The 114,057-nt window shown below is 69.3% G+C and carries 97 protein-coding genes and 2 pseudogenes; 53 read left to right on the forward strand and 46 right to left on the reverse strand.

The window, feature by feature from the left end; translation table 11 throughout:
- Positions 1 to 50: 50 nt before the first annotated feature.
- The gene (locus ACN20J_RS35485; protein WP_189841125.1) at positions 51 to 845 is read right to left on the reverse strand and encodes a VOC family protein; all 795 of its coding nucleotides are present in this window, start codon (positions 843 to 845) and stop codon (positions 51 to 53) included.
- A gap of 315 nt (positions 846 to 1,160) precedes the next feature.
- Here ACN20J_RS35485 and ACN20J_RS35490 point away from each other — a divergent pair, with 315 nt between their 5' ends.
- Positions 1,161 to 1,988, forward strand: a complete 828-nt coding sequence (locus ACN20J_RS35490) for a sulfurtransferase (protein ID WP_189841126.1) — start codon at positions 1,161 to 1,163, stop codon at positions 1,986 to 1,988.
- 78 nt (positions 1,989 to 2,066) lie between these two features.
- Here the strand turns inward: ACN20J_RS35490 and sepH are convergent, their stop codons facing one another.
- The 3 genes from sepH to ACN20J_RS35505 all read right to left on the reverse strand — a co-directional run bounded on the left by sepH (position 2,067) and on the right by ACN20J_RS35505 (position 6,136).
- Positions 2,067 to 3,155, reverse strand: coding sequence for a septation protein SepH (gene sepH, locus ACN20J_RS35495; protein ID WP_189841127.1), 1,089 nt, complete (start codon positions 3,153 to 3,155; stop codon positions 2,067 to 2,069).
- A 463-nt stretch (positions 3,156 to 3,618) separates the two neighbouring features.
- Complete coding sequence (locus ACN20J_RS35500; protein WP_189841128.1) at positions 3,619 to 4,938, reverse strand: D-arabinono-1,4-lactone oxidase; 1,320 nt, start codon at positions 4,936 to 4,938, stop codon at positions 3,619 to 3,621.
- Entirely contained in the window at positions 4,898 to 6,136 is a 1,239-nt protein-coding gene (locus ACN20J_RS35505; protein ID WP_189841129.1) for an MFS transporter, read from the reverse strand. The genes ACN20J_RS35500 and ACN20J_RS35505 overlap by 41 nt, the downstream gene beginning before the upstream one ends.
- Positions 6,137 to 6,297: 161 nt before the next feature.
- Here ACN20J_RS35505 and ACN20J_RS35510 point away from each other — a divergent pair, with 161 nt between their 5' ends.
- The gene (locus tag ACN20J_RS35510) at positions 6,298 to 7,425 is read left to right on the forward strand and encodes a ferrochelatase (protein ID WP_419667557.1); all 1,128 of its coding nucleotides are present in this window, start codon (positions 6,298 to 6,300) and stop codon (positions 7,423 to 7,425) included.
- Complete coding sequence (locus tag ACN20J_RS35515) at positions 7,422 to 8,246, forward strand: inositol monophosphatase family protein (protein WP_361895426.1); 825 nt, start codon at positions 7,422 to 7,424, stop codon at positions 8,244 to 8,246. Before ACN20J_RS35510 ends, ACN20J_RS35515 begins: the two co-directional genes overlap by 4 nt.
- 104 nt (positions 8,247 to 8,350) lie before the next feature.
- On the opposite strand, the gene ACN20J_RS35520 is transcribed toward ACN20J_RS35515, so the two are convergent.
- Complete coding sequence (locus ACN20J_RS35520) at positions 8,351 to 8,524, reverse strand: hypothetical protein (RefSeq protein WP_189841132.1); 174 nt, start codon at positions 8,522 to 8,524, stop codon at positions 8,351 to 8,353.
- Between the two features lie 414 nt (positions 8,525 to 8,938).
- Between ACN20J_RS35520 and ACN20J_RS35525 the strand changes: the two genes are divergently transcribed.
- The 4 genes from ACN20J_RS35525 to ACN20J_RS35540 all read left to right on the forward strand — a co-directional run bounded on the left by ACN20J_RS35525 (position 8,939) and on the right by ACN20J_RS35540 (position 12,431).
- On the forward strand, positions 8,939 to 9,592 hold the full coding sequence (locus ACN20J_RS35525; RefSeq protein WP_055615445.1) for a response regulator transcription factor: 654 nt from the start codon (positions 8,939 to 8,941) through the stop codon (positions 9,590 to 9,592).
- Positions 9,593 to 9,598: 6 nt separating this feature from the next.
- On the forward strand, positions 9,599 to 10,831 hold the full coding sequence (locus ACN20J_RS35530) for a sensor histidine kinase (RefSeq protein WP_189841133.1): 1,233 nt from the start codon (positions 9,599 to 9,601) through the stop codon (positions 10,829 to 10,831).
- Positions 10,832 to 11,224: 393 nt separating this feature from the next.
- Positions 11,225 to 11,521 (forward strand): DUF4193 domain-containing protein, encoded by a 297-nt coding sequence (locus tag ACN20J_RS35535; protein ID WP_005481602.1) that lies wholly within the window; start codon positions 11,225 to 11,227, stop codon positions 11,519 to 11,521.
- 13 nt (positions 11,522 to 11,534) lie between these two features.
- Positions 11,535 to 12,431 (forward strand): hypothetical protein, encoded by an 897-nt coding sequence (locus ACN20J_RS35540; RefSeq protein ID WP_190226855.1) that lies wholly within the window; start codon positions 11,535 to 11,537, stop codon positions 12,429 to 12,431.
- Between the two features lie 184 nt (positions 12,432 to 12,615).
- On the opposite strand, the gene ACN20J_RS35545 is transcribed toward ACN20J_RS35540, so the two are convergent.
- Complete coding sequence (locus ACN20J_RS35545) at positions 12,616 to 13,080, reverse strand: DUF3093 domain-containing protein (protein WP_055615447.1); 465 nt, start codon at positions 13,078 to 13,080, stop codon at positions 12,616 to 12,618.
- Between the two features lie 58 nt (positions 13,081 to 13,138).
- Between ACN20J_RS35545 and ACN20J_RS35550 the strand changes: the two genes are divergently transcribed.
- Genes ACN20J_RS35550 through ACN20J_RS35560 form a run of 3 tightly spaced genes read left to right on the forward strand, consistent with a single transcriptional unit; the run spans position 13,139 to position 15,004 of the window.
- Entirely contained in the window at positions 13,139 to 13,723 is a 585-nt protein-coding gene (locus ACN20J_RS35550) for a PaaI family thioesterase (protein ID WP_189841136.1), read from the forward strand.
- Complete coding sequence (gene dut, locus ACN20J_RS35555) at positions 13,720 to 14,241, forward strand: dUTP diphosphatase (protein ID WP_189841137.1); 522 nt, start codon at positions 13,720 to 13,722, stop codon at positions 14,239 to 14,241. Before ACN20J_RS35550 ends, dut begins: the two co-directional genes overlap by 4 nt.
- Position 14,242: 1 nt before the next feature.
- Positions 14,243 to 15,004: a DUF3710 domain-containing protein gene (locus ACN20J_RS35560; RefSeq protein WP_189841138.1), complete on the forward strand. Its 762-nt coding sequence runs from the start codon at positions 14,243 to 14,245 to the stop codon at positions 15,002 to 15,004.
- A gap of 86 nt (positions 15,005 to 15,090) precedes the next feature.
- On the opposite strand, the gene ACN20J_RS35565 is transcribed toward ACN20J_RS35560, so the two are convergent.
- The 4 genes from ACN20J_RS35565 to ACN20J_RS35580 all read right to left on the reverse strand — a co-directional run bounded on the left by ACN20J_RS35565 (position 15,091) and on the right by ACN20J_RS35580 (position 19,298).
- On the reverse strand, positions 15,091 to 16,452 hold the full coding sequence (locus tag ACN20J_RS35565; RefSeq protein ID WP_419667558.1) for a carotenoid oxygenase family protein: 1,362 nt from the start codon (positions 16,450 to 16,452) through the stop codon (positions 15,091 to 15,093).
- Between the two features lie 142 nt (positions 16,453 to 16,594).
- Positions 16,595 to 17,089 carry an SRPBCC family protein gene (locus tag ACN20J_RS35570; RefSeq protein ID WP_419667559.1) on the reverse strand — a complete coding sequence of 165 codons (495 nt, stop codon included), beginning with the start codon at positions 17,087 to 17,089 and terminating at the stop codon, positions 16,595 to 16,597.
- Positions 17,090 to 17,124: 35 nt separating this feature from the next.
- Complete coding sequence (locus ACN20J_RS35575) at positions 17,125 to 18,582, reverse strand: MFS transporter (RefSeq protein WP_419667560.1); 1,458 nt, start codon at positions 18,580 to 18,582, stop codon at positions 17,125 to 17,127.
- A gap of 149 nt (positions 18,583 to 18,731) precedes the next feature.
- The gene (locus ACN20J_RS35580) at positions 18,732 to 19,298 is read right to left on the reverse strand and encodes a TetR/AcrR family transcriptional regulator (protein WP_190226859.1); all 567 of its coding nucleotides are present in this window, start codon (positions 19,296 to 19,298) and stop codon (positions 18,732 to 18,734) included.
- A 196-nt stretch (positions 19,299 to 19,494) separates the two neighbouring features.
- On the opposite strand from ACN20J_RS35580, the gene ACN20J_RS35585 reads away from it, so the two are divergent.
- From ACN20J_RS35585 to ACN20J_RS35615, 7 genes are all read left to right on the forward strand, one after another.
- Positions 19,495 to 20,388, forward strand: coding sequence for a peptidoglycan-binding domain-containing protein (locus ACN20J_RS35585; protein WP_419667561.1), 894 nt, complete (start codon positions 19,495 to 19,497; stop codon positions 20,386 to 20,388).
- Positions 20,389 to 20,585: 197 nt separating this feature from the next.
- Positions 20,586 to 21,812, forward strand: coding sequence for an alginate lyase family protein (locus tag ACN20J_RS35590; RefSeq protein ID WP_189841144.1), 1,227 nt, complete (start codon positions 20,586 to 20,588; stop codon positions 21,810 to 21,812).
- Between the two features lie 59 nt (positions 21,813 to 21,871).
- The gene (locus tag ACN20J_RS35595) at positions 21,872 to 22,564 is read left to right on the forward strand and encodes an ABC transporter ATP-binding protein (protein WP_055615456.1); all 693 of its coding nucleotides are present in this window, start codon (positions 21,872 to 21,874) and stop codon (positions 22,562 to 22,564) included.
- A gap of 185 nt (positions 22,565 to 22,749) precedes the next feature.
- The gene (locus ACN20J_RS35600) at positions 22,750 to 25,308 is read left to right on the forward strand and encodes a sensor histidine kinase KdpD (protein ID WP_361922350.1); all 2,559 of its coding nucleotides are present in this window, start codon (positions 22,750 to 22,752) and stop codon (positions 25,306 to 25,308) included.
- Positions 25,305 to 25,988, forward strand: coding sequence for a response regulator (locus ACN20J_RS35605; protein WP_055615458.1), 684 nt, complete (start codon positions 25,305 to 25,307; stop codon positions 25,986 to 25,988). The genes ACN20J_RS35600 and ACN20J_RS35605 overlap by 4 nt, the downstream gene beginning before the upstream one ends.
- A gap of 80 nt (positions 25,989 to 26,068) precedes the next feature.
- On the forward strand, positions 26,069 to 26,467 hold the full coding sequence (locus tag ACN20J_RS35610; RefSeq protein WP_189841147.1) for an OB-fold nucleic acid binding domain-containing protein: 399 nt from the start codon (positions 26,069 to 26,071) through the stop codon (positions 26,465 to 26,467).
- Between the two features lie 3 nt (positions 26,468 to 26,470).
- On the forward strand, positions 26,471 to 27,190 hold the full coding sequence (locus ACN20J_RS35615) for a DUF3159 domain-containing protein (RefSeq protein WP_055615459.1): 720 nt from the start codon (positions 26,471 to 26,473) through the stop codon (positions 27,188 to 27,190).
- Positions 27,191 to 27,394: 204 nt separating this feature from the next.
- On the opposite strand, the gene ACN20J_RS35620 is transcribed toward ACN20J_RS35615, so the two are convergent.
- A complete protein-coding gene (locus tag ACN20J_RS35620) occupies positions 27,395 to 28,072 on the reverse strand; it encodes a potassium channel family protein (RefSeq protein ID WP_189841148.1) in 678 nt (225 codons plus the stop codon).
- Positions 28,072 to 28,743, reverse strand: a complete 672-nt coding sequence (locus ACN20J_RS35625; RefSeq protein WP_055615461.1) for a potassium channel family protein — start codon at positions 28,741 to 28,743, stop codon at positions 28,072 to 28,074. The genes ACN20J_RS35620 and ACN20J_RS35625 overlap by 1 nt, the downstream gene beginning before the upstream one ends.
- A 436-nt stretch (positions 28,744 to 29,179) precedes the next feature.
- On the opposite strand from ACN20J_RS35625, the gene ACN20J_RS35630 reads away from it, so the two are divergent.
- Positions 29,180 to 31,231: an APC family permease gene (locus ACN20J_RS35630; RefSeq protein WP_189841149.1), complete on the forward strand. Its 2,052-nt coding sequence runs from the start codon at positions 29,180 to 29,182 to the stop codon at positions 31,229 to 31,231.
- Positions 31,232 to 31,344: 113 nt separating this feature from the next.
- The gene (locus ACN20J_RS35635) at positions 31,345 to 32,685 is read left to right on the forward strand and encodes a class I SAM-dependent RNA methyltransferase (RefSeq protein ID WP_419667562.1); all 1,341 of its coding nucleotides are present in this window, start codon (positions 31,345 to 31,347) and stop codon (positions 32,683 to 32,685) included.
- Between the two features lie 560 nt (positions 32,686 to 33,245).
- Here ACN20J_RS35635 and ACN20J_RS35640 read toward each other — a convergent pair.
- From ACN20J_RS35640 to ACN20J_RS35650, 3 genes are all read right to left on the reverse strand, one after another.
- A complete protein-coding gene (locus tag ACN20J_RS35640) occupies positions 33,246 to 33,521 on the reverse strand; it encodes a helix-turn-helix domain-containing protein (RefSeq protein ID WP_419667563.1) in 276 nt (91 codons plus the stop codon).
- On the reverse strand, positions 33,518 to 34,258 hold the full coding sequence (locus ACN20J_RS35645) for a hypothetical protein (RefSeq protein WP_419667564.1): 741 nt from the start codon (positions 34,256 to 34,258) through the stop codon (positions 33,518 to 33,520). Before ACN20J_RS35645 ends, ACN20J_RS35640 begins: the two co-directional genes overlap by 4 nt.
- Before the next feature lie 275 nt (positions 34,259 to 34,533).
- The gene (locus tag ACN20J_RS35650) at positions 34,534 to 34,692 is read right to left on the reverse strand and encodes a hypothetical protein (RefSeq protein ID WP_419667565.1); all 159 of its coding nucleotides are present in this window, start codon (positions 34,690 to 34,692) and stop codon (positions 34,534 to 34,536) included.
- A 245-nt stretch (positions 34,693 to 34,937) separates the two neighbouring features.
- On the opposite strand from ACN20J_RS35650, the gene ACN20J_RS35655 reads away from it, so the two are divergent.
- Complete coding sequence (locus ACN20J_RS35655; protein WP_419667566.1) at positions 34,938 to 37,697, forward strand: tetratricopeptide repeat protein; 2,760 nt, start codon at positions 34,938 to 34,940, stop codon at positions 37,695 to 37,697.
- Positions 37,698 to 37,727: 30 nt separating this feature from the next.
- On the opposite strand, the gene ACN20J_RS35660 is transcribed toward ACN20J_RS35655, so the two are convergent.
- Complete coding sequence (locus ACN20J_RS35660; protein ID WP_419667567.1) at positions 37,728 to 38,627, reverse strand: serine/threonine protein kinase; 900 nt, start codon at positions 38,625 to 38,627, stop codon at positions 37,728 to 37,730.
- A 48-nt stretch (positions 38,628 to 38,675) separates the two neighbouring features.
- Here ACN20J_RS35660 and ACN20J_RS35665 point away from each other — a divergent pair, with 48 nt between their 5' ends.
- From ACN20J_RS35665 to ACN20J_RS35680, 4 genes are read left to right on the forward strand one after another with little or no spacing between them, the layout of a single operon-like run.
- Complete coding sequence (locus ACN20J_RS35665) at positions 38,676 to 40,241, forward strand: PD-(D/E)XK nuclease family protein (RefSeq protein ID WP_419667568.1); 1,566 nt, start codon at positions 38,676 to 38,678, stop codon at positions 40,239 to 40,241.
- Positions 40,238 to 41,383, forward strand: a complete 1,146-nt coding sequence (locus ACN20J_RS35670) for a hypothetical protein (protein WP_419667569.1) — start codon at positions 40,238 to 40,240, stop codon at positions 41,381 to 41,383. The genes ACN20J_RS35665 and ACN20J_RS35670 overlap by 4 nt, the downstream gene beginning before the upstream one ends.
- Positions 41,376 to 44,888, forward strand: coding sequence for a hypothetical protein (locus ACN20J_RS35675; RefSeq protein WP_419667570.1), 3,513 nt, complete (start codon positions 41,376 to 41,378; stop codon positions 44,886 to 44,888). The genes ACN20J_RS35670 and ACN20J_RS35675 overlap by 8 nt, the downstream gene beginning before the upstream one ends.
- Positions 44,889 to 44,920: 32 nt before the next feature.
- Entirely contained in the window at positions 44,921 to 47,698 is a 2,778-nt protein-coding gene (locus ACN20J_RS35680; protein ID WP_419667571.1) for a pPIWI_RE module domain-containing protein, read from the forward strand.
- 385 nt (positions 47,699 to 48,083) lie between these two features.
- On the opposite strand, the gene ACN20J_RS35685 is transcribed toward ACN20J_RS35680, so the two are convergent.
- Entirely contained in the window at positions 48,084 to 48,677 is a 594-nt protein-coding gene (locus ACN20J_RS35685; protein WP_419667572.1) for a TetR/AcrR family transcriptional regulator, read from the reverse strand.
- Positions 48,678 to 48,822: 145 nt separating this feature from the next.
- Here ACN20J_RS35685 and ACN20J_RS35690 point away from each other — a divergent pair, with 145 nt between their 5' ends.
- Positions 48,823 to 49,575 (forward strand): NADPH-dependent F420 reductase, encoded by a 753-nt coding sequence (locus ACN20J_RS35690; RefSeq protein ID WP_419667573.1) that lies wholly within the window; start codon positions 48,823 to 48,825, stop codon positions 49,573 to 49,575.
- A 46-nt stretch (positions 49,576 to 49,621) separates the two neighbouring features.
- Here the strand turns inward: ACN20J_RS35690 and ACN20J_RS35695 are convergent, their stop codons facing one another.
- Positions 49,622 to 50,077 carry a MarR family winged helix-turn-helix transcriptional regulator gene (locus ACN20J_RS35695; RefSeq protein WP_419667574.1) on the reverse strand — a complete coding sequence of 152 codons (456 nt, stop codon included), beginning with the start codon at positions 50,075 to 50,077 and terminating at the stop codon, positions 49,622 to 49,624.
- A 220-nt stretch (positions 50,078 to 50,297) separates the two neighbouring features.
- On the opposite strand from ACN20J_RS35695, the gene ACN20J_RS35700 reads away from it, so the two are divergent.
- A complete protein-coding gene (locus ACN20J_RS35700) occupies positions 50,298 to 51,842 on the forward strand; it encodes an MFS transporter (protein ID WP_419667575.1) in 1,545 nt (514 codons plus the stop codon).
- Between the two features lie 203 nt (positions 51,843 to 52,045).
- Here the strand turns inward: ACN20J_RS35700 and ACN20J_RS35705 are convergent, their stop codons facing one another.
- Positions 52,046 to 56,245 (reverse strand): molybdopterin-dependent oxidoreductase, encoded by a 4,200-nt coding sequence (locus ACN20J_RS35705; RefSeq protein ID WP_419669017.1) that lies wholly within the window; start codon positions 56,243 to 56,245, stop codon positions 52,046 to 52,048.
- Between the two features lie 314 nt (positions 56,246 to 56,559).
- Between ACN20J_RS35705 and ACN20J_RS35710 the strand changes: the two genes are divergently transcribed.
- The 4 genes from ACN20J_RS35710 (at position 56,560) to ACN20J_RS35725 (ending at position 59,321) form a co-directional block, all read left to right on the forward strand.
- On the forward strand, positions 56,560 to 56,949 hold the full coding sequence (locus ACN20J_RS35710) for a cell division protein SepF (protein ID WP_189841154.1): 390 nt from the start codon (positions 56,560 to 56,562) through the stop codon (positions 56,947 to 56,949).
- Positions 56,950 to 57,099: 150 nt separating this feature from the next.
- Positions 57,100 to 58,293 (forward strand): ATP-binding protein, encoded by a 1,194-nt coding sequence (locus ACN20J_RS35715; protein ID WP_189841155.1) that lies wholly within the window; start codon positions 57,100 to 57,102, stop codon positions 58,291 to 58,293.
- Positions 58,290 to 58,622: a nucleotide pyrophosphohydrolase gene (locus tag ACN20J_RS35720; protein ID WP_189841156.1), complete on the forward strand. Its 333-nt coding sequence runs from the start codon at positions 58,290 to 58,292 to the stop codon at positions 58,620 to 58,622. The genes ACN20J_RS35715 and ACN20J_RS35720 overlap by 4 nt, the downstream gene beginning before the upstream one ends.
- A gap of 237 nt (positions 58,623 to 58,859) precedes the next feature.
- Positions 58,860 to 59,321 carry a DUF6099 family protein gene (locus ACN20J_RS35725; RefSeq protein WP_189841157.1) on the forward strand — a complete coding sequence of 154 codons (462 nt, stop codon included), beginning with the start codon at positions 58,860 to 58,862 and terminating at the stop codon, positions 59,319 to 59,321.
- Positions 59,322 to 59,469: 148 nt separating this feature from the next.
- Here the strand turns inward: ACN20J_RS35725 and ACN20J_RS35730 are convergent, their stop codons facing one another.
- Positions 59,470 to 59,634 carry a hypothetical protein gene (locus ACN20J_RS35730; protein WP_361993606.1) on the reverse strand — a complete coding sequence of 55 codons (165 nt, stop codon included), beginning with the start codon at positions 59,632 to 59,634 and terminating at the stop codon, positions 59,470 to 59,472.
- Positions 59,635 to 59,870: 236 nt separating this feature from the next.
- Between ACN20J_RS35730 and ACN20J_RS35735 the strand changes: the two genes are divergently transcribed.
- Positions 59,871 to 60,794, forward strand: a complete 924-nt coding sequence (locus ACN20J_RS35735; RefSeq protein WP_419667576.1) for an LLM class F420-dependent oxidoreductase — start codon at positions 59,871 to 59,873, stop codon at positions 60,792 to 60,794.
- A 92-nt stretch (positions 60,795 to 60,886) separates the two neighbouring features.
- Here ACN20J_RS35735 and ACN20J_RS35740 read toward each other — a convergent pair whose 3' ends face one another.
- From ACN20J_RS35740 to ACN20J_RS35750, 3 genes are all read right to left on the reverse strand, one after another.
- Positions 60,887 to 61,540 (reverse strand): response regulator, encoded by a 654-nt coding sequence (locus ACN20J_RS35740; RefSeq protein WP_392785514.1) that lies wholly within the window; start codon positions 61,538 to 61,540, stop codon positions 60,887 to 60,889.
- Between the two features lie 4 nt (positions 61,541 to 61,544).
- Positions 61,545 to 62,990 (reverse strand): sensor histidine kinase, encoded by a 1,446-nt coding sequence (locus ACN20J_RS35745; protein ID WP_419667577.1) that lies wholly within the window; start codon positions 62,988 to 62,990, stop codon positions 61,545 to 61,547.
- Positions 62,991 to 63,103: 113 nt separating this feature from the next.
- Entirely contained in the window at positions 63,104 to 64,381 is a 1,278-nt protein-coding gene (locus tag ACN20J_RS35750) for a hypothetical protein (RefSeq protein WP_419667578.1), read from the reverse strand.
- A 485-nt stretch (positions 64,382 to 64,866) separates the two neighbouring features.
- On the opposite strand from ACN20J_RS35750, the gene ACN20J_RS35755 reads away from it, so the two are divergent.
- Positions 64,867 to 65,622: a DUF2637 domain-containing protein gene (locus ACN20J_RS35755; protein ID WP_266760810.1), complete on the forward strand. Its 756-nt coding sequence runs from the start codon at positions 64,867 to 64,869 to the stop codon at positions 65,620 to 65,622.
- A gap of 60 nt (positions 65,623 to 65,682) precedes the next feature.
- Here the strand turns inward: ACN20J_RS35755 and ACN20J_RS35760 are convergent, their stop codons facing one another.
- Together ACN20J_RS35760 and ACN20J_RS35765 are read right to left on the reverse strand one after the other, a co-directional pair.
- Entirely contained in the window at positions 65,683 to 66,111 is a 429-nt protein-coding gene (locus ACN20J_RS35760; RefSeq protein WP_259333642.1) for a hypothetical protein, read from the reverse strand.
- 707 nt (positions 66,112 to 66,818) lie between these two features.
- On the reverse strand, positions 66,819 to 67,322 hold the full coding sequence (locus ACN20J_RS35765; RefSeq protein WP_266760814.1) for a DUF4365 domain-containing protein: 504 nt from the start codon (positions 67,320 to 67,322) through the stop codon (positions 66,819 to 66,821).
- Positions 67,323 to 67,878: 556 nt separating this feature from the next.
- On the opposite strand from ACN20J_RS35765, the gene ACN20J_RS35770 reads away from it, so the two are divergent.
- Together ACN20J_RS35770 and ACN20J_RS35775 are read left to right on the forward strand one after the other, a co-directional pair.
- Positions 67,879 to 69,072, forward strand: a complete 1,194-nt coding sequence (locus ACN20J_RS35770; protein ID WP_419667579.1) for a hypothetical protein — start codon at positions 67,879 to 67,881, stop codon at positions 69,070 to 69,072.
- Positions 69,073 to 69,221: 149 nt separating this feature from the next.
- Complete coding sequence (locus ACN20J_RS35775) at positions 69,222 to 70,472, forward strand: hypothetical protein (RefSeq protein ID WP_419667580.1); 1,251 nt, start codon at positions 69,222 to 69,224, stop codon at positions 70,470 to 70,472.
- A gap of 97 nt (positions 70,473 to 70,569) precedes the next feature.
- On the opposite strand, the gene ACN20J_RS35780 is transcribed toward ACN20J_RS35775, so the two are convergent.
- The 4 genes from ACN20J_RS35780 to ACN20J_RS35795 all read right to left on the reverse strand — a co-directional run bounded on the left by ACN20J_RS35780 (position 70,570) and on the right by ACN20J_RS35795 (position 74,535).
- On the reverse strand, positions 70,570 to 70,773 hold the full coding sequence (locus ACN20J_RS35780) for a hypothetical protein (protein WP_266760820.1): 204 nt from the start codon (positions 70,771 to 70,773) through the stop codon (positions 70,570 to 70,572).
- Positions 70,774 to 71,083: 310 nt separating this feature from the next.
- Entirely contained in the window at positions 71,084 to 72,712 is a 1,629-nt protein-coding gene (locus ACN20J_RS35785; RefSeq protein ID WP_266760822.1) for an ABC transporter permease, read from the reverse strand.
- Positions 72,709 to 73,752 (reverse strand): ABC transporter ATP-binding protein, encoded by a 1,044-nt coding sequence (locus ACN20J_RS35790; RefSeq protein WP_266760824.1) that lies wholly within the window; start codon positions 73,750 to 73,752, stop codon positions 72,709 to 72,711. Before ACN20J_RS35790 ends, ACN20J_RS35785 begins: the two co-directional genes overlap by 4 nt.
- Before the next feature lie 225 nt (positions 73,753 to 73,977).
- On the reverse strand, positions 73,978 to 74,535 hold the full coding sequence (locus ACN20J_RS35795; RefSeq protein ID WP_266760826.1) for a hypothetical protein: 558 nt from the start codon (positions 74,533 to 74,535) through the stop codon (positions 73,978 to 73,980).
- A 118-nt stretch (positions 74,536 to 74,653) separates the two neighbouring features.
- On the opposite strand from ACN20J_RS35795, the pseudogene ACN20J_RS35800 reads away from it, so the two are divergent.
- A pseudogene (locus tag ACN20J_RS35800) lies at positions 74,654 to 74,835 on the forward strand (IS701 family transposase); the annotation flags it as partial.
- Positions 74,836 to 74,978: 143 nt separating this feature from the next.
- The gene (locus ACN20J_RS35805; RefSeq protein ID WP_266760828.1) at positions 74,979 to 75,254 is read left to right on the forward strand and encodes a hypothetical protein; all 276 of its coding nucleotides are present in this window, start codon (positions 74,979 to 74,981) and stop codon (positions 75,252 to 75,254) included.
- 642 nt (positions 75,255 to 75,896) lie between these two features.
- Here ACN20J_RS35805 and ACN20J_RS35810 read toward each other — a convergent pair.
- Positions 75,897 to 76,307 (reverse strand): MerR family transcriptional regulator, encoded by a 411-nt coding sequence (locus ACN20J_RS35810; protein WP_259333643.1) that lies wholly within the window; start codon positions 76,305 to 76,307, stop codon positions 75,897 to 75,899.
- Between the two features lie 376 nt (positions 76,308 to 76,683).
- On the opposite strand from ACN20J_RS35810, the gene ACN20J_RS35815 reads away from it, so the two are divergent.
- Positions 76,684 to 78,225, forward strand: a complete 1,542-nt coding sequence (locus ACN20J_RS35815) for a SulP family inorganic anion transporter (RefSeq protein ID WP_266761274.1) — start codon at positions 76,684 to 76,686, stop codon at positions 78,223 to 78,225.
- Positions 78,226 to 78,326: 101 nt separating this feature from the next.
- Here ACN20J_RS35815 and nhaA read toward each other — a convergent pair whose 3' ends face one another.
- The 5 genes from nhaA to ACN20J_RS35840 form a co-directional block, all read right to left on the reverse strand.
- Positions 78,327 to 79,649 (reverse strand): Na+/H+ antiporter NhaA, encoded by a 1,323-nt coding sequence (gene nhaA / locus ACN20J_RS35820; protein ID WP_266760831.1) that lies wholly within the window; start codon positions 79,647 to 79,649, stop codon positions 78,327 to 78,329.
- 386 nt (positions 79,650 to 80,035) lie between these two features.
- Positions 80,036 to 80,371: a hypothetical protein gene (locus ACN20J_RS35825; RefSeq protein WP_266760832.1), complete on the reverse strand. Its 336-nt coding sequence runs from the start codon at positions 80,369 to 80,371 to the stop codon at positions 80,036 to 80,038.
- A 56-nt stretch (positions 80,372 to 80,427) separates the two neighbouring features.
- Positions 80,428 to 80,646, reverse strand: coding sequence for a hypothetical protein (locus ACN20J_RS35830; protein WP_266760833.1), 219 nt, complete (start codon positions 80,644 to 80,646; stop codon positions 80,428 to 80,430).
- A gap of 299 nt (positions 80,647 to 80,945) precedes the next feature.
- On the reverse strand, positions 80,946 to 81,692 hold the full coding sequence (locus ACN20J_RS35835) for a DUF4142 domain-containing protein (RefSeq protein ID WP_266760835.1): 747 nt from the start codon (positions 81,690 to 81,692) through the stop codon (positions 80,946 to 80,948).
- Between the two features lie 153 nt (positions 81,693 to 81,845).
- A complete protein-coding gene (locus ACN20J_RS35840) occupies positions 81,846 to 83,783 on the reverse strand; it encodes a kelch motif-containing protein (protein WP_266760837.1) in 1,938 nt (645 codons plus the stop codon).
- 507 nt (positions 83,784 to 84,290) lie between these two features.
- Here ACN20J_RS35840 and ACN20J_RS35845 point away from each other — a divergent pair.
- Together ACN20J_RS35845 and ACN20J_RS35850 are read left to right on the forward strand one after the other, a co-directional pair.
- The gene (locus tag ACN20J_RS35845; protein WP_266760839.1) at positions 84,291 to 84,767 is read left to right on the forward strand and encodes a flagellar motor protein MotB; all 477 of its coding nucleotides are present in this window, start codon (positions 84,291 to 84,293) and stop codon (positions 84,765 to 84,767) included.
- Between the two features lie 54 nt (positions 84,768 to 84,821).
- Positions 84,822 to 85,691 (forward strand): IS5 family transposase, encoded by an 870-nt coding sequence (locus ACN20J_RS35850; RefSeq protein ID WP_266760841.1) that lies wholly within the window; start codon positions 84,822 to 84,824, stop codon positions 85,689 to 85,691.
- A gap of 77 nt (positions 85,692 to 85,768) precedes the next feature.
- Here ACN20J_RS35850 and ACN20J_RS35855 read toward each other — a convergent pair whose 3' ends face one another.
- Positions 85,769 to 86,134, reverse strand: coding sequence for a hypothetical protein (locus ACN20J_RS35855; protein WP_419667581.1), 366 nt, complete (start codon positions 86,132 to 86,134; stop codon positions 85,769 to 85,771).
- 113 nt (positions 86,135 to 86,247) lie between these two features.
- On the opposite strand from ACN20J_RS35855, the pseudogene ACN20J_RS35860 reads away from it, so the two are divergent.
- Positions 86,248 to 86,511, forward strand: a pseudogene (locus ACN20J_RS35860) (hypothetical protein); the annotation flags it as partial.
- A gap of 680 nt (positions 86,512 to 87,191) precedes the next feature.
- Here the strand turns inward: ACN20J_RS35860 and ACN20J_RS35865 are convergent.
- Together ACN20J_RS35865 and ACN20J_RS35870 are read right to left on the reverse strand one after the other, a co-directional pair.
- Entirely contained in the window at positions 87,192 to 88,094 is a 903-nt protein-coding gene (locus ACN20J_RS35865; RefSeq protein ID WP_266760845.1) for a cytochrome c biogenesis CcdA family protein, read from the reverse strand.
- 7 nt (positions 88,095 to 88,101) lie between these two features.
- The gene (locus tag ACN20J_RS35870) at positions 88,102 to 88,674 is read right to left on the reverse strand and encodes a redoxin domain-containing protein (protein ID WP_266760847.1); all 573 of its coding nucleotides are present in this window, start codon (positions 88,672 to 88,674) and stop codon (positions 88,102 to 88,104) included.
- 528 nt (positions 88,675 to 89,202) lie between these two features.
- On the opposite strand from ACN20J_RS35870, the gene ACN20J_RS35875 reads away from it, so the two are divergent.
- Entirely contained in the window at positions 89,203 to 90,438 is a 1,236-nt protein-coding gene (locus ACN20J_RS35875) for an alpha/beta fold hydrolase (protein WP_266760849.1), read from the forward strand.
- Between the two features lie 35 nt (positions 90,439 to 90,473).
- Here ACN20J_RS35875 and ACN20J_RS35880 read toward each other — a convergent pair whose 3' ends face one another.
- Complete coding sequence (locus ACN20J_RS35880; protein ID WP_266760851.1) at positions 90,474 to 91,841, reverse strand: FAD-dependent monooxygenase; 1,368 nt, start codon at positions 91,839 to 91,841, stop codon at positions 90,474 to 90,476.
- 655 nt (positions 91,842 to 92,496) lie between these two features.
- Here ACN20J_RS35880 and ACN20J_RS35885 point away from each other — a divergent pair.
- A complete protein-coding gene (locus ACN20J_RS35885; protein WP_266760853.1) occupies positions 92,497 to 92,961 on the forward strand; it encodes a hypothetical protein in 465 nt (154 codons plus the stop codon).
- Positions 92,962 to 93,480: 519 nt separating this feature from the next.
- Here the strand turns inward: ACN20J_RS35885 and ACN20J_RS35890 are convergent.
- Together ACN20J_RS35890 and ACN20J_RS35895 are read right to left on the reverse strand one after the other, a co-directional pair.
- Positions 93,481 to 94,692, reverse strand: coding sequence for an alpha/beta fold hydrolase (locus ACN20J_RS35890; RefSeq protein ID WP_266760855.1), 1,212 nt, complete (start codon positions 94,690 to 94,692; stop codon positions 93,481 to 93,483).
- A 292-nt stretch (positions 94,693 to 94,984) separates the two neighbouring features.
- Positions 94,985 to 96,565 carry an AMP-binding protein gene (locus tag ACN20J_RS35895; RefSeq protein ID WP_266760857.1) on the reverse strand — a complete coding sequence of 527 codons (1,581 nt, stop codon included), beginning with the start codon at positions 96,563 to 96,565 and terminating at the stop codon, positions 94,985 to 94,987.
- Between the two features lie 546 nt (positions 96,566 to 97,111).
- Between ACN20J_RS35895 and ACN20J_RS35900 the strand changes: the two genes are divergently transcribed.
- Positions 97,112 to 98,125, forward strand: a complete 1,014-nt coding sequence (locus tag ACN20J_RS35900; protein ID WP_266760859.1) for a DNA-directed RNA polymerase subunit alpha — start codon at positions 97,112 to 97,114, stop codon at positions 98,123 to 98,125.
- Positions 98,126 to 98,233: 108 nt separating this feature from the next.
- Here ACN20J_RS35900 and ACN20J_RS35905 read toward each other — a convergent pair whose 3' ends face one another.
- Positions 98,234 to 98,599: an STAS domain-containing protein gene (locus tag ACN20J_RS35905; protein ID WP_266760861.1), complete on the reverse strand. Its 366-nt coding sequence runs from the start codon at positions 98,597 to 98,599 to the stop codon at positions 98,234 to 98,236.
- 1,721 nt (positions 98,600 to 100,320) lie between these two features.
- Between ACN20J_RS35905 and ACN20J_RS35910 the strand changes: the two genes are divergently transcribed.
- From ACN20J_RS35910 to ACN20J_RS35930, 5 genes are all read left to right on the forward strand, one after another.
- The gene (locus ACN20J_RS35910; RefSeq protein WP_266760863.1) at positions 100,321 to 101,052 is read left to right on the forward strand and encodes a DUF1775 domain-containing protein; all 732 of its coding nucleotides are present in this window, start codon (positions 100,321 to 100,323) and stop codon (positions 101,050 to 101,052) included.
- 49 nt (positions 101,053 to 101,101) lie between these two features.
- Entirely contained in the window at positions 101,102 to 102,868 is a 1,767-nt protein-coding gene (locus ACN20J_RS35915) for a copper resistance CopC/CopD family protein (RefSeq protein ID WP_419669018.1), read from the forward strand.
- A gap of 119 nt (positions 102,869 to 102,987) precedes the next feature.
- The gene (locus ACN20J_RS35920) at positions 102,988 to 103,794 is read left to right on the forward strand and encodes a hypothetical protein (RefSeq protein WP_266760867.1); all 807 of its coding nucleotides are present in this window, start codon (positions 102,988 to 102,990) and stop codon (positions 103,792 to 103,794) included.
- A gap of 251 nt (positions 103,795 to 104,045) precedes the next feature.
- The gene (locus ACN20J_RS35925; RefSeq protein WP_266760869.1) at positions 104,046 to 104,675 is read left to right on the forward strand and encodes a superoxide dismutase family protein; all 630 of its coding nucleotides are present in this window, start codon (positions 104,046 to 104,048) and stop codon (positions 104,673 to 104,675) included.
- Complete coding sequence (locus ACN20J_RS35930) at positions 104,654 to 105,247, forward strand: copper resistance CopC family protein (protein WP_266760871.1); 594 nt, start codon at positions 104,654 to 104,656, stop codon at positions 105,245 to 105,247. Before ACN20J_RS35925 ends, ACN20J_RS35930 begins: the two co-directional genes overlap by 22 nt.
- A gap of 316 nt (positions 105,248 to 105,563) precedes the next feature.
- Here the strand turns inward: ACN20J_RS35930 and ACN20J_RS35935 are convergent, their stop codons facing one another.
- The gene (locus ACN20J_RS35935) at positions 105,564 to 105,818 is read right to left on the reverse strand and encodes a hypothetical protein (RefSeq protein ID WP_266760873.1); all 255 of its coding nucleotides are present in this window, start codon (positions 105,816 to 105,818) and stop codon (positions 105,564 to 105,566) included.
- Between the two features lie 370 nt (positions 105,819 to 106,188).
- Here ACN20J_RS35935 and ACN20J_RS35940 point away from each other — a divergent pair, with 370 nt between their 5' ends.
- The gene (locus ACN20J_RS35940) at positions 106,189 to 106,620 is read left to right on the forward strand and encodes an NfeD family protein (protein ID WP_266505292.1); all 432 of its coding nucleotides are present in this window, start codon (positions 106,189 to 106,191) and stop codon (positions 106,618 to 106,620) included.
- A gap of 4 nt (positions 106,621 to 106,624) precedes the next feature.
- Positions 106,625 to 107,662: an SPFH domain-containing protein gene (locus tag ACN20J_RS35945; RefSeq protein WP_266760875.1), complete on the forward strand. Its 1,038-nt coding sequence runs from the start codon at positions 106,625 to 106,627 to the stop codon at positions 107,660 to 107,662.
- A gap of 139 nt (positions 107,663 to 107,801) precedes the next feature.
- On the opposite strand, the gene ACN20J_RS35950 is transcribed toward ACN20J_RS35945, so the two are convergent.
- A complete protein-coding gene (locus ACN20J_RS35950) occupies positions 107,802 to 108,095 on the reverse strand; it encodes a hypothetical protein (RefSeq protein ID WP_266760877.1) in 294 nt (97 codons plus the stop codon).
- Positions 108,096 to 108,334: 239 nt separating this feature from the next.
- Here ACN20J_RS35950 and ACN20J_RS35955 point away from each other — a divergent pair, with 239 nt between their 5' ends.
- Both ACN20J_RS35955 and ACN20J_RS35960 read left to right on the forward strand, forming a co-directional pair.
- On the forward strand, positions 108,335 to 109,165 hold the full coding sequence (locus ACN20J_RS35955) for a hypothetical protein (RefSeq protein ID WP_266760879.1): 831 nt from the start codon (positions 108,335 to 108,337) through the stop codon (positions 109,163 to 109,165).
- A 208-nt stretch (positions 109,166 to 109,373) separates the two neighbouring features.
- Positions 109,374 to 109,679 carry a hypothetical protein gene (locus tag ACN20J_RS35960; RefSeq protein WP_353963673.1) on the forward strand — a complete coding sequence of 102 codons (306 nt, stop codon included), beginning with the start codon at positions 109,374 to 109,376 and terminating at the stop codon, positions 109,677 to 109,679.
- Here ACN20J_RS35960 and ACN20J_RS35965 read toward each other — a convergent pair.
- The gene (locus ACN20J_RS35965) at positions 109,646 to 110,242 is read right to left on the reverse strand and encodes an SMI1/KNR4 family protein (protein ID WP_266760883.1); all 597 of its coding nucleotides are present in this window, start codon (positions 110,240 to 110,242) and stop codon (positions 109,646 to 109,648) included. The genes ACN20J_RS35960 and ACN20J_RS35965 overlap by 34 nt on opposite strands.
- Positions 110,243 to 110,919: 677 nt before the next feature.
- Between ACN20J_RS35965 and ltrA the strand changes: the two genes are divergently transcribed.
- On the forward strand, positions 110,920 to 112,179 hold the full coding sequence (gene ltrA / locus ACN20J_RS35970; protein WP_266760885.1) for a group II intron reverse transcriptase/maturase: 1,260 nt from the start codon (positions 110,920 to 110,922) through the stop codon (positions 112,177 to 112,179).
- Between the two features lie 494 nt (positions 112,180 to 112,673).
- Here ltrA and ACN20J_RS35975 read toward each other — a convergent pair whose 3' ends face one another.
- The gene (locus tag ACN20J_RS35975) at positions 112,674 to 113,996 is read right to left on the reverse strand and encodes a hypothetical protein (protein ID WP_266760887.1); all 1,323 of its coding nucleotides are present in this window, start codon (positions 113,994 to 113,996) and stop codon (positions 112,674 to 112,676) included.
- Positions 113,997 to 114,057 lie beyond the last annotated feature (61 nt).

The raw sequence follows: 114,057 nt of genomic DNA on the forward strand, positions 1-114,057 counted from the left end.
CTGCCTGTCCGTGAGGGACCGCCCGGCCCTGAAGGGCGCCGCGGCTCCCCTCAGGGAGTCGTCCGCACCACCGAGAACACCGCCCCCTCCGGGTCCGCCACCGTGGCGATCCGGCCGTGCGGGGTGTCCCGGGCCGGCTTGAGGACATGGCCGCCCAGGTCGAGCAGATGGGCCAGCGACGCGTTCACGTCCGCGACCTCGAAGTACGTCATCCAATGGGACCCGCGGTCGCGGGGCAGGGAGTTGCCGACGCCGTGGATGCCCGCCACCGGGCGCCCCTTGATGTGCAGGGTGATGTAGTCGAAGTCGGCGGAGACGACGGGCTCCTCCTCGAAACCGAAGACCGTCTCGTAGAACTTGGCGACACCGGAGGAGTCGCGGGTCCTCAGCTCGTTCCACGTCGGGGTGCCCGGGACGTCGGTGATGCCCGTGCCGAGATGGGCCGCGGCCTGCCAGATCCCGAACACGGCACCCGCCGGGTCCGAGGCGATCGCCAGCCGACCGGCGTCCTCCGCGTCGAGCGGGCCGACGCCGACCGTGCCACCGCAGTGCCGGACCGTCTCCGCCGTCAGGTCCACGTCGTCCGAGGCGAAGTACGGCGTCCAGGCGATGGGCAGATGACGGTCGGGCGGAAGCTGGCCGATCCCCGCCACCTCCTGGCCGTCGAGCTGCGCCCGCACGTACGAGCCGAGGTGCTGCGGGCCGGGCTGGAACTCCCAGCCGAACAGATCCCCGTAGAACTCCTGGGTCGTGGCCATCCCGTGCACCATCAGGCTCACCCAGCAGGGTGTGCCGGGCGTGTACGCACTGCCGTTCAGGCCGGCCGACCCCCGTGCCTCGGTCATCGTCACCCTCTCCTCGGCGCCTCGTGGGGCCGCTTCACTTCCACTACCGAACCGCGTGTTCCGCCGCCGTGCGCATGTGCGCGCCCGCTGCCGATGTTCGCACCACCAGGGGCACGGCGCGCCCCGGCCGGGTGGCCCATGGCGGGAGAGTGCCCGAATTGCTGGTTCCCATCCGTTTCCCCGCCATTGCCTGCTGATGTCCATCAGGCATACAGCGTGTGGCCGGGTCCGCACGCCGAGTGGTCGGGGCGGCCCGGCCGAGCAGAGTAGCCGGAGCTGGACGATGCGGCCACCCCGTGCGCAAGGATGGTGGCCATGAACGCCATCATCTCCGCACCCGAACTCGCGAGCGACCTGGCGGGTCCGAATCCGCCGGTCGTCCTGGACATCCGCTGGCAGCTGGGCGGCCCGAACCTGCGCTCCGCCTACGAGGAGGCGCACATTCCGGGGGCCGTCTACGTGGACCTGGACTCGGAACTCGCCTCCCCGGCAGGAGCGGCGGGTCGCCATCCGCTGCCCGACATGGAGGTCTTCGGAGCGGCCGTGCGGGCGGCCGGAGTGTCCGAGAACCGTGATGTGGTCGTGTACGACGGAGGGCTCGGCTGGGCCGCCGCGCGCGCCTGGTGGCTGCTGCGCTGGACGGGTCATCCGTCGGTGCGTGTGCTTGACGGCGGCCTCGCGGCCTGGAGCGGCCCGGTCGAGTCCGGCAGCCCGTCGCCCTCCGCCGGCACCTTCGTACCGGCCCCCGGCGCGCTGTCCCTCCTCGACGCCGACGGGGCCGCGGCGCTGGCCCGCACCGGTCTGCTCCTGGACGCCCGGGCCGCCGAGCGCTATCGGGGCGACGTCGAGCCCATCGACCGGGTCGGCGGGCACATCCCCGGGGCGGTCTCCGCGCCCACCACGGAGAACGTGGCCGAATCCGGCCACTTCCGCCCCGCCGCGGACCTCGCCGACCACTTCAAGTCGCTGGGCGTGACCGGCACTTCCGAGGTCGGCGTCTACTGCGGCTCGGGCGTCTCCGGTGCGCACGAGGTCCTCGCGCTCACGGTCGCGGGCATCCCGGCCGCGCTGTACGTGGGCTCCTGGTCGGAGTGGTCCCAGGACGACAACCGCCCGGTGGCCACGGGGCCGGACCCGCAGTAGCCGCGGCGGCTCCAGGGAACGGCGTACGGCAGCGGAAAGGGCTCGCACCAAGGTGGTGCGAGCCCTTTCCGGCATGTCCTAGTCCTGCTTCTTCCTGCGTGTCCCGAAGACGATCTCGTCCCAGCTCGGTACGGCCGCTCTGCGTCCCGGACGCACCCCGTCCGCCTCGGCCTGCCGGTCGGTCGCGCCGATCAGCCGGTCGCGGTGACTGGCCACGGAGCGCGGCATGAGCACGTCCGCGTACGCGGAACCCGCCGAGGCCGCGGGAGCCGGGGGCTCCTCCGCCTCGGGCTCCGCGTCGAGCGGTTCCTCCACCTCGGGACGCTCCGTGGTGGAGGTCGTCGAGGCGGCGGGAACGGGAGCGGTCGACGGACGCTCGGGCACCACCATGTCGCCGCGGAAGCTGGGCACCGCCTCCAGGAGACTGGTCAGCGAGTCGCGCTCGCTTGCGGTCTCCTCCAGGTCCGGCTCGGGCGACGGCGAGGGCAGGCTCGGCCGCTCCGTCTGCCGGTCCAGGGCACGGTCCATCGGACGGTCGCGCGGCAGCCGGGCGATGCGCGGCACGAACGGGAAGCTGGGCTCGGCCGCGGCGAGGTCGTCGGACTCGCCGATCAGCGAGCGCGCCTCGTCGTCCACGGCCTGTACGAGCCGCCGGGGCGGGTCGTACGTCCAGCTCGCCGAGTGCGGTTCGCCCGCCACGCGGTAGACCAGCAGGACTTCCCAGGTGCCGTCGTCACGGCGCCAGGAGTCCCACTGGACGGTCTCCTTGTCGGCGCCGCGCAGCGTGAGCCGCTCCTGCACCGCCTCGCCGAGCTGGGGACCGGTGGTTTCGCCTGGGCGGCGGACAGGGGTCTTCCGGGCACGCTCCGCCATGAAGGCACGCTCGGCGAGTACGGGTCCCTCGAAGCGACGCACCCGGTCGACGGGGATACCGGCGAGCGATGCGACCTCTTCGGCGGACGCTCCCGCACGTATACGTGCCTGGATGTCTCGGGGGCGGAGATGGCTCTCCACCTCGATCTCGATCTGGCCGAGGCGGGGACGGTCGCCGCGTACGGCGGCGCGCAGACGCTCATCGATCGGAAGCGTGTACTCCGTGCTGTCCGCAGCCTTCAGCACCAGCCGTGTGCCGTCGTTAGAGACGGCCACGACACGCAGTTCGGGCATGGGGACCTCCCGGGTGGTGCCTGCCGACGTCACGTGCGTCGCTGCTTCCGCTAGTCGAGTGTGGCCTGCCCGGGTGCAGCCTGCCACAACCTTGCCGAGTTGCCCGGCGTGTCGGGCGGTGGCCCGGGATCGCCGTTATGGCACGGTTACCTATTCGCAACGCTAAGTGACGAACTCCATCACCCTGTGCAACGAGCCCCCTCCCGGCGGTCCTGGAAGGCCCCGGACGCCCTGGCGAGTGTCCGGACCCAGGGCTCGCAACAGTACTCCATTCGGGCCACTTGCGTGGATCGGCACGCCACCGAACTTCTGTCCGGGGGCGGGAGTTGGCCACCCGGGGCGACGTTCCGGTGACCATGGCGCGTGGCGCGCTTCACGGAATCACCGCAAACGGAACTAATCGTTTCGCCTGTACGTCCTCTTCTCGCGCGGGCGTCTCGATGTCTCGTGCAAACGTCCGTGTCTACTCGCCCAGCACCCGGCGCAAGTAGTCGTTCCCGAACCGCCGTTCAGGGTCGAGCCGGTCCCGCAGTTCGGTGAACTCGCCGAAGCGCGGGTAGACATCGGCGAAGTACTCCGCGTCGCGCGTGTGCACCTTGCCCCAGTGCGGCCGCCCCTCGTGCGCCGTGAAGATCCGCTCGGCGGCGCTGAAGTAGGCCTGGTACGGCGTGCCCCGGAACATGTGGACGGCGATGTACGCGCTGTCCCGGCCGGACGCCGTGGAGAGCGTGATGTCGTCCGCGGGCGCCGTACGCACCTCCACCGGGAAGCTGATGCGCAGGGGCGAACGGTCGACCATGGCCTTCAGTTCGCGCAGCGTCTCGACGAGGGCCTCGCGCGGGACGGCGAACTCCATCTCCGTGAAGCGGACCCGGCGCGGGGAAGTGAAGACCTTGTAGGGAATGTCGGTGTAGGTGCGCGCGGACAGCGCGCGGCTGGAGATCCGGGCGATCGAGGGGATCGTGGCGGGCACGGCCCGGCCCACGTAATTGGCCACCTGGAAGACGCCGTTGGAGAGGAACTCGTCCTCGAAGAGGCCGCGTACGGTGCCGACCGGTCTCTCCGGGCCGGCGCTGCGGTTGTTGCGCTTGGTGTTGCAGTTGCCGGTGTGCGGGAACCAGTAGAACTCGAAGTGCTCGTTCTCCGTGAACAGTTCGTCGAAGGAACCCGTCACCTCGTCGAAACTCATCGGCTCCTCACGGGCCGTGAGAAGAAAAGTGGGTTCTACGGAGAAGGTGATCGCGGTGATGATCCCCAGGGCGCCGATGCCGACGCGGGCCGCCGCGAACACCTCGGGGTTCTCTTTCTCCGAGCAGCTGAGGACCGACCCGTCGGCCGTCACCAGCTCAAGGCCCGTGATCTGGGCGGCTATCGAGGCGGAGTCGCGGCCGGTGCCGTGCGTCCCGGTACTGACCGCCCCCGAAACCGTCTGCTCCATGATGTCGCCCATGTTCGTGAGCGACAGCCCCTCGCGCGCGAGAGCCAGGTTGAGACGCTTGAGCGGGGTGCCCGCCTCGACGGTGACGGTGCCCGCCTCACGGTCGATCTTGCGGATACCGGTCAACAGTTGAGGGCGGATCAACACACCGTCGGTGGCGGCTGCTGCCGTGAACGAGTGACCGGTGCCGACGGCCTTCACCCTGAGCCCGTCCTCCGCGGCCTGGCGCACGGCGGCGGAGAGTTCCTCGACGGAGGCCGGAGTGACTTCCCGGGCCGGCCGGGCGGTGACGTTCCCCGCCCAGTTACGCCAGGTGCCGCTCTTCCCGCTCACTGTGCTGTTCATGGGTCCCCTCCCGCTGCGGAACCGGCCTGCTGAGCCGGCGATACCCCAGGAATCCCACCGCGACCGCGACTGCTCCGGCCGCGACCGGAACCCCGTACCCGGCCCGCGCCCCGGCCGTGTCGATCACCCAGCCGGACAGGGAGGAGCCGAGCGCGACCCCGACCGCGAGCCCGGTGCTCACCCACGTCATGCCTTCGGTCAGTTTCGCGCGAGGTACGTGCAGTTCGACGAGGGCCATCGTCGTGATCATCGTCGGCGCGATGGACAGGCCCGCAACGAACAGCGCCACGGCCAGGAACGGCAAGTTTCCGACCAGTAGGAGGGGGATCATACTCACGGCCATGGTGCATACGCCCAGCACCCACCTGCGGGCGGGCGCTCCGCCGAGGCGCAGGAGTCCGAACACGGCACCCGCCAGACAGGAGCCCGCCGCGTACACGGCCAGGACGACGCTGGCGGCCCCCTTGTGGCCCTGTTCGTCGGCGAAGGCGACGGTGACCACGTCGACCGCCCCGAAGATCGCCCCCGTCGCCACGAAGGTGGCCACCAGGACCTGCAGCCCGGCCGAGCGCAGGGCCGAGCCGCCCGTGTGGTGCTCGCGGGGATGCGGCGGGGGCTCGGTGGCGCGCTGGGAGGTCAGCCAGAAGACGCCGGCCGCCAGGAAGCAGGCCGCGAGCAGCGGCCCGGCCTCCGGGAACCAGACGGTGGACAGACCGATGGAGATGATCGGCCCGAAGATGAAACAGATCTCGTCGACGACGGACTCGAAGGCGTACGCGGTGTGCAGCTGGGGCTTGCCCCGGAACAGGTACGCCCAGCGCGCCCGGGTCATCGCGCCGATGCTCGGTACGCATCCGATGCCGGCCGAGCAGAGGAACAGCACCCAGTCCGGCCAGTCGAAGTGGGCGGCCAGCAGCAGCCCGGCGGACGCGGCGAGCGCGAACAGCGTGGCGGGGCGCAGCACGCGCCGCTGCCCGTGCCGGTCCACCAGGCGGGATATCTGGGGGCCGAACACCGCGGCGGACAGCGCCATGGTCGCCGAGAGCGCACCCGCGAGCCCGTACCGCCCGGTGAGCTGCGAGATCATCGTGACCACGCCGATGCCCATCATCGACAGCGGCATCCGGCCGAGGAGGCCCGCGGTGGTGAACCCCTTGGAGCCGGGGGCTGCGAACAGGGCGCGGTAGGGGCTGGGCACGGGGGTCTCCGGGAGCGGTCCGGTAAGGCGTGAATGTGGCTGATACAGCTTACGAGCCAGGTGACCCCAACTCATACACGGGTGTCGGTCATCACCCCGTCCGCCGCTGTCCGGCACCCCGCCGTTGTCCCGCTGTCGGAGCCGGGTGGCAGGATCGAGACATGCGAGACGCGCTCGATGCCACCCCCTACGACGCCCTGCTCCTGCTCTCGTTCGGCGGCCCCGAGGGCCCCGACGACGTGGTCCCGTTCCTGGAGAACGTGACGCGTGGACGGGGAATCCCCAAGGAACGCCTCAAGGAAGTGGGACAGCACTACTTCCTGTTCGGCGGGGTCAGCCCCATCAACGACCAGAACCGCGCCCTGCTCGACGCCCTCCGCAAGGACTTCGCGGAACACGGGCTCGACCTGCCGGTGTACTGGGGCAACCGGAACTGGGGCCCGTACCTGACCGACACCCTGCGCGAGATGGTCGCCGACGGCCGCCGCAGGGTCCTGGTCCTCGCCACGAGCGCGTACGCCTCGTACTCGGGCTGCCGGCAGTACCGCGAGGACCTCGCCGGGGCGCTGGCCACCCTGGAGGGGGAGGGCCTGGAGCTGCCGCGCATCGACAAGCTGCGGCACTACTTCAACCATCCCGGCTTCCTGGAGCCCATGATCGAGGGCCTCCTGAAGTCCCTCGCGGAGCTCCCCGAGGACGTCCGCGCGGGCGCGCACATCGCCTTCACGACCCACTCGATCCCGGACGCCTCGGCGGACACCTCGGGCCCGGTCGAGGACCACGGCGACGGCGGGGCGTACGTGAAGCAGCACCTGGACGTCGCGCGGCTCGTCGCCGACGCCGTGCGTGAGCGGATCGGCATCGACCACCCCTGGCAGCTCGTCTACCAGTCGCGCTCGGGCGCCCCGCACATCCCGTGGCTGGAGCCGGACATCTGCGACCACCTGGAAGAGCTGCACGGCGCCGGCGTCCCGGCCGTCGTCATGGCACCCATCGGGTTCGTCTCGGACCACATGGAGGTCCTCTACGACCTCGACACGGAGGCCACGGCCAAGGCCGAGGAGCTGGGCCTGCCGGTCCGCCGCTCGGCCACCGTGGGCGCCGACCCGCGGTTCGCCGCCGCGATCCGCGAACTGGTACTGGAGCGGGCCGCCGCGGAGAGCGGGCGGGACGTGACGCCCTGCGCGCTCGGCGCCCTGGGCCCGAGCCACAACCTGTGTCCCGTGGGCTGCTGCCCGGCCCGCGCCCCCAAGCCCGCAGCCGCGGGCACCGACAGCCCGTACGCATGAGGAGCACCGTGACCGACACAGCAAGCGACGAGCTGAAGGCCGAGCTGCTGGAGATCGCGCTCGACGCGGCCCACCGCGCGGGCGCCTTCCTGCGCGACGGCCGCCCGGACGACCTGGGCGTGGCCGCCACCAAGTCCAGTGCCGTCGACGTCGTCACCGAGATGGACATCGCGTCCGAGAAGCTGATCACCGGTCTGCTGGCCGACCGCAGGCCGGACGACGGGGTGCTCGGCGAGGAGGGCGCCAGCGTCGAGGGCACGAGCGGCGTCCAGTGGGTGATCGACCCGATCGACGGCACGGTCAACTACCTGTACGGGCTGCCCAGTTGGTCCGTGTCCATCGCGGCCCTCAAGGACGGCGAGGCCGTCGTCGGGGTGGTGCACGCCCCGATGCGCGCGGAGACCTACCGGGCCGTCCTGGGGCAGGGCGCGTACGTGAACGACCGCCCCGCGCGCGTGCGGCCCGCCCCCGCCTTCGGGCTGGCCCTCGTCGGCACCGGCTTCGGTTACCTCGCCGAGCGCCGGGCCCGGCAGGCCGAGGTGGTCGGACACCTGATCCCCCAGGTCCGCGACATCCGCCGCGGCGGCTCGGCTGCGATCGACCTGTGCGACGTGGCGACGGGCCGCCTGGACGCGTACTACGAGCGAGGCCTGAACCCCTGGGACTACGCCGCCGGCGACCTGATCGCCCGCGAGGCGGGCGCCCTGACCGGCGGCCGCCCCGGAGACCCCCTCTCCACGGACCTGACCGTCGCGGCCCCACCAGGCCTCTTCGAACCGCTCCAGGCCCGCCTGGAGGAACTGGGGGCGTGGCACGACTGAGCGCGCGTGGGAGCCGGCGCGACTGGCGCCGAGTAAGACAGCGGCGACAAAAAAGCAGGCCCCGGCACTGGATCGATGCCGGGGCCTGCTTTCGTGCGAGCTGATCAGACGCGTGACGCGCCGACCTCCACGCCGTGCTCGGCGGCAAGGCGGTGCAGATCGTCGAGCTCTGCCTGCTCGACCTCCGCGAGGAAGTCGTCGCCGGTCTCGCGAGCCATCGTCAGGTCGGACTCGGTCGCCCTTATGCGCTGCAGAAGTCCTGCGGTGAATGCGTCCATGCTGCGCCCCCTCGTCCTGGGTCGTGGGTCGGTGGCACGGGGGTGTGCCGTTCGGAAGGGGCGATCACGTCTCCAGGGTGCCCAGCGCTGCCCGCACTGGGCGGCGACGGTGCCGGACACCCACGCCCGCCCTGCGGAAGCGGACCGTGACATACCGCATGGTGGTGCGGCACAAGCAGAGCGTGATCGCGGGGTGTAAAGCCGTCCTCCCCCCGCTCCCTTCCACGGAAACCTCAACCGCACGAGAAAATCTGGCATTCCCCGGCTCCCACACCCGCCTTGCACCGGCTCCCGCACCCGCCTTACAGCCGACTTATGGCCGAAAAGGGCAGGATGGAGACTCAACCCGCGACAGACCCTGCCCGCGTGCGCCGAGAAGGCGCTACGCGGGTGGACAGAGGAAGGACAAGCGACGTGCGCGTACTCGTCGTCGAGGACGAGCAACTGCTCGCCGATGCGGTGGCCACCGGACTGCGCCGGGAGGCCATGGCCGTCGACGTCGTGTACGACGGCGCGGCCGCCCTGGAGCGCATCGGCGTCAACGACTACGACGTGGTCGTCCTCGACCGTGACCTCCCCCTCGTGCACGGCGACGACGTCTGCCGCAAGATCGTCGAGCTCGGCATGCCCACACGCGTGCTGATGCTCACGGCCTCCGGAGACGTCAGCGACCGCGTGGAGGGCCTGGAGATCGGCGCCGACGACTACCTCCCCAAGCCCTTCGCCTTCAGCGAGCTGACGGCACGCGTGCGTGCCCTCGGCCGGCGTACGAGCATGCCGCTGCCGCCCGTCCTGGAGCGCGCCGGGATCAAGCTCGACCCCAACCGCCGTGAGGTCTTCCGCGACGGCAAGGAGGTCCAGCTCGCGCCCAAGGAGTTCGCCGTCCTGGAGGTGCTGCTGCGCAGCGAGGGCGCCGTCGTCTCCGCCGAGCAGCTCCTGGAGAAGGCCTGGGACGAGAACACCGACCCGTTCACCAACGTCGTACGCGTCACGGTGATGACCCTGCGCCGCAAGCTCGGTGAGCCCCCGGTCATCGTCACGGTGCCCGGTTCCGGCTACCGGATCTGATCCGTGGTGGCCACGACGCCCGCGCCCCCGACGGCGCCTCCGAAGCCCACCTGGGACCCGCGGAAACCGGAGCCCCCGTTCCCGTGGCTGCGTCCGACCATCCGGATACGGCTCACGCTGCTGTACGGCGGGATGTTCCTGATCGCGGGCATCCTCCTGCTGTCGATCATCTATCTGCTCGCCGCCCAGGCTCTGAACGTGGGCAGTGATCTGCCCTTCAGGATCGTCTCCGGCGGCGTGACCAGCCCTACCTGCAACTTCCCGTCCGAGCCGTCGGCGACCGAGCTCAACAACGCGATGAACGCGTGCGTCAACGAGCAGCGCCAGCACGCCCTGGACAACCTCCTCAGCCGCTCGCTCCTCGCCCTCCTGGGCCTGGCAGTCATCGCGTTCGCCTTCGGTTACGCGATGGCCGGCCGGGTGCTGTCGCCGCTCGGGCGGATCACGCGCACCGCGCGCGCGGTGGCGGGGTCGGACCTGTCGCGGCGGATCGAGCTGGACGGGCCCGACGACGAGTTCAAGGAGCTGGCGGACACCTTCGACGACATGCTGGAGCGGCTGCAGAGAGCCTTCACGGCGCAGCAGCGGTTCGTCGGGAACGCCTCGCACGAGCTGCGGACGCCGCTGGCGATCAACCGCACGCTTCTCGAGGTGCATCTGTCCGATCCGGGAGCGCCCGTGGAGCTGCAGCAGCTCGGCAAGACGCTGCTCGCCACGAACGAGCGCAGCGAGCAGCTCGTCGAGGGCCTGCTGCTGCTCGCCCGCAGCGACAACCAGATCGTCGAACGCAAGCCGGTCGACCTCGCCGAGGTCGCCTCACAGGCCATCGACCAGGCCCGTGGCGAGGCGGAGGCGAAGGGCGTGGCGATCCGCGGGAAGCGCGAAGCCGCGGTCGTCCAGGGAAGTGGCGTACTCCTGGAGCGGATCGCCCTGAACCTCGTCCAGAACGCCGTGCGGTACAACGTGGCGGAGGAAGGCTGGGTCGAGGTGACCACAGAGGTGCAGCACGGTCAGGCGGTTCTCGTGGTGTCCAATACGGGCCCCGTGGTGCCCGCGTACGAGATCGACAATCTTTTCGAGCCTTTCCGGCGACTGCGTACGGAGCGGACGGGCAGTGACAAAGGCGTGGGTCTTGGCCTGTCGATCGCCAGGTCGGTGGCCCGTGCCCACGGCGGTCATATCGCCGCGGAACCGCGTGAGGGGGGTGGACTGGTGATGCGAGTAACCCTGCCCGTCTGAGACCATGTCGCCGACACGCGAGGATGTTCGCTTTGCGCGGAATTTTCTGGGCATGCAGTGGGCTGCCTCGTGTGTGATCGATCACAAGGGCGAATTTCCGGCCATCTACTCTCCGTGATCAAGAAGGCCGTCGTAAAGCCGGGAACATCCGGGTTTTCGGGGGTCCAGATCACGGGAAGTACACGGTGAGACGCCTTTGAAGTGCGGCATTCGGACCGTGTACGGTCCCGTTCGCCATCCAAGCCGATCACTCTTGAGGGGTCCGATTGGGTGTCGATTGAGTAACAGACCTTGATGTGAGGCAAAATCTCCGCCTCGGGTCGGGCACAAGTCCGGCCTCTCACGCGTTACGTGCGCTGGAGACACCGCAGACACCCAGAGGGGGAGAGCGACATGGCAACGGATTACGACACCCCACGCAAGACCGACGACGACGTCGATTCGGACAGCCTTGAAGAACTGAAGGCTCGCCGGAACGACAAGTCGACTTCGGCGGTCGACGTGGACGAGTTCGAGGCTGCAGAAGGCCTGGAACTGCCCGGCGCGGACCTCTCGAACGAGGAGTTGGCCGTCCGGGTCCTGCCGAAGCAGCAGGACGAGTTCACCTGCATGAGCTGCTTCCTGGTCCACCACCGCAGCCAGCTGGCCCGCGAGAAGAACGGCCAGCCGATCTGCCGCGACTGCGACTGAGGCAGGGTCGGCCGTGACAGGCTCGACCCCGCCCTGGAAGCGCCGCTTTCGTGACCAGGGAGCGGCCGGTCCGTCCTCGGACGGCATGCGTGACGACGAGCGGGGCCACCCGGCCTCGCTCGAAGCAGTGGAAGCGACAGGCGCCTCCGGTGCCCTGGAGGTGCCGGTTCCCAAGGCGCCTGTCGCCAGACGCAGGGCCGCAGCGGTCGGCCACGGGGTGAAGGAAGGTGTCCGTAAGGGCGGCAGCCGCGCCAGGGCGGGCCTGGCGTACCTCACCGACCGAATCATCGAGAACGCCCCGCGTATCCCCGTACGGGACCTCGCGACCCTCCGCAGGCAGTTCCCGGGCCTCGGCCCCGAGCAGCTCGCGGACAAACTCGTGGCGGGCGCCTGCAACGCGACCTCCACGGTGGGCGCGGGAATCGGCGCGGCCGCGATGATGCCGGTACCTCCGGCGATGCCCACGGAGCTGGCCGCCGAGATCACCGGCGTGGCCGCGATCGAGATGAAGATGATCGCGGAGTTGTACGAGGTCTACGGCCTGCGGCCGCCGGGCAATTTGAAAGAGCGCTCCACCACGTATCTGAGTTCGTGGTCGGAGGAGCGCGGAATCGACGTGACCAAACCGTCGACGATCAACGCGGCCCTCGGAGGCCAGCTGAAGCGCGAGCTGCGCCAGCAGATCATGAAGCGCATGGTCAGAAATCTGCCGAACCTGATGCCGTTCATGGTCGGCGCCGCCGTCGGGGCGGTCATGAACCGCCGTGACACGAGAAAGCTCGCGGAGCGCATCCGCAAGGACCTCCGCAAGGCGCAGGTGCCGTGGGACGCGCTGCCGGCGCTGCCGCCCCTGGAGAAGCCCGCCGATCCGCTGCGCGTCGGAGAGATCCCCAAGGAACTGGGGCGCTGATCCCCGCTGGTCTCCTTCCCCGGCCCTGGCAGGCAAAGTTCTGACCCGCGGAAGGGAAAGTTTCCGTACGGGACACGAGTAGGAGCACAGCCCAAACTCGGCCGGGAGCCGGGAGCCGGGAGCCGGGAGCCGGGAGCCGGGAGCCGGGAGCCGGGAGCCGGACCGGTGGCGGATTCGGCCGGATCTATGCCGTCGTCGTCCGGGCCGCTTCCAGTGCCGCGGCCAGGCGCTCCGGGTCGCGGGTCGACAGGTAGAGGTACGGGGTCGGGTCGGCCGGGTCGGTGACCTCGACGCGCAGTGCCGTCGGGATGTAGGAGCGCAGGAGCATGAAGGCGCGTGTGTCGGCCTTGAACGTGCGCCAGGCGCGCGTCTCCTCCGGGTCGAGGACATGGGCCTCGCCGAGGGCCGAGACCGGGATCTTCGCGTCGCCCGCGATCAGGGAGCCGGCCACCACCCGGATCCGTACGGAGCCGTACGAACTGGCCGCCACCGCCGCGACCGCCGTGCCGCCGACGAGGCCCCCCAGCAGGGGAAGCGTGCCGAACGGCAGCAGGATCAGGGCCATCGACAGACCCACCAGCAGGCTGATGAACCACCAGGAGCGGGGCGCGGTCAGACGTTCTTCGTACGGCGAGGCGGAAAGCTGCATACGGCCTAGCCTGCCACGGTGCGTGCGCGGCGCTGACGCGGAGGTAAGGTCTGCGCCTGTGAGTGGTACATCTTCAGCTCTGCGGCCCCCGGCCGACGCCGTGGCGCCGGTGAGGCATCCCGACGCGCCCGCGCCCGGCGAGCTGCTCGGCGCGCACTACGGCCAGTGCTTCGGCTGCGGCGGAGATCAGCCGCACGGACTGCACCTGGAGGCCCGCGCGGGCGAGGGGGTGAGGATCACCGCCGAGTTCACCGTGAAGCCGGCCCACCAGGGCGCTCCCGGCCTCGCGCACGGCGGAGTCCTCGCGAGCGCACTCGACGAGACCCTCGGTTCGCTGAACTGGCTGCTGCGCACCATCGCGGTGACCGGACGCCTGGAGACCGACTTCGTACGGCCCGTGCCCGTCGGTACCGTGCTGTACCTGGAGGCCGAGGTGACGGCGGTGGCGGGGCGCAAGATCTACTCGTCCGCCACCGGACGGATCGGCGGCCCGGACGGGCCCGTCGCCGTGCGCGCGGACGCCCTCTTCCTGGAGGTGAAGGTGGAGCACTTCATCGACAACGGCCGCCCGGAGGAGATCCGTGCGGCCATGGACGACCCCGACCAGGTCCGTCGTGCCCGTGCCTTCGAGGTGAACCCGTGACCCCGACCCCGACTCCGGTGGGCGTGCTGATCAAGCGCGTCGATCCGGACGTACCGCTTCCGGAATACGCGCACCCCGGCGACGCCGGCGCGGACCTCCGGACGACGGAGAGCCGCGTACTGGAACCCGGCGAGAGGGCCGTGCTGCCCACGGGAGTGTGCATCGCGCTCCCTGAGGGGTACGCGGCCTTCGTGCACCCGCGATCCGGGCTCGCCGCCCGCTGCGGTGTCGCTCTGGTGAATGCCCCGGGGACGGTTGATGCCGGGTACCGTGGGGAGATCAAGGTGATCGTGGTGAATCTCGACCCGCGCGAGTCCGTGCGGTTCGAGCGCTTCGACCGGATTGCCCAACTGGTCGTCCAGCAGGTCGAGAAGGTGCGCTTCCAGGAGGTGGCGGAGCTTCCCGACTCGGCGCGGGCCGCGGGGGGCTTCGGGTCCACCGGCGGGCATTCCGCCGTGGGCGGCACAGCGGGTGGGAATCGATACGCTTCGGTCGTATCCGACCGGGAAGGACAGTGACGTGTTCGGACGTCGCAAGAAGGGCAGTGCCGCCGAGGACGCGGCGGGCGAGGCCGAGCAGGTCGTCGACGGTGTCGACACTGAGGCGGACGACGCGGAGCGCGAGCGCGTGAGGCTCGAGCCCGAGCCGCGCCCCGACGGGCCCTGGGACAGCACAGAGGTCCGGGATCCGGCCGAGGGCCGGGTCGACCTGGGCGGTCTTTTCGTGCCCGGGGTCGACGGCATGGAGCTCCGGGTGGAGGTCGCGGGCGACGCCATCGTCGCGGCGACCGTGGTGCTCAAGGACAGCGCCGTCCAGCTGCAGGCCTTCGCCGCCCCCAAGCGCGAGGGCATCTGGGGCGAGGTCCGCGAGGAGATCGCCACCGGCATCACCCAGCAGGGCGGTGTCATCGACGAGGTCGAGGGCCCGCTGGGCTGGGAGCTGCGCGCACAGGTACCGGTGCAGCTGCCGGACGGGACGGGCGGCTTCCAGGTCGTCCGGTTCATCGGCGTGGACGGGCCCCGCTGGTTCCTGCGCGGAGTGATCTCCGGCCAGGGCGCCGTGCAGCCGCAGACCGGCGGCGTACTGGAGTCGATCTTCCGGGACACCGTCGTGGTCCGCGGTGAGGGCCCGATGGCCCCGCGCGACCCGATCGTCCTGAAGCTGCCGGACGACGCGCAGATGGTCGCCGAGGGCGTCCAGCAGGAGGAGCAGGCAGGTTCCCGCTTCTCCGGCGGCATGGGTCAGCTGCAGCGCGGACCGGAGATCACCGAGGTCCGGTAGCCGCGCACAAGGAAGTACGGCGGTGGGCCGCACTCCCCTCGGGGAGTGCGGCCCACCGCCGTTTCACCGTTTCCCGGGACTTCCCGTCAGCCGGCGTCCGGGATCCACGAGCCGTGGATCATCGCCGGTACGCGGCGCGGCAGGTGGACCGTCGCGACCGGCGGCAGGGACAGGTCCGAGGCGTCCAGCACGAGCAGCCTGGACGCGTCGGCGTTCAGATCGCTGACGACGGTGAGCAGATACCCGGCGTCCTCGTCGGAGGAGCCGGCGGCGTCGTCCGCCGGGGCGAACACGGCCTCACTGGGCAGTTGGCCGTTGCCGAACGGCAGCAACTGGCGGGTGCCGTCCCGGCGGTCGTACTTGACCAGCGTGTGGTTGCCGATGCCCAGGTCGTCGGGGAACGACAGCGCGTACTGGTAGCGGTGCTCGCGGCCTGTGAAGGCGTCGTTGATGGTGGGGAACTCGACGGTGAGGTCGTCCGTCTGCTCCTCCTTCACACGGCCCGCCGCGAGGTCGACGGTCCAGCGCCTCGTCCTGGAACCGGAGTTGGGCTCCGCGCCGCGGTCCGGGGCGCCGACCCACCAGTTCCAGGAGCGCTGCCAGCCGGTACGGCCCACCGTCGGGCCCTCGACGACGATCCGGCCGTACGCGTCCTCGTAGGCGTTGGCGAAGTGCATGCCGTAGCCCTGGTCGACCTCGAACCAGCGGATGCGGGCCGCGCCTCCCGCGCCGCGCGGCATGACCCCGATCCGGGACCGCTGGGCGTCGCTCCAGCCGTACGGGATGCCGGAGTGCTCGGCCGGGTCGAAGGTGACCGAGCCCTCCAGGAACACGACGTGGTGCTCGGTGATGGCGAAGTCGTGCTTGAGCGCGGCGCTCGCGTCCGGGACCTCCTGGGTGTCCAGGACCTGGCCGTCGGGCGAGGCCACGTGGTGGATCAGATAGGGCGGGAACGGCGACGAGGAGAAGAAGTGCAGTTCGCCGGTGGCCGGGTCCTCCTTGGGGTGCGCGGTCATCGCCGACGTCAGCCTGCCGCCGAAGTCGTACGCGCCCACGGTCTCCAGGTCGGCGGTCAGCTCGAAGGGGAGGTTGGCCTCGCAGAGCGCGAGGAGGCGTCCGGCGTGCTCGATGACGTGGGTGCCCGCGGTGCTGGCGGTCAGGTCGGGGCCCCGCTCGGTCATATAAGGGGCGCCTTCGAGCGCCGGGGTGTGCACCCAGCGGTTGCGGTACCACTCCGCGCGCCCCTCACGCAGCCGTATGCCGTGCACCATGCCGCTGCCCTTGAACCAGTGGGTGGGGGTGATGCCGGGCTTCGGGTTGTGGCTGTTGCGGATCAGCCGGCCGGTCAGCTCGGGCGGGAGTGTCCCCTCGACGGTGAGCGTGGTGGCGGTGATCTCGTCGGTGACGGGGGTGTAGTGGCCGGTCAGGTACGGCTTCTCGACGCTCATGACGGTGACCTTTCTGGTGGGATTCCGCTGGTGGATGGGGGCTCGTGGAGTGGCTTCTCGTGGAGTGGCGCGAGGGGGCGGGTGGCGGGTGACACCGGCGTACGCGGGCACCTCGCGCGCCGTACCGGGGCTGTACGGCGTGTCAGGCGCGGCGCTCGGCCTCGGACCGCAGGCGGCTCAGCCAGCTCTCCAGGGACTGCCGCAGCGCCTCGCGCATCTCGTCGGGGCGCTCCTCGACCGGGGCTCCGGCCCAGGACTCCTCGGTGCGGACCGTCACGGTCCGCTCGCCGGTCGCCCCGCCGGTCTTCTCGAAGGTCCAGACGTGGACGCCCTCGATGCCGTGCGCCGGGCCGCCCCAGACGATCCGCTCGCCGGGCACGACCTCGCGGATCGTGGACGTGATGTCGAGGCCGTGGGTGAGCCACCGGAAGGAGGCGCCCGGCGCGAGCGGGCCGTTGAAGTCGACGCTGTCGATGTCCGTGTTCCAGTCGGCCCAGGAACCGATGTCCGTGTGCAGGGCCCATACGGTCGCGAGCGGGGCGTCGACGGTGGTCGAGAGGCGTACGACGACGGGGGCGTCCTCGTCGACGGAGTGGGTGGGTGTGGTCTCGGGGTGCTTGGCGTTCTCGGCGTTCATGGCGGGATCTCCTTCTGTTGGTGTCGGACGGGCGTTCAGCGGGTGGGAGCGGGGGCCGGGGCCTCCTCGGTGCGGGGCTGTGCCGCGAGGCGGCGGGACAGGAGGGGAGTCAGTGCGGCGGCGACGGCGACCACGGCCGCCGAGACGAGGAAGGCGAGCCGGTAGCCCTCGGTGAGGGCCGCCGCGGGGGAGTGGTGGTGTGCGGCGGCGGCCGTGCGGGAGGCGGCGAGCGTGCCGAGGACGGCCAGGCCCACGGCACCGCCGATCTGCCGGGTGGTGTTGACCAGGCCGCTGGCCAGGCCCGAGTCGGCGGGCCGTACACCGGTCACGGCGGCCCCGGTGAGCTGGACGAACGCGGTGCCGAGGCCGAGCCCGATCACGAGGATCGGGCCGAGCAGGTCGGTCGGGTAGCTGCCGTCCGCCGTGATCCGGGACAGCCACAGCAGTCCGGCGGCCTGGGTGAGCAGGCCCGCGGCGAGCGTGACGTGCGGGCCGAACCGACGGGCGAGCCGCGGGGCGAACCAGGAGCCGAGCATGTTCGCCGCCGCCAGGGGGAGTTGGGAGAGCCCGGTCTCCAACGGCCCGGCGCCGAGGACCTGTTGCTGATAGAGCGGCAGGAAGAAGAACAGGCCGACCCAGACGGCCCCCAGCAGCGTCATGACGAGGTTGGCCGGGGCGACCAGCCCCTCCGTCCACAGCCGCGGCGGCAGCAGCGGAGCGGGGTGGCGCCGCTCGACCAGGAGGAACAGCGCGAGCAGCACGGCCGCCGTGCCCAGGGAGCCCAGCACCCAGGGGTCGGTCCAGCCGGAACGTCCGGCCGACGTCAGCCCGTACACCAGCGCGACCAGTCCGGCCGTGACGGTGAGGGTGCCGACGAGGTCGAGCCGCCCGGGGGCGCCCTCGTCGGGCGGTGAGGCGGGGACCAGCAGCAGGGTGCCGACGAGGACGACGGCCGCGCCGAGTCCGGACATGTGGAAGACCCACGGCCAGCCCAGGCCCTCGGTCAGCACCCCGCCGAGCAGGACTCCGGCGGCTCCGCCCGCGCCGGACACCGCGCCCCAGACCCCGATCGCCTTGGCGCGCCCGGGGCCCGGCGGGAAGAGCCGCATGACCAGGGAGAGCGCGGCGGGTGCCACGGCGGCGGCTCCGACGCCCTGTGCGGTGCGGGCGGCGATCAGCGCCCCCGGGCCGGTGGCGAGGCCCGCGGCGACCGAGGCGACGGTGAACAGCGCGAGGCCTCCGAGGAGAACGCGGCGCCGGCCGACGAGGTCGGCGGTTCGTCCGCCCAGCAGGAGCAGCGCTCCGAAGGCGAGGCCGTAGGAGTTCACGACCCAGGACATGCCGGCGTCCGAGAGCCCGACGCCGTCGCGGACCGCGGGCAGGGCGACGTTGACGATCGACGTGCTGAGCGCGACAGCGAACTGGGCGGCGGCGAGGACCGCGAGGGCGGCGCCGGGGCGGACCGCCCTGGCTCCCTTTCGCGTGCTGGACATCGGGTTCCCTTTCTCGGGGGTTCCTGTGAGTTCCTGTGAGTTCTTGGCCGCTGTGAGTATGTGTGGTTGACCACTCACTCTTCAGTCCCAAAAAATGGGCGGGGCTGTCGGGGTGTGAAGCGCGACCCCTCGCCCCGCCGGCGGGCTCGTCAGTAGTGCCGGATGCCCGCCGTGAGGGTGCGCGTCCATGGGGCGTCCACTTCCTGCGCCTCCATCGACACGACGAGATGACAGAGCATGCCGACGGCGAAGAACTCCTGGACCTGTCGGTCGTCGCCCCCGGAGGCGCCGCGCACGTACTCCACCGTGCGGGCGTACCCCGCTCGTACGGCGTCCCGGATCGCGGGGACGGAGACCGCGGCCGCCTGGGCGTGCAGTTGGACGAGCAGGAGGTCGTTGTCGCTGATCAGGTGGGCGTAGGCGTTGCCCATCGATGAGAGCACCTCCTCCGGTGAACTGCCCTTCGCCTCGGCCGCGCCCCCTTCCAGGCTCTCGCGCACCCTGACGAAGCAGTGCTCGACGACCGCGGCGAACAGGGCCTCCTTGTTCGGGAACAGCCGGTAGACGTACGCCTGGGAGATTCCGGCGGCCTTGGCCACCTCCGTGGTCGTCGTGCCGAAGTAGCCCCGTGAGGCGAAGGCGCCGATGGCGGTGCGGAGCACCGTCTCGCGGCGCTCCTCGGCGGTGGACAGGTGGCGTCGTCGTTCCGTCTGCATGTGAGTACTCAACCACTCACACTTTTTCGCCGTCAAGGGCGGAGCCACTCCTTGCGCTGAAAAAATAAAGAAACGTCCGAACCGCAACCCGCGAGTGGCTACGCTGCGTCACCCAGGGCGGAGCTGGCGCCGAGCCGTCAACTCGCCTGTACCACCCACGACTTACCGACTACGCGACAGAGCACGGGGGCCCGGCATGGGTACGAACTGGATCGAGAAGGCGCAGCGGCTGGGCGACGGGAGCATCGGAGGTGCGATGGACCATCCGTCGATCCCCGGCCGCGTCGTCTGGCACACCACGGAGAGTGGCGCCGGTGACGACGCGTTCCGTTCCGTGACGTCGCATCTGATCAGCGTCTCCGCCGAGCCGCACCTGCTGTACGACCCGACGACCGACCGGCTCGGCCAGTTCGGGCCGCTGAACGCGAGCGCCCGCGCGCTGCGCAACGACGGTTCGACGCGGACCAACCGCGTCGGGAAGGTCTGCATCCAGATCGAGGTCCTCGGGCGGGCGGGCAAGCCGTTCACCGCGACCTGGAAGCCGGGGCCCAACTACCGGGCCATGATGGCCGCGATCCGCTCCTGGAAGATCCCAGACACCTTCCCCGCCGGGCGCATCGCGACCTCGGGCACCGACGCGACCAACCGCCCCCGGACGATCTGGATGAGCAAGGGCGGCCACTACGGCCACGCCAACATCCCGGGCAACGACCACTGGGACCCGGGCAACATCGACAAGTCCGCCCTCTTCGCGGCGGCCCCGGTCGGGTCCCCCGGGGCGGGCCTCCCCACGCCGTCGAAGCCGGTCGTCGACCTCAGCAACGTCGTCGCCGCCGCGCGCCGCGACCCGGGTCTGCCCCAGGGCGGCAAGACCCACAAGGCGGACGTCCTCGTCGTCGAAAAGGCCCTCGTCGCCGAGGGGTTGCTGCCCGCCCAGTGGGCCGACGGCTCCTTCGGCAGCAGGACGGTCGAGGCGTACGCGAGTCTCCAGCGTCGGTACGGCTTCAGTGGCGCCGACGCCAACGGCATCCCCGGCCAGACGACGCTGAAGCGACTCGGCAAGGAGCACGGCTTCACGGTCAAGGCCTGATTCCCGCGAAACGGCCCGTGGGGCTCCGGACGACTTCCGGAGCCCCACGAGCCGTTGGCGTTCCCCGACCCCTTCGTCCGCACCTTCCCCCGCTTCTTTTCTGCTGCCTTTTCTCTTGACGTGAAATTGGTCCGTACCTATGGTCACGGCCAACGCCTGTGTTCATAAAGGCATTCCGTGTTCACATACGAGAACGGATGTCCCCCACAATGCTGAACACCCCGGTACCTCCACGTCACCGCCGTAGATCCCGCTTCGCGCTCGTCGCGACCGTCGCCGCTCTCCTGGCGGGTGCCCTCGCCTGGCCCGCCGCCGACCGCGCCGAGGCGGCTCCCGCCACCTTCACGCACCCCGGAGTCACCGTCTCCCGCGGCCAGTTGGACTTCGCCCGGCAACAGGTCAACGCCGGCGCCCAGCCCTGGAAGGGCGCGTACGACCAGATGCTGGCGAGCAAGTACGGCTCGCTCACGCGCACCCCCAAGCCCCGGGCCGTCGTCGAGTGCGGCTCGTACTCGAACCCCAACAACGGCTGCACCGACGAGCGCGAGGACGCGATCGCCGCGTACACCCAGGCCCTCGCCTGGTACGTCACGAGGGACGCGCGGTACGCGAGGAAGGCGATCGAGCTGATGGACGCCTGGTCCGCGACGATCCGGGACCACACCAACAGCAACGCCCCGCTGCAGACCGGCTGGGCCGGCTCGTCCTGGCCCAAGGCCGCCGAGATCATCAAGTACACGTACGACGGCGGCTGGGCGAACTCGGGCCGCTTCGCGACCATGCTGCGCACCGTGTACCTCCCCGAGATCATCAACGGCTCGAACTCCAACGGCAACTGGGAGCTGTCGATGATGGAGGCCGCCGTCGGCATCTCCGTCTTCCTGGAGGACAAGGCCTCGTACGACAAGGCCATGGCGAAGTTCCGGACCCGTACGGCCGCGTTCGTGTATCTGTCCTCCGACGGTGCGCTGCCGAAGACCGTGCCGAGCCAGAACCTCGACACCGCGCAGAAGATCATCAACTACTGGCAGGGGCAGTCGACCTTCGTCAACGGGCTCACCCAGGAGACCTGCCGCGACCTCACGCACACCGGATACGGCATCTCCGCGATCTCGCACGTCGCCGAGACGAGCCGCATCCAGGGCCAGGACCTGTACGGCACCGACGTCGGGGAGCGGCTGCGGCACGCGCTCGGCTTCCAGGCCAAGTACCAGCTGGGCGAGGCGCCCCCGAGCTGGCTGTGCGGCGGGTCGCTGCACCTCGGGCTCGGTCCGATCACCGAGGTGGGCCACAACGCCCTGAGCAATCGCCTCGGCCATGTCATGACCAACACCGAGCGGCTGACACAGCAGAACAGGCCGTCGGGGAGCAACAACCTCTTCGTCGCCTGGGAGACGCTCACGCACGGCGACAACCCGAACTGAGACGTTGCCCGACCGGGCGCCGGACGGTGATACTGGCGCCCGGTCCACGGGGGAGGGTCATGAGCCAGGTCGTCACCGAAACGATGGTGCGCGTCGAGAACGTCCACCGCTCGTACGGCAGCGGAGCCACCGCCGTACACGCCCTGCGCGGCGTCTCGTTCGACATACCGCGCGGTGAACTCGTCGCTCTCAAGGGGCGTTCGGGTTCCGGCAAGACCACACTGCTCAACCTCGTCGGCGGGCTCGACGAACCGGACGACGGGCGGATCACCGTCGACGGGCTCGACCTCTCCGGACTCGGGGAGAACGGGCTGCTGGAGCTGCGCCGGGACCGTATCGGCTTCGTCTTCCAGTCCTTCGGTCTCATCCCGATCCTGACGGCCGCCGAGAACGTGGGCGTGCCGATGCGGCTGCGCCGGGCCGAGCCCCGCGAGCGCGAGGAGCGCGTCGAGCTGCTGCTCTCCCTGGTCGGGCTCGCCGACCACGCGGCGCAGCGGCCCGGCGAGCTCTCCGGCGGGCAGCAGCAGCGCGTGGCCATCGCCCGCGCCCTCGCGAACGAGCCCGCGCTCCTCATCGCCGACGAGCCCACCGGCCAGCTCGACGCCGAGACCGGTATCGCGGTGATGGAGTTGCTGCGGGCGGTCGTCCGCAGTGAGCGGGTCACCGCGCTCGTCGCCACCCACGACGCGGCCCTCCTGGACCTCGCCGACCGGGTCCTGGAGCTGAGTGACGGCGAGATCGTGGAGCACTAGCCACGGCGAGACCGTCGAGCACTGAGGCCGAGCTCGTGGAGTACTGAGGTCCGGAGGGGTCCGCGGCGGCGCGTCAGGGTTCTGTCAAAGACGTCCCGTGCCCCACCCCTCACCCCATTTGTCAGGATTGTTGGCCGTAAGGTCGACGCAGCGTACGCAGTGCGTTTTGGGAAGACAATGGGGCCATGGGACGCGGCAAGCTTCGGATCTACCTCGGTGCGGCACCGGGCGTCGGCAAGACGTACGCGATGCTGTCCGAGGCGCACCGGCGCGTCGAGCGGGGCACGGACTGCGTGGTGGCCTTCGTCGAGCACTACGACCGGCCGCGCACCGAGGTCATGCTGCACGGTCTGGAGCGGATCCCCCGCCGAGAGATCTCCTACCGGGACGCCGTCTTCACCGAGATGGACGTCGACGCCGTCCTGGAGCGTGCCCCGGCCGTCGCCCTGGTGGACGAACTGGCCCACACGAATGTCCCCGGCTCCCGGAACGCCAAGCGCTGGCAGGACGTCGAGGAGCTCCTCGCCGCCGGGATCGACGTCGTCTCGACGGTCAACATCCAGCATCTGGAGTCGCTCGGTGACGTCGTCGAGTCGATAACGGGAGTACGGCAGCGCGAGACCGTCCCGGACGAGGTGGTGCGCAGGGCCGACCAGATCGAGCTCGTCGACATGTCGCCCCAGGCGCTGCGCCGCCGGATGGCGCACGGCAACATCTACAAGCCCGACAAGGTCGACGCGGCCCTCTCCAACTACTTCCGCCCCGGCAACCTCACCGCCCTGCGCGAACTGGCGCTCCTGTGGGTCGCCGACCGCGTCGACGAGTACCTCCAGCAGTACCGCGGCGAGCACGGCATCCGCTCCACCTGGCAGGCCCGTGAACGCATCGTCGTGGGCCTGACCGGCGGACCCGAGGGCCGTACGCTGATCCGCCGCGCCGCCCGGCTCGCGGAGAAGGGCGCCGGCGGCGAGGTGCTCGCCGTCTACATCGCCCGCAGCGACGGCCTGACCTCCGCCTCGCCCAAGGAACTCGCCGTCCAGCGCACCCTCGCCGAGGACCTCGGCGGCACCTTCCACCACGTCGTCGGCGACGACATCCCGTCCGCGCTGCTGGAGTTCGCCCGCGGGGTCAACGCCTCCCAGATCGTGCTGGGCTCCTCGCGGCGCAAGGCCTGGCAGTACGTGCTCGGCCCCGGCGTCGGCGCCACGGTCGCCCGGGAGTCGGGGCCCGACCTGGACGTCCATATCGTCACGCACGACGCGGCGGGCAAGGGGCGCGGACTGCCGGCCGCCCGGGGATCGCGGCTCGGCCGGTCCCGGATCATCGCGGGCTGGCTGGTCGGTGTCGTCGGCCCGGCCCTCCTCGCCCTGCTGCTGACCCACGGCGCCTCGAACCTCGGGCTCGCCAACGACATGCTGCTCTTCCTGACGCTGATCGTCGCGGCGGCCCTCCTCGGCGGGCTGCTCCCGGCGCTCGCCTCGGCGGCCCTCGGCTCGCTGCTGCTGAACTACTACTTCACCCCGCCACTGCACCGGATGACGATCGCCGACCCCAAGAACATCGTCGCCATCGTCATCTTCGTGGGCGTCGCGGTGTCGGTGGCCTCCGTGGTGGACCTGGCCGCCCGTCGCACCCACCAGGCCGCCCGGCTGCGGGCCGAGTCCGAGATCCTCTCCTTCCTGGCCGGCAGCGTCCTGCGCGGCGAGACCAGCCTGGACGCCCTGCTGGAGCGGGTCCGCGAGACCTTCGGCATGGAGTCGGTGGCCCTGCTGGAGCGGGACAGCGACGTCGACCCGTGGACCTGCGCCGGCAGCGTCGGCCCGCACCCGCCGACGCTCCCCGAGGACGCGGACGTCGACATGCCGGTCGGCGACCACACCGCGCTCGCCCTCTCCGGCCGGGTCCTGCCCGCCGAGGACCGCCGGGTGCTCGCCGCCTTCGCCGCCCAGGCCGTCGTCGTCCTGGACCGCAAGCGCCTCCAGGAGGAGGCCGAGCAGGCCCGCGCACTCGCCGAGGGCAACCGCATCCGTACGGCGCTGCTGGCGGCCGTCAGCCATGACCTGCGCACCCCGCTGGCCGCCATCAAGGCCGCCGTGTCGTCCCTCAGGTCCGACGACGTCGCCTGGTCCGAGGAGGACGAGGCCGAGCTCCTGGAGGGCATCGAGGCGGGCGCCGACCGCCTCGACCACCTGGTCGGCAACCTCCTCGACATGTCCCGCCTGCAGACCGGCACGGTCACCCCGCTGATCCGCGAGATCGACCTCGACGAGGTCGTCCCGATGGCCCTTGGCGGAGTCCCCGAGGACAGCGTCGAGCTGGAGATCCCCGAGACGCTGCCCATGGTCGCCGTCGACCCGGGCCTGCTGGAGCGCTCGGTCGCCAACGTCGTCGAGAACGCCGTCAAGTACAGCCCCGCCGGCGAGCGGGTCCTGGTCGCCGCCAGCACGCTCGGAGACCGCGTGGAGGTACGCGTGGTGGACCGCGGCCGCGGGGTCCCGGACGAGGCGAAGGACCGTATCTTCGCGCCCTTCCAGCGGTACGGGGACGCCCCGCGCGGCTCCGGCGTGGGCCTCGGCCTCGCGGTCGCCCGGGGCTTCGCCGAGGCCATGGGCGGCACCCTCGACGCCGAGGACACCCCCGGCGGCGGCCTCACCATGGTCCTCACCCTCAGGGCGGCCCCCGCCCACCCGACACCCTTCGTGGACGTCACAGCATTCGTAGAACCGGAAAGGCAGGCTTCATGACCCGCGTCCTCGTGGTCGACGACGAGCCGCAGATCACCCGAGCCCTCGTGATCAACCTCAAGGCACGCAAGTACGAGGTCGACGCGGCCCCCGACGGCGCCACCGCCCTCCAGCTCGCGGCCGCCCGGCACCCCGACGTCGTCGTGCTCGACCTGGGCCTGCCCGACATGGACGGCGTCGAGGTGATCAAGGGGCTGCGCGGCTGGACCCGCGTGCCGATCCTGGTGCTGTCCGCCCGGCACTCCTCCGACGAGAAGGTCGAGGCCCTCGACGCCGGCGCCGACGACTACGTGACCAAGCCCTTCGGCATGGACGAGCTGCTCGCCCGCCTGAGGGCCGCCGTCCGCCGTGCCGAGCCCAATGGCGGCGACGAGGAGGACGTGATCGTCGAGACCGAGGACTTCACCGTCGACCTGGCCGCCAAGAAGGTCAACCGGGACGGCCGCGACGTGCGCCTCACCCCCACCGAGTGGCACCTCCTGGAGGTGCTGGTGCGCAACACGGGTCGCCTGGTCAGCCAGAAACAGCTGCTCCAGGAGGTCTGGGGCCCCTCCTACGGCACCGAGACGAACTATCTGCGGGTCTACATGGCCCAACTGCGCCGCAAGCTGGAGACGGACCCGGCGCATCCCCGGCACTTCATTACGGAGCCGGGCATGGGGTATCGGTTCGAGAAGTGAGACCGGTTCGGGTCGTACGCCGGTTCGAGTGGCGGCACCAGGGGTACGTAGACGTCAGCGCCCCCCGGTACGCTTCAGATATGAGCGCTGTTCCTCGTTCCGAAAAGCCGGCGGGCCGGTTCCGGCGGATGATCGACCGGCTCTCCTCGTCCCAGGAGGACCTGGAGTCGGAGGAGCTGCGCGAGGACACGGAGACCGCGGGCTGTACGCGTATCGGTGACTGCCGGGACCGACAGGTGGTCACCGTTACTGGTACCTTGCGCACGGTCACCCTGCGCCCGAGAGCCGGTGTCCCGGCCCTGGAGGCCGAGCTGTTCGACGGTTCGGCCGCCCTGGACGTGGTGTGGCTCGGCAGGCGCTCCATAGTGGGGATAGAACCGGGGCGCAAGCTGATCGCGTCGGGCCGGATCTCGCTGAGCCGGGGCCGCCGGGTGCTGTTCAATCCCAAATACGAACTCAGACCCCTCGGACGGGAGTAGCCGGTGACGTCGCTCGACAAGCCGACCGAAGACGCCCAGCGGGATTCGCGGGCGGTGACCGAGGCCGCGCTCTTCGAGGCGTTCGGCGGTCTGCGGGGCATGATCGAGACGGTCCTGCCGGGCCTGCTCTTCGTCACGATCTTCACGATCAACAAGGACCTGCACTCCGCCGCCATCGCGGCCCTCGGTGTCTCGATCCTGCTGGTCGTGGTCCGCCTGGTCATGAAGGACACCGTCAAGCACGCCTTCAGCGGCGTCTTCGGTGTGGCCTTCGGCGTGGTCTTCGCGATGATGACGGGCAACGCGAAGGACTTCTACCTGCCGGGCATGCTCTACACGCTCGGACTCGCCCTCGCCTACATCATCACGACGCTCGCGGGAGTTCCGCTGATCGGGCTCATTCTCGGCCCGGTCTTCAAGGAGAACCTCTCCTGGCGTACGCGCAACCCTGGGCGCAAGACGGCGTACGCGAAGGCCAGTTGGGCCTGGGGGCTCATCCTGCTCGCCAAGTGCGCGATTCTGTTCCCGCTGTACTGGTGGGCCGACACGACTCAGTTCGGCTGGGTCCTGATCGCGCTGAAGATCCCGCCGTTCCTGCTCGCGGTCTGGCTCACGTGGGTCTTCCTGGCGAAGGCGCCGCCGCCGATTGATGTGTTTGCGGAGATGGAAGCGGAGGAGCGGGCCGAGAAGGAGCGGGAAGCAGCGGCTCGGTCTGCGGATTAGGCACCGGTGCCTGTGTGGGCCGCTGGGGGCTGCCGCCCCCAGGCCCCCGCTATCGGCCTGAACGGCCTCGTCCTCAAACGCCGGACGGGCTGGATGGTGCCGGACCGGGCTGAGACGTAGAGCCGGACCAAGCTGAAATTGAGGGGCGCTCGGAGATGTCTCCGAGCGCCCCTCAATTTGTCTCCGTACGTCAGCCGTCCAGCGTCAGCCCGCCGTCTCCTCGCGGCGGACCGACAGCAGGTCCTCCAGCTGTTCCTCGCGGGCCTGGGCCGCCACGAAGAGGAGTTCGTCGCCTGCTTCCAGGGAGTCCTCCCGGGTCGGGGTGAGGACCCGGGTGCCGCGGATGATGGTGACCAGGGACGTGTCCTCGGGCCAGGCCACTTCGCCGACCTGGGTGCCGGCCAGGGCCGACTCCGGGGGCAGGGTCAGTTCGACGAGGTTGGCGTCGCCGTGGCTGAAGCGGAGGAGGCGGACCAGGTCGCCGACGCTCACCGCCTCCTCGACCAGGGCCGACATCAGACGGGGGGTCGAGACGGCGACGTCCACGCCCCACGACTCGTTGAACAGCCATTCGTTCTTGGGGTTGTTGACGCGGGCGACGACCCGCGGAACCCCGTACTCCGTCTTGGCGAGGAGCGATACGACGAGGTTCACCTTGTCGTCGCCCGTCGCCGCGATGACCACGTTGCACCGCTGGAGCGCGGCCTCGTCCAGCGAAGTGATCTCGCAGGCGTCGGCGAGCAGCCACTCCGCCTGCGGGACGCGCTCGACCGAGATGGCGGTCGGCGCCTTGTCGATCAGCAGGACCTCGTGCCCGTTCTCCAGGAGCTCGCCCGCGATCGAGCGGCCCACCGCACCGGCACCGGCAATGGCGACCCTCATCAGTGACCGCCTTCTTCCTCGGGGCCCTCGGCGAACGACGCCTCGACCTTCTCGACGTCGTCCGTACGCATCATCACGTGCACGAGGTCGCCCTCCTGCAGCACCGTCTGCGAGGTGGGCAGCACTGCCTCGCCCAGCCGGGTGAGGAAGGCCACGCGCACACCGGTCTCCTCCTGGAGCCGGCTGATCCGCTGACCGACCCACGCCGTGGACGCGTGCACCTCGGCGAGCTGCACCCCGCCCGTGGGGTCGCGCCACAGCGGCTCGGCGCCCGACGGCAGCAGCCGGCGCAGCATCTGGTCGGCGGTCCAGCGGACGGTGGCGACCGTCGGGATGCCCAGCCGCTGGTAGACCTCGGCACGGCGGGGGTCGTAGATGCGCGCCGCGACGTTCTCGATGCCGAACATCTCGCGGGCCACCCGGGCGGCGATGATGTTCGAGTTGTCACCGCTGGAGACGGCGGCGAAGGCACCGGCGTCCTCGATGCCCGCCTCGCGCAGGGTGTCCTGGTCGAAGCCGATACCGGTGACACGACGGCCGCCGAACCCGGAGCCCAGTCGTCGGAAGGCGGTGGGGTCCTGGTCGATCACGGCGACCGTATGCCCCTGTTGCTCCAGGGTCTGGGCAAGAGCGGAACCCACTCTTCCGCAGCCCATGATGACGATGTGCACGACCGTCCTTCCGGTGTGAAAAGTTGCTGATCAGGCTGAAACGCTAAGACAGCGTCTCAGACCGACGCCCAAGCTACACACGCGCGGTCCGCGGGGGGCACCCCCGCGCACGATCGTCCGCGGGATCCCGGCGATCAGCGGCGGCTGATGCTGCGCACGCTGACGAGAGTGAGGATCCCGAGCCCTACGAGTCCGGCGGCGGCGCCGATGAGTTCCGCGGTGGCGTGCATGGAACCTCCATGAAGTGGCAAGGGGCGGCAAAGTTTTGGCTTTTTTCATATAGGCATGCGGCTTCGCCCGGCGGCGGAATCCGCAACCGGGCCCGTACGGGATTTCACTCGGAGGGCAGACGAAGGACGGCCGCGCTGTCCTCCCGGCGACGCCGAGGGCGGGGGAGGGTGGGCGTGGCCGTGTTCGACCGCTTACGATCCTCTGCGTGTCCAAACTGACCGACGTGCCCAAACGGATCTTGATCGGGCGCGCACTGCGCAGTGACCGGCTCGGAGAGACGCTCCTGCCGAAGCGCATCGCACTCCCCGTCTTCGCTTCCGACCCGCTCTCCTCCGTGGCGTACGCACCCGGGGAAGTGCTCCTCGTCCTTTCCATCGCGGGCGTGTCGGCCTATCACTTCAGCCCCTGGATCGCGGTCGCGGTCGTCGTGCTGATGTTCACCGTTGTGGCCTCGTACCGGCAGAACGTGCACGCCTACCCCAGCGGCGGCGGCGACTACGAGGTGGCCAACACCAACCTCGGCCCCAAGGCCGGTCTCACCGTCGCCAGCGCGCTGCTCGTCGACTACGTCCTGACCGTCGCGGTGTCGATCTCGTCCGGCATCGAGAACCTCGGCTCGGCGGTCCCGTTCGTCGTCGAACACAAGGTGCTCTGCGCGATCGCCGTGATCGTGCTGCTCACGCTGATGAACCTGCGCGGGGTCAAGGAGTCCGGGAAGCTCTTCGCGATCCCGACGTACGTCTTCGTGGTGGGCGTCTTCCTGATGATCGCGTGGGGCGCCTTCCGCGGATTCGTCCTGGACGACACCATGAAGGCGCCGACCGCCGACTTCGAGATCAAGGCGGAGCACCAGGGGCTCGCGGGCTTCGCCCTCGTCTTCCTGCTGCTGCGCGCCTTCTCCTCCGGCTGTGCCGCGCTCACCGGCGTCGAGGCCATCTCCAACGGTGTTCCGGCCTTCCGCAAGCCCAAGTCCAAGAACGCGGCGAGCACGCTCGCGGCCATGGGCCTGCTCGCCGTCACCATGTTCTGCGGCATCATCGGCCTGGCCATGGCGACCAACGTCCGCATGGCCGAGAACCCGGCCCACGACCTGCTGAAGAACGGCGTGGAGGTCGGCGCCGACTACGTCCAGAACCCGGTGATCTCCCAGGTCGCCGAGGCCGTGTTCGGCGACGGCAGCTTCCTGTTCATCGTGCTCGCCGCGGCCACCGCGCTCGTGCTCTTCCTGGCCGCGAACACCGCGTACAACGGCTTCCCGCTGCTCGGCTCGATCCTCGCGCAGGACCGCTACCTGCCGCGCCAGCTGCACACCCGCGGCGACCGGCTCGCCTTCTCGAACGGCATCGTGCTGCTCGCCGGCGCGGCCATCCTGCTCGTCTGGGTGTACGGCGCCGACTCCACGCGGCTCATCCAGCTGTACATCGTCGGCGTGTTCGTGTCCTTCACGCTCAGCCAGACCGGCATGGTCCGGCACTGGAACCGCCACCTGGCCACCGAGAAGGACCAGGCCAAGCGCCGCCACATGGTCCGCTCCCGGGCCATCAACGCGTTCGGCGCCTTCTTCACCGGCCTGGTCCTGGTCGTCGTCCTCGTCACCAAGTTCACGCACGGCGCCTGGGTCGCACTGCTCGGCATGGTGATCTTCTACGCCACGATGTCCGCGATCCGGAAGCACTACGACCGGGTCACCGAGGAGATCGCCGCCCCCGAGGGGCCGTCCGACGACAGCGTGCGCCCCTCCCGTGTCCACTCCGTCGTGCTGATCTCGAAGATCCACCGGCCGACGCTGCGGGCCCTCGCGTACGCCAAGCTGATGCGCTCCGACACCCTGGAGGCGCTCAGCGTCAACGTCGACCCGGCCGAGACGAAGGCCCTGCGCGAGGAGTGGGAGCGGCGCGGCATCACCGTGCCGCTGAAGGTCCTCGACTCGCCGTACCGCGAGATCACGCGGCCGGTCATCGAGTACGTGAAGGGGCTGCGCCGTGAGTCCCCGCGCGACGTGGTGTCGGTGATCATCCCCGAGTACGTGGTCGGGCACTGGTACGAGCAGCTGCTGCACAACCAGAGCGCGCTGCGGCTCAAGGGGCGGCTGCTGTTCACGCCGGGCGTGATGGTGACGTCCGTGCCGTACCAGCTGGAGTCGTCCGAGGTGGCCAAGAAGCGGGCCCGCAAGCGGCAGGACTGGAACGCGCCGGGTTCCGTGCGGCGCGGTCCGGCCGAGGACCGGCCGAAGGAGCCGACGTCCCCGAAGCGCTGAGAAGCGGGGGAGCAGGGGCCCACGGGCTCGTGGTGAGCGGCCGGGCGGTGTCCACGTAGACTGGTGGGCTGTTGTCCGGCCGTTCCCCATTTCGCATCTGGAGTCACCCCGCCATGCAGGCAGAACCGAAGAAATCGCCGGCGGGGTCGCTCGTGGGTCAGGAGTACGAGGTCGAGATCGGCCCCGTCGCGCACGGCGGGCACTGCATCGCCCGTACGGACGCCGGCCAGGTCCTCTTCGTACGGCATGCGCTGCCCGGCGAGCGGGTCGTCGCGCGGGTGACGGACGGCGAGGAGGACTCGCGCTTTCTGCGGGCGGACGCGGTGACCGTGCTGGAGGCGTCCAAGGACCGCGTCGAGGCGCCCTGTCCGTACGCCGGCCCGGGCCGCTGCGGTGGCTGCGACTGGCAGCACGCCAAGCCGGGCGCCCAGCGGCGGCTCAAGGGCGAGGTCGTCGCCGAGCAGCTCCAGCGGCTCGCGGGCCTCACCCCGGAGGAGGCCGGCTGGGACGGCACGGTGATGCCGGCCGAGGGCGACAAGCTGCCCGCCGGTGAGGTCCCCGCCTGGCGTACGCGCGTGCAGTACGCGGTCGACGAGGACGGCAACGCCGGTCTGCGCCGCCACCGTTCACACGAGGTCGAGCCCATCGAGCACTGCATGATCGCCGCGCCCGGCGTCTCCGAGCTGGGCATCGAGGAGCGTGACTGGTCCGGCATGGAGTCGGTCGAGGCGATCGCGGCGACCGGTTCGCAGGACCGCATGGTGATCCTCGAACCGCGGCCCGGCGCCCGCCTGCCCCTCGTCGAACTCGACAAGCCCGTCTCCGTCATGCGCGTCGAGGAGCACGACGGCGGTATCCACCGCGTCCACGGCCGCGCCTTCGTCCGCGAGCGCGCCGACGGCCGTACGCACCGGGTCGGCAGCGGCGGCTTCTGGCAGGTCCACCCGATGGCGGCCGACACGCTCGTCAAGGCCGTCATGCAGGGCCTGCTCCCGCGCAAGGGCGACATGGCCCTCGACCTCTACTGCGGCGTCGGCCTCTTCGCCGGCGCCCTCGCCGACCGCCTCGGCGACAAGGGCGCGGTCCTCGGCATCGAGTCCGGCAAGCGCGCGGTGGAGGACGCCAAGCACAACCTCGCCGCCTTCGACCGCGTCCGCATCGAACAGGGCAAGGTCGAAACGGTCCTCCCGCGCACCGGCATCACCGAGGTCGACCTCATCGTCCTCGACCCGCCCCGCGCCGGCGCCGGCAAGAAGACCGTCCAGCACCTCGCCTCCCTCGGCGCCCGCAAGATCGCGTACGTCGCCTGCGATCCGGCCGCGCTGGCACGGGACCTGGCGTACTTCCGGGACGGGGGGTATCGGGTGCGGACGCTGCGGGCGTTCGACTTGTTCCCGATGACTCATCATGTGGAGTGTGTGGCGATTTTGGAGCCTGCGGCAAAGGGCATCTGACCTGCAGTTTTCCTAGGCTGCTCAGATGTGGCATGGCGGGATCGATCTGCTTCCCGGAGCGCACGACGTGGAGCCTGTCACGTGACGGGTGCCGCGCCTCTGACCTGCGGTTATGCGGAGGTCATGCTGGATGAAGGGGGCGCTGGCCCGATCATCGCGGGTGCGGCGAGAAGTCACTTCGACGCTCATCCAACGCTGCTTCTGGCGATGTGTCATGCCTATCGGCCTGCTGTTCATGCTCTGTGGAGTCCTCGTTCTCGACTCGTTGCGTGCCTCCGGGACCTGGGGCTACGGCCGGCTTGCCTTCGATCCCCGTGGGCATACGGAGGCATTCCTCCGCGTACGGGACCCGAACCCTGTGTCACAGCCGGCACTGACGTCTCTCCTCGGCTCGACCAGGCCACTCTGTCGTGGCGCACGATCATCAGGGCGCGGCGGCCCAGCGGGCCATCACCGGGTGACGGACCAGGTTGGGCGTGGAGAAGCAGGGCCGTGCGGCCCCGTGGCTGATGCCACGGGGCCGCACGGTGGTGGGGGCATGCGGCCCCTCTACTTTCTTGTCAGAAGTCGGCGCTCGGGCCGTCCGCGTCCAGTTTCAGGTCCACGCTGTACAGCGGACGATCCTCGATCCCCAGGGCGCGCATCAGCTCGTTGGTCGGAATCCTGTACCTGCGTCCGACGCGGCGGATGGAGCAGGGGAACTCGCCCTCGCGGATCAGTCGGTACGCGGTCGTCGAACCGATCCCAAACGCTCGGCACGCCGTCCGCAGGTCCACTGTCACGGGCAGGTCGAACATCTCCGAGAAACTGAGTCGGCCCTCTGCCGGGTCCTTCATGCTCGCCTCCCTGCAGGGCGGACCGGCCGGGTGCCCGCGCGGCGCTCGGACCGTCGGTTCTTCCGGTGGTCGTGGTGCGTCGAACGGTCCCTCGTCTCGTCGGTGTCGGCGAGGGCACCCTTGCGTAGATGCTCTGGGCGCACCCGGAAGCGCAGCGGGGCTTGCAGCCCGTCCGGGCCGTCCGGACGATCCACCCGCACATCCAGGCACTCCTCAGCCGGAGCGTCCGCCTCCCCGTCGGGCGCGCTGAGCGCGCGATCCTGGGCGATGCGCTCGACATGGGTGGAGGGGAGCTCCCGCAGGCCGTCGCGGGCGAAGCGCCACGCCCTGGTGCGTGCTGTGTGGATCAGGGAAGAGTCGGAGAGGCGGCTCGCGGCGTCCGGAGCCGCCAGTTCCTCCAAGAGGGCCAGGATCATCTCGGCCTCCAGGTCCGACCGATCGGCGCGCAGGCGGGTGCAGGCGCGGTGGACCGTCCCGGTCAACCGAGGCAGGGTCAGCCAGATCGCCAGGAGCTTTCCGATGCCGTGCGGAGCGAGGTCGCTCAGTGCGGTGCTGAGTACCTCCTTCCAGACCGCGGCGGCGAACTGCGGATCGGAGCCCGGCCCGTACAAGGCTTCGTGCGTCTCGGCAGCGGTCAGCCGGATCGGCTCAGCCCCCTCGATGTCCGTGGGGACGGTCACGAGGACCGCGTCGCCGACCCGAGGGTCGTCGAAGTGCCGCTTCACGGAGGCGAACATACTGCTGGATGGTGGATACATCAGTAAATGTCCTTTCTCTGAGCTGAAGGTGCCGAAGGCGCTGGAGATGTCGAAGGCGCCGCAGATATCGATGTGCTGGACGGGCTGAAGAGCCGCCGGTGTCGGTCTTGTCGACCGGGATTCGCCGCCTTCGACCACGAACGTGTGACAGTGCGGAAAGGCCGCGAGCTCGCCGGTCGGAGTAGTTCAGAGGGGTGGGGCCGAAGTGGGTGGGTGCCCGCCCGGGACGGGCACCCACCCATGAGCTGTGGAACTCAGGCGGTCTCGGAGGGAGAGGCGTCCGGCGCTTCGGCCTGTGGGGTCGCCGGCGTGGTGCCCTCGGTCCGGTCGGCCGCCCGCCGGCGCCGGGTCGGCGGCCAGTCCGGGGACTTGCGCAGACGGCTCGCCCGGCGGTTTCGCTGACGGTTGTTCATAGGGCCTGCGGTTCCTTCCTGATGGGTTGATGGATGACTACGCTGCCGTCTCGCCTTTCTGCGAGCGGCTGGTGCCATCGTGCCCGGGGACGGGAGGAGGCCGCGGAGCAGAAACTGAGGGAAAACTGAGGCCTGGGGGCGTGAAGGAGCACGTGCGTGTGAAGCGGCACATCGCAACGTACAGATGAAGGGGGCGCCGTCGCGGGGCCCGGACCACTGCTTCCGGTGCGGAGAAGGGAAGAGCGATGGAGGGGTACGTGCTGGGCCCGGTAAGAGTCGAAGGGGACGGCGGCGGAAGGGTCTGCGCAGGTTCGAAGGCAGCCGGGCTGTTCGCGCTTCTGGTGACATCGGCGGGCTGTCGATGTACCAGGAAGGAGATCGCTGAAGTCCTCTGGGAGGGCGACGAGAACACCCGCAGCCTGGTGGACCGTGCTGTCTCCGACCTGCGGAAGCGACTCGGCCCGGAGGTCGTGCCCCATGGTGGCAAGTCGGGTTACTGCACGCTCCGCGCGCCGGAGGGCGGCGTCGACCTGCTCCGCTTCCGCGACCGTGTGGCGAGGGCCGCAGGGCTGAACCATCCGGAGCGGTTCGAGTTACTTGGCGCGGCCCTGGAGGAGTGGGATGGCGGCGAACCGTTGCGCGGGCTGACAGAGAGCGGCTTCCAACTGCGCAGGGAGGCACTGCGGGCCGAGTTGATGGCCGCCGTGCACGCTCGGATGGACGCCGCCTACAAATCCAGGAAGGAGAAGTGGCTCCGCGAGGAGACGGAGAAGTGGTTCGAGCGCGCGCCGGCGCTGCCCCAGGTCTTCCGGTTCTACCTGCTCGCCCACGGCGACCTGCCGGAGCGTCGGCGTGAACGGCTCATCAAGGAGTGGACGAAATGCAACGGAAAGCTGCTGGACGCCGACTTGCGGAGCGCTATCGACCAGGTCCGGGGAGTTATCCATCGGCCCGGCGGGACGCTCCTGCCGCCCGTCCCCGACCAGTTGCCCGGCAGCAGACGTAGACCGGTCGGGCGGGACGAACTGATACGCAGCCTCGCCGGGGCCGTGTGCGAGGAACAGGACGCCGGCAACCTGGCCTTGGTTCTCATCAGCGGCATGGCGGGTGTCGGGAAGAGCACGGTGGCCAACCACCTCGCCCGCCGGCTTCGGGAGCGGTTCCCCGACGGAGTGCTTCACGCCGGACTGAACGGGTTCGCCGACGGAGACGTGCGGCCCGCCGAACCGGACGAGGTCCTGGATGGGTTCCTGGCCGTGCTGCCGCCGTACACCACGGTGACCGGACCGGAGAGCAAGAGCAATGCGCTGCGGTCGGCACTGGCCCACCGCTCGGTACTCATCGTCCTCGATGACGCGCTCAACGCCCAGCAGGTGCTGCCGCTGCTCCCCGGAGACGGCACCTGCGCCGTGATCGTAACCAGCCGCAACGACCTCTTGCGCCTGCAGTCCGAGAGAAAGGTGCTGTTCCGCAAGATGGAGCCGCTGCAAGAGGCGGACGCCCTGGAGGTGCTCCAGGAGAAGGTGTCGGCCGAGGACCGGTCGAAGTACGCCCATGCCTTCAGGGATCTGGTTCGCCTCTGCGGTCGGCTGCCGCTGGCCCTCACCGTGGTGGCTCGGCTTCTGGAAGGCGGTGCGCGTCCGCTGCGTACCCTCCCCGCCCTGGTGCGGGACATGGAGAAGGAGCGGGAGCGGGCGAGGCTGGACACCTTGCACCTGCCAGAGCACGAACTGTCGGTCCGCGCAGCGCTGAACTGCTCCGTACGCGTGCTCGGTGAGGAGGCCCGACTGTTGCTGTGGCAGCTCGCCGTCCACCCCGGGCCCACCGCCTCCTGGGAGGCGGTGATGGACCTGGGAAGGGTGGCGGGCGAAGGAGCGCGCACCGACCGGGCCTTGATGGAGCTCGTGGCGGCGAACCTGGTGGAGCTCCAGGGTGACCGGTACGGGCTGCACGACCTCGTACGGGCCTTCGCCCGCCGGCATGTGCAGCCGGGGGCGGACGGAGAGGCGGCGGACATCGAGCAGGCGACCGTACGGCAGGTGCTGGAACACCAGCTGCACAACGTCCGCGCCTGCGACCGGGTGCTCGACCGCGAGCGAGCCCTGCCCATCGGCGAGCCCGACGGGGTCACGGTCACCGACCCCGCGGAACCGCGGCAGGCGCTGGCGTACCTGGACGAGGAGTACGCCGCTGTCCAGCGAGGCATCCGATTAGCCATCGGCCAGGGCATTGAACGGTACATATGGCTGCTTTCGATGGCCCTGGTCACCTATCAGTGGCGCCGGCACCTCCTCGGCGACGCGCGGAGGAACCTCCTGCACGCCGTCGAAGCCGCCGAATCCGCCGCCGCCCCGGTCGATTGCGCCATGGTCCACCGGATGCTGGCAGGGACACAGTGGCGGTTCGGCAAGTACGACGCGGCTGTGGGCCACCTGCACCGTGCCGTCCGGCTCAGCAAAGAGGACCACAGTGGGGCAGGCCGGCTGAGTCTTGCCCGTTCGCTGCACCGGCTCGGAATCACCCTGCGCAAGCAGGGTGACCGGATGGGGGCGGAGGAAGCGCTGTGCCAGGCACTGGAGTTGTGCCGGGAGGTGTCTGACCCGGTCGGAGAGGCCGCCGCCCTGAACGCCCTCGGCGCGCTTCACCACGATCGGGGCGAGCACGCGCAGGCGCTCCGTCGGTGCGCCGATGCCCTGGGTGTAGTGGAGCGCACGATGGAGCGCGGCGGCCTGGCCGACGTGCTGTTCACCCTGGCCAAGGTGCACCTGGCCCGCGCCGAGCGGGACGAGGCCATCCGCCTGTACCGGCGGGCCTGCGACATCTACCGCGAACAGGAGAACTGGCCCAACGAGGACAAGACGCGGATGCTCTTCGCGGACGTCCTGGTGTCAGCCGGTGAAACCGACGCAGCGGTACGGGAGTTGGAGAGAGTCATCGAGCTGCGTGAGCTGATGGGTGGCGAAGGAGTGCGTGAGGTCCGGGAGTTGCTGGAAGGGTTGAGGTGACCCGCCCGGCTGGCGACCTCCGGATCACCGTCACAGCCGAGGCGGATGCGTGCGGTAGTACTCGGTCGGGTCGGGGCGCAGTCGCCTCGGCGGACGCCGCGAGCCCAACAGGGGCAGGTACGGGCGGAGTCGGTCGAACACCTCCCGGACATCCGCCGGGCGCTCCTCCGCCTCCCACCGGACCATCCACAGTGCGAGGGAGGCGAACTCCGGGGGGAGCTCGGCGAGCTTGTCGGCCGGCAGCACCGGGCCGCCCGGCTCCGCCCGCTCCTCCAGTCCGCCGTAAGGCAGTCGCATGACGGTCATCTCCAGCAGGATGCAGCCGAGCCCGAAGATGTCCGCCCGCCGCGTCAGACCCGAGGGACACTCGTCGGACTGCTCGGGGGAGGCCCATCCACGCGTGCCGCGCTCGAAGGTCGACACGCCCTCCGTGATCGCGTGGCCCATGTCGATGAGACGGAGTCGGCCGTCCGGTTGCACGATGACGTTCTCGGGTTTGAGATCGCAGTGCACAAGATTCTGTTTGTGCACTTCCCACAGAATTTCGCACAGCTGGCCGATGACGGACGCGACGGTCGCGGGATGTCTGACGGGCCGGGCCGCCAACAGGACGTCCTGCAGTTGGTGTCCCTCGATGAATTCCATGACCAAGCATCGGCGTCCTCGGTGCGTCCCGGTGGCGAAAACCTCGGGAATCTCCTGAATTCCCGTCAGCATCATCATGCGGGAGCCCTCTTCGAGAAGGTTGCTGCCAGCCGAGCGGAAATAGCTCTCGGGGCCGAGATCTCGGGCCTTCTGGAGCTTCAGCGCCACCCTCTCCCCGCTTCTGCGGTCACGGCCGAGGAAGAGGTCGCCCTGACCGCCTTCACCGACCATGTCCAGCACTTCGTAGCGCTTCTCCACATTGCCGATCTCCTCGATCTGCCTCATGGCCACCCTTCTTTCCTCTCTTTCCTCGGTACAGAAATGGAGCAGAAAATGTCACAGCCGTGGCTGCCCCCCGACGGGGTGACCCGCACCTCCGAAGTCATCACGGTATCCGCCGGAATGTTCAAGGGGGGAGAATTCCGGTGCCCCGCCGCCGATGCCCTCAAGACTCGCGGTTACCACACCGCCGACCCCGTACCGCGCCGCCGCGAGCGGTTGGAGAACTTCACTCTGGGCCCCTTCATGGCCGCCTGCGACGCCCGCTTCCGGCCCTCCGGCAGCCTGCCCCGGACGCGTACCGCGCCCTTGCACGACGGCCTGAGGACATGGTCGGACCATGGTGTGAAGGCGTACGAGGCGGCCTTCCCCGCCGACCCGGAACGCCCCCTGAACGAGGTCCCCGAGCCGTGGACGTACCGCTACCGGCCGTCTGGCCCCGACTCGCGGAACGCCCAGGAGTACCGCTTCACAGTGTGGGGCCGCTGCCTGGCCTCCGCCGACGGCGCCTACCGTGAACTCCGGCTGCCCGTGCACCGACTGAACCAGGATCTGCCGCCCGACGGGTTCATCGCCGCCGTCGCCCTGGTGCTGGCCGAAGGCACCCCCGGGCCGCCGCCGGAGCACGTACGGATCGTGGAGTTCGCGCTGTTCGACGGTCGTACGCGGGAGCTCTTTGCCGGCAGCCGGGCGCAGGCGCTCGCCCGGTACCGGGAGCACGGCCCCGATGCCCTGGCCGGCGTACTGGACGGACGGGAATATCGTCCAGGTTCGGCCTGCGGCGGATGCGCCTACCTGTCGGTCTGCCCGGCCCTGCGCACGGCGCCCGGACTGTTGGGCATCGAATCGCCGAACCGGCCCCGCCGCACATGGTCGGTGACCAACGGGCGCAACTACCGGGCCTGCCCGGCCCGCGACCACATGCGTCGGCTGCACCTGCCCACGGCGGACTCCATCGAGCGCGACGTGACGGCCGAGCGTGGCCGGGCTCTGCACGTCTACCTCGCCGACCGGCACGGCCACGGATCGCCTCGACCGTGCACGGTCGAGGTTCCCGAGGAGTGGGTGCCGGACGGATTCGACCTGCCCGACCACGAACGCGCGCTCGGCGCACTCCTGTTGCGGCGGCACGCCGCGGTCTGCCCGCTGCGGTGCGTAGGGGACGGGACGGACGTGCGGACCGAGCCCCGGGTAGTGCGGCACGACACCGTCGCCGACGTGGTGGTGATCGCCGCACCCGACCTGCTCTACCGGGACGCCGGCTCATGGGTATGGCGCGAGACCAAGACCTCCGCCACCGACCGGCGGTCCAACCGCCCCCTGTTGGAGCTCTATCCCCAACTGGCCCTCGCGGTCGTGCTGATCGGCCGCGGTGACCTGGGCGGCGCTTCATCCCGTGCCCGGGTCGAGCTTGAGGTGCTCCGCCCCGACGGTGCCGACCTGGAGATCATCGACCCCTTCGCCTCCGCCAACCGGACCGCGGCTGAGGGAGTCCTGCGGGCGATGGTGGCCGACTGGCACGGGGACGACCGCTACACGGCCGTGCCCGGACGCTCCTGCCAGCGGTGCGAAGTGGCCCGCTGGTGCTCGGTGTCGGCCGCCACCGAGGCCGCGGCATGAGGGCGGGGGCGGCCCGCCGGGCCGACCGGCCGGACACCGGGGAGGAATCTGAGGGCGCGGGCAGCGAACTCTTCCGCGAGCTTGCCCGCATGGTGGCTGGCCTCGCCGAGGTTCAAGGCCTGCGCTCGTTCGCCCTGCCCTATCCCGGCCTCGCCCAGCGTGCGCTGGACCGCACGGTGATGCACTGCCTCGACGTCGGGGAGACACCGCCGAGGAGCCTTCCGGAGCTGTGGGAGTGGTGCCGGACCAAGCCGGCGGGCGATCCGCTCTTCGCAGGTTCCGCCTTGCTGGTCACCCCGGGCGCGACGCTGGTACACCCGGTCGGCCGGATGCCGACGCGGTCGTGCCTCGAAGTCGCCTCGCACGGGCCGGACGGGGGCGTGGCGGCGCATGCTCGCGCGCTTCTGGGCGACCTGGAAGCGCGGTGCGGAACGGGCGAGCGCTACCGGCAGTGCCGGAGCTTCCTGGCCCGCCATCCGGTGGTCCACCAGCAGGACCGCTTCGGGCCCGGCTGGAGCAAGGCCGTCTGGAGCCGCGTCAAGGACCTCTACGGGCCGCTGCCCGAATCCCTGCTTGTCGACAGCGACTTCCTGCGCTGTCCCTCGTGCGGGCTTCCCGCGCTGCCCAGGGACCGGGCCGTGCCCGTACCCGGGCCGTCCGCCACCGACGCGGACATCTGGTGCGAGGGGGAGGATTGCCCGCGCGACGACCCTCCGGAACTGATCCGCGATCCGGAACAGACGTGGATCCTGCGGCGTCCACTGCGGACGTTCCTCGCACTGCCTCATCGGACCGAAGAGGCCGCCCTGGACGTGCTGGATCGCGCCGGGATCGATCATGAGGCCCTGTCGGGGCCTCTGTCCGCCTACAGGTTGAGGGATTCCGGTCCCGGAATCGTCGACATCCAGGTGTACGACCGCCTGCAGCCGGCCCTCCTTGCCGCACATCTTGCTGATAGCGCGCCCCTCGCGGACCGCACCCTCGTTGTGGTCCCGGACGCGCTCGCCGGACGGCACGGCTACCGGAGGGCCTTCACCGACGCCCTTCCCGCGCTTCTGCGGGACCGGCTGGTGCTCACCACGCCCGTGGACCTCGTGCCCGACCTCGGTCGGACCCGGAAAGAGGAGAAGGACGATGCGTAGCATCACCCCGCCGCTGACCGACGCACTCCGCGCTCTCAACGCGTTCCTTGGGCAGTCCGTCCCCAAGCCCGCCTTGGAAGCACTCTGCCAGGTGGAACTCGGCCTGTACCTCCAGCAGAAGCTGATGCCGGGCAGCCCCGCGGGCAGTGCCTGGGTACTCTTCAGCGGATACGGGTTCGCCGAGGCGCACGGAGCGCAGTTGCCGCCGGACACCGCGCGGACGCTGCGTGTCGCCCGGTACTCGCTGTGGACCCTGCGCAGGGGCCTTACCTGGCGCGAGGCGCTGGAGACCTACCAGTTGGTCGACCCCAGAGTGCGCGGCTACGACGTACCGGACACCGAGTCGCCCGCCACCCGCCGCGAACTCTCCGTCGCCGGAGACCGCTTCCCCGTCTACGAGCAACTGCTGCGTGCCGCACCGCCGCTGGCGGGCAAACGCTTGCCGGTCGCGGGCCAGGGCCCGCACGCCTTCCCCGTCAGCCACACCCTGGCCGTCGTTGACCTGCCGTCCGTCCCCCACACCCCCCTCGTAGCCCACGACATGGACCTGGAACCGGCTGGCGCCGGAGAGCCCCTGGTCTTCACCAGGAAGAGTCTGGAGCGCACCGCGGCGGAGATGGACGCCACACATGCCCGCGTCGGCGAGGGAAGGTCGCCGCGCTGGCTGGAGCGGCTGCGGGCCTTCGACCTGTCCACCAAGGCGAACGGCACGTTCCACAAGGCAGGCAAGGACGAGGACTTCACGTTCACGGTCGACGGGATCCAGCACCTGCTCGGCATCGTCGGCGCGGGCAAGAGCACGCTGCGCGACATCATCGCCGTCCATCTCGCCAAGCTCGGTAAGCGCACCACCATCGTGGTCACCGACGTGGCGGAGGTGCTGAAGCTCGTCCGGCTCTACGGTCTCTACACCGGCGGCGCCGCCGCACCCGTGCTCGGCTCCTCCGGCCGGGAGCGGCACGCCCAACGGCTGCACCGCCGGCTGGCGGGCCGGGGCGAACACCGGCTGCTTGCCCACGACGACCCTGCCTTCGCCTACCTCGGGACCTCCTGCGTGCTCAACGCCAGGCGGCAGGGCGCCACTTCGTCCACCGAGCCGCTCGCCTTCGGCGAGGCACCCTGCTCCCGGCTCCGGCCACCGTCGGACCCGAAGCGCGACAAGGGCGGTGGTCGGGCCTCCGAATGGCAGAAGAACGCGACGAGCTGCCCGTACTGGTCCGCCTGCCCCCGGTACCACGGAGCCCGCACCCTGGTTGGCGCCCTGATCTGGGTGGCCACGCCGGCCGGTCTGATCGACGCCTCACCGCCCCGCCCCCAGAACGGCGAGCGCATCCGCTACCTCGAACTCGCCTGCCGCCGCAGCGACCTCGTCATCATCGACGAGGCCGACCGTGTGCAGATGCAGTTCGACCAGACCTTCGCACCCGCCGTCGTCCTCGCCAGCGACGAGGACAAGGGCCTCATCGACCAGCTGAGCCGGCACAAGATCCGGGAGCTCGCGGCCAGCGGGCGCACCCAGCTCTCCGAACGGGACGTGGAGACCTTCGCAGCCGCCCTCAACACCGCCGGATCGGCCACCGACCGGCTGTACGCGATGCTCGTCGCGAGGTACGACCTGCGCAGGTGGGTGCGGACGGGCTACTTCAGCGCCTGGACGCTACAGCTCGGACTGCTTGACGAACGCTACGAACTCCCCGACGGCAGCGGGCCGGAACACGGGAACCACGCGCCCCGACAGGCTCTCGGTAAGCTTCTCGACGCCTTTCGCGACAACCCCTTCGGCGACCGCCGCCGCAGGACGGAGGAGGACTTCAGCGAGCTGACCGCCCTCCTCAACGAACTGCTCCACACCGGCAACCCGGAGAACACCCGGCGTCACCTGGTCGAGGTCATGGACGAGGTCTTCCACATCGACCCGCGGTACATGGCCGCCCGGCAGCAGACGTACAAGGAGGAGTACGACGAGTGGCAGCGCGCAGAGGAGGAACGGCAGAAGGGGAGAGGCCGCCGCCGGAAGCCCAAGCCACCGCCCCAGACCCCCGAGCAGTGGCACCAGGAGCTCGCCGAACGCTTCGAGTTCACGCTGCTGCTCAGCGCCCTGGAACCCCGGCTCGCCATGATCAACGCCATGTGGCCCCGCGTCGAAGCCGCCCTCAGTCTGGGCTACAACACGATGTACCGTCGGCCGCTCGACTACGGCCCGATGGTGCCCGAAGCCCCGATGGGCAACGTACTCGGCTTCCAGTTCCGGGTCCCGGGCGAGGACAAGGGCGGAGTCCGCAGCGGCGAGCTGACCTTCTTCCGCTGCAGCGGCGTCGGACGCGAACTGCTGCGCGCCATGCCCCACCTCGCCTCCGTCGACGGCAGGCCCGGCGCCCATCTGCTGCTCATGTCCGGCAGCAGTTGGGCGGGCGCGTCCAGCCGCTACCACGTCTGCGTCCCGGTCGGCGTGATCATCGAGCCGCCGGCCGAGGTGACCGAACGCATCGCGAACGAGAGCCTGATGCGCTTCGAGTTCATCGACGACGGCGACGAGAAGCTGCGCCTGTCGGGAACCCACCCGGACGACCGCCCCGAGAAGCTGCGCCGCATCGCCACCCACCTCGGCGCCGGGGAGTACGACGCCCCCGAAGGAGGCCCGCTGGAGCGCGAGCTGCTCTCCCTTCGCCCGGGGAAGCGCGACCAGATCCTCCTGCTGGTCGGCAGCTACGCCGAGGCGCGCATCGTGGCCGACACCCTCCACAACCTCAACTCCCGTTGGCGCGACAGCGTGCTGTGCCTGGTCTCGGACGACGAAGAGATCGCCCCGGAGGACGAGGCGCCGTCCGCCTACCGCGCCCGGTCACTGCGCCGGGGCGACGTCGAACACCTGAAGGACCTCGACGCGAACATCCTCGTGGCGCCCCTGCTGGCCGTGGAGCGAGGCCACAACATTCTCAACGACGACGACGAGGCGGCCATCGGCACGGTCTACTTCCTGGCCCGGCCCAATCCGCACCCCGAGGACCTGTCCCTGGCCGTCCACGCCGTCAACGACTGGATCGTCCGCGCCGTCACAGGCGGAGACTTCGACACCTGGGTACGGGGACAGGCCACCGTCGAGGAAGGTGCCGACGAGGTCCGCCGCCTCGCCCGTTCGCGCTGGTACCAGGTGCTCGCCCGCTCGATGGCTTGGAGCCACCTCGGCGAAGAGGCGCGGGAGCAGGTCACTTGGGACATGTTGGTCCTGATGTGGCAGGTGATCGGGCGGCTGGTGCGCGGCGGCGTACCGGCCAGGGTGGTCTTCGTCGACGCCGCCTTCGCCCCGAACCGCGGGGCCGTACCACCGCAGGCCGACACCCCCAAGTCCAGCCTGCTGCACAGCGTCCTCGACGTGCTGGACCCGTACTTCGAGGGCGACACGAAGAGCGCGGAGGAGCAGTTCATCGCCCACGCCCTGTACGGACCCCTCCGGGGCATGCTCACCCGCCTGCTCGCCCCTGCTCCCGCCCCGGCCCACCCGTAAGCGCCGAACTCCGACTTCCAGGAGGCAATTTCGTGTATCCCACCATTCGCAACGCGGCTTACGAACCCGACCCGCTCCATGGACCGTGGCGGGAGGAGATGAGTGTGCTGCGGCTCGGCGAGGAGTTGCACACCGAGCTCACCAGGATGCACGCCGAGGCCGACAAGGGCCCCGTCCGCCCCGATCGGCTCCCCGTGCGCAGGCTCAACTCCCTGCTCCAGGCGATGGCCCCCGGCGTCATCGCGACCGGCCGCAACGCCGGAACGGACGGCCGCCTGCCGTGGCTCTACGCTCGGGAAGCTGTCCCGCCGGATGTGCTGGCCCCGGTGATCGGCACTTGGGCGACGGGCATGTACCGGGAGGAGGACGACACCGAAGGCGCCGACCTGGAGGAGCGGCTCCGCTCCGACGACCCGGCCGAGGCCGTCCAACTGCCACATTGGGAGGCTGAATCGGTCGACCTCACCGAGACCGTGACCTCGGCGGGCGGAACTGCCGAACCCGCCGCACGGCTCTACGGCCTGCTGCCCGAGTGGGTCGCCTTCCGGCTGGCCGCCCGGACGTTCCGCACCGGGGGCACCACACTCCACTTCCGTGTCGAGAGCTCGGGCAACGGCGCGCGACTCGTCTCCTGGCCGCCGCAGCGATACGAGCGCCGCGGAAAGACCTGGTACTACTCGGCTTGCCTCAACATCACCGTCCACACCGTGCCGTTCGCCCCACGGTTCCGCGTCCACGTGTCCTCGCAGGTACGCCGGTGGTCCACCCAGCTGGACGTACGCCCCCACCAGCTCGGCGGCGCGACCGTTCTGCTCGACGCTCCGCTGCCATGGCCGGGAGGGCCGGACCGGAGCCACCGGTTGATGGTGAACACCCTCGGCTACGACCGGCGGCTGAAGGAACTGGCCTGGCGCCACCACAGCCCCGCACCGCTCTTGCCCGAGCTGGACATCGTACGCAACTACCCGCAACCCGAGGCGCTCTTCTCCCACCCGGAACGCTGGATCAACGGGTCCGGTGACGTGGCCGCCGGCATCGTCTACCACCCGTCGATCGGCCCGCACGAGGTCGGACCCGGGTTGATGCCACAGGAGCGGGCGGATCTGGACGCCTGGGTCGAGGACGGGCTGCGCCCCGTGCTGAGCCGGATCCCCGACCTTACGCGGGTCACCCGGAGCAACACCCCCTCATTGCTGCCTCGTTCGGGAGCCGGACGTGGTCCGGGCGTCCGGGACACGCAGCTGGCCCTGCAGCGGCGGGTGGCGCTGGCACGCGTACTCAACGGCCGTCCCCTGGAGATCGATGTCTTCTGGCAGTCCCCGGAAACCCGTGCCGCGCTGCTCGCGGAACTGCCGAAGCTCATCGGCTTCCCTCCCGGGGAGAGCATGGGGCCGGCCGATGACGACACCTGGCGGTGGCGGGGTGAGGGGGTCGAGATCCGCGTACGAGCCCGGCCCGCGGGGCCCCTGGCCGACGCTCTGCAGGTCTCCCGGGAGCGCAGGCGCCCCAGGGCCGTCCGGCTGGCCGAAGCCGTCGAAGGGCGCTGCCGACTTGTGGCGGACCGAGTGGTCCCGCGTCTCGACGCGGCCGGAGTCGTGATCATGGAGATCGCCGGCAAGGAGCGCTTCGCCGCCGTCCCCGACTCCGACCCCAAGCATGCGCTGCGCATCGCCTCGGCGCGGCAGGACCGGCTGAGCCAGTTCGTCAACCTGCCCGACGATACCGACAGCGGCCTGGAGCACCGGGCCAAGTGGACCTGGCTGGACGCCTTTCGACAGCTCGGTGCGATTAGTCCGCCCGCTCACCGAGTGGGGGCCGGAGTTCCCGGCGACCTCCAGTACGTGGCGCTCTGGCTCGTACGCCACACCAGGAAGGGGCCCACGCGGTGCCCCGTCCATCGGCTGGTCGCGGTGCGGGTCCGCCCCGGGGACGGAGGACCGGGCGTCATCGAGGGGTGGGACGCCGAGCGCGCCGAATGGGTGCCGTACCCGAAGCTGTTGCTGCTGCTCTCCCAGGCAGTGGAACCAGTGGCGGAGACCGGGAAGGAGAAGGAGGCTGATACAGGTGGCCCTGGCGATGGCGTAGCCGCCCGGGGAGGGCTCCGGCCCGGTGCCCTCCCGGGCGTGGAGCAGCACAGGCAGCGGGAGATCGAGCGGCAGATCCGCGCACTGCTCTTCCAGCTCCGCGACCGCCCGACGCTCCTGCTGGCGGACGCGGGCAATCTGCGCCAGTGCTGGCCCGGCCTGCGCAACGGTGAACTGGCCCGCGACATGCTCGGCTTCGGCACTGAACCCGCCCAGCGCCACACGCTCTACGGCGACGACCTGCGGGTGGTGCTCGTACGGGACGCCAATGCGCGGGAGGAAGTAGCGGAGTGGTATGCCCATGACGCCAAGGGCAGCGTCGGCTTCGCCGAGGGCGTGTGGGGGACGGCGGAGACGGAGAGCCGTGTCTTCGCGAGTACGGCCTCGAAGCCGCACACGGTGGCGAAACTGCCGAAGGGACTCATGAAGCTGGCGCCCACGGCACAGGGCCGGACAGCACCCGGAAAGTCGGCCTGGAACCCCGGGCAGCTGGAGATCACCGTGCTCGGCTGCCTGTCGGAGAAGGCACTGGCGGACTCGGGGCGTGAAGGGGACCTGCCTGACCGGCCGGCGGAGTGGGCGACGCTCACGCACCAGCTGCGCTACCAAGACGACTATCCGCCGCTCGCCCGGCCCCTCCCGCTGCACTTGGCGCGTCTCGCCGGTGAGTACGTGCTTCCGGTGGCCCGAATGAAAGGGGAGGGGAGCACGTCATCCGCTCCGTGAAAGAGGTGCCGCCTGTACGGGGAGTCCCAACGACCGATGCTGATAGGAATCATTGTTCCCTCGTGTCAGTGCCAAAGGCTGAACCTGGCCACGGTTGACGGTGTCTGGGGCACTCCTTGTTGGGATCACCGCGCGCCATTGTTTTCACCGCCGTGACGCTCGTCTGACGCTCTGCGCGCCTGGTGGCCTCAGACGGAGACGAGAGATTGCGCCTGACCTGCGGTTTCTTCTGAACTCACCCGGGGGACATGCTTCCGACGACTCATCGTGTGGAGTGTGGAGCGATTCTGGAGCCCGTTTCGAAGGGTGCCTGAACCGCTGAACCGGCTGACCCCGGGATTCTTGTAGCCGCCGTCGTGGCGTGCGTTCGGCGAGTGCGTCGCGCTCAGTGTGGTGCGAGTGCCGTGAAGGCCTCGTCCAGGAGGTCGACCAGGTCTAGATGGCCGTTGGAGGCCGTCCAGTGGTCCAGGGCGACGTTCAGGCAGTCCAGGGCGGCGGCGGCCCGTACGGATCGGATCAGTGTCGTGGACCGGGAGGAGCCGTCGCGCTCGGCGAGGGCTTCGGTCAGGGCCGGGCGCCAGCCGTGTTGCTTCTCCAGTTGGCGGGCGCACAGGGCCGGGGTGTCCTGTACGAGGCGTGTCATCTCCAGCGAGCCCGCCGGGTCAAGGCGGTAGCGCTCGATGACTGTGTCCAGCGCGCGGCGCAGGGCCGTCCAGTCGTCCTCGTCGGCGGGGCGGGCCCGTAGGGCGTCGGCGACCTGGGTGCCGTGGGCGTTGAAGGCGCCGAGGACCGCGTCCTCCTTGGTGCCGAAGTAGCGCAGAAAGGTGCTGCGGGACACCCCGGCAGCCGCCGCCAGGTCGTCGAGGGTGACCTTGGCGAAGCCCTCCTGGCGGAACAACTCGAAGGCCACCTGGGCCAGTTCGGCCCGCACGGCCGCCCTGGCGATGTCTCGCGTGTTCGTACGCGCCGCTCCACTCACCCCGTGATCGTACTGCTTGACCGACTCTGGATCGCAGGAGAGAGTCTTGGTTGCGTGTATGACACTGAGTTTCAGTCGTGAGCTCAAGTGTCACTTATGTGTCAGCGATTGCTATTGATACTCATCGAATGGGAGATCCGGCACCGTGACCCAGACCCTTGGATTCATCGGCACGGGCATGATCGGCGGAGCGCTGGCCCGGCTCGCCGTCGCCGCTGGACTGAACGTCGTCGTGAGCAACTCGCGTGGCCCGGACACCCTCGCCGACCTAGTCGACGAGCTTGGCGCGCGGGCCCGTGCCGCCCTGCCCGCCGAAGCCGCGCGGGCCGGTGACCTGGTGGTGGCCACCGTTCCGCTGCGCGCCTACGACCGGTTGCCCGTGGAAGCCCTGGCGGGCCGGACGGTGATCGACACGATGAACTACTACCCGGACCGCGACGGCCGCATCGCCGAGCTGGACTCGGGCGAGCTGACCTCCAGCGCTCTCGTGCAGCGGCATCTGGAGGGTGCGCGTCTGGTCAAGGCGTTCAACAACATCGACTTCCGGCGCCTGTTCACCAGCGCGCGGCCCGCCGGTGCCGCCGACCGCAGCGCCCTGCCCGTCGCCGGTGACGACCCGGGCGCCAAGGCGGACGTGGCCCGGCTCCTCGACGTCCTCGGCTACGACGCGGTCGACATCGGCGTCCTCGCCGACAGTTGGCGCAGCGAGCCCAACGCCCCGGTCTACGTCCAGCCGTACATGGCGGAGCGGCCCGAGGGGCTGAGTCCGGAGGGGACCGGACGCTGGTTCTTCGAGACCCCTGGCGTTCCGGTTTCCGCCGCCCGGGTGAAGGAGCTCACGGACGCCGCAGTCCCCGGTCCGGTGGGCGGTCCTCCCTCGGCCGTCCCCAGGCGCTGAGTCCGGCAGCCTCGGGAGGGGAACGGGATACGGGGCACCCCTGATCTCAACTCCTCGGCCACGGCCGCCCGTCGTAACGTTCGACGTCTCGGTTCAGGCGGCTGAGCAGGGTCGCGAACTCGGTGACCTCCTCGGGAGTCCAGTCGGCCATGACCGTCTCCAGGCCCCGGATGTTCTCGGCGCGGTCGGCGGCCAGGCGTCGCTCGCCCTCGGCGGTGATGGCGAACTTGCGGGCGACGCCCCCGTCCGGGTCGGGGATGCGTTCCACGACGCCGGCGCGCAGCATGGCGGCGGTCTGGCGGTTGAGGGTGGAGACGTCCAGGCCGAAGGCGGCGCTGAGGCGGCCGATGGACATCGGCCCCTCCGCCCGGATGCGGCTGAGCAGGAGATAGGCGCTGCGGTCGAGCCGCCCGTCCAGGCCCCGTGCGTGCGGGGTGAGCAGGTGGATGTGGCGTCCGAGCAGCATGGCCTCGAACTCGATCAGGGGCGTCGGCTTGTCCATGCGGGGGTCCTCGGCTCCTGGATCGGCGTTCTGGGGCTGCTGGGGCGTCCCCCTCCTGGTTCGCGCGGCGCGGCGCGGCACGGCACGGCAGGGAACTGCACCGCACCGCATTACAGCTCGCTGCACCGCACTGCATCGCACCGCGCTGCATCGTCGGGTGGGGGCGGCACCGCGAGCGATATGCATGATGCACTCGGCATGTACGATGCACATTCTATGCATGCCGCATTCCTGCCGTGCAGTGCGTCGCGCCCGCCGTGATCCGGAAGCGCAAGAGGGAGAGCCCCCCGTGGAAAGTCCTGACAGTCCCAAGGCCGAGGCCCGTTCACGCGGTGTCGTCGGCATCCTCGCCTTCGCGGGCATCGTGGCCGCGCTCACGCAGACGCTGGTCGTGCCGCTGATCGGTGACCTGCCGAAGCTGCTCGACACCAGTGCCTCGAACGCCTCGTGGGTGATCACCGCCACGCTGCTCGCCGCGGCGGTGGCGACGCCCGTCGCGGGACGCCTCGGCGACATGTACGGCAAGCGGCGCATGCTCCTGGCCTCGCTGATACCGCTCGTCGTGGGCTCGATCGTCTGTGCCCTGTCCTCCTCGGTGATCCCGATGATCACCGGACGCGGTCTGCAGGGCCTCGGCATGGGCGTGGTGCCCCTGGGCATCAGCCTCCTGCGTGACGTGGTGCCGAAGGAGAAGCTGGGCTCGTCCATCGCGATCATGAGCGCGTCCATGGGCGTGGGCGGTGCGCTCGGTCTGCCGTTCTCCGCGGCGATCGCCGAGAACACCAGCTGGCGCGTGCTGTTCTGGGTCGTCGCCGCCCTGGCCCTCGCGGTCGGCACGCTGATCTGGTTCGTCGTGCCCGTAGGCCGGGCGAACACCGCCGCGGGCAACAGCTTCGACCTGCTCGGCGCGGCCGGTCTGGGCGTCGGGCTCGTCTGTCTGCTCCTCGGCGTCTCCAAGGGTGCCGACTGGGGATGGGGAAGCGGCACCACCCTCGGACTGCTCGGCGCCTCGGTCGTCGTCCTGCTGGCCTGGGGCTGGTGGGAGCTGCGGACGCGTGAGCCGCTGGTCGACCTCCGGGTGACCGCCCGCCCGCAGGTCCTGATGACGAACATCGCCTCGATCCTGGTCGGCTTCTCGATGTACGCCCAGTCGCTGGTCGTGCCCCAGCTCCTCCAGCTGCCCGAGGCCACCGGCTACGGACTGGGCCAGTCGATGCTGGCCATGGGCCTGTGGATGGCCCCTGCCGGCCTGATGATGATGGTGATGTCGCCGATCGGCGCCAAGGTCTCGGCCGCCCGCGGCCCCAAGGTCACCCTGACCATCGGCGCCCTGATCATCTCCCTCGGCTACGGCATCTCCCTGCCGATGATCGGCACCGACTCGCCCCTGGGCCTGCTCGCCGTGACCATCGTCGCCAACACGGGTGTCGGCTTCGCGTACGGCGCCATGCCGGCCCTCATCATGAGCGCGGTGCCCCAGTCGGAGACCGCCTCCGCCAACAGCTTCAACACGCTGATGCGCTCGATCGGCAGCTCTGTGTCGGCCGCCGTGATGGCGGTGGTACTGGCCCAGATGACCACGGACTTCGGCGGGTTCGCCCTGCCGTCCGAGGACGGGTTCCGGGTCGCCATGCTGATCGGCTCCGGTGTCGCCCTCGTGGCCGCGGCCGTCGCCTTCTTCATCCCGGTGCCGAAGGCCGCCGCCGATCCGGAGCCCGGCACGGCACCGGACGCGGCCCCCGAGACGGCCGAGGCCAAGGCCTGACCACAGCTCACAGTGACTCGATCACGGCCTACAGCGACCTGATCCCGGCGGCCGGATCCTGACTCCCACAGCCGAGCCCTGACCTCTCCCAAGGTCAGGGCTCGACCCATACGTCCGTGCTCGACAGCGTCATCGGCGCCCCCGCGAAGGCCCGCAACCGGATGCGTACACCGTGGCGCGCTGAAGCCGCCCCTGAGGAACCGTCAGTAGACGTCCCGCACGTACCGCTTCTCCGCTGCGAGTTGCTTTACGTACGTGGCGGCCTCGGTCTCGCTCAGACCGCCGTGGGTGACGGCGATGTCCCGGAGGGCCCGGTCGACGTCCTTGGCCATGCGGGAGGCGTCACCGCAGACGTAGAAGCGGGCGCCGCTCTGGAGCCAGGACCACAGTTCCGGTCCGTGCTCGCGCATCCGGTCCTGGACGTAGACCTTGGCGCGCCGGTCGCGGGAGAACGCCGTGTCCAGGCGGGTGAGGGTGCCGTCGTCGAGGAAGGCCGTCAGCTCGTCCTCGTAGTAGAAGTCGGTTGCCCGGTGCTGCTCGCCGAAGAACAGCCAGTTGGGCGCCCGGTGGCCGAGGGCCTGCCGTTCCTGGAGGAAGCCGACGAACGGCGCGACCCCGGTGCCGGGCCCGACCATCACCATCGGGGTCGCCGGATCCGCAGGGGGCCTGAAATGCGGGGACCGCTGTACGAACACCGGTACCGGCGTGCCCGGTTCGGCGTCGGCGAGGAACGGTGAGCAGACACCGCCCCGGACCTGTCCGCCGAGGCTCTCGTACCGCACGACGGACACCGTCAGCGACACGAGGTGCGGGTCGACGAGCGGGCTGGACGATATGGAGTACAGGCGTGGTTGGAGCCGTTTCAGGACCCCGGCCCACTCCTGGGCGCTCGCCCGCACAGGGTGCTCGGCGATGACGTCGACGGCCTGCCGTCCCCAACTCCACTTGGCCAGCCCGTCCTTGTTGTCCGGGCGCAGCAGCCTCTTCAACTCCCGGTTGTCACCGGTACGTTCAGCCACGAAGCGGAGCAGGTCCGGGGTGATCCTGGTGATGTCGAGATGCCGGCCCAGCGCGTCGGCCAGAGAGGTGTGGCCAACTCCGTTCACATCGACGGTCGTTGAGGCGTCCAGCCCGGCCACCCCCAGCCATTCCTCCACCAGGGCGGGGGAGTTGACCGGCCGGACTCCGAGCGCGTCCCCGGCCTCGTACGTCAGCGGGGTCTCGCAGTCCCGTGTGTCGAAGGTGAACCTGCGGACCTCCTTTCCCGCGCCGGGCAGGCTGAGCAGCCGGTTGCCGGTGAGCCGGGCGGTGACGGGGGCGGCCTTCCGTGCCGCCGAAGGCGCACGCGCACCCGCACCCGTACCTGTACTCCCACTCCCATTCCCACTCGCGTTCGGAGCCGGGGCGGGAGCGGGCGTCTGCCCCTGCTGAGCGGGTACGAGCGCGGTGAGCACCTGGTCGAGCCAGGCCCGCGCGGAGGGCTCGTAGTCCGGCTCGCAGTCCGTACGCGGAGCCAGCCGCACCCCGCCCAACTCGTCCAGCCGCCGGTCGAGTCGGCGGCCATGCCCGCAGAAGTCGTCGTACGAGGAGTCGCCGAGGGCCAGTACGGCAAAGCGCACGCCGTCCATGCGCGGCGGCTCGGAATCGGCCAGCGTCGCCCAGAAACCGGAGCCGTTGTCGGGCGCGTCTCCGTCGCCGAACGTGCTCGTGATCAGCAGCAGATCCGCCCCCGGCGGCAGCGCGCGAGGGTCGGCGTCGTCCATCCCGAGGAGCGTCGCCCGGTGCCCGGTCGCGGTGATCCGCTCGGCCGCCGCGACCGCGAACTCCTCGGCGTTACCGGTCTGCGAGGCCCAGAGGACGACGACCTCGCGGAGGGGCGTGGCCGGGTCTCGCGAGGTCTCCGCTGATCGCGAGTACATCCCGGCGAGGACACCGTTCACCCACAGGGCGTGGTCAGGGCTGAAGGGCGCGTCCGGCGGCAGCACGGGCACACCCGGGGCGCCCGCGGGAAGCCCGGCGAGGAACCCGGTGAGGTACTGGCGTTCCTGGGCGGTGAGGACGGGGGGAGGGGCGGGGGCGAGGCCGAAGACGTCGCCGGCTCCTGCTGTTCCCGGGAGCCCGGCCGACTCAGCCCCTCCGGAGCCACCGGCAATCTCAGCCCCTCCGGCGTTCGAGGAGCGGGGGCCTGGGGGCAGCGCCCCCAACGGGGCCCGCGGCAGCGCCCCGCTTTCGGGAAGGGGCGGCGCGGGGGAAGAAACCCTCACCACCGAAACCGCACACACCTTCAACTCCGGCTGGAACGACACAGGATCAACGGCGTCACTGGTGACGGCATTGACGCTCAGATACTCACCGAACAGGTCGTTCCAGTGGAACGGCGCGAACAGACCCCCCACCTGCACCCGGTCCGTCACCACAGCGGGCAGCACGGCCCGCCCCCGCCGCGAGGCGACCTCGACCCGGTCGCCCTCGGCCACGCCGAGCACCGCGGCGTCCTCCGGATGCACCTCCACGAACGGCCCGGGATCGAGCTTGTTGAGCTTGGCCACCCGCCCCGTCTTGGTCAGCGTGTGCCACTGATGCTGGAGCCGCCCGGTGTTCAGCACGAAGGGAAAGTCGTCGTCGGGCATCTCGGCGGCGGGCAGATGCGGCCGGGCGTGAAACACGGCCCGCCCACTGGCCGTAGGAAAAACAGGCCCCCCACCCACGGAGTCCCCGGCCACGGCGCCGACGCCATCGGAATCCCCATCCGCGGAGCCCCCGCCCACGGAACCCACGGAACCCACATACCGGATCGGATTCCGATCGGCCCCGTCCTCCCTCCCCGCCGGCCACTGCACGGACGTCTCCCGCAGCCGCTCGTACGTCACGCCCCGCAGATCCCACCCGGTCTTCGGGTTCCACGCGCGCTTGATCTCCTCGAAGATCTCCTCCGCGCTCTCGTACGAGAACCCCTTCTCGTACCCCATCGCGCACGCGACCCGCGCGATGAGCTGCCAGTCCGCGAGCGCCTCGCCGGGCGGCTCGACGGCGGCCCGGGCGAGCGTGAGGTTGCGCTCGCTGTTGATGAGGACGCCCTCGGTCTCGGTCCACATGGCACCGGGGAGTACGACATCGGCGTACGCGTTGGTCTCGGTCTCGGCGAAGACGTCCTGCGTGACGACGAACTCGGCGGCCTCAAGACCCTCGATGACGGTCCGGCGGTTGGCCACCGACGCGACGGGGTTGGTGCAGATGATCCAGCAGGCCTTGATCTCGCCGTCGGCCATCTTCTGGAACATCTCGACCGTGCCCTTGCCGACCCCGTCCTTGCGGAGGGTGTCGGGCGGCAGCTCCCACAGTTCTTCGACGAAGGCACGCTCGTCGTCGACGAGCACCGACCGCTGCCCGGGCAGACCGGGCCCCATGTACCCCATCTCCCGGCCGCCCATGGCATTGGGCTGCCCGGTGAGCGAGAAGGGCCCGGACCCCGGACGGCAGATCGCACCGGTGGCGAGATGCAGGTTGACCAGCGCGTTCGTGTTCCAGGTGCCGTGTGTGGACTGGTTGAGGCCCATGGTCCACAGGCTCATCCACTCGCCCGCTTCGCCGATCAGCCGCGCGGCCTCACGGATGTCGTCCTCCGGGATGCCGGTGATCTCCGCGACGGCGGCGGGCGGGTAGTCGGCGAGGAAGCCGGGCATGTCCTCCCAGCCCTCGGTGTGAGCCGCGATGAAGTCGGGATCCGTGTGCCCGTTCTCGTGGAGCAGGTGGAGCAGCCCGTTCAGCAGGGCCAGGTCCGTCCCCGGCTTGATCCGCAGGTACAGATCGGCCTTGTCGGCGGTGGCGGTGCGCCGTGGATCGACGACGATCACCTTCGCGCCCGCCGACTTCACCCGGTCCATCATCCGCAGGAACAGAATCGGATGGCAGTCGGCCATGTTCGAGCCGATGACGAGGAAGACGTCCGCCTTCTCGAAGTCCTGGTACGAGCCGGGCGGCCCGTCGGCCCCGAGCGACAGCTTGTATCCGGCTCCCGCGCTCGCCATGCACAGCCGCGAGTTCGACTCGATCTGGTTCGTCCGTACGAAGCCCTTGGCCAGCTTGTTCGCCAGGTACTGGGCCTCCAGGCTCATCTGCCCCGAGACATAGAAGGCGAAGGCGTCGGGACCGTGCTCGTCGATGACCGCCCGCAGCCGCCGCGCGGTCTCGGCGATCGCCGAGACCACGGGCGCCGGCACCGGCTCCGCCCCGCGGTCGTCCCGTACGAGGGCGGTGGCCAGCCGGCCCGGCGCGGCGAGCATGTCGGCCGTGGTCGCGCCCTTCGTGCAGAGCCGGCCGAAATTCGCGGGGTGAGCCTTGTCCCCGGACGCCTTCAGGACCGTACGCCGTCCGTCCGGGCCCATCCCGATGTCGAGGACCATTCCGCAGCCCACACCGCAGTACGAGCAGACCGTACGTACCTGCGACGTGGGGGTGGTGGCGCTCACACGCTGCCTTTCTCCGGCCGTTTCGAGGGGAACCTCGGTGCATGAGCGTACGAATTGCCCGTTACGCCTGTGTCACGTGACGTGATCACGAGGAGTTACGCGCGACACACAGCCGCCGTCGGCGCGATGTGAGGGGTTCCCGGGAGGGACGGTCCGCCCCGGACCGTGTCGCATTGGGCCGAACGGGTGATCATGCGCAAGAATTGCCCGGTGCAGGCAATCAGTGCGAGTCAGGTCGGGGGGAACCGGTGAACAGCCACGACGTCACCGATGAACAGTGGGAAGGACTCGCCCAGGTCGTACCGCTGCGTGGTCGCGACGCCTGGCCCTCGGCGGTCGGCCACCGGGCGATACCGGAGGCGGAGACCGAGGCGCGACGCCGTTTCGTGGTGCTCCGGGTCAATATCTTTGCGGACGCCCGCGAGGTCGCCGAGACCCTGATGGCCGGGATCCCGGTCCTCCTGGACCTCACCAGCGCGGAGACGGACGTCGCCAAGCGCGTACTCGACTTCAGTACGGGTGTCGTCTTCGGCCTCGCGAGCGGGATGCACCGGGTCGACCGGAACGTCTTCCTGCTCACGCCACCAGGAACCGAGGTGCGCGGGCTGATGGAGGGGGCGGGGATTCCCGGGGTGTGACAGGAGGGGTCTGACTTCCGGAGTGCGGCTCCTGGGGTGTGACGCATGGGCGTGATTCGGGGGTGTCAATCCTCGATCCGGTACCCCGTTCGTAGGAAGGTTTCGCGGACGAAACGGTTCCGCCTGGTCGCGGAGCCCTACCGTCCGGATATGACCGCGTTATCTCCCGAGGCTCGCGCGCAGGCCGAGGCGCGTCCGGACCGGCCGAGCGTCGTCGAACTGCGGCTCACCGCGTTCGCCGCGCACCGCCGCGCCGGATTCCCGCTCGGACCGCTCAGCCTCTTCGCCGGCCCCAGCGGCAGCGGCAAATCCAGTGCCCTGCGGGCGTACGAGGCACTCGCCCGGCTCGGTGGCGGCGCCGAACTGGACGAGGTGTTCCCGGACCCGGTCGCGTGCGTGCCTGAGCGGGCCCGCCCCGACGCCCAGCGGCGGCGCGGCTTCCGCATCGGCTGCACGGCGGACGGCCCCGAGGGTCCCGTACGGCTCGACGTCGCCGTGCAGGCCGAGCCCGAACTGCGCATCGTGGGCGAGCGGTTGACGGTCGGCGGGCTGACCCTGCTGGAGACCGCCCTGCGCGACCCGAGCCGACGTTCCGTGCAGGCGGCCTGGCACACGGCGGGCTCGTCCCTGGTGACCCGGGCTCCCCTGCCCGACGACCGTCTCGGCACGCCGCTCCTGCCGCTCCGCGTCGCCGGGAAGACGGACGGCCAGCGCCAGGTCCTCGCCGCCGCCGAGCAGATGGTGGTCGCCCTGCGGTCGGTCTTCGCCTGCGACCCGCTGCCCCGCTCGATGCGGGCGGCGGTGCCGCTGGGCGCGGGACGGCTGCTGCGCGGCTGCGGCAACCTCGCCGAAGTGCTGTGGCGTACGCGGGCGGAGTGCGGGCGCCGGCACGGGCTGCTGGTCGACGCGCTGCGGGCGGGCTGCGCGGGGCCGGTCCGTGACCTGTTGGCCGAGCGGCAGCCCGGCGAGGTCGGCAGGATCGGTGGAATCGGCGGGATCGATGGGACGGTCCAGGCGCTGCTCGACCGGGGCGACGGGCTGCGCACACCGCTCGGGAGGCTGGGGGACGGGGAGTTGAGGTACCTCGCGCTGTCCCTGGTGCTGCTCACCGGGCCTGGCGTGCTGGAGGTCGACACGGCGGGAGAGGTGCCCGCGGCACTGCAGACGCTCACCGTCCTCGCCGACGGCTTCGACCGCGATCTGGACGTACGGCAGCGGGAGGGGCTCGTACGGCTGGCGGCGCGGATGTGCGAGCGCGGGCACATCCGGCTGGTGGGGGCCGTGAGCGACGCGTCCTGGGCGGCGGGGGTGGGTGGGGTGACGGTGGTAGACCTTGAGCCGTGACCGAACTTGATGTGCCGATGTTGCAGCGCAGGCTGGCCGAGTTCGCGGCGGCGCGGAACTGGCAGAAGTACCACACGCCCAAGAACCTCGTCGCCGCGCTCAGCGTAGAGGCGTCCGAACTCGTCGAGATCTTCCAGTGGTTGACGCCCGAGGAGTCGGCCCGGGTGATGGACGACCCGGAGCGGGCCTCCCGGGTGACGGACGAAGTCGCCGACGTGCTCGCGTACTTGCTGCAGGTGTGCGAGGTGCTCGGTATCGATGTCCTTGAGGCGCTCGATGCGAAGATCGACCGGAATGAACGGAGGTTTCCGGTGGGGGAGGGGTCGTGATCGTCCGTTTGACTCCCGGTTGACGCTCGCTTGTTGTCCATGAGGTGCCCCCGGAAAGGGACTTGAAGACCCCGTTTGTCACTCTCCGGAGTTATTGATCTGTCCACAATCAATTCCGTGTCCACAGATTTCAGGCTTCCTCTGGCTTTTCGTCCCGAAGCACTTCACTCTGGGTAGTGGACAGGCGGAGTTCGGGCAGGCGTGTGAAGAGCGCGTCGGGACAGACGGGGTCAGCGGATGGACGCGGTGCGGCTCATCAGCGCGAGCAGGTGTGCCCTGATGGGGAGTGCGGACGCTCCCGGGATCATGGCGGAGGCCTGGCAGGCGCAGGCCCTCGCCCAGGCGATAGGCAGTCGGCTGGCGGTGTCCGGGCCGCCCGAATTACGGGGCGAGGCGCTGGGGTTGACCGAGTTGGCGGGGCGGGGGTGCGGGGTGCTGGGTGCGCCGGTGCTCGATGTGGGGAGGCTGCGGGCCGCTCAGCTCACCGAGCTCGGGGATGCGCGTGTCGCTCTGCTCGACCTCGGGGGGCTGCTCGGTGAGGTCGGGATAGCGCTCGTCGGGATAGCCTGCGCCGCCAGTGACGAGGGGACGTACTGGCAGTGCATGGAAGCGATCGACGCGGCGGACGAGTCCCGGGATCGGGTGCTGGAGATGCTCCGAAGACTTGCGGTGCGGGATCAGGGGGCGGCGGCGGGGTAGGGGTTTTCTTCGCCCCCGCCGCCCCTACCCATTCCCGTCACTTCCTCAGGGGCTCCGCCCCCGAACCCCCGCTCCTCAAACGCCGGAGGGGCTGAAGTACCCAGGGGCGCGGGGAACTGCGCGGCCAGCTACAGCCAACCCGCACAGATCAGGCGCGGTCGGGCCCCTCGGCCGGGGCCGGGGCCGGGCGTTCGGCGGACTGTTGGAAATCCGCGTCGAGTTGGGACAGGTCCGCGTTGAGCGCCGCCATCAGCTCCTCCATCTGCTGCAGCAAACCCTTGGGCTGCGACGACGGAACGGCTTCCTGGGACATGACGGCCTCCTCGGCCTTCGCCCTCCCCACGGGGAGAACCAGCAACGCACCGGCCGACCGCCGGCGACGGGTGCCGGGCGGTCCGGCTCCGCCCGAGCCAACGATCACCGCCCAGGCGGGTCACTGGCGCGCTCTCGCCCCAGGCACACGGTTGACGGATTTTCACCCGACCGGGGACGCGGAGGACCGGCGGGACCGATGCGGTTGACCGACGTTCGACCGTGCAGGATGGAGGCATGGATCTTCGAATCTTCACCGAGCCCCAGCAGGGCGCCACCTACGACACCCTTCTCGCTGTCGCCAAGGCCACCGAAGACCTCGGCTTCGACGCCTTTTTCCGCTCCGACCACTACCTCCGCATGGGTTCCGCGGACGGCCTCCCGGGCCCCACGGACGCCTGGATCACCCTCGCCGGACTCGCCCGCGAGACCAAGCGCATCCGCCTCGGCACACTGATGACCGCCGGTACGTTCCGTCTGCCCGGCGTCCTGGCGATCCAGGTCGCCCAGGTCGACCAGATGTCCGGCGGCCGTGTCGAACTGGGCCTGGGCGCGGGCTGGTTCGAGGAGGAGCACAAGGCGTACGGCATCCCCTTCCCGAAGGAGAAGTTCGCCCGCCTGGAGGAGCAGCTGGCGATCGTCACCGGGCTGTGGGAGACGAAGGTCGGCGAGACCTTCAGCTACGACGGCACGTACTACCAGCTCACCGACTCGCCCGCGCTGCCCAAGCCGGCCCAGTCCAAGGTGCCGGTGCTCATCGGCGGCCACGGTGCCAGCCGTACCCCGCGCCTCGCGGGCCGTTACGCCGACGAGTTCAACATGCCGTTCGCGTCGATCGAGGACAGCGAGCGCCAGTTCGGCCGGGTGCGGGCGGCGGCGGAGGCGATCGGCCGCAAGGGCACCGATCTCGTCTACTCCAACGCGCTCGTCGCCTGCGTGGGCAAGGACGACGCGGAGGTCGCCCGCCGCGCCGCCGCGATCGGCCGCGAGGTGGACGAGCTGAAGGCGAACGGGCTCGCCGGTACCCCGGGCGAGGTCGTCGAGAGGATCGGCCGGTACGCGGAGGCCGGTTCCCAGCGGGTCTACCTCCAGATCCTCGACCTGGACGATCTGGAGCACCTGGAGCTGATCTCGTCCCAGGTGCAGTCCCAGCTGCGGTAACCGGGCGGTCGCCGCACCCCCGTGGTCCGTCGGCCGGTGACTGTCGTGGGTTCGCCCCGGTCCCTGGCCGACGGAAGCTTTTCGGCCGGACCTCAGCAGTCGGCCAGCAACCCCGCGTCATGGGCCAGGACCGCTGCCTGGACGCGGTTGGCGCAGCCGGTGCGGGTCAGGATCCGGCTGATGTGGGCCTTGACCGTGCCGGCGCTCATGTACAGCTGGTCGGCGATCTCCGCGTTGGACAGGCCCGTGCCGAGCAGCCGCAGGACATCCCGTTCGGCCGGGGTCAGTTCCTCGGTCCTGCGCAGGGCGGCCTCGGTGTCACGGCCGGACCGCACGTGCCGTTCGAGGAGTTGGCGGGTGATCCGGGGCGCGAGGACCGGTTCGCCCTTCGCGGCGAGCTGCACGGCGCGGATCAGTTCGGCGGGGCCGGTGTCCTTGAGGAGGAACCCGCTCGCCCCGGCCCGCAGGGCCCGCGTCACGCTCGCCTCCTCGCCGAACGCCGTCAGCATCACCACACACGTACGGGGCGAGAGCCGGGCGATGTCCTCGGCGGCCGCGATGCCGTCCCTGGTCGGCATCTGGATGTCGAGCAGGGCGACGTCGATGTCCTGGGTGCGGCAGGCCGCGGCAGCCTCCAGGCCGTCGCCCGCTTCGGCCACGACCTCGATGTCGTCGGCGTTCTCCAGGATCAGCCGGATTCCGACGCGCATCAGCGCCTCGTCGTCGGCGACCAGCACTCGGATCATCAGCTCATCCTAGGGCCGCCATCACCAGCAGGACGATCAGGAAGCCCGCCGTGGGCAGGACCACGAGCACCGCCGTGCAGCCGGCACCGAGGACGCGCGGCCAGGTCAGGGTCTGGGCCGACAAGGGGGAGTTGGACCCCGGCCCGTTCGTCGCGTGGGACGGCTGGGACAGCAGGGATGGTTGGGGTGGCTGGGACGGAAGGGACTGCTGGGACGGCAGCCACGCCGTCACGCGGAAGCCGCCGTCCGGCAGGGCACCCGCCCCGAACGTGCCGCCGAGCAACGAGATCCGCTCCTGAAGTCCGGCCAGCCCGCTGCTAGTTCCGCCCTGGGAGTCGCCCGGCACACGCGGCACCCCGTTGGTGACGTACACCTCGATCCCCGCGTCCGTGCCTTTGACCTCCACCAGGGTGGGCGCGCCGGACGCGTGCTTGAGCACGTTCGTCAGCCCTTCGCGGACCACCCGGTGGATCGCCTGCCGGACCCGGGCGCCCACCTCGACCGTGTCGGGGACCGACCAGACCAACTCGACCGGGCCACCACCCGTCTGCCGGGACTGGGTCACCAGATCGGTGATGTCCTCGTACGTTCCCCGGTCGACCCCGGTCTCGTCCGACAGGTCCGCGTGCCGCAGGACGCCGAGGATCTCGCGGAGCTCCTCCATGGCCGTACCCGCGGTCGTGCGCAGCAGCTCCACTTGTCCGGCCAGCGGAGGGGCCTGGCGTGCGGCGGCGAGTTCAAGTGCCCCGGCGTGCACCGAGATCAGGCTCAGCCGGTGGCCCAGGAGGTCGTGCATCTCCCGTGCGATCCGGGTCCGTTCCTCCATCCGAGCCGCCGCGGCGGTCAGCGTACGGGTCTGTTCCAGATAGGCGTTGCGCTCTCGCAGCAGGTCGACCAGGGGCCGTCGCCGACCCAGCATCGTGCCGGCCAGGGTGGGGAGCAGCAGGAGGAGTACGGCGGAGACGGCGTTCTCCGCCAGCATCATCGGCAGGGTCTCCCACCTGAACAGGCCCACGGCGACGGTCAGTCCGCCGAGCGCGGCGCAGGCCACTCCGACGATCCGCCACGCACGCCGCGGCGGCGCGATACGGCGGGTGGCGGACAACACGATCAGCGGTACCACCGCCAGCACCCATACATTGGCACCTGCCAGCAGCGGAAAGGCGCCCAGGACCGCGGCGACCGGCCGGCCGCGCCGCGCGGCGACCAGCAGCGCCGCCCACAACGCCTCCAGCACCGCGAGGACCGGCCGGTCCGGCGGTATCAGCAGCAGCGGGATCAGCCCGAAGGCCGCCGCCAGGGCGCACACCAGTGACTCGGCGACGACCGTACGGCGTGGAACGGCCCGTACCGCGGCCCGGATCTCGGCCGCCTCGCGGCGCAACCGCCGTGCCGCGTCGCTCGGCCCGCGCCGCCGCGGTCCGGGCAACTGCCGTTCTTCTTCCGTCACTTGACTCATGCTCGCCTCTGCCCCCGGCATCACGGATCCGCGCGGCACGGATCCGCCGGAAGGAACGGTAGCCGCGCCAGGGAAGGCCGCTCCCCGGCGGTCCTTCCGCGATGTCACGCGCCCGGCCGCGGGCCCAGCTCCGCCCGCAACGCGGCGGTGTCCACCCGCTCGGCGGCCAGCAGGCGTCCGACCGTCCGGCCCTCGTCCCCTGCCTCCGCGTCGACCGCGGGTGCTTCGAGCAGCGCGGCCAGCAGGTGGACCGTACCGACCGTGGGCGAACCCTGTTCGGCGGCGATGAGCTGGGCCGCCGCCCTGACCTGCTGGGCGGAGTCGGAGAGATGTGTCTGGTCGAGGCCGCCGGCCGGCGCGTCGATGGTCGCGGCACGGGCCAGGGACCCGTGCCGTACGCCGTGCCGGCGCAGGAGTTCGGCGGCTGTGCTGACGGATGCCAGCTCCTCGGGCAGTGACCGTCCGGCGACGGCCAAAGCCCGGTCCAGGGCCAGGATTCCCAGCAGGAGGTCCACGGGTTCCGTCCTGCCGCGCCCGTACCGTGCCACCTGCCGTGCGGCCTCGACGCTCACCGCGAACACCACCGGTGAGCCGTAGATGGACGACCCGGCGGTCCACGACGTGAACGCCCGCGACAGGCGGTTGCCGCTCTTGCCCAGCGTGCCGGCCCGGCGGAGAAGCAGGACGCCACGGGATTCCGGTCCCTCGGTCTCCGCCGAGGCCCTCGCGTCCAGTGCGTCGAGTGCCGTGGCCGCGGCGGCCAGGTCCAGCCGCTCCACGACCAGTGCTTCCCGGGCGCGGCTCGCCGGCAGGTTCAGCAGGGCCCGCGCAACGTGCCGGCAGCGCACCGCGATCGTCCCTTCGGTGCGGGCCGACCCGAGCGCGAGCAGCAGGCACATCCGCGTCGCGTCGGTCATCCCGGGCAGCGGCCGGTCGCTCTCGCCGACCGGTTCCTTCGCCTTGCGCGAGCCACGCGATTCGCCGGACTTGAGCCCGAGGCGCCACTGTGCCTCGCGCCAGGCGGCGTCGACCTCGGCCTCGTCCTCGGCGGTGGCGTCCACCGCTGTGCTGCCGTATCCGTCGTCGTTCGCCCAGGCCGCCCCACCGCTGCCGGCCCGGCCCGAGACCAGACCGCTGAGCGAGCCGGCCTTTCGCATGCCGGGCGCTATCGCCGAACCGGCGTCCGTCTCACCCATCACCAGCGCGGACAGCAGGTTCTCGGTGCCCACGGCCGGTGACTCGGACCTGACCGCGTCGCGCAGTGCCTCCACGAGCAGGTCCATGACGTCGAGCTCGAACTCCGCGGGCGCTCCGGCCAATGCGGCCGACGTGGCCATGGCGGTGGCGTCGGCGGGTGCTCCGGTCGTCGGTCGCTGGTGCATCGAACGTTCCCCTCGGGCTGCGGTGTACCGGACGAGACCGACGCTAGACGGACACCGCACCCCACCGCGTCGGCCGACCGGCCAAGCTCCCGGTCCGACCGGCCAGGCATCCGGTCCGATCGGCCCGGACGTCGTCCACGTACGGCCCACGTACCGCCCGCGTGCCGCTCGCCTGCCTACGTGGAGGACGGAAAATGCCTGACTTCTCCGAAGAGGTTGGCTGTACGTTGTGCACGGTGCCGGACCGCGGCACCCCCGATTTCCGCAGTTCAGAAGCGGTTCTGAAAGACGTTTCGAGGCAGACCACCGTGTTCCTGACGTACAGCCGGTCTGGCCTGCTGTTAGGCCTCTGACCTGGTCGTATGGCCCGGTGAGGGCCATTTTCCCTGGGGATCGGCTTCCCCCTTCTACCTGGGAGTTCCCGGGAGTTCCTGTGGAAGTGTGCACTCGTTGTGCACTGGGACGGTTCGTCGGATCGGCTGCTGATGCCCACGTGGAGGGCACAGAAGGCGAAGGACCCCTTCGCGCTGTGCCGGGCGGTGGTGGGTCTGATGGGTGATGCGACGGGACCCGAGGAAAGAACCGCCCGGAGCGGGGGCTTCGAACTCGACGAGTTGATTCGGCACTTGTGTGCCCTCGTGGTTGCCGGCGTCGCTGCGTACGCCTCGTATGTGCATCAGCGGGAGTTCGCTCTGCAGGGCGGGGCGGATGCGGTCAGTGCTGCGTTGTGGCCGCTGTCGGTGGATGGACTGCTGCTTCTTGCGACGGTGGGACTGCTGAAACCCTCTCAGCTCCGCACGCGCCGGGCTAGGGGTGCGATCTGGTCGGCGTTCTTTTTGGGGATTGCGGTGTCGTTGGCGGCGAACATCGCGGCAGCTCCGGATCTGGGTTGGAAGCCGGTTCTGGTGGCTGGATGGCCCCCTGTTGCGCTGTTGCTGTCGGTGGAGCTTCTCGTCCACCGCCCGGTCGATCGCATGGTTGCGAGGACTGGGCGCCTACTGGATGGAGATGATCCTTTGCGAAGCGAGCGTCCGGATGAGTCGGACGATCCATTGCTGGCTAGGGCTCGGACGCTTGACGCCCGGCACCGAGAGCTGCATGAGCGGCCTGTTTCCGCTGAGACGCTGCGCAAGGAGCTGCACGTCGGGGCCCGTCGGTCGAGGCAGCTGACTGCTCTCGTGAGGAGGGCTGGGCGAGACGGAAACGGTGACGAAGGGCCAGCACCGAGGGCAGGCACGTGAGCAGACGCACTGTCTTCCCGAGAGGCTGGAGCGGCTGTTACTTGAACAGTCGGCAGCTCCTTATTGCTCCGAGCCGAGTGAGGGGTCGGGTCCGAAGTCGTCCACTTCCATCGTGGCATGGCCGCCGGGTGGGCTGGTGAGTGCGCCTTGGACGCGGACGGGGATGCCTGCGTCGTGGCAGCGGACTGCAGTGTGGTAGGCGCTGTCGGGCAGGTCCATCCATACGGTCCTGCTTCGTCGATTGATCAGTGTTTGGACACCTACCCGGCCGGTTTCGTCCTCTGGATGGCGACTGAGGTCGGTGACGATTCCGTAGATCAGGTGCCGGCTTGTGTAGACGCGGGTTTTCAACTGCGCGGACACGCGGTCCACGATGTCGATCGCTGCGCGGTTGAATTCCACCTGCGGGGGAGTGCCGGGTGGCGGCGCGGCGACCCGGGACCAATTGAAGGAGACGTCGAGGGAGCCGACGGAATCTACGTTCACCACTTTGCTGAGGGCTTGGCACAGCTCGTAGGAGACGCCTTCGCCGATGGAATCGGTGATCTCGCTGGGGGTGGGATCCCGCTCCGCGCGCCATGTCCTCGAGCACGCCGAGGGCGCGGGACATGGTGGCGGTGACGCGTCGGTCGAAGAGGGTTTCCTCCACCCCGATCTCGATGTACTCCTGACCGGGGGAGTACACGTCCTCGGGGGAGCGTGCCTGGCTGATGATGGGCACGATGTATGACCCCCGACGGGTCTGCCCCAGCCGGACTTCCCTTGCCTGTTCTCGTGCCCGGGTGGGGAAGTTGCGGAAATGGCCCTGCCGTCGGATGGTGGCGGCCGCGGACGCCACTCGTAGGCGCTTTGCGGAGATGAACAACTCATATCCGGCCTCGAGGGGGATCGACCCGTCACTGAGGGACGGGTGGGAGGCTCTGAGATCGGTGACGTCGTTGAAGACAGTGGCGACGGCATCATGGACGGTTCGTGCGTCCTGGGACTCGATGCGTGCCAGGTCTGCCAGGAGTATCTGGGTCCGTTTGGCGAAGTCCGGGGCTCCTGGCTTCATGGGGACCAGTACAACCTCGTCGGATGGTCCGGGCAGGCTCCACAGTTCCGCGACATCCCCACCGGAAACCGGAGTCCAGCCAGTGACCTTGAGATAGCTGCGGATCTCTTCAGGACCGAAGTCGGGCTCACTGTGCACCACCTCAGTCCACCTCCCGAGCAAAGCCATTGAGGAGCCGACGCGCCGCATCGAACATGGTGCTCATAGCCTTCACGGTGAGCGATTGGTGCTCCGGGAGGCTGATCGCGGTCGTGACGCTGCTGTTGGCCTTGCCCATGCCCTGTAAGGACGCCCAGTAGCCATGGCAGGCCAGGACGATCGACTCCGGCTGATGGGTCACCCAGCAGCCGATGTCCGGCGGAACTATCAGGAGAGCGAGATGGCCCGGGGCGGAGCGCTCCGGGTCGCGCAGCTTGTCGTACGTCTCGACATCGAGGTCGAAGCTGTAGCCGCCACGGACGACACGAGGGCTCTGTGTGCACTTGAGCTGGACGTCGACCATCAAGCCGCGTGAGCGCAGGGTGACATCGACGCCGTCCTTGTCGACGTTCCAGTCGCAGATGGTGTAGCCACCCTGGGTGGCAAGGACATGCACATAGGCACGGCTGACTTGCTCCTTCTGCCAGCTCGTTGCCTCTGCAGCCACTGGTCCCCCTCCCTGGCATGGTCGCGAGAATAAGCGGAGGGAGACTTCAGGGAAATAGGGCCGCACGCACGAGCCGGGCGTCTCGCGAGCGAAGATGAGATGCCTCGTACGAGCGGAGGGAGCGCCGGTTCGTAGAAGGGTGTGTGCTCGTGCCACGGCCCAGCCTCCTCACGCAGCGGTTCGGCCAGTTGATCTCGGACAGCACGTTCCTTTGCTCTCGACTCGGCCCGACGCTGGTTGGTGTGGGTGTGCGACTACGCGGCGACGATAGACCCCTTGACCTGGCTTCCGGGGATGCCGAATACACGTGAACTGACGCCGGAGGAACTCAGCCCATATGCGCAGGCTGGAGCCCGTACAGACCAGAACGGCAGGATGTGCGGGGACACGGGAGAGAGCGCCCGCCGCCGGACTGGGAGCAGGCACTGATGTCAGTGCCTCCACCTAGAGTCGGTTCATGGCATCAAACAGCCGCAAGGAGATCCCAGCACCGGTCACCAACCGATTGTTCGCGTTGTCGGGGAATCAGTGTGCGTTCCCAGGGTGTTCGAATCCCGTGACGTACCAGGAGGCTTCTGGAGAGAAGCCTGTGACGCTGGCACAGCGTGCGCATCTGGTCGGTGTCGGGAGACAGGGGCCGCGGTCGAGAGAGGCTCCGCTCTCGGACGATCCGGACGCGGTGGAGAACCTCACGCTTTTCTGCGGAACGCATCATGCGATCGTGGACGGGAACCCCCGGATCTACTCGGTCGAGGTCCTTGCCAAGTACAAGGCGGACCATGAGGTGAGGATGGCGGCCAAGGATCTTCGCGTGCCGCCCGCACCGTTCGAGACCGATTCGGTGGATGTGTCGCTGCTGCCCGTCTCGGAACTTCCGGACTCGATCTGGAGGGCGAAGTCACGGTTCAGGACATCCATGGAAGTCATCGAACGGCTGCCCCGGCCGATGCGCGGTCAGGTCCTTCCCTTCGTACTGGCCGACGGCCAGGTGTGGGCGTTTCATGAACTCGTTGATACCCGCGGGCCGTTCAAACAGGTAGTCGAACCTGAGAGCGCAGAGCGCCTGGATGCGGGGGAACTGCTGGAATCGCAGGACCGGAACATCTATGTGTGGCTGCTGAACTCGGCTCTTCGCATGGCCCTGCGCAAGCGCGGCATACAGCACGACCGTGCTCACGGCCGCTACTACTTCCTGGCGGACCACGAGACAGTCACCCGGCGCGTGGAGGCCAAGACCAAGACGGGCAGGAACCAGTCCGCCAAGAAGGTAGTCCGCCAGGAAGGCGAGCGCTTCGGTAATCCGCGCGATGTGTGGTGGCATCTCGCGGCGCAGCTTCGCTTCGAGGAATTCGCTACAGGGGTGTGGGGGCTGACCATTCGGCCCGAATTCCATCTCACGAAGGACGGGAAGGAACCGCTGGATCCGCGACGGGTAGGTCGCAAGGTGACGAAGCGCAAATCTCGCATGTACAACGAGGGCTACTTCGACGCTGTCCACTTCTTCCGGTACTTCCTGCTCGACGGCCGCGCGCGGGTCGTCTTCGAAGTCGGTCGGCAGAAGATCGCGATCGACGGCGACTTCCCGCAGGTTGATGCCAAGTGGCCACTCATCGACGATAACCGCTTCAATCCCGTCACCATGCTCGACAGCGGAGATGAGGACGACGTCATCGACGCCCTCGCCAGTTCGTGGGACATCGACGATGCGGAATGGGACTGGGGCGCCGAGCACAAGGAGGACGACCGATGAGTCTTGCGCTCAAATCGCTGAACCTGGGCGTCGAGTGGGTCGACGAGCCGGACCTCGCCTTCGCAGGCAACCTGATGCACATCGACCCGAAGGTCGGCATCCCCGCGGCAGGCCCCTGGTCACGCGACCAGCCCAATCACCCCGCGGCTGTGACCGCCGGATTCATCGGCACCGCCGAATCCATCGCGAAAGCCCGGGCCTGGCTGTCACGGGCGGCCGAGGGCGTCGACGGCGACGACGATCACCACCCCTTCTGCGGCTTCCAATCGGAGGGTCCCTTCGACTCCCGGCTGCGTACCGACGGCCCCGAAGCCAAGATCACAGCTGCCGACATCCGGGCCGTGACCGCGGACCGGATCAGAAGGCTCGATGGTTTCAACCAGCTCCTGGACGTCATCGACGACCGTCTGCGGAGGCTGGCTAGCCTCGATGCTCCTCCGTCCATCGTGTTCATTACGCTGCCAACCGAAATCACCAAGCGGTACTGGGCCGTTCATCAGCGGAACCGCGGGGTGGAGACAGTGTGGAACCTACGTGCCGGAATCAAGGCCCGGGCAATGCAGCGAGGGCTGCGCACGCAGCTCCTCCAGGAGGAGACTGTCGAGTCGGACCTGGACGTGCATACCTCCGACCTCGAACACCCCGCCGACCTCGCGTGGAACTTGTTCACCGCGATCTACTTCAAGGCTGGCGGCTTCCCCTGGACCCCGGTCGGCCTGGCCGAAGGAACGTGTCACCTGGGGGTCACGTTCTACCGTCCGCACGGGGAAAGATCCGCGATGCGTACGAGCGTTGCCCAGGCGTTCGCCGAGAACGGAGAAGCCTTCGTGCTGCGAGGCAGCCCCTTCGAGTGGAAGGGCAAGTGGCCGCACCTTCCGGCGGAGGAGGCGTCCCGGCTGATCTCCGACGTCATCGGCCGCTACAAGCGGACCATGGGACGCACTCCCCGGCGCATCGTCATCCACAAGCAGTCGCGGTTCTTCACGGAGGAACGCGCGGGCTTTGAGGACGCCCTCAGCAGCTACGAGTACGACCTGGTGGCCCTGGCCCCTTCCACTGGCGTGCGCGTGATGCGCCACGGTGTATATCCGCCGCCTCGCGGCACCTGCGTCAGCCTCGGCGACCGTCGCTATCTTTACACCACCGGGTACGTGCCGTCGCTTGGCCGTTACCCACACGGGCATGTGCCGGCGCCGGTCCAGATCACCGACCATGTCGGCGACTCCAGCGCACGGGATTTGCTCCGTGAGGTGCTGCTGCTGACGAAAATGAACTGGAATTCCGCGCGCTTCGCCGAACGGCTACCAGTCACGGTTCGGTTCGCCAGCGAAGTCGGCGCCATTCTCCGCGACCTCCCGGACACCTACGAACCCGAAGCCCGGTACGCCTTCTACATGTAGGTGCGGATCCTGGTGGCCGATGCTGCCGGGGGGTCTTCGTGGCCGCGGCGTGTCCAGCAGGGTGCATGTTCGCGGCCACCTGGCGCCGTTTGCTGGGTCAGAACCCGCAGGTGGTGAGCCACTCGTCCAGAGCGACAGAGACGATGTCGCCGATGGGCAGGTGGTCGAGTTCGTTGTCCAGGGCGAAGCGCTTGATCTGCTTCTTTAGCTTCAGCGCTGCGGGGACCAACGAGTCGAGGCTCTCGCGGGCGATGATGCGCTGGTTGAGAAGCCCGGCGGCCTCAGGGACGGCCGAGGCCATGGGCGTATGGCATTTCCTCGCCAAGCGCTTCATGCGATCGTGCGCCCTGCTTCTGGTGAGATCCTGAACCATCGGTCCCCACCGGGAACGACCTACCTATCGCCTGCCAGCTGTGGAACCGGCCCGCGTACCTATTCGACGGACGAGACGGTGCCTGCTGGACCGCTGCAGCACGTGGACAAGGGACAGGAGTAAACCCTGTCCGTAATTCCAGTTCTCGGCACCAACTCGTTGGCCGCGCGAGCATCGAGAGGCATCGAAGAGGTGAAGGTGGAGGCGCTCCACGACCTGCTCCATGGCCGCCACGCGGTCAGGTGCGCAGGTCACGCAGCTGGTAGCCGATGACACCAGCGGCTGCGGCGAGCGTGGCGATGGCTGTCATCAGGAAGGCCGCGGGCCAGTTGACGGGGGCGTCGGGTACTGCGGCCAGATGCGCGAATGGAGACAGTTGGCCAACCCACGCCGGCCAGCCGGAACTGTCGGCGATGACTTTCAGCAGGAACCCGCCCGCTGCTGGAAGCGATCCGATGATGGCGACCGCGCGCGGGGCCCAGCCCAGGGCGAGTACACCGGCGCCGAGGCAAAGGAGCGCGATCGGCACGACATTCCACGCCCTGGACAGCGCGGCGGTGAGGCCGAGGTCGGCACCGACAGCCGTTGTCCCGCTCCAGGTGGCGAGGCCGGCGACGGTGGTGAGCACGATGACGCCACCCAGAGCGGCGGCGATCTCGCCGGTGAGCATTCTCACCCGGGTGAGGGGCTGGGCGAACAGGAGGGTCAGGCGCCGGCCGGTTTCGTCGGCGGCGAGCGTGGCGAGCCGGACCGCGGCGAAGGCTCCTGCCGGGACGGCCAGCAGCGCGTACAGCGTGGCGGCGTATCCCCGGACGGTGCCGAGCCCGGCAAAGCCGGCCTGCGCGGCGAGGTCGGCGAAGTGCGGATTGTCAGTGAGGAAGCCCGACATGGACAGGGCCAGCACCCCGATGAGCAGGTAGTAGGCGCCGACACCGGCCGACCAGGCGGCCAGTGGCCGCACCAGCCGCCGTACCGCGAACGCCTGGACCGAGCCGAGCAGCCTCATACGCGGGGCCCGGCCGGAAGAAGAGCGCAGGTAACCGTCGCGGATGTCACGCAGCCCAGCCGCAGCCGCGGCTGCGGTGGCAAGCACCAGGCAGGCGGCGAACAGGACCAGCAGTGGCCAGATCCGGTTCCCGTCGTAGGGGCGGGCCAGCGCCGTCAGGCCAAACGGTGACAGCCAGCGCAGCCACCCCAGGGCGGCGACACCGTCGCCGACCATCCGCAACAGCATGCTGATGCCGAGGACCGCCACCGCCGCGCCGCTGGCTGACGCCCGGGTCGCGAACACCTGGGCGGTCATCGCGCCCACCGCAGTGAAGAACACCCCGCACAAGGCCAGCCCGGCACTGTGCACCGCGGCGCCGCCCGCGGTGGCACCCGCAGCAGCCAGGCCGGCGAAGGCGGCTGCGCCCGCGAGGAGTGACGCCGCGACCAGGACAGCGATGTGGCGTGCTACCACGGTGGTGATCGGCACCCGCCCTGCGAGCAGGACATCCCACCGGCCGGCATCCTCCTCGCCCCGGGTGATCCGCGTTGCGGCGAGTAGCGCCCACACGGCCAGCACGACCGCCAACGCCGTCCCTGTGCGCCACACGGCGAACCCGCCTGCGTCATCCAAAGCGATCGGTTCGCCGAACAGGGTGCGGATCGCCGGATTCCTCGCCAGTGCCTCCAGGGCTGCGGCATCCACCTGGTCTTTGACGGTGCTGCGGTGGGCGGCCACCGCCACCGCCGACATCCCGGCCACCAGAGCGGCCACGACGAGCGTGCCGCGTCTGGTCTGGCGCAGAGCCAGAGCTGTCACCGCCCGCCCCGCCACTGCGCGGGAGTCGGTGGGCTCGGCCGGAGAGTTGACGGCCGTCACCGTTGTGTCCCGCCGTAGTAGCCGAGGAAGATTTCCTCCAGCGAGGGTTCCCGCACCGTGAGGCTGACCACGTCCGCCTCCGCCAGTTTTTGTAGCGCAGGCCCCGGAGGACCGGTGAGGGTGAACCGCACCGAGGCCGCGCCGGTCACCTCGATCGCCTCGACGCCGGGTACTTGGGCCAGGTCCGGTGGCGTGCCGGGAAAGCACACCGTCACCTCGGTGCGGTGCAGTCGTCGCAGTCCCGTCACGGCGGCGACATCGACGAGCCGCCCGGCGCGCAGGATCGCCACCTTGTCGCAGACGGCTTCGACCTCGGCGAGCTGGTGGGAGCTGAGGAACACCGTCTGGCCGTTGTCCCGGGCCTCGCGGACCGCGTGGCGGAACTCGCGTTCCATCAGCGGATCCAGGCCGCTGGTCGGCTCGTCCAGCACGAGCAGAGGCGCACGGGTGGAGAACGCGGCCACCAGTGCCACCTTCTGACGGTTGCCCGTCGAGTACGCCCGGCCCGGTTTGGACAGATCGAGGTCGAACCGTTCGACGAGCTCATCCCGGTAGGGCCGGTCGGTTCCGGGGCCCGTGCTCGCCAGCAGCTCCAGCATCTCGGCGCCGGTCAGCTGTGGCCACAACGCCACGTCGGCCGGTACGTACGCCAGGTGGCGGTGCGTCATGGCGACGTCAGCCGCGTCGGTGCCGAAGACGCATGCCCGGCCAGTGGTGGGGCGGGCCAGTCCCAGCAGCAGCCGGATGGTGGTGGACTTGCCGGCACCGTTGGGGCCGAGGAAGCCGAACACCTCGCCAGCCGGGACACTCAAATCCAGCCCGTCCAGCGCCAGGACGCGGCCATAGCGTTTGGTCAGGGATTTCGTACTGAGGGCGGGCGAGACCATGAGGGCCTCCAGAGTCGACGCGGCGGGCACAGGGCCCCTAATCGCCGACCAGACTTCCCGGCACACCGCTGGTGAACGTACTTGCGTGGGATCACGCTGGACAAGGCGCAGGTACCAAATGGGTTCGGTGCTTGCGCCCTGGGCGCTGCTCATGCAGGCGGCCTATTTCTCTGAACTGTGGTGATGTCGTCATCGCGGTGTCGATGGCCCGGACCGTTTGTGGTGATGGCGGGTACGTCAACGACGGCGCAGCCAGTCACCGACTTCTCCGATCGTGACCAGCAGGAACAGCGAAACGCTGGTGGAGTATTCATACTCCAGCCGTAGATCGTGATCACGAGTGGCTGTGGCGGGCTCGCCAGTCACTACAGGGAGGGCTTACTGTCCGCCGAGTCGGAGTACAGCAACCACGTACAGGGTTCCGGCCACGGTCAGAAGCAGAAAGGCGAGAACCGTATGGGCAACGAGCCCTCCTGGGGCAAGGCCCAGATGCGCCCGGGCCGCACGGCTCACATGGGGTTTGGTGGCACCTCGCGCGGCGTTCGCGTCCGCCTTCTCGATTGCTCGGCGTAGTTTCCTGCGGCTTCTCTCGGTCGTGATGCCCAGACGCGCACCGTCGGCGTCGCGCACCAACAGAGTCCGGTACGCGCGGCCGTACGAGAAGGTCGTCAGCAGTCGGACGGAGGTGATCTGGTTGAGGTCGACGGATCGCTCCCCGGTCAAGGTGCGCGCAGCCAGGTGGGACGATGAGTGCCGGAACGGGGCTCGCTCCTCGCCCAGTGCGGGTAGGAGGACGAAGCCGACGATCACGGACAGCAGACCGAGCACGACGGGTGCACCTTCTGGGGCTATCCCCGCCCTGGACAGCCCGTAGCCACCGAGAGGCAGCAGAACAACCGTCACCGCCAGGCCCGATCCCATGCGTGCACGCGCCACGCTGCGAGTAGTGGTTGCCTCCACTGACGCCCCCGTTTCCGTCGGCGGACATCAGCATGCAGGCACGGCGAACCTCTGCGCATTGCCCGCGTCCGGCAATCTTCTGCCCGGGACCCGCCGAGGCAGGGCGGACGGGCTGATCCCCCTCGCCTGCAACGAGATCCAGCGACTGTTCAGGATGCTGTTCGTCCGACCCGCGCACGACGTGGCCCACCGGCTCGCCCGGTCCGCCTGGAGACGCCGCCACCAGGCCGTGCTCGGGCCACCCATTACCGGAGGCAAGCCGCGAGCCAGACGTGAAGATCACGATCTACGGACGGAGTATTAAGGTCGCCGACACCGCTGGCCAGGGACAGTGGTGTCGGCGTATACACCTGAGCAGTCCCAGGTGCGCATGCTCGTCGGCAGGAGGAGTTGCCGTGGATTGGGTCGTTGGAGTTGGGATGGTGCTGGGGGTGCTGGCGATCGCCCTCGGAACGGCGTCGATACGCACGGGATGGACGGTGCCGTGGGCGCGCCGCCATGTCGCCCGACCGCGACTCTTCGGATTGGGTGCAGTGCTGGTGGGCACGCCCGGCATGGTGCAGGGACTGTTCTACTTCGGGATAGTGCCGGGTCCGTCCTGGGATATCCGCTTCTTCAGTACGAACGCGCTGCTGCTCTGCGGACTGGCGCTCCTGGGTGTGGGACAGATGCGGTGGTCGCGCCGTAGAAGCTGACCGGGCCCTGGATCGGCATACAGCGGTAGCGGTCTCAGTTGGCCACACCGTGAATGTGTAGTCATTTCCCGGGAACATCTGCGAGTCCTTGATCACTATGCGCTGCTCGGACTCATCGATAAACACTGCGCAGGCGCACGACGGCAGTTCCGTGCGGGCCGGTCCGGCCGAAGGCGGGTCGTTCTGCAGGCCATGCGTACTTCACGGCGGTGCGCAAGGCGTAGGCGGCAGTGATCAGCCAAAGGTTCTTTCCCCAGGCTGGTGTGGTGATGAAGGGCGCCCAAGGCGGCGCGGGCTGCACGAGGTGTGCGCCGTTCGCCGTTGCCGCTTTGGTGCGGCGGTCGACATCATCGACTGCCGGGTAATAGGCGATGTGAGGGGGGGATCCTGGTGGGTGGACCGGGTTCGGGAGGTGGCTCACGCTCCCGATCCGGCATCCCGCAATGGCGATTTCGTGGCCTTGCGCCAGTCCGCCTCATCCACCGCGAAGCGTCAGCCCAATGCCGCCGAGAAGAAAGCCGCAGTGCCGGGAATGTCGTGGGTTTTCAGGTCCATCCAGCAGAACTCGTTCAATGAGCCGAGGGGGAGTCACCATGTGACTCTTTGTCGTCCGGATACGGGGTTCGGGCGTCCTGATGGCCTTCAAGCCGTGGCGGCCCGGTCTCGGTCCAGGCGCTCGCGCAGTGTCTGCGCGAACTCCTCGGCCCGCGCCAGCTGCGTGCGGAGCTTCTCCACCTGCTCTGCGGCGCCCTGCTCATATCCGCGGACGCGCTCCAGCAGAGCCTCACGTTCGTCCATCGGTAGCGTCTCCTCGGAGTCGAGGCGGTCGGTGGCGTCCAGCAGCTCGCGCATCTCGTCCAGCGTGAAACCGAGCGGCTTCATGCGGCGGATGACCATCAGGCGGGCGACGTCGGCCTCGGTGTAGAGGCGGAAGCCACCCTGGGAGCGGGCGGATGGAATGACCAGGCCGGTCTCCTCGTAGTGCCGGATGGTGCGCAGCGACAGCTCGGTCCGTGCGGCGACGTCGCCGATCTGCATGTGCTCGCTGCTCACGCGGGCGCCCTCCCTCATCTGTCGCCAAGGCCACAGGCGGCCAGCGTCTATCTCTACCCTAACGTTAGGGTAGAGTAGGTGATCGTTGGGGTCGGCTCCACGCCGTCCCCGTTCCCATGGTGCGGGGTGGATCATCCCGTGACCGTCTGCCGTGTCGGGGTCGATGATGCCCCGGTGAAGACCGATGCCTGCAGGAGAGAGCGTGCGCATGCCCATGACGCCCAGCGCCGCCGCCTGCCCGCCGTGACCCTTCGCCCCTAAGCAGCCCTGCGGATTCCAGCTCCAGCCTCGCTGCTGCCTTCTGACTTCAGCTCGCAGTATGCGGGCTCCGCGGATGGCCGCCCCGGCCCTCCTGCCTCTTCCCGCACGCCCAGTGATGCCGGGTGTGCCCGAGCACGACAGGTACTTTTCCTTGTCTACGTCCGCGCTGTCCCCGGCTGCGCTGCTGCGCGGCCTGCGCCCCGACTGGCTGTCCGACCCGAAGGTCTGGCGCACCGAGGTCCTGGCCGGACTCGTCGTTGCGCTCGCGCTGATCCCCGAGGCGATCTCGTTCTCGATCATCGCCGGCGTCGACCCGGCTATCGGCCTGTTCGCCTCCTTCACCATGGCCGTGACCATCTCCATCGTCGGCGGCCGCCGGGCGATGATCTCCGCCGCGACCGGTGCTGTCGCCCTGGTCATCGCCCCGCTCAACCGCGAGCACGGCTTCGGCTACCTCGTCGCGGCCGTCATCCTGGCCGGCGTCATCCAGATCGCCCTCGGTGCCCTCGGTGTCGCCAAGCTGATGCGGTTCGTGCCCCGCTCGGTGATGGTCGGCTTCGTCAACGCGCTCGCCATCCTCATCTTCATGGCGCAGGTCCCCGAGATGCACGACGTGCCCTGGGCCGTCTACCCCATGATCATTGCCGACCTGGCCCTCATGGTGTTCTTCCCGAAGATCACTAAAGTGATCCCGGCGCCGCTCGTGTCGATCGTCATCCTCACCGTCATCACGGTCGCCGCCGGCATTGCGGTACCGACCGTGGGTGACAAGGGCGACCTGCCCTCCTCCCTGCCGGTACCGGGCCTGCCTGACGTGCCGTTCACCATGGACACCCTGACGACGATCGCCCCCTATGCCCTCGCGATGGCGCTGGTCGGCCTGATGGAATCGTTGATGACGGCCAAGCTGGTCGACGACATCACCGACACCCACTCCTCCAAGACCCGCGAGTCCGTCGGCCAGGGCATTGCCAACATCGTTACCGGGTTCTTCGGCGGCATGGGCGGCTGCGCCATGATCGGCCAGACGATGATCAACGTGAAGGTGTCGGGCGCCCGCACCCGCCTGTCCACCTTCCTGGCCGGTTCGTTCCTGATGGTGCTGTGCATCGTGTTCGGCCCGGTCGTCTCCGACATCCCGATGGCCGCACTGGTCGCCGTGATGGTGATGGTGTCCTTCGCGACCTTCGACTGGCACTCCATCGCCCCGAAGACACTCAAGCGGATGCCCGCCGGTGAGATCACCGTCATGGTCATCACCGTCGCCTGCGTTGTGGCCACCGACAACCTCGCCATCGGCGTCGTCGTCGGCTCCATCACCGCCATGGTCATCTTCGCCAAGCGCGTCGCCCACCTCGCCAACGTCACCTCGGTCACCGACCCCGACGGCACCAGCGTGGTCTACTCCGTGACCGGCGAGCTGTTCTTCGCCTCCTCCAACGACCTCGTCGGCCAGTTCAACTACGCGACCGACCCCGACAAGGTCGTCATCGACCTGACCGCCGCCCACATCTGGGACGCCTCCTCCGTCGCGGCCCTGGACGCCATCGAGACCAAGTACACCCAACGCGGCAAGACTGTCGAGATCATCGGACTGAACAAACCGAGCGCCCAGATCCACGAGAGGCTCAGCGGCGAACTCGCCGGCAGCCACTAGCTCCCATTCGTGCAGCAGAGGGCCACGGGAGCTGTCAGCCTCCTGCGGCCCTCTGCTGCACGCGGGAGCCAATCCCGGCGCCTCGCGCACAGGCTGCCTCCTTACCTGTCGGTCCCGTCGCCGTCAGGTACGGGGCCGCTTGGCTGGTAGATGTCAGGGATGCCGTCGGCGTCCTCGTCGCGTGTCTCTTCCTCCCACAGGTGCCGGTAAACGCCGTTGCGGCGTTTGATCAGCAGCGTGGCCAGGCCGGCGGCGATGAGTGAGCCGATGAGGACTGCGGCCTTGATGTGTTCGGCGGCGGCCGGGTCGGGGAAGGCGAGTTCGCCGATCAGTAGGGCGACGGTGAATCCGATCCCGGCAAGCACCGCGAGCGCGAGCACGTCGGCCCAGGCCAGGTCGGGGTTGAGGCGGGCCCGGGTGAAGCGGGCGGCCAGGTATGTGCCGACGAAGATGCCCACCGTTTTGCCGACAACGAGCCCGAGGACCACTCCGAGCGGCTCCGGGCGGGTGAACACCTCGCCGAGCACGGGAGCCGAGACGCCGACCCCGGCGGCGAACAGGGCGAACAGCGGCACCGCGACCCCGGCCGAGACCGGGTGCATGACGTGCGCGGTGCGCTCGCCCGGCGAGGCCTTCTCCCCGGTGTCGCGGGTGGCGCGCAGGATCAGGCCCATCGCGACTCCCGCGACAGTGGCGTGGACGCCACCGTTGTACATCAGCGCCCAGATGGCGAAGCCGAGGGGGACGTACCACCACCAGCCCGTCACGCGGTGGCGCTGCAGCAGGTAGAAGACCACCAGTCCGACGAACGCCCCGGCCAGAGCGGCCAGGTTCAGGTCGTCGGTGAAGAAGATCGCGATGATGAGGATCGCGCCCAGATCGTCGACGACGGCGAGAGTGAGAAGGAAAGCCCGCAGCGCTGAGGGCAGGTGGGTACTGAGGACGGCGAGGACTGCCAGGGCGAAGGCGATGTCGGTAGCCATCGGCACCGCCCAGCCGTCCATGCTGCCCCCGCCAGTCGCAACGACGGCGGCATACAGGGCGGCCGGGACGAGCATCCCGCAGAAAGCGGCGACGACCGGCAGGGCCGCGGTGGCCGGAGTGCGCAGCTCGCCGATGACCAGTTCGCGCTTGAGCTCGATTCCGGCGACGAGGAAGAAGATCGCGAGCAGGCCGTCGGCTGTCCAGTGCCCCACTGACAGGTCCAGGCCGAGAGCGGGAATGCCGAAGTGGAAGTCGCGTATCTGCTCGTACGCGCCGCTCCACGGAGTGTTCGCCCATATCAGGGCCACCACGGCCGCGGCGAGCAGCACCAGACCGCCCACGGTCTCGGTGCGCAGGGCCCGGGCGACCGCCTGTCGCTCCGGCCAGGGCAGGAGTCCGAGAAAGAGGGAGTGGTTACGGTCACGGCGGGCAGCGGCCATCGGGTGGACCTCCGGGGCATCGGCATTTTGGGCACACAAGCCCCTGGACGCCGACCAGACTTCCCGGCACACCGCGCGCCTGCTTGACGCGTTCTTTACAGCCTATCGGCCATGGTCCGCATCGGCACAGGCCGCCCTTGTCGTACCCCGTCCGTCGGTGGACCCGGTTGCCCGTGCGGCGCGCATACGGTCGGGCCCACCCGTAGGGAGTCGGTCTACGAGTCAGACGGTCCTACGTGGAACGACGGACACACCCTTGTCGTCGGGAGGCGGACGGCCCACGGCATTCACCCCAACGTGGACACGTCGCCCCGGAGTTGCCGCCCCTTCCCACGGCGAAGCCCTCGGCCACTCATGCAGTGGCGGAGGGCTCCAAACCGAGCCGGTTACGGCCCGGGGGTCGGCGGTGCCGGAGAGGGCGCCGTGCCCGGAGTGGGCGTGACACGCGGTTCCTCCACCGTGGTGCGGTTCGTCCACCACAGCACGGCCACCAGACCAACGGCGCACGCACCACCGATGACTACAACTGGGGGGCGTCGCGAGGAACGCACCAGGCGCAGGCCCACCCAGCCGATGCACGCACCTGCGAAGACCAGAATCGAGGGGGTGAGGTCGCCGTTCTCGTAGGTGATCAGCAGGGCATCGTAGTTGGTGAACAGCACCAAGAGCGTCGCGTAGAGCACCGCGATGACCGCGCACAGCCCTTCCATCAGACGCAACACACGTGGAACTCTACTCATGCCCCTCTTCCACCCCCTGGCTGGCCGTATGGGCCGTGTCAGCTAGCAGGCGGTACGGACGGCCGGACCTGGATGTTCTCGGGCACCCGTCCGTCCGCGTCCGTCTCAGTAGAGCGATTCTCTCCCGCCTTCGGCTCGGGTGTGACGGGAGCTCCGGACGGGTTGAGCAGGCCGCGTGTCTTGACCCTGAGCGCCCTGCCGTTGGCGTCTTTGGCGACCTTGCCTTCAGAGCCGATGAGCGGCATGGTCTCCGGCATCTTGCCCTCGTCGACGGTTCCGTCGGCGTTGACCCATTCCGGAGTGGGCGGCGCCGATCAGGAGCGTGGCTATTGCCGTACCCGACGCGCTCGCCGTGGTGTGTGACGCGAAGGGGCGCGTGCCGCCACGTGGCGTGGAGGCACGGTTGGGCCCCTGCTCGACCTGGGCGGCTGGGCTGCGGCGCATCTCGGCGTTCGCGATCGCGGTCCTACGCTCCTACCGGCTCTCCCATACCGCATCCGGCTCTCCTGCCTGCACGCCCTCCGCGGCGGGATCATGACAGGCCGCCCTTCGCTGTTTACTCGGCGGTCGGGCTGGGCGCGGGTGTCGGGGAACTGGTGTTGACATCCAGGTCCGGGCGGGGAGTGAGGACGACGACCGGGGAGCCGGGCTGGGGTGCGGGCGGGGTGAGCTCGGCCTTGGGGAGTTTGGGCGGCGTGGTCTGCTGGAAGTTGACCTGGTCGTAGTTGACCAGGTCGGTGTTCTCCAGAACTGTGATGTGGTCCAGGACTGTGTCGTTGGCGAGGTCGGCGAGCTGGCGGACCAGGGTGTTCTCGGTGCTGGCGCGGATTTTGGCGATGGTCGGGAAGATCTGGCCGTGGGTGACGCGCATGATGCTGACTGCGGTGGAGTCGAACTCCTTGCCGTTCTTGGAGTCCACTGTCGCCACGAACTGCTGCTGCTGGGGACTGGCCTGGTTGGGCAGGGTGATGTTCAGCTCGGGGGCGATCTTGCGGCACATCTGGTCCAGTCCGGCGTGGCCGACGATCAGGTGCTCGCCGGCCTCCTTCATCTCCTTCGTGGTGCCGCGCTGCATGGCCAGCTCTCCCAGGGGGTATTCCCACAGGCCGGCCGCGCGGACCTTGACGACGAAGTCGCGGTCGGCCTCGGTCAGCGGACCGTACTGGGTGTTGGCGATGATGCGGGATGTGTTCGTCGCCGTGTTCTCGATGCCGAGCATGGCGGGGTAGGCGAGGGCGGCGAGGGTCAATCCCAGCGCGCCGACCACGAATACTGTCCCGGCCGTGTTGCGGGAGACGGGCATGGAGCCTCCTGACGTGAGCGAGCTGTGTGTCAGGGGGTACGGCCGCGCAGGGCCGAATCATCATTGCACTAGGCAAATTTTGTAGTGTGCTTCGTGATGTGTGTCACATGTCGATGCCCCTTTGGGGTCGGCGACCGCGATGACCACGGTGTCTCACCCGGACACGTGGATCCAGACGGCGCGGGACGGAACGCCTCGTGTGTCAACGGCGACGGCCATGTAACGGCCAGGTGGGACGAGGGTTGCGTCGTTGGGTACGCGGGCCGTGAGTGTGCCGTTGCCCCGCCGGGTGATGTCCAGGGCGACGGAGCGCTGGTCGAAGTCCGTGACGTGGGTGGCTGATCCGGGGCGGATGAGCCGCACGCGGCTGATGCGAGCCGGATCAGCGGTACGCAGGACGACTTCGCCGCCGTGTTCGACGTCCGTTCTGCCGCCGGGGGCCAGGTCCGGGCGGTCGCCTCGGTGGAGGTAGGGCGGAGAGAAGACCTCGACACGTTGCTCGAAACGGCCCGCGCGGGAGTTGGCCTTGTCGGCGAAGAGGGGGTCGGAACCGAAGACGGCGACACGGCCGTCGGAGAGCAGCAGTGCCTCGCTGTGGTAGTTGCGCCCAACCGTGGGATCGGCGGCGGGCGCGAAGGCGTTCTTGTGCGGGTCGTAGATCTGGCTCTTGAGGATGTCGCTGGCGCCCTTGCCGCGGTAGCCACGGCTGCCGCCGGTGGTGAACACGGTGTCGTCCGGGAGGATCACGCTGTTCAGGTACCGGGTGTTCTCCGGCAGGCGCGGGCTGGTCGTGAAGGCCGGATGCTCGGCATCGAGGTCGACGATCGCGGTGCGGGAGGTGGCCGCGGGGGACTCGCCGACACCTCCGCCGCCGAGCACCATCACCTTCTTGTCCTGCGCGGGCGGTAGCAGCACGGAGGACGAAGTCTCCAGGATATCCGGGTCCTTCAGGCCGCCGATCGGCGTGAAGGTGTTGCTCCTGAGGTCCCACAGGCCGGGCTTGCGGCCCTTGCCGGCGGGGCCGTATCCGGCGTTGGAGCCGGAGTAGAAGATCTTCCGCTGGCCAGTGAGGAAGAAGGACGGGTAAGTGGGCAAGTAGCGGGTCGGTGCCGGAGACCAAGTCTGTGTCCGCGGGTCGTAGACCTCGTTCTTACCGGGCACGACCTGCCCGATGTCGTCGAGGCCGGAGACGGCGAGGACGCGCCCGTCGGACAGGGTGGTCAGGGTCGGGTACCAGCGGGCCTTCCGCATGGAGCCGACCCTGGTGTACTTCTCGGTGACAGGGTCGAACTCGTAGGCGTCCTTGATGCCCTGGAAGTCCTTCTTGTCGAGGCCGAGTTTGTTGGCGATGCCGTAGAGGCTGTCGGCGTCCTCGCCCTTCAGGCCATGGACGGCGTACTGCTCGGTGGTGTTGGTCATGCCGAGCGGGCCCTTGTCCACTGCCTCGACGAAGACACGGGCCTCGCTCGCGGTGACCTTGACGTTGCCGCCCTGGCCCGTGGGCACCTTCTTCGCGGCCGGCACGTGCACGCTGAACTGGGAGCGGTACTCCACGCCGGATGGGGCGCGGAAGACGGTGCCCTTGGGGAAAGTGTGTGCGCGGTCCGGGTTCTCGTTCTTGACCAGCATGGCGCCTCCGGCCCGCTTCACGTCGCCCTTGAGGACTTCGTAGCGGGCGGTGCCGCCGGCGATCAGTACCTTCCCGTCGGGGAGTTGAGCGTGTCCGGCGCAGAACATGTCATTCGGGGTGTCGATCTTCTTGAAGGTGTCCGTGGACGGGTCCCACAGGGTGCTCTTGAAGGCCCCGCCCTCGAACAGCTTCACGTTGTTCCCGGAACCGGCGATCAGCAGCACCTTGCCGGTATGCAGCAGGATCGCGTGGATCGAGTTGAGCTGGTACTTCTCCGGGAGTGAGGCGAGCGCCCAGTGGCCGTACTTCGCCTTGTACTCGGGCTGGTTGATCTCGTAGCGGTGGTAGGCGTCCTGGGCGAAGCCCGCCACGGCCGGGGCGTTGAGGGCGGTCAGGGTGACCGCTGCTGCGACGCCGAGCAGGGTTTTGCGTGTGGTCGGACGGGAGGGACGCTGGGCCATCGGGTGCCTCCGCGGCGGGCGGGTCGGTCCTGGACGTACCGAGGACTACCCTCTGCGGCCGGGGGCACGTGACGATCCACTTGCTTGCACTATGCAAAATGCCCCGTTCCGTGCAATGCGCGGATTACTCCCCGCCTGCGGGAGGGGGCAGGGCAGGCTCACGCTGCTCCCGCCATTCGGGGCAGCCCGGCGAGATGATGACGGGCCAGGCGGTGAAGAAGTCGACGATCACAGTGGGCTGCAGCGGTGGCCGGTAGGAGGCCGCCTTCGCCGGTCCCGGAGGAGGCGGCCCCCTGGTCGCGAGCCCGACCCGTGCGCGAGGAGAACGATGTGGCGGCACGCGGTCGAATAGGGGAAGGCCGTACGCCCTTCCGGTCCGGAGTCTGCCGAGTGGCCGGACGAGCCCGACATGCCGTCACAGGAAGGCGGCTTCTCTCTCGGGCAGTGGGCGCACCCTCTGCCCGGCAGTACTGTCATCCCCTCCAGAATCGCCCGCAGGGGGACGAGATGAACAACCCGCACATACGGCCGCCCAGACCGCAGTTGCCGCGCTCGACTCCGAGGTGGGCGCGCAAGAGATACGTTCTGCCCGCGCTCGGCTTCGCATTCTTCCTCGGCATCGGCGCCGGATCCAGCGGCGCCGGCACAACGACCGACGATGCGAAACCCGCAGCGGCCCGCCCTGGCCCGACCGTCACCGTGACGACAACCGCGACGGCGAAGGCGAAACCCGCACCCACGGTCACCGAGACGAAGACGGTCAGGGTGAAGGTGACCGTCACGGCCCGGCCCGCCCAAGACGGCGGCTCCGGCAGCAGCGGGACAAGTGCCGGGAACAACTCCGACGACCAGACGGGTATCCAGTTCGGATACGCCTGTTCCCCCGTCGGAGCTCTCGGCACCGCCGAGGACGGACGCCCCGCCAAGTGCTTCATGGGCAAGGACGGCCGGACTCGCTGGGGCTATGACTCCAACCGTGGCTAGGCGGTGTTTTGAAAGTGCCTCGGTCTCCTCGTCCTGCGTTGTGATGATCTCGGTGTGGGGCGAGGGGATCTTTCTGACGAGCAGTGGTCCGTGCTGGAGCCGTTGTTCCCGATCGCGGTGTCGGGTCGGCCGCCGGTGGGCCGGCGGAAGCTGATCGATGGGATCCGCTGGCGAGTGCGGACCGGTGCTCCGTGGAGGGATCTGCCGTCGGAGTACGGGCCATGGCAGACCGTCTATGGACTCTTCCGTCGCTGGCAGCGCGACGGCATCTGGCCCGTGCTGCTGACCGGACTGCAAGCCGGGGCGGACGCGGCAGGGCTGATCACGTGGGAGGTCAACGTCGACTCCACGATCTGTCGAGCCCATCAGCACGCAGCAGGTGCCCGCCGCGACGGACGGGCCCAGAAGGAACCGCCAGGCGGCATCCATGTCGAACCCGACGACCACGGCCTCGGCCGGTCCCGCGGCGGCTTCACCACCAAGATCCACCTGGCCTGCGAACAAGGCCAACGGCCGCTATCCCTGCTGGTCACCGCAGGCCAGCGTGGTGACAGCCCCCAGTTCGCCGCCGTCTTGGAAGGCGTCCGAGTGCCACGCACCGGGCCTGGCCGTCCTCGTGTCCGCCCTCTGCGGGTGCGGGGCGACAAAGCGTATTCCTCACGCGCCAACCGGGCCTACCTGCGACAGCGTGGGATCCGGTGCACGATCCCGGAGCCTTCCAGCCAGGTCGCCAACCGCAAGCGGCGAGGCAAGGCCGGCGGGCGGCCTCCGGCCTTCGACCGCGAAGACTACAAGGCCCGGCACGCGGTCGAGTGCGGGATCAACCGGCTCAAGCGCAACCGGGCGGTTGCCACTCGGTTCGACAAACTCTCGGTCCGCTTCGAAGCCACCGTCCTGGTCGCCGCGATCGGCGAATGGTTATGACGGGCCTGAGCTGTCGGTTGCACATTCCATGCTGACCGCGACCAGGATGGACGGGGCGAGGTAGATATTTAACAGTCCTAGCGGGTCAGCGTCTCGAAGCCGACATCTCCGCAGTACTTCACGACACGCCCCTCCGCCTCGGAGTCACCGTTGTTCATCGCTGCCGCCGTCGCCTCCCCCAAGGTGCGGCCTCCGCCGACGGTCTCATCCCGGAGCGGTTGCATCGCGAGAAAGGCGTCCTGAGCGACGGCCCCGACCTCGTCGTACCCTGACGACTCCGGTGTGTCCGTGCCCGCCGCGTTCCGCGCCTTCTGCCACGTCCCCAGCTGCATGCAGTAGTTCTCCCGCTGCTCGGTCAGCCGCTGCTCATCCTTACCCCTGGACGAAGAACACCCCGCCGCCACCGCCACCAGAGCAAGGACTGGGAGTACTGCCTGAAGCATGCGCACCACGTTGCCCCCCGGCTGGAACTTCGTCCGCTCGACGCTGTCACCTGCAACTCCCGCAGCAGGATACTCCCGTGGGACACCTCAACCGCCGCAGTGATCGCTGACTGGAGGCGCTGTCCATGATGATCAGCGACCTCAACGACTCCGGACAACACCTTCGTGGTCATCCAGCCCGACGAGGACCCGTGCGGTTCGCCTCAGTGGCCGTCCTGGAAGAAGGCGGTACAAAATCGTCCGCCGTGACACCACCCGCAAAGAGCACCAGGTCACCCACCTCGACCAGCATCAACGGCATCGCCCGCGACCTCACCATCTGGTTGGCCGCCCGCCACCACCCCGGGCGGCCAACCAGCCAGGTCACCAGCTTCTAAAACACGACCTAGTCGGCCCCACGGCAGTATGGCCGCGCCCCGAGAACATCGGCGAGTGCCGTGGGCGGGAACCGGGCGGCTGCGAGTTCGACCGTACAGAGCCCACGTCGGCTCCGAGGTGGTCTCGTCGAGGAGGGGCAGGCGAGGGGCCCAGCAGGGCGCCGGCGATGGCGACACGTCGGTGTCCACCGCGGAGAACGTGGCGACACCGTGCCCGACGAGAGTGTCCTTCCCGGGAGTCCGCCCCCCCACAGGATTCGAACCTGCGACGCCCGCCAACGGGTCCAGGGCACTGCCGCACAACAAGTACGGAGAGGCCGACTCCGCCGCCAACCACCTGCTGCGCCGGGCGCTGGCCACCGGCAGCTTCGAGGACGCCGAGCGGATCCCGCTCGGCCGAGACCCGGGAGGGCTGGAGCCGACACCGGTCCGGACGGCGGCCGGCTCACGGGCGGCGGTGAACTCAACCAGGTCGCCGCGACTATCGCCACCGGCCGCGACATGGTCGGCTGCACTGGCGTACCGATTACGGCGAGGCGGTCCGGCTGGGCGCGGAGGCCGTCATCGGCATCCTGCGCGAGGCCAAGAAGGCGCTCCTGGAGGACGCGGTCTTCACCCTCGATCGTTTAGACGGCACCACCATGACCGTCTGACCTCGGTCGCCCCTGGCCGCCCAGAGTTCAGGTGGTGTGGCTGGGTGTCGAGCGAGCGTCGGTGTCCGTGCAGGGTGACCGGCGGGTCCCTCGGGCCCGCCGGAAACGGATGAGCGCCACAGCCGTGATGAGCAGCGCGGTGAAGACCAGAGCGATCACCGCAGCGCCGGCGGCATCCAGCGTCTCGGCAATGCCGCGCTGAACGGAGCCCGCCGCGTCGATGACCGGGTCCTGGAGGGCGGGGTCACGCTGGACACGGATCTCGTACCAGCCGTAGTACGCCACGTACACACCGACGCACAGGAGGAGCGCGCCGCCGAGCCGGGGCGCGATCGCGCCGAGGCGGCGCAGACGGGTGGCGGCGGCGGTGCGGGTGAGGGCGACGGTCAGGGAGGCGGCGCCGACGATCAGGCCCATCCCGCCGGCGTAGGCGGCGAACAGGGCGATGCCCTCACTGGCCGAGCCGCTGCGGAAGGCGGAGACGACGATGGCCAGGAACGGGGCGATCGTGCAGCCTAGGGAGGCCGTAGCGTAGGCCATGCCGAAGAGTGCCATCGAGGGCAGCGAGCGAGTCACGGCCGGGGCGCGGCGCAGTTTCGGTGCCGGGGAGGGCAGTTGGCGCCCGGCAACCAGCCATCCGCCGGCTACCGCCATGAGGAGCCCGAAGGTGATGGTGAACCAGGGCAGATGCTCTTGCATCTGTCCCGCGACGGGCTGGACGGCCAGGCCGAACACGCCGAAGAGCGCGGCGAATCCTGCGGTCATCGCGGCGGTGGCGGACAGTGCCCGGCCGACGGCGACCGTACGGCTGGGGGAGTCGTCGCTGAGGACGAGCAGGGAGAGGTAGGCGGGGAGCAGGGCGAAGCCGCACGGGTTGACGGCGGCGAGCATGCCCGCGCTGAGTGCGAGGGCGAGAGGAAGGTCGGCCATGGCGGGTTCAGCCGGTGAGTCCGGCGACCTTCTCGGCCAGGCCCTTGCCGCCGGGCAGTACACCCTCGTATACGGTCTTGCCGTCCTTGTCGAGGATGACGTAGCGGCTCTGTTCGGTGACCTCGAAGCGTTTCCATACGTCGCCGGCCTCGTCGGACAGGTGGGGGAAGGAGTCGGTGCCGGTCTGGGAGACGAAGTCCTTCATGGCGGCGTTCTTGTCGAGGCCGGCGACGCCGAGGACGTGGGCCTCGCCCTGGTAATCGGTGGCGACCTTGGCGGTCTCGGCGGCCTGGGCACGGCACTTGGGGCACCATGGGGCCCAGAACCACAGCACGGTGGGCTTGCCCGCCAGCGTGGCCGCGTCGAACGGCCTGCCGTCCACGGTCGTGCCGGTGAACCGCAGCGCCTTGGGGGCCACCGCGGCGCCAGCCCCCTCCTGCGCCGGCGCGGAGGAGCCGGGAGCCGTGGTGCGGGACTTCTCCTCAGCGCTGCCGGAGGAGGCGGTGTTCTGTGTACCGCAGCCGACGAGGGTGAGCGCGGCGGCGGCGAGCAGGCCGGGGAGGATCAGGCGGGCACGCATGATGGGAAGGCTCCTGTGGTCGGGTCGGCTGAACTGTAGGCCGGGCGGCGCGCGGTGGGGGCCAGGGCGGGTGCTTACGGTTCGGTGACGTCAGCCCGCGTGGTCGGCGAGCCGCCCTGGGGCGAGGACGGTGATGAGGCCCCGGGCGAGGCGGATCAGCTGCTGGTCGGCGAAGTCGCGCAGCACCTTGGTGCACGTTTCGCGGAGGTGCCGACCAGGGCGGCGATCTCCTGGCGGGTGAGCGTGATCTGCAGGCGGCGGGCCCGAGCACCCGTGGCCGGGTCTTGGCCGTGAGGGCCAACGGGATAGTGGCGATCCGCTGCGGTACCGACTGAAGACGCTGTCGGACAGGCGCTGTTCGAGATCGGTCAGGCACCGGCCGAGGATCTCGGTGATGCGGGGCGGAGATCCGGGCGTCGGTCAGCAGGAAGGGGCGGACGTCGGTGCGAAGAGCCTGCCGATCGGGCGTCGACACGCCTGTGGATCGCCCATGTATACGTCAGCAGAAGGGAGTTGTACGCTGCAAAGGTGGTGGGGGACAATTATCTTTTTGGGGAGTACGAGCTGGACACGGCTCGTCATCAGCTCCGCCGGGCCGGTGAGCCGGTCCACGTCGAGCCTCGGGCTCTGGATCTGCTGTGCCACTTGGTCGAGCGACGGGACCGGGTGGTGGCGAAGAATGAGCTGCTGGATGAGGTGTGGGGTGACCGCTTTGTCAGCGAGGCGGCCCTTACCACGGCGCTGCGGACCGTGCGGTTGGCCGTGGGTGACACCGGCAGTCAGCAGCGACTGATCCGCACGGTGCACCGGCGGGGCTATCAGTTCGTGGCCCCGGTGACAGTGGTCGGGACCGGTCCGCCCGTCGGGTCCGGCCAGGGGTCCGTCGTGGAGCCGACGTCGGCGGGCGAGCCGAACGACGTGGGGAGACGTCAGACCATCCGGTTCTGCCGGGCCGACGACGGCACCCGCATCGCCTACGCCACCGTCGGCTCGGGCCCGCCGTTACTCAAGGCGGCCAACTGGCTGACCCATCTCGACCTTGAGTGGATGAGCCCGGTGTGGTCGCACTGGCTGGGAGGTCTCGCCCGCAACCGCCAACTGATCCGCTACGACGAGCGGGGTTGCGGCCTCTCGGACTGGACCGTGCCCAGCTTCACGTTCGACGACTGGGTCGACGACCTCGAGAGCGTGGTCGAGGCCGCCGGGCTTGACCGCTTCCCTCTGTTGGGGGTGTCTCAGGGGGGTGCGGTGGCTGTGGCCTATGCCGCGCGCCGTCCCGAACGGGTCAGCCGGCTGATCCTCGCCGGGGCGTACGCCCGAGGACGGCAGGTGCGGGCACAGGGCGAGGCCGAGCGCGAAGAGGCAGACCTCGACCTGGATCTGGCCCGAGTGGGGTGGATGCACCAGGATCCCAGCTTCCTGCGGGTCTTCGCCTCCCAGTTCCTGCCCGAGGGCACACCGGGGGACTGGGAAGACTTCAGCGCCTTCCAGCGGCGGACGACCTCGCCGGCCAACGGGGTTCGCTTCCTGGAGGAGTTCGCCCGGATCGACGTCTCCGACATCGCCCATCGGGTGGAGTGCCCGACGCTGATCATTCATTCGCGCGATGATGGGCGGGTGCCGGCCTCGCAGGCCAGTGAGCTGGCCGCTCTCATTCCCGACAGCCGACTGGTGCTGCTCAAGAGCAGCAATCACCTGCTCACCGCGTTCGAGCCGGCCTGGGACGAGTTCCTGTCCCACATCGACGCCTTCCTGGCCGAGTGACCTCAGCGGTCGACCGGCGGGCTGCGGGGTCCGGGTCAGGCAACCGGGCGTCTACGTACCGCGGGGCCGGCAGGCGTTTCAACTCTCGCGGGAGAGCGGCGGGCGGCCAGCAGTACGCGGATGACCATGGCCGGGGTCATGAGTGACTGCGGCCGGGCCAGCAGGTTCTGCACCCGCAACGTCTGGCGGGCCACCGGGACGGAGGTGTGGCAGGCCCGGAACACCTTGTCGAGGTAGCGGTTGACGAGGCCGGTGCCAGGCGGCTTGGACCCGCTGGTGCGAGGGTCGGCGAAGTCGGCCCCTGCCGCGATCCTCCACGGTACGTCGACCACTCTTGCGGCCCGCCGGTAGAAGTCACGCGCCAGTGCGGGGGAGGCAGGGCCATGGCGTTCGACGGCCCGGCCCAGGGCCCTCGCCTGCAGGGCCGCGGCAGACATTCCCTGCCAGTGAAGGGGGTTGAGGCTGCAGATGGCATCCCCCAGCACCAGGAATCCCGGCGGGGTCCGCTCCAACCGCTCCACGCGGCGGCGCCGGCTGGTGGGCATCCGATGGCTGAGGACCGGTGTGAGGGCCTCGGCCCGGGCGAGGACATCGGCGATCGCGGGCGACGGCAGGGAGCGGGCGAAGTCCTCGTACTCGGCCGACTCGGTCGGGGGGACATCACCGTGGAGCGAACCCACGGTGACGATCCAACGGCCGCCCTCCACCGGCACCATCATGCCCACGCGGTGACCGCGGGCCGGGTCGTCGACCACGAGGGCGAGAGTGCCGTCGAGATCGTCCGGCCGCCGCCGCACGGTCCGGGTTCCGTAGGCCGTGTCGATACGGATGGTGGAGACCTCGGGTGCCGGAAATCCCGCTCTGGCCAGCTGGTCGAGGAAACGGGTGTTGCGGCCGGTGCAGTCGACCACGAGGTCGGCCCGGTGCTCGGTTCCGTCGGTCCGGACACCGGCCACCCGGCCGCCTTCCAGGATCAAGCGGTCCACGGCCGTCTCGTCGGTGACGGACACGTTGGACCGTTGCCGCAGGAGCCGCTCGCGCACCGTGCACTCCAGCAGGGGCTGACTCATCGACATCGTGAGGAATCCGAGATCGGACCGTATCCGGTGGGCGCCCGCCTGGTGCCACACCAGGTCCTTGGCGTCGAGGGGGACCGCGCCTGCCCGCACTAGTTCGTCGATGAGACCGGGGAACCAGCCGGCCAGGAGTTGCTGGCCGGTGGCCAGCAGTACGTGGGCGTGACGTCCCTGGGGGACGCTTCTGCGCGTGACCGCGTCCTGCGGCAGGCGGTCCCGTTCCAGTACCGTCACCCGATCGACGTGCTCACTCAGAACCCGTGCGGTCAGCAGGCCCGCTATGCCCGCGCCGATGACCACGGCGGTGGTGCCGTTGCGCTCCCTCACCTCTCACCCTCCAGCTCGAACCCGGGCCGAAGGCGGCCCTGGGCCTGTTCGAGCATCGCGCTGTCACCGGGCCAGGACTTGAGGGAAATCTGAGGCTTTTCTGAGGAGGAGCCGAAGTCGGCCGGAAAGCCGGCACCTGGCGGGCCCGAAAGCCACCGTGAAGCGATCACGTGCCCACTCCCGGGCGCGGGCGGCACTTCCGGCGTGCGACCACCAGCGTGAACGGGAGGCTATGTCGGGGGCGTTCGCGTGCACGCCGACAGGCGACGGCGTGTGGGCGTGCACCGGAATCGGCGTGTGCAGCCGAACAGTCGCCGGGGTGGTCCGGTTCATTGGCCAACGGCAGCGACACACCACCGGGCCGGGCCTGAGCACCCGACCGGCTTCGTCGGACGCGACGGCCACGGTGACCAGCCCGGGCCGACCTGGGGTTACCACCTCAATGTCTTGGCCGGGAACCGCTTCGCCGCCCCCGGCCCGCCGGATGAGGCCGGCGCCCTCAACTCCTCCTCAGAGAAGCCTCAGAGCTCCACCAAGTCTGGCCTGGTGGCGGGCCCGATGCTGGAACAACGCCGGGTCGAGGAGCAGTCGTACGGACACCGCCCCCAGCCCGGCAGCCATTTCAGACGCAAAACACGAGAGAGAAGGACAGACGATGCGAGTCGACAACACCAGGACGTCCGGCCCGATCCGGACTCGGCGGGGGCTGGCGCTGCTGATCGCCTCGGGGGCCGGGCTGGCCTCCCTGCTGCTGGGAGCGGTTCCCGCACAGGCCAACGACACCACCAAGCAGGTTGAGGCCAACGGCCAGTCGGTCACGTTCGCCACCGGTGACAGCAGCCGGGGCGTCAGTGGCAACGTCACGTTCGTGGTGAAGGCCGACGGCAACTGGTCGATCACGGGAAGCGGGAAGAACTCGCACCTCCTCGTGCGTACCTTCCACTGGACGTGTGACCTGTCGTGGGACGCGGCGAACGTCTCGCACACGACCGGGAAGAAGGCCGTGCCTGGCAAGAAGACCCGCACCATCAGCTCGGCGGCGTACGACCCCAACATCCAGGCGGACTTCGCCGACATCGTCGCCCGCGGCAGGGCCGACTGCGACATCGTCATCGGCTGACCGAGGCGAGTTTCGCCGGTCTTCGGTGGAACCGCGGGAACGTCGATCGCGGCATACGCGTTCCGACGGCCTTGCGGAACGGTTCGCGGAGGCCGGCGCTGCAGGTCAGGAAAGACCGTCAGCAACCATGACAGCAACGGCCTTCCGATGAGGGAGTCCTGACAGAAAGCTGCTGACGATTCTCCTGAAGGGCCGCCCGGAGTGCTGGGCGGCCCTTCGTGTACTCCGTGGAGGGTGCGATCTCCACCACGCGCCAGGCCTTCACGCGGGCGAGGACGTCAGCGCAGACGACACAAATGTGCCACCGTCAGCCGCGGACGGTTGGCGCACCGCCGTTGATGCCCATCAGCCTCTTCTCCCCGAATATTCGGCCCGGCTCGTCCCCGGCGCGCGCCACCGCCCATGCCCGGGACGCGAACTCCGCGTCCCGAAGCGGGCGTTGGTGTTGGCGCACATGCGCCCGGAGCCGGTCCGGGGCCCGGTGTGAAGCCTCTCCTCGTTGGCGTTCTGCCTGCCGGACTACTCGGCGAGGAAGGTGTCGAGGTGGGAGAGGAAGGTGGGCCAGGCCGGGTCGGCGGCGGTGAACAGGTGGTTGCGGCTCTCGAGGAGGATCAGCCGACTGTCGGGGATGAGCGTGGCCAGTTCCAGGGCCTGTGCGACGGGGACCCGCGCGTCGTCGCGGGAGTGGATGATCAGCGTGGGGCAGGTCACCTGGTGGGCGATGCCGGAGACGTCGATGCGAGTGAACTCTTCGAGGAAGCGCAGTCCGTTGGCGGGCGAGGTCGTCTGGCGCTGGTAGGCGGCGAACGCGTCCCATTCCGCGGGTGTGGCGTCAGCGAGGAACTGCGCGGCGAAGAAACGCAGGAAGCTGCTTTCCTGGGAACGCCATCCGGCGCGGGCGATGTTCAGGTCGACCTGAGCGGCATCGCGCTCGGCGTCGTCGGCGGCTCGGATCTGCCGTCCACGGGCGTAGGACGCGGTGAGGATCAGCCGACTGACCCGATCGGGATGGCGCGCGGCGTAGGCGACCGCCACCGCGCCGCCCTGTGACACCCCGAGCAGAGGGAAGCGGTCGAGGCCGGCGGCATTGACCACGGAGTCGAGGTCGTCGACCAGGTCGTCGAGGGCGAAGCTGGGCACATTCCATTCGGAGAGGCCGCAGCCCCGCTCGTCGTAGCGGATGAGCTGCCGGCCGCGGGTGAGACCGTCGAACCAGTGCGCCCACATCGGGGTGGTCCGATCGAGGTCGAGGTGGGTCAGCCAGTTGGCGGTCTTCACCAACGGCGGGCCTTCGCCTGTGGTGGCGTAGGCGATGCGGGTGCCGTCCGCGGACCGGCAGAACCGGATGACCTCGTGGTCCGCCTCTGCCGCCGCCGTAACGGCGGCGGTGGGTGCGGCGGACGGAGTGGTGGAGGCGACCGTCACCTGCGCGACGAACTGATAACCGCGCTCGCGCACCGTGCGAATGCACCGCTGTCGCGTGGCGCTGTCACCGATCGCGAGGCGGGCGCTGCGTAACGAGGCGGCGAGCGCGGCCTCGCTGACCGTGCGGCCGCGCCCCACCGTGTCGAGCAGCTCCTCCTCGGGCACGACGCGGTCGCGGTGCTCGACGAGGTGGCAGAGCAGATCCGCAGCTTGAGGTTCGATGGGGACCGGCTGCCCGTCGTGGCTGAGCCGACGGCGATCCGTGTCCAACTCGTACTGCCCGAATGAGTAAACGGCGCCGCTCACAGCCATGACTGTATAGCGATTGTTCGATTCTGTGGGCGTCGATTGTCCCATCACGATCCTTGCTCGGCCGAGTTGGTCAGGCCCTGCCGACAGCTCAATGTGCCGGTGCGGTCGATTCACCCGGGCCGCCGGGCCCCCGGCCTCGGCTGCCGGGGCCCGCGACGATTCGTCAACGCGCCCGCTGTCGCAGCCATCCGGGTCCAGGAGCCGCCTGCTGGCCAAGAGCCCGGATGTCCGCTGGACTTGTTGCGGAGCGGCTTGTCTGGGTGGCGCAGGCAGGGGCGGCCACCGGTCAGGGGCGCGTCGGCCCGCCCTCCCGTAGCCTGCGCCGCAGGATCTTGCCGGAGGCCGCCTTTGGCACCGCTTCGATGAACTCGACCCGGCGGATCTTCTTGTACGGGGCGACCTGGCCCTCGACGTGGGTCATCACCTCGTCGGCGGTGACCGACGCCCCGGGCACCGGCACCACGAACGCTTTGGGCACCTCGTTGCCTTCCTCGTCATTGACGCCGATCACCGCCGCGTCGGCGATCCCGGGATGGTTGAGGAGGATCGCTTCGAGTTCGGCCGGCGCCACCTGGTAGCCCTTGTACTTGATGAGTTCCTTCACCCGGTCGACGATGAACCAGTTCCCGTCCTCGTCGACCCGACCGATGTCGCCGGTGTGCAGCCATCCGTCGGCGTCGACCGTCGCGTCGGTGTCCTCGGGGCGGCCGAAGTAGCCCTTCATCACCTGCGGTCCCTGGATCCACACCTCGCCGGGTTGGCCTGCCGCCACGTCCAGCCCGCTGACCGGGTCGACCAGGCGCGCCCGAGTCGACGGGAGCAGGTGCCCCACGCACGCGATGGGCTCGTCGAGGTTGCCGTCGGCATGGAGATGCGAGGCGGGAGACAGCTCGGTCATTCCGTACGCCTGCCCGATCTCCACACCCAGCCGGTCGGCCACCGCCGCCTGCACCCCCGCGTCGAGCGGCGCCGCGGCGCAGATGATGCGTCGAAGATTCGACAGGTCCAGGTTTCCGACCGCGGGGTGCTTGGCCAGGGTCAGCATCACCGGCGGGGCGACGTACGCATGGGTGATGCGGTCGCGCTCCAGGCTGGTCAGGAACGCGTCGAGGTCGAACCGGGAGTGCACGTAGACGGTCGCACCACGGTGCAGCGCGTTGTTGACCAGGGCAGTCAGCCCGAAGATGTGGAAGAAGGGCAGGATCGCGATGACACGGTCGTTCTCGCCGACCCGATGCAGACCGTTCATCTGCTCGAGGTTGGTGCACAGGTTGCGGTGGGTCAGCATCACGCCCTTGGGCACGCCCGTCGTGCCGCTCGAATAGGGCAGCACGGCGACGTCCACAGCCGGATTGAGCTCGAACGCCGGCACGTCGCCGTCGCAGAGCAGCCCCAGCACCGGACGGTGGCCGTCGGCCGTGTCGCACACCAGGATCTCGATGTCCCGGCCGGTCTGCCGCCGGACCAGCTCGACCGCGGCCCGCGCCGTCTCGATCAGCGCGGACACACTCACCATCAGACGCGCCTCGGCATCGATCAGCTGCTTGGCGATCTCAGCCGGTGTGGCCAGCGGCGACAGAGTGGTCACCGTCCCGCCGGTGATGGTGGTGGCGTAGAGGACCACGGGGAACAGGATCGTGTTCGGCGAGTGCAGAGCGACCACGTCACCCTTGCCGATGCCTTCGGCGGCAAGGCCTGCCGCCAGTTGGCGGACCAGCGTGGCCAACTCACCGTAGGTGAACGTCTGTCCACTGGACACGTCCACCATGGCCGGCCGGGTTCCGCGCCGCGCGGCATCGCCGAGCACCCAGTCATGGACGGGACGATCGATGACTGTGACATCCGGATACTTGCTGTTGTAGATCATCAAAGACTCCGTCTTCTCGGTTTGCTCTGTCGGTCAGAACCCAGGGGTCTCCGGCTGGGCGGCACCGGACCTGGGACCGTGCGGTCTGCCGGGGTCTGGTTGTGCGGTCACCATCTGGTTGTCCCCTGTGGGTCTGCCGCCAGGATTCCGTCACGTCTGTCGGGCCCTTGCCGGCGCGGTCATCGGTGCTTTGTGGGGCCGGCAACGCCGTCCCTGAGCGAAACGGTCTGACAGGGTCGTCGCAACGTGTGTGTTCCGATCGTCGGGCCTGCCGCCGGGCCACCGCTTGGTGGAACTCTGAGGCTTCTCTGAGGAGGGGGTGAGGGCGGCCGCAGCCAACAGGTCGTGGTCGGCGAAGAACGTCAGCGGCTCGTGCCCGCGAGGGCGGTCCGGTCGCTCGTGCAGGGTGACTGGCCTGTGTGGGCACGCCGACGCGGTCACATCCATCACGGGCTTGATGGCGGCAGGGATGGGAGGGCTGGGGGAGGGCGTTGTAGTGTCTACGTCGTCAAATGGCGGACGCCGAACCACTGGAGGCAACACCTCGTGCTGATTGCTCAGCGTCCGTCGCTGACCGAAGAGGTCGTCGACGAGTTCCGCTCCCGGTTCGTGATCGAGCCGCTGGAGCCGGGCTTCGGCTACACCCTCGGCAACTCCCTGCGTCGTACGCTCCTTTCCTCGATCCCGGGCGCCGCGGTCACGTCCATCCGTATCGACGGTGTCCTGCACGAGTTCACCACCGTGCCGGGCGTCAGGGAGGACGTCACCGACCTGATCCTCAACATCAAGCAGCTGGTCGTGAGTAGTGAGCAGGACGAGCCGGTCGTGATGTATCTGCGCAAGCGGGGTCCAGGTCTGGTCACCGCTGCCGATATCGACCTGCGGGCCGGTGTCGAGGCGCACAACCCCGACCTGGTCCTCGCCACGCTCAATGGCAAGGGCAAGTTGGAGATGGAGCTGACCGTCGAGCGCGGTCGCGGCTACGTCTCCGCCGTCCAGAACAAGCAGGTCGGTCAGGAGATCGGGCGCATCCCGGTCGACTCGATCTACTCGCCCGTTCTGAAGGTCACGTACAAGGTCGAGGCGACGCGTGTCGAGCAGCGCACCGACTTCGACAAGCTGATCGTCGACGTCGAGACCAAGCAGGCGATGCGTCCGCGTGACGCCATGGCGTCGGCGGGCAAGACCCTGGTCGAGCTGTTCGGGCTCGCCCGTGAGCTCAACATCGACGCCGAGGGCATCGACATGGGTCCGTCCCCGACGGACGCCGCTCACACTGCCGACTTGGCTCTGCCGATCGAGGAGCTCGACCTCACCGTCCGCTCCTACAACTGCCTCAAGCGCGAAGGCATCCACTCCGTGGGTGAACTCGTCGACCGCTCCGAGGCCGACATGCTCGACATCCGCAACTTCGGTGCGAAGTCCATCGACGAGGTCAAGGCGAAGCTCGCCGGCATGGGCTTGGCGCTCAAGGACAGCCCGCCCGGATTCGCCCCGACCGCCGCCTACAGCGCGGACGACGATGCGGACGCGGGCCTCGTCGAGACCGAGCAGTACTAGAAGCTGGAAAGCCGTCAACGAGGGGCAGAAGTCCTGAGGCGGTGGAGAAAGATGTCGTGCACCTCGGTGTTGTACTGCCCCGACATTCGCAAGGCGCGGAGGACATCGTCAGTCCTGGTGTGAGGTTTCGCAGGCCCGTGCCGCCTCGACAACGGTGGTGTACAGAAAAGTCGGTCGGCCGAGGTCCGCGGTCTCGAAGGCGCTTCGCGCATCCGCCCCCGCGACCAGGGCCAGCGTGCCGCCCTCGGCTCGGATCTTTTGGCGTGTCGCGGCCAGCAGTTGGATACCGACGGTGTTGAAGTGTGTCACCCGTTCGGCATCGACCACGAAGCGGCGGTGTCCCACGCGCAGGAGCCTGACAAGCGGCCCACACAACAAGGGTGCCGTAGTCGCATTGAAGACTCCTTCCGCTTCGACGACTAGCAGGCCGACATCGGCCCAGCGAGGGGTGAGCCGTAGCGGCTGTACCTCCATGTCCGCCCTCCGCCTGCCGGGTGGTAGGTGTGCGAAGCCCGGGTCGTCCCACAGAACAGAGAGCCTCGCTGCTTCGCCTGCCCCGTCTCCGTCGCGTCATGCGGGTCTGATGTGGTCGAAGCCATGGCGAGTGCCCGGCATGGTGGGATCGGCAGATGAGAATCGCGGCACGGTCTGGACCTTCCCCGCAGCGTGACTGCGCGGAGTCCCGACACCGCTACGTTGTCGGGGTCGCAGAGGACACGTCGGTGTGCCGGAGGAGATCCCTCTGTCTCGCCCTGCCGACCACCCACACCAACATCCCGCTCGCGAAACGCCGTACGACCTGCCGCACTCGGCCCGGTCCACCTGCCTGTGTGCGGGCGCGGACCAGGCCGAAGCCGCCCAGCGGTCCGGCAACAGCGTCGAGGCTTTCCTGCCCCAGTACGCGAAATGCCAGTATCACCGGCAACCCATCAACTACCAGCGCATCGAAGGGCCGTTGAGCGCTACGACCGATGGCCCTAGACGGCCCACTGACGGCCCGGACTGAAAGGGTCGACCCCATCGATGAGGAGCTCGCCCAAACCTAGATCACGGTGGGCCCGTCCGCCACCCAGCATGGTCATGGCCTCCGGACCTGAAGTGATGACCGCGATCCGTCCGGGAGCGGCGAGAGCGGTGACGCCGAGCGTGGCGTCGACGGCGTGCTTGTGGCCGTGCCGGCCGGCTTCGGCGAGGACCGCTGCGGCGTGGCGCGCGATCGGCGGGGCGGGGAGTGGGCCACGCGCGTTCGCCCCACCCAGTGCCTGCTTCCGCCGGCCCCGCTGGAGCCGGTCCCGCAGCGCCCGTGTCTCTCGTCCGTGACGGGACCGCGCTCAGCCGATCCTTGAGCCACTGCGCGGGCAGGTGAACGCAGCCGGTGACGTTTCCGTATCTCCTTGAGCGGCGCAGACGCGTGACAGGCCACCGACGGTGGTCTGCCGCTGCGGAAAGAGGGGCGAGCATTCAGAGCCAGCCCGCGACAATCCTCGACGGCCACCCCGGTCGGCCGGAGGCGAGTCGTGCCCTGGTCTGTGTCAGGGCTGGGGCGTTCGCGCTGGCCGGCAGTGTCCTTGCAGCCCTGGGGCATGTCGCTGTCGCCGACGGGGCGGTGCCGTGGCGGTTCGTGTTGCTCTTGGCGGGGGCGCAGTTCATCGCGGTCTGGCCTGTTGCCCGTCGGCGCTTCTCGTTCCCCGCAGCTCTGGGATGCGCTCTTGCCGTGCAAGGCGTGCTGCATCTGGTGTTGACGATCATGGGCGAGCGGGATCCCGAGAGGAACGTCCGGGTCGGCCACGCCGCTCACGGCATGCCCGGTCATGCGGCCATGGCGGACGGTCCTGCCTGGCAGCACGCTTGTACCACCCTGACCGCCGTCCACGTGCTGGCCGCACCGGCGGTGGCCTGGCTGCTGCACAGTGCCGACGCCGCTGTGGCAGCCGCCATGGCCATCACGCGTGCCGTGCGCGGCATCGCGGCCGCCGTCGCCGCCTGGGTCCGCTTGCTACGGGCGGGCGTTCAGGTCCGCCCCTTGCCCGCCGTACCTCTCACCGAATACGCCGCGCCTCACGCGCGGGCATGGACACATTCCCTGGAGCACGCGCTGGTGCGCAGAGGACCGCCGGGACACGCCCACGTCCCGAGTCGTCCCTCACCCGGGCGGCCCTCACGGGCCGCCCGGCTGTCCCGCAAGGAGCATCTCTGTGTCCGTGCACCACGCTGCCCGCGCGGCGGGCTGTGTCGCCGCGGCCGGCGCCGCCGCGCTGACGGCCGTCCTGGCCCTGGCTGATCCCGCCTCCGCTCACGCGGAGGTCGAGGCCGACGCCCCGCGGGCCCTGGCCGAGAACGTCACACTCACTTTCGTCTCCGAGGCGGAGTCGGACACCGCCGGTTTCACCGAACTGCGCGTCGTCCTGCCCGATGGCATCGCACCGGGTGACGTCACGCTCGCCGATGCACCCAAGGGGTGGAAGTTGAAGCCGGGCGACGACGGCTACACCGTCGCAGGCCCTGCCCTCAGGACCGGAGCCGACGCCGAATACAAGGTCAGGGTCCGGCAGTTGCCGGACACCGGGCAGCTCGTGTTCAAGACCCTCGAGACCTACGGCGATGGCGAGACCGCCCGCTGGATCGAGCTGCCGGGCGGCGGCGTGGAGCCCGAACAGCCCGCCCCCGTGCTGAAGCTGGCTGCTGCGGCATCAGACACGGCCTCTGCCGACCTGAGCTCGTCCACCAGCGGCCCGGCCGCCGAAGCGACGGACGCCCGGCTTGCCGGGAAGACAGCGACTTCTCAGGAATCCGGGTCGTCCACCGGCCTGATCGTCGGCTCCGCGATCGCCGTGCTGCTCGTGCTGGGTGGCGGCGCGTGGTGGCTGGGCAGGCGCCGAGTCTCCTCCGGAGCATCCGATGTCCCCGCAGCCGACCCGGAGTTCTGACGTGGAACGACGACACGTGAACGAGAGCGGTCACATCGGCAGGGCGTTGCTGGTGGTGGTCGCCGTACTCGCGGGTGTCCTGCTCGGCGGCGCGGCACCGGCTTCGGCGCACGCGGTGCTGACCGGCAGCGACCCGCGCGAGAGCAGCGTGCTCAAGACGGCGCCGAAGCAGGTCACGGCCACTTTCAATGAGTCCGTCAGCCTCGCCGAGGACTCCCTGCGTGTACTCGACCCCGACGGCCGTCCGGTGACCGCGGGCGACCCCGCGCATGCGGGCGGCAAGAGGGACACCGCCCGCGTGGCGCTGACCGGCGGTTTGAAGGAGGGCACGTACACCGTCTCCTGGCGGGTGCTGTCGGCGGACAGTCACGCCGTCTCCGGTGCCTTCGTCTTCTCCGTCGGCGCGCCCTCGCAGACCCGCGCCGAGGCCGCCGCCGAGTCTGCCGTGGACTCCGTGGTCGACGTGCTCTACGGCATCGGCCGCTACGTCGCCTATGCCGGCCTGGCCCTGTTGATCGGCCTGGCGGTGTTCGTCCTGGTCTGCTGGCCCGGGGCCACCTCGCTACGGGGAGTGCGCAGGCTGTTCCTGGCCGGGTGGTGGACGCTGGCGCTGTCGACGGTCACGCTGCTGCTGGCACGCGGACCGTACGCGAGCGGGGATGGGCCGGCCGGGGTGTTCGACCCGCGGCTGCTGCGGAGCACGGCGGAGAGCCGGCCGGGCGTCGCGCTGCTGGTCCGCCTGGCCCTGCTCCTGCTGATCGCTCTGCTCCTTAGGAGGCGTGACCCGTCCGAGTGGCAGGCCGACCGGCGTACGGTTGCGGCGGGCGGTGCTCTCGCCCTTGGCCTGGCCGGGACCTGGGCGGTGGCCGAGCACGCATCCACCGGCATTCAGGTACCGGCGGCGATGGTCTCGTCCGTACTGCACCTGCTGGCCATGGCGGTGTGGCTCGGCGGTCTGACGGCGCTGCTGGTGGCTCTGGTGCGTGCCCCGGCCGACAACCCGCTCCCGCCCGCCGCCGTGGCCCGCTTCTCCCGGCTCGCCCTTGTCTCCGTGGCGGTGCTAGCGGCCACCGGCGTGTACCAGTCCTGGCGCGGGCTCGGCTCCTGGGAGGCGTTCACCACCCCGTACGGCAGGACGCTCGCCCTGAAGGTCGGGGCCGTGACACTGATGCTGGCGGCTGCGTCGTACTCCCGGAACTGGACCGAGCGGCTGCTGCACGTGCCCCGGGAGGAACCGGTCCTGGTCACGGCGGGCGGCGGCGACGAAAGCCCTCCACCCGACCGGACGGATCAAACCGGTACGGCCGGGCCTGGCTCCCAGGAGCAGCGGCGCGGCCTGCGCAGGTCCGTATTGGCCGAGGTGGTGATCGGTGTCGTGGTGCTCGCGGTGACGACTGTGCTGACGGGCAGTCAGCCAGGTCGGGCCGACGCCGAGACCGTGGCGGCTTCCCGGGTGCCCGGGCGGCCCGATGTGAACCTGACGATGGTGCCGTTCGACACGGGCGCCTCGGGCCGAACAGGGAGCGGCAGGGTGCAGATCACCCTGCAGCCGGGCCGGGTCGGCCGGAACGTGGTGGAAGCCACCGCCTACGGCGCTGACGGAAGCCTCATCGCCATCCCCGAACTGCGCCTGACCCTCACACACTCCGAGCAGGGAGTCGGACCGCTCGATGCCGGACTCGCCGACCAGAGCGGCTACTGGGGCAGCGACAACCTCAGCCTCCCGATCGCCGGGACGTGGACGATGCGGGCGACTGTCCGCGTCTCCGATATCGACCAGGTCACCGTGGAGAAGACCGTGAACATCATCCCCTGAGGTCCTGGGCAGGGGCCGGCATCCCGGGGGAGGTCGCCCGCCGGTCCGCACGTGTATGAACGCTTTCGCGCAGCCATCCGTAAGCAACAACAAGCCTGCCAGCCCTGAGGAGTTGTCCCATGCCCCGAATGCACCGCCGCGCCGGCGGAGCGGACCGGGTGTGCCGTACGTCGGGAGTCCCCCAGGGGGCCGCCGATGCTCTGCGTCTGGTGCGGGCCGCGGTGTTCGCGGCCCTATGCGTTGTGATGACGGCGCTGGGCCATACGCTGATGACCAACGATGTCCTGCCCTGGTGGGCGGTTGGTGTCGCGTTCGCCGGGACGGCCTCGGGCGCGTGGTGGCTGACCGGCCGGGAACGTCGTGCGGCGACGATCATCGGGGCCACGGTCGTCGCACAGGGACTGTTGCATCTGCTGTTCAGCCTCGCCCACCAGCTGATCCGACCACCGACCGCCGCGGGCATCCCGACGACGGAGCGCCTCTCGGGCACACAGGGCATGGCGTTCTCCCACTCCGGCATGGGCATGGACCACTCCGGTATGCATTCCCGGGCGATGCAAGTGCCCTCCGACGCGCCGCTCCTGTCCGCCGTCACTCACGAGGTCTCGGCCGGGATGCTCCTGGCGCACCTGCTCGCCGCCGTCGCGTGCGGTGTGTGGCTCTGGCGGGGCGAGGCGGCGGTGCACAGGATCGGCCGGGCCCTGGCAGCCGCCCTGTTCGCGCCGTTTCGCAGGGTCTGCCGCGTGCTCTTCCGTACGGCCGACCGGCGCGAGGTCCCGACGTGCCGAGCAGCCGACGGCGCCACGGAGGACTCGCGATCGACTCCCTCCTCCCTGAGACACTCTGTCGTTCGCAGAGGGCCACCGACGGGCCGCTCATCAGCACATCGCCCGTCTCCCGACCCGCTGCTCGCCGTACGGATCTGACAACGGCCCGACTATCGAGCGGCCGAGGGCGGGGGACAGGCGGATGGCCGGCGTGCCCGTAAGCACGTCGGCATGTCCTCTTTGGCCCGGGCTGTGTCCGCCGCGCCACCGGCCCCGACATGCGGTTGCCTACCAGGCGCTGCGGTGTCGCGGCGGGCCAGCCTGCTTCATCGATCGGGAGTTCCATGTCCCAGCACCACCACACATCCAAGTGCTCACACCTGCGTGACACCGCGCCATCGGAGCCACCGGTGACGTCCGGACGGGACGGGGCCGCGGGAACGCGACGCCCGCGTATCCGTCTCACCGCCTGCTGCACCGGTTTCACGGCCGCGGTCCTGCTGATGTCCGGCTGCGGCGGTGATTCCTCCGACGGCGCGTCCGCGAACGAGACGGCCGCCGACTCATCCCCTCCCTCGGCCGGCATGGACGACATGCCGGGGATGGCGATGGGAGACCCGTCAGCCACCCCCGCCGACAAGATCCCCGACGCCGAGGTGGCGAAGGGTCCCTTCAAGCTGCTGGACACCCGCCCGCCCGGCATGGACGACGTCAAGGGCACGGCCTGGCTGGCCCAGGGCCCGAAGGGCACCACAGTGACAGTGTCCCTGACCGGCCTGAAGCCGGGCGACAAGTACATGTCGCACCTGCACGCCCAGCCATGCTCCACCAAGGGCGGTGGGGAGCACTTCCAGTTCGAGAAGGGCGGAGCGACCACACCGCCGAACGAAGTGCACCTGATGTTCACCGCCGACAAGTCCGGCATGGGCATGACCACAGTGAACAACGACCGCAAGACCGGTGAGGACGCGGTCGCCCTCGTCGTCCACCCTGCCGCTGCCATGGACAACCGGATAGCATGCGCGGACTTCGACTTCTGAGGGCGCCGGCCGCCCTGCTGGGGTTCCTGTGCGTGCTGCTGCTCCTCGGCGGCACACCCGCGTACGCCCACACCGCGCTGAAGGACGCGACACCGGGACCCGGCGCCAAGGCCGCCCCCGGTATCGACGTCGTCGCGCTGACCTTCGGCCGACTGAAGTCCGGCACCACACCGAAGATCAGCCTGACCGGCCCCGACGGCAACACCGTGCCCGTCGGGGAGCCCGTCGTCGCCGACGACTCCGTTGTCTGCGCGGCCGTCACCCCGCTGCGCGCGGGCATCAACACCCTCTCCTACACCGTCATCTCCGCCGACGGGGACACCCAGAGCAGCGCCTTCCAGTTCGAGGTCGCCGACGGCACCGAGAACGCTGCCACCCCGTCCGCCTGCCGAGGACGGAGCCTGCCGGCTCCGAGCTCCGGCGCCGAGAGCGGCACGATTCTGGGACTCGGCCGCACCACGGCGCCGGTCGTCTTCTCAGTGGTCGGCGTCGTACTAGCGGGCGGCGGTGTCCTTGCTGCGCGCACGCTGCGTAGGGCGAGGCTGACGGGGAGAAGGGGGACCGCCGCATGACGCACGTGTGACCTGGGCGCACCCTGCCTCGGTAGCGTTCACCGAGCACGTCCTAGAGGCAGTCTCCAGGTCTGTTATGACGCCGTCGGCCTCCAAGACCATCACCGGTCTTGGAGGCCGACGTCACGCAGGGCCCGAGTCGACCAGCAGAGCTGCTCAGGTCGCGGCGACCACCGGTGGGGCGCTCGGAGTCCTGCAGCCAGGCGATCAGGGAGGTGCGGGCGCGTGACTCGCGAACGCACGGTCCCCACTGGGCAGTTGCTGACCTGCGTCGCTTCCGCGTAGGGCAGCCCCAGTAACTGGGAGGGCGAACGTCTCACGGTTCCCGTCGGGCGGTTCCCGTCGGGCCGGTGGGCCAGCAGCTCGACGAGCGCAATGCTGTCGTCGAAGCTGGGCTAGTCGTGTGGCCGGGCCCGCTCGGCGGCCGTCTGTCAGCCGTCGGTGTCCGAGCGGCGTAGCTCGTGGCGGCGGTCCGGAGGTGGTCGACCACCGTGCGCCGGGCGACGCGCAGCTGCCAGGTGCGGACCACGGAGGGACCTCCGAAGCGGTGCAGGCTGTCCAGGGCCCGCATGAAGGCGTCCTGGCTCAAGTCGTCGGCAGACTCGGGATCGGCACCCGAGGCTTGTCACGAACCGGCGGACGTTTCGGTGCAGCGCCCGCACGAGGTTCTCGACGCCTTCATTGCCACAGCCCTGGAACGTCGAGGCTGACGACTTTGCCATGCAAGTGCGGGCCCAGTTCAGCACCTCTACACGATCTTCTCCGAACGGGTAAAGTGACTGTAAAGGCTGAAGGGGTCAATTTGATCTGCTCGGCTCCTCTTACATGTTGGTTCGTCCGGCAGAGTTTCCTTTCACAGGGGTATCGCGGCTGTCCTGTATCGGGGTCCAATGATGAGAATCAGGCCCTTCGCGCCCGCACCGGTTCAGACGAGGCACGCAATGGATCCATGGCTGATCTGGTTGATCATCGCAGCTGTGTTGGCTGTGGCGGAGATCGTCACCCTCACTGCTGCGCTCGGAATGCTGAGTGCGGCCGCCTTGGTCACGGCGGGGTCCGCTGCGGTCGGGCTGCCGGTGCCCTTCCAGTTCTTGGTGTTCGCTGTCGTCGCTACGGTCACCGTGGTGTTCGTGCGTCCCGTTGCGCTGCGCCATGTACTCGGGCCCCAAGTGGAGCGGTTCGGCATAGACGCACTGGTCGGCAGGGCTGCCTACGTCGTGTCGGAGGTGACGGGCCGGGACGGAAGGGTCCGTATCGACGGCGAGGAATGGACGGCCCGCGCCTATGACGAGACGCTGGTGATTCCTGCTGGAAGCACTGTCGACGTCATGGAGATCAGCGGCGCCACCGCGATCGTCTACCCCCGGGACTGAAACCATGGAAACCTCGGCGTTCCTCATTGCCGGCCTGATCGTCGCGCTGATCGCGGTTTTCACCGTGGTGCGGGCGGTCCGTATCGTGCCGCAAGCCCGCGCTCGTAATGTCGAGCGGCTCGGCCGCTACCAGCGGACCCTGAATCCCGGCCTCAACCTCGTGATCCCGTACATCGACCGCGTTCACCCGGTGATCGACCTGCGGGAACAGGTTGTCTCCTTCAAACCGCAGCCGGTCATCACCGAGGACAATCTGGTCGTCGAGATCGACACCGTCCTGTACTTCCAGGTCACCGACCCACGAGCGGCTTTCTACGAGATCGCGAATTTCCTTCAGGCGGTCGAACAGCTCACCGTCACCACCCTGCGCAACGTCGTGGGATCCATGGACCTTGAAGTGACCCTCACCTCACGGGACACCATCAACAGCCAGCTGCGTGGCGTGCTGGACGAGGCCACCGGCAAATGGGGGCTGAGGGTCAACCGCGTGGAGATCAAGGCCATCGACCCTCCACAGTCCATCAAGGACGCGATGCAGAAACAGATGCGGGCCGAGAGGGACAAGCGGGCCGCGATTCTCGGGGCCGAGGGGCAGCGCCAGTCGCAGATCCTCACCGCCGAAGGCGACAAACAGGCCGCTGTCCTGCGCGCGGAAGGCAACCGGACCGCTGCCATCCTCCAGGCCGAAGGCCAGTCCCGGGCCATCGACGAGGTGTTCCAGGCCGTCCATCGCAACGATCCCGACCCCAAGCTGCTCGCCTACCAGTACATCCAGACGCTGCCCCAACTCGCGCAGGGCCCGGGCAACAACTTCTGGGTGATCCCCAGCGAGATCACCTCCGCACTCCAGGACGTGTCCCGCGCCTTCACCGAGGTGCTGCCCCAGTCGCCTGCCACCCGTGACAAGCCCTCGGACGACATGGCAGCTGAGGCCGCCAACGACAAGGCTCAGGCCGAGGAAGCCGCTGCCGCGGCCCTCGCCGACGCAGCCAAGGCCGAGGGCGTCATCCCTGATTCCCTCCCGTCACACCCACCTCGCTGACGGCGGGCAGGGGTCTCTGCCAACGCGACTCGCGCACCGGAAGCCTCCGAGCGGATGATCATCTGTCAATTGCCTTCGGTGCGCCCTGCTGCAGCGGTTCAAGGAGCTCATGAAGGCGACACCCTGATGGGCCGTCAACTCAGCCGGTCTTCCGCCCCCACCTGGTGTCGATCCGTTCCCACTCGACGTTCCATTGCTCCGTCCGCCACTGGTCCAGGTAAAGGCGCGCCATCCAGACGGCGCCCAGCACGGCCCCGTCTGCTCCCGTCGCGGCCGGCACGCCTCCCAGAGACGCGTGGATGCGCGCCTCCCCGCCCGTCAGAGGCTCGGCTGTGAGTCCGCCACGCTTGTACATCCACACCGTGACCCGGCTGCCGGCCGGGGTCTTGGGCGGCACCCTGGCCTCGTCGGTGCGTGTCGAACCGTCCGGCACGGTCCGGCGAACAGTGGCCCACAGCCGATGTCCGTAACCGCCTTGGCAGGGGTGTTTTCCTCCGCGTCTTCGGTGAGTACGGCCGACTCCGTGCGGCTCTCCCCCTGCCGGCTCTGCCCAGGCGGCCGGGTGGTTCCGTGTCCGGCTGCTCTGAGCGGTGCGAGAATGCGGCCCTTGGGTCACGGGCCCATCGGTTCACGATGGGGCATGAGCACCATGGGAACGGGGTTGGGGGAGCCATGAGCTTGGCCATGTGTCCACTGTGCAGCGAGGACGAGGACATCGAGGTGGTCCGCTCTCTCGACGGCGGACGTCGAGTCGTGAAGCACCGGTGCGGTTACCAATGGGAACACGGAGAGCCCGCTCCTCCGCAGAAGCAGCCGCCCTACGCCTTCAGTGACCTGAAGGCCCGATTCCCGAAACCCGAGGACGTCGAGCCCCAGCGGCTGAAACGCGTCACCGGGCTCAAGGCGCAGTACCTCGTCACCAAGCCCGACTTCGAGTCCGAGGTCGCGGCCTACTGGGCGAAGTACCAGAAGATCTTCTCTTCGGACGGGCTGCGGACATGTGACCCCAGGGTCCTCAAGGACTTCGCCAACTCCGATGTCGGAGCCCACCCCGGCAACCAGGCCACCTTCAACTCCGCCTGGAACGCCATGGGTGATGCTGCGGCCGGCGAGTCGACCCGCCAGACCATCGAGTACCTCCTGTACGGACCCGACGACATACCGCTCGCGGACCGGCTTCAGCACCTGCTGACGGGTACGAAGTCGTTCGCCATGACCGGATTCAAGGAGGCCCTCCTGACGAGGGCCCTCTGTGTGACGCAGCCGGATCGCTTCCTGTCGATCCTCAAGTACACGACGCAGGCAGGCGGCAAGCGTGAGATCGCACGGTTGGTCTACGGACTGGAGCTGCCGGCGCCCGAGTCAGTGAACTGGACCCTCGGGCGGCTCATCCTGTGGAGCAACGACCTCCTGCACCACCTGGTCGGTGACGGCTTCGCCAACCAACAGCACGCCGCCGCGTTCCTGTGGTGGGCCAAGGACCAGCCCGAGGGGCCTCGGTAAGCAACGCGCAAGGCGATTCCGGGCAGACCCGTCTCTGTAACCCTGGTGGCGAACGGCGGATGCCGAACAGCCCCGCTCAGCCAGCACTTGAGGCCTGACTGCCCGCGGTCTCGACCTGCCGGATCCCACCGTACAAAGCCTTGCGCATCTCGGTGTTGACGAGTTCGACGTGCGCTGCGGTCGTAAGTACGCGACGATCCTGGTCGACATGACCACCCACCGTCCCGTCGACGTTTTCGCGGACCGCGCCGCGAATACCTTCGCGGCGTGGCTGCGAGATCATCCCGAAGTGCGGGTCATCTGTCGCGACCGTGCCCGCTCCTACCGTGACGGGGCTGCGCGGGTGCTCCGCAGGCCCGGCAGGTTGCTGACGCATGGCACCTGCTCCACAACCTGGCCCAGGCAGTCGAACGCATCATCGGCCGACACCGCGTTGACCTGCGAGAACCTCTCACGCTCCGGAACGGCCAGGACGGGTAGTCACGGAGAGTCAGATTTCTGGGCCATGCGATGACGGTCTGGATGGGCACGGAGTCGAGGTGAAGTGAGTTCGAGGGTCCGGTTGTCGCGTCCGGCGCTCATGTGGTTGAGCCAGCGTTCGTACCAGTCGAGGAAGTCGGTGGCGGAGGAGACGTTGGGGCCCCAAAAGCCGTCGCTGTTGCCAATCAGGACGCGGCCGGTGAGGGGACCGGTCACTGCGATGAGGCATACGTCGGTGCAGCCCATCTCGATGACGTGGAGGAAGAGGTCGCCTTCGTGGTCCCCGGGTCCTGCGTCGTCGAAGCCGCGGGGTGTCCCTGGTTCTGCGCGCGGATTCATGACCAGCAGGGAACATCGCTCCAGCGGCATGAGGCCGTAGAACGGCGCCGCGCCTGAGCCGCCGATGTGCGTGAGGAACTGCCGATAGCCGTCGGGCAGCGCGATGTTGTGCTCGGCCTCAAACGCAGTGACGCGTGTTTCCGCCAGCTTCGGGCCGAGGCAGAACTGGTGTTGCTCTTCCCCGAAGGAGTGGCTGCGCAGTGGTTGGAACGGGATCGCTGCCAGCTTGCGACGCAGGCGGGGTATGCGGGGGTCCATGCTGCACCATTCTCTCGTCCCCGTCACCCTATGGGGGGGCTGGGGTCAGCTGGCCAGGAGAACCCTCTTCTGTGGGAGAGCGAAGCCGGCCCGGCCGAATATCTGGCGCTTGGTGTGTCCTGAACGTGAAGGGGAGTCGATGTAGGTCGAGTTCCTGATGCGGTGCTGCACGGATGATGAAGGTTTTGGCCCTTCGGAGTCGCTCTGCGGAGGGAGGCTCCAAACCACCTCAAGACCGTCGTGGTGAGCGATGAGGAAAAGGCGCCTGTGAGGCGTCAGGTGGGGATCGGGAAGACGAACGCAAGTGAATCGTTGCTGACGTGTCGAAACAGATTCAGACGACATCAAAACCGGGGTGTCAAGCGGATCCCGGGAAGAGTCTGGCGGGTGTTCCGCTTATTGGCCAGGCGGTGTCCGGCATGTAGACGACGTGAGCCTGATCTGCGGCTTCCGTGTGGAACAGGAGAAGGCGTGCCCGGACAAACCCTGCCAGTGTGGGCGGGGGAGAGGGAGTGTCTCAAGCGGTGACCCCGTGAGGGATTGAGTACCGTCGCCGGGCACGCCGGCGGACCGGCTCGTAGTAGTGGGGATTTCCCTGTAATGGGGGCGGAGCGAAGGGGCCGGGTTGTCCGTGGCTGGTTTGTTCGATCAACCGGAAGTGCTCCGGGAGGAGTCGCGTGAACAAGCTGAAAGTACCAGACAAGCCGTTCGGGATTTCGAAGCGAGCTGTCTGGGAGGCGTGGGAGAAGGTCAAGGCAAATAAGGGCGCACCCGGAGTGGACGGGAAGACGATCTCGGAGTTCGAGTCCGATCTGAAGAACAATCTTTTCAAGATCTGGAATCGGATGTCGTCGGGGTCGTACTTCCCCCCACCGGTGCGCGCGGTGGAGATCGAGAAGGCGCACGGCGGCACCAGGATTTTGGGTGTGCCGTCCGTCGCCGATCGGATCGCGCAGACGGTCGTGGCCCAGGAGTTGGAAGCGAAGGTCGAACCAATCTTCCATCCTGACTCCTACGGCTACCGCCCCAAGCGTTCCGCGCTCGACGCGGTGACGGCCTGCCGACAGCGGTGCTGGAAGACGGACTGGGTGATCGATCTGGACATCCAGAAGTTCTTCGACACCGTGCCGTGGGACCTGGTCGTCAAAGCGGTCGAGGCAAACACCGATCTGCCGTGGGCAGTTCTGTATGTCAAGCGGTGGCTGAAAGCACCCTTGATGCTGCCCGACGGCTCGTTGCAGACACGGGACCGAGGAACCCCGCAGGGCTCCGCGGTCTCGCCCGTACTTGCAAATCTGTTTCTGCACTACGCATTCGATGCGTGGATGGCCCGGGAGTTTCCCGGAGTTCCCTTCGAACGCTACGTGGACGACGCAGTGGTCCACTGCGTCAGCGAGGGCCAGGCACACTATGTGCTCGCTGCTCTCCGGAGTCGGATGCGCGAGGTCGGACTGGAACTGCACCCGGACAAAACCAGGATCGTGTACTGCAAGGACAGCAACCGGCGTGGCTCCTACGAGCACACCGAGTTCACGTTCCTGGGGTTCACGTTCCGGGCCCGTCAGGTGCGACTGAAGACTGGGAAGATGTTCACCGGCTTCAATCCAGCGGTCAGCAACGACGCCCTGAACAAGATCAGTAAGCGGGTGCGATCTTGGAGACTGCACCTACACACTGAGGTCTCCGAAGCGGACCTCGCCCGGCTGATCAATCCAGTCGTACGAGGTTGGATGCAGTACTACGGCGCCTTCTACCGGTCGGCGCTCTATCCCCTCCTGGGGCGCATTAATTCCTACCTGATGCGCTGGATCCGCAAGAAATACAAACGACTGCGGGGACGAAAGAAGGCGCAGGAAGCGTGGAACAAGACCGTCATTCAACGGCCCCGGTTCTTCGCCCACTGGGCTTGGGTACCAGCAGTCCCCGTCGTCTGGTGACCAGGGCAGCAAGAGCCGTATAACGAGAGATCGTTACGTACGGTTCTGTGAGGGCCGGGGGCTGAAATGCCCCCGGCTACTCGACAGCATCTTGATTCGGTTGGGGTGTCCTTCGACGACGCCGGAACTCCAAGGCAAGGTGAGGCCGGCGATGACGGCGTCGAGCCACTGCGGAAGCCGTTCGCCCTGACGTTTGGTGAGCATCTGAGTGAAGGACCTGACGTGACCGGCAAGGGTGTGAAGTTCGGCGCAGTTGACCAGGACTGTCTTGAGCCCGAATCGTTCGCTTTCGGTGAGGGATTCCGGGCGGCTGAGAATCCATCCATGAGTCCGTCAATCGAATCGCCAGAAGGGGCGCCGACTGAGGAGTCCAGCCAGTCCGCCGCGGCACCGTACAGCTTTCGGCCGACTCGCCCTTGCCGGCACCGATGACCTGGGAGTGATCGAAGGGATGCGTCCTGCCCGGTCATCTCTGAGCGGGGTGGTACGGCCCTCTACCAGCCGGTCAGCAGGAGGTGGTTGAGGAGAAGGCTCAGGGTTGCCTGGGCCGTCAGCCAGACGCGGGGGCGGTCGAGGAAGGCTCCCGCCGCGAGCAGCCACAGCGCGAAGGGCAGCCAGATCCGTTCTGTCTCCGCCTTGCTCATCCCGGACAGGTCGGCGACGAGCAGCATGAGCAGGGCCGCACACAGCAGCAGCCCCATGCGGCGCTCGGCGTCGGGCGATGTGCGCCACCGGATGAGGAGGGCGCCGGTGCGGCGCAGGCCCGCCACCGTCGCCGGGCCCACCACGAGGACTGTGCAGGCGAGGTTGGCCCACACCCAGTAGCCGTACGGGCGGAAGCCGCCGGCGCCCTGGTAGTAGCGCTCGACCAGCAGGTGGTAGGCCTCCCACCAGTTGAAGCCGACCACCGTGAACGCCACTGGGACGACGGCGAGTCCGGCGATCGCGTACGGGAGGATCCGGAGCCGTCGGGAGCCGAGCAGCAGGACGGCGCCTGCGATCACGGCGAGGAGAGTGAGCCCGTACGACAGATAGGTGGTGAGCCCGAAGAGGAGTCCGGAGGCCAGGGCGGTGGCTGGGGGCCGGTGACCCGTCACCGCCAGGGCGAGGAAGGCGACGGCCCAGGCGGCGACCGCCGCGAAATATCCGTCCGCCGACGTGCCCGCCCAGACCGCCGCCGGGGCCAGGACGAGGAAGGGCGCGGCGCGCCGGGCGAGGGCCTCGCTCGCGAGTGCCCGGAGGGTGACGAGGACCGCGGCTGCGGCGGTCGCTCCGGCCGTGATGACGAAGGCGCCCGCCCATGCTCCGCCACCCAGGCCGATCCGGTCGAGCAGGACGAACGTGAGGGTGGCCCCCGGGGGATGGCCGGCGACATGCGCGGGCCAGTTGTCGGGGGAGCCGATCAGGATGTGCTGGGTGAAGTCCCGCAGGGTGTCGGGGATGTCCTGGAAACGGTCGATGACCTGGAGGTACTCGTACCCGGTCGTCAACCGCCGGGCGATCCCGCGGTGCCAGCCGTCGACGAGGGCGAGGGAGAAGGTCCAGACCATGGCGGTGGCCCAGGAAGTCCACAACAATGGCCGCCAGGGCAGACGCGCGGCAAGGGACGGGCCGTACGCCACGACGGCGATGGCGACGGTGACCGCGGCCGGGGTGCCGGGGCCGGTGTGGGGCAGCCAGTTGGCGTACAGGGGCGGCCAGCCGACGTGCAGGACGTCCTTGGCACGCTTGATGGCGATGCCGGTCAGCGTGGCCGCCACCACGAGCAGGGCGGCGGCTGCGACGGCGTAGAGGTCGCGGCGAAGATCGCGGTTCACGCTGGGAGACGTTAGGTCGGACGGCGGCCGCCGGAGCCTCGACAGGCGCGGACGTCAGCCT

The sequence above is a fragment of the Streptomyces sp. 2-1 genome, assembly GCF_048564895.1.
GTDB classification, from domain to species: Bacteria; Actinomycetota; Actinomycetes; order Streptomycetales; family Streptomycetaceae; genus Streptomyces; species Streptomyces phaeochromogenes.

What these genes read in the sequence shown, in the direction of transcription:
- ACN20J_RS35485 (WP_189841125.1), bottom strand. Translation starts at nt 845, where the DNA reads ATGACCGAGGCACGGGGGTCGGCCGGCCTGAACGGCAGTGCGTACACG.
- ACN20J_RS35490 (WP_189841126.1), top strand. Translation starts at nt 1,161, where the DNA reads ATGAACGCCATCATCTCCGCACCCGAACTCGCGAGCGACCTGGCGGGT.
- sepH (WP_189841127.1), bottom strand. Translation starts at nt 3,155, where the DNA reads ATGCCCGAACTGCGTGTCGTGGCCGTCTCTAACGACGGCACACGGCTG.
- ACN20J_RS35500 (WP_189841128.1), bottom strand. Translation starts at nt 4,938, where the DNA reads ATGAACAGCACAGTGAGCGGGAAGAGCGGCACCTGGCGTAACTGGGCG.
- ACN20J_RS35510 (WP_419667557.1), top strand. Translation starts at nt 6,298, where the DNA reads ATGCGAGACGCGCTCGATGCCACCCCCTACGACGCCCTGCTCCTGCTC.
- ACN20J_RS35515 (WP_361895426.1), top strand. Translation starts at nt 7,422, where the DNA reads ATGAGGAGCACCGTGACCGACACAGCAAGCGACGAGCTGAAGGCCGAG.
- ACN20J_RS35520 (WP_189841132.1), bottom strand. Translation starts at nt 8,524, where the DNA reads ATGGACGCATTCACCGCAGGACTTCTGCAGCGCATAAGGGCGACCGAG.
- ACN20J_RS35535 (WP_005481602.1), top strand. Translation starts at nt 11,225, where the DNA reads ATGGCAACGGATTACGACACCCCACGCAAGACCGACGACGACGTCGAT.
- ACN20J_RS35545 (WP_055615447.1), bottom strand. Translation starts at nt 13,080, where the DNA reads ATGCAGCTTTCCGCCTCGCCGTACGAAGAACGTCTGACCGCGCCCCGC.
- ACN20J_RS35565 (WP_419667558.1), bottom strand. Translation starts at nt 16,452, where the DNA reads ATGAGCGTCGAGAAGCCGTACCTGACCGGCCACTACACCCCCGTCACC.
- ACN20J_RS35570 (WP_419667559.1), bottom strand. Translation starts at nt 17,089, where the DNA reads ATGAACGCCGAGAACGCCAAGCACCCCGAGACCACACCCACCCACTCC.
- ACN20J_RS35575 (WP_419667560.1), bottom strand. Translation starts at nt 18,582, where the DNA reads ATGTCCAGCACGCGAAAGGGAGCCAGGGCGGTCCGCCCCGGCGCCGCC.
- ACN20J_RS35580 (WP_190226859.1), bottom strand. Translation starts at nt 19,298, where the DNA reads ATGCAGACGGAACGACGACGCCACCTGTCCACCGCCGAGGAGCGCCGC.
- ACN20J_RS35585 (WP_419667561.1), top strand. Translation starts at nt 19,495, where the DNA reads ATGGGTACGAACTGGATCGAGAAGGCGCAGCGGCTGGGCGACGGGAGC.
- ACN20J_RS35590 (WP_189841144.1), top strand. Translation starts at nt 20,586, where the DNA reads ATGTCCCCCACAATGCTGAACACCCCGGTACCTCCACGTCACCGCCGT.
- ACN20J_RS35595 (WP_055615456.1), top strand. Translation starts at nt 21,872, where the DNA reads ATGAGCCAGGTCGTCACCGAAACGATGGTGCGCGTCGAGAACGTCCAC.
- ACN20J_RS35600 (WP_361922350.1), top strand. Translation starts at nt 22,750, where the DNA reads ATGGGACGCGGCAAGCTTCGGATCTACCTCGGTGCGGCACCGGGCGTC.
- ACN20J_RS35605 (WP_055615458.1), top strand. Translation starts at nt 25,305, where the DNA reads ATGACCCGCGTCCTCGTGGTCGACGACGAGCCGCAGATCACCCGAGCC.
- ACN20J_RS35610 (WP_189841147.1), top strand. Translation starts at nt 26,069, where the DNA reads ATGAGCGCTGTTCCTCGTTCCGAAAAGCCGGCGGGCCGGTTCCGGCGG.
- ACN20J_RS35620 (WP_189841148.1), bottom strand. Translation starts at nt 28,072, where the DNA reads ATGAGGGTCGCCATTGCCGGTGCCGGTGCGGTGGGCCGCTCGATCGCG.
- ACN20J_RS35635 (WP_419667562.1), top strand. Translation starts at nt 31,345, where the DNA reads ATGCAGGCAGAACCGAAGAAATCGCCGGCGGGGTCGCTCGTGGGTCAG.
- ACN20J_RS35640 (WP_419667563.1), bottom strand. Translation starts at nt 33,521, where the DNA reads ATGAAGGACCCGGCAGAGGGCCGACTCAGTTTCTCGGAGATGTTCGAC.
- ACN20J_RS35645 (WP_419667564.1), bottom strand. Translation starts at nt 34,258, where the DNA reads ATGTTCGCCTCCGTGAAGCGGCACTTCGACGACCCTCGGGTCGGCGAC.
- ACN20J_RS35650 (WP_419667565.1), bottom strand. Translation starts at nt 34,692, where the DNA reads ATGAACAACCGTCAGCGAAACCGCCGGGCGAGCCGTCTGCGCAAGTCC.
- ACN20J_RS35655 (WP_419667566.1), top strand. Translation starts at nt 34,938, where the DNA reads ATGGAGGGGTACGTGCTGGGCCCGGTAAGAGTCGAAGGGGACGGCGGC.
- ACN20J_RS35660 (WP_419667567.1), bottom strand. Translation starts at nt 38,627, where the DNA reads ATGAGGCAGATCGAGGAGATCGGCAATGTGGAGAAGCGCTACGAAGTG.
- ACN20J_RS35665 (WP_419667568.1), top strand. Translation starts at nt 38,676, where the DNA reads ATGTCACAGCCGTGGCTGCCCCCCGACGGGGTGACCCGCACCTCCGAA.
- ACN20J_RS35670 (WP_419667569.1), top strand. Translation starts at nt 40,238, where the DNA reads ATGAGGGCGGGGGCGGCCCGCCGGGCCGACCGGCCGGACACCGGGGAG.
- ACN20J_RS35675 (WP_419667570.1), top strand. Translation starts at nt 41,376, where the DNA reads ATGCGTAGCATCACCCCGCCGCTGACCGACGCACTCCGCGCTCTCAAC.
- ACN20J_RS35695 (WP_419667574.1), bottom strand. Translation starts at nt 50,077, where the DNA reads ATGGACAAGCCGACGCCCCTGATCGAGTTCGAGGCCATGCTGCTCGGA.
- ACN20J_RS35700 (WP_419667575.1), top strand. Translation starts at nt 50,298, where the DNA reads ATGCCGCATTCCTGCCGTGCAGTGCGTCGCGCCCGCCGTGATCCGGAA.
- ACN20J_RS35705 (WP_419669017.1), bottom strand. Translation starts at nt 56,245, where the DNA reads ATGGTCCTCGACATCGGGATGGGCCCGGACGGACGGCGTACGGTCCTG.
- ACN20J_RS35715 (WP_189841155.1), top strand. Translation starts at nt 57,100, where the DNA reads ATGACCGCGTTATCTCCCGAGGCTCGCGCGCAGGCCGAGGCGCGTCCG.
- ACN20J_RS35725 (WP_189841157.1), top strand. Translation starts at nt 58,860, where the DNA reads ATGGACGCGGTGCGGCTCATCAGCGCGAGCAGGTGTGCCCTGATGGGG.
- ACN20J_RS35730 (WP_361993606.1), bottom strand. Translation starts at nt 59,634, where the DNA reads ATGTCCCAGGAAGCCGTTCCGTCGTCGCAGCCCAAGGGTTTGCTGCAG.
- ACN20J_RS35735 (WP_419667576.1), top strand. Translation starts at nt 59,871, where the DNA reads ATGGATCTTCGAATCTTCACCGAGCCCCAGCAGGGCGCCACCTACGAC.
- ACN20J_RS35740 (WP_392785514.1), bottom strand. Translation starts at nt 61,540, where the DNA reads ATGATCCGAGTGCTGGTCGCCGACGACGAGGCGCTGATGCGCGTCGGA.
- ACN20J_RS35750 (WP_419667578.1), bottom strand. Translation starts at nt 64,381, where the DNA reads ATGCACCAGCGACCGACGACCGGAGCACCCGCCGACGCCACCGCCATG.
- ACN20J_RS35755 (WP_266760810.1), top strand. Translation starts at nt 64,867, where the DNA reads ATGCCCACGTGGAGGGCACAGAAGGCGAAGGACCCCTTCGCGCTGTGC.
- ACN20J_RS35780 (WP_266760820.1), bottom strand. Translation starts at nt 70,773, where the DNA reads ATGGCCTCGGCCGTCCCTGAGGCCGCCGGGCTTCTCAACCAGCGCATC.
- ACN20J_RS35790 (WP_266760824.1), bottom strand. Translation starts at nt 73,752, where the DNA reads ATGAGCAGCGCCCAGGGCGCAAGCACCGAACCCATTTGGTACCTGCGC.
- ACN20J_RS35805 (WP_266760828.1), top strand. Translation starts at nt 74,979, where the DNA reads ATGGTGCTGGGGGTGCTGGCGATCGCCCTCGGAACGGCGTCGATACGC.
- ACN20J_RS35815 (WP_266761274.1), top strand. Translation starts at nt 76,684, where the DNA reads ATGCCGGGTGTGCCCGAGCACGACAGGTACTTTTCCTTGTCTACGTCC.
- nhaA (WP_266760831.1), bottom strand. Translation starts at nt 79,649, where the DNA reads ATGGCCGCTGCCCGCCGTGACCGTAACCACTCCCTCTTTCTCGGACTC.
- ACN20J_RS35830 (WP_266760833.1), bottom strand. Translation starts at nt 80,646, where the DNA reads ATGCCGGAGACCATGCCGCTCATCGGCTCTGAAGGCAAGGTCGCCAAA.
- ACN20J_RS35835 (WP_266760835.1), bottom strand. Translation starts at nt 81,692, where the DNA reads ATGCCCGTCTCCCGCAACACGGCCGGGACAGTATTCGTGGTCGGCGCG.
- ACN20J_RS35840 (WP_266760837.1), bottom strand. Translation starts at nt 83,783, where the DNA reads ATGGCCCAGCGTCCCTCCCGTCCGACCACACGCAAAACCCTGCTCGGC.
- ACN20J_RS35845 (WP_266760839.1), top strand. Translation starts at nt 84,291, where the DNA reads ATGAACAACCCGCACATACGGCCGCCCAGACCGCAGTTGCCGCGCTCG.
- ACN20J_RS35855 (WP_419667581.1), bottom strand. Translation starts at nt 86,134, where the DNA reads ATGCTTCAGGCAGTACTCCCAGTCCTTGCTCTGGTGGCGGTGGCGGCG.
- ACN20J_RS35865 (WP_266760845.1), bottom strand. Translation starts at nt 88,094, where the DNA reads ATGGCCGACCTTCCTCTCGCCCTCGCACTCAGCGCGGGCATGCTCGCC.
- ACN20J_RS35870 (WP_266760847.1), bottom strand. Translation starts at nt 88,674, where the DNA reads ATGCGTGCCCGCCTGATCCTCCCCGGCCTGCTCGCCGCCGCCGCGCTC.
- ACN20J_RS35885 (WP_266760853.1), top strand. Translation starts at nt 92,497, where the DNA reads ATGCGAGTCGACAACACCAGGACGTCCGGCCCGATCCGGACTCGGCGG.
- ACN20J_RS35895 (WP_266760857.1), bottom strand. Translation starts at nt 96,565, where the DNA reads ATGATCTACAACAGCAAGTATCCGGATGTCACAGTCATCGATCGTCCC.
- ACN20J_RS35905 (WP_266760861.1), bottom strand. Translation starts at nt 98,599, where the DNA reads ATGGAGGTACAGCCGCTACGGCTCACCCCTCGCTGGGCCGATGTCGGC.
- ACN20J_RS35920 (WP_266760867.1), top strand. Translation starts at nt 102,988, where the DNA reads ATGCCCCGAATGCACCGCCGCGCCGGCGGAGCGGACCGGGTGTGCCGT.
- ACN20J_RS35930 (WP_266760871.1), top strand. Translation starts at nt 104,654, where the DNA reads ATGCGCGGACTTCGACTTCTGAGGGCGCCGGCCGCCCTGCTGGGGTTC.
- ACN20J_RS35935 (WP_266760873.1), bottom strand. Translation starts at nt 105,818, where the DNA reads ATGCGGGCCCTGGACAGCCTGCACCGCTTCGGAGGTCCCTCCGTGGTC.
- ACN20J_RS35940 (WP_266505292.1), top strand. Translation starts at nt 106,189, where the DNA reads ATGGATCCATGGCTGATCTGGTTGATCATCGCAGCTGTGTTGGCTGTG.
- ACN20J_RS35945 (WP_266760875.1), top strand. Translation starts at nt 106,625, where the DNA reads ATGGAAACCTCGGCGTTCCTCATTGCCGGCCTGATCGTCGCGCTGATC.
- ACN20J_RS35955 (WP_266760879.1), top strand. Translation starts at nt 108,335, where the DNA reads ATGAGCTTGGCCATGTGTCCACTGTGCAGCGAGGACGAGGACATCGAG.
- ACN20J_RS35960 (WP_353963673.1), top strand. Translation starts at nt 109,374, where the DNA reads ATGACCACCCACCGTCCCGTCGACGTTTTCGCGGACCGCGCCGCGAAT.
- ACN20J_RS35965 (WP_266760883.1), bottom strand. Translation starts at nt 110,242, where the DNA reads ATGGACCCCCGCATACCCCGCCTGCGTCGCAAGCTGGCAGCGATCCCG.